Consider the following 115,343-nt stretch of genomic DNA (forward strand, 5'->3'; position numbering starts at 1 on the left):
GACCCGGTCGCCCTCCATGCCGAACTCCAGGCCGGGCAGCTCAGTGCCTACGGCGAGGTCCTGTCGAGCATCCTCGAGGGAGACCCGACCCTGTCGGTGCGCGGTGACGTGGCCGAGCAGTGCTGGCGGATCGTCGCGCCCGTCCTCAAGGCGTGGCGCAAGGACGAGGTGTCGATCGACACCTACCCGGCCGGTACCGCGGGTCCGAGGTCCTGGCACTGATCCGCCTCTCGTGATCCGGTGCCGTCACTCCGGTGTCCGGCGCCAGCGCGGTGCGCTGACGTGAGCGCGCCCCACCGGACCGAGCGCGCCCCTCTGGAGGCCCGCGCTCGCGCGGCTGGGTGGCGCTCACGCCGCTTCGGCAGCGCTCGCTCGAGCGCACCGCGCTGACGCCCATCGACCCGCGCCCGGTCGGGAGCACCGCGCTGCCGTCAGTAGACTTCTCGGAGGTTCTGACAGGAGGAGGCGGGATGGTCGAGCAGGCTCAGCAGGGGTATGTGGTCCGTCGCGCCCGCACGAGCGACGTCCGACGCATCCAGGCGCTCGTCGAACCACTCGTGCAGCAGCGCATCCTCCTCGGCAAGGACGACGTCGTCTTCTACGAAGCGGTCCAGGAGTTCCGCGTCGCCGAGACACCCGACGGCCAACTCATCGGCTGCGGCGCGCTGCACGTCATCTGGGAGGACCTCGGTGAGGTCCGCACGCTCGCCGTCTCCGCCGACCACCTCGGCACCGGGGTCGGCCACGCGCTCGTCGAGCGCCTCGAGCACGACGCGATCGAGCTCGGCCTGCGTCGCCTGTTCTGCCTGACCTTCGAAACCGGCTTCTTCACGAGGCACGGCTATCAGGAGATCGGCGAGGAGATCGTCCCACCCGAGGTCTACGCACAGCTCGTGCGCTCCTCGGACGAAGGTGTCGCGGAGTTCCTCGACCTCGCGCGGGTCAAGCCGAATACGCTCGGTAACACCCGCATGCTCAAGCTGCTCTGAACCACAGCTTGAAGGTTGGCGCTCGTCGGAGTGACCGATGAGACCGTTCACAATACCTCCCTGATCAGCGATTTCGCACATTTCCAACGCGAAGCCCGTGCTCAGATGAGCAGGCCCGGATTTACGTGCCGTTCACATTCGCGGTGGTCTTCCGTCACGCATGTCGGTTAGCTTGTGAGGCACTACCCATCGTCTGTGCCTCGAATGGGGGGTGCGTTTTCGCGCGCTCCGAACGAGGACGGCCCTCGATTCGGAGCCACATGTCGTTCAAACACCCGTGGAGGCTGTCCGCCTTCGCCGCCCTTGCCGGGCTCGTCGCCGCGCCCCTCGTGGCGACACCAGCCGTCGCCTCGACCGACGGCCTCGGCGTCGTCATCAACGAGGCCTACCTCTCGGGCGGGAGCGCGAACGCGCCCTACCTGAACAAGTTCGTCGAGCTCTACAACCCGAGCGACGCGGTGGTCGACGTCAGCGGCTGGTCGATCCAGTACCGCTCGGCGACCAGCACCGCGGCGTCGTCGACGACGGTTCCGCTCACCGGGAAGATCGCGGCCGGCGGCTACTTCCTCGTCTCGGGCGGCAGCAACGGCGCGACCGGTTCGGCCCTGCCCACACCCGACGTGACCAGTGAGCTGAACGCCTCGGGGACCAAGGGCACGCTCGCGCTCGTCGCCTCGACCACTGCGGTCACGCTCACGCCCGGCTCCGTCGTCGGCGACCCTGCTGTCGTCGACCTCCTCGGCTACGGCACGTCGAACACCTTCGAGACGGCCGCGTCGCCGTCCCCGTCGGGCAACACCGTTCCGCAGTCGATCGTGCGCACCAACTTCGCCGACACCGACAGCAACGCCGCCGACTTCACGGTCAGCGACACGGTCACGCCGCAGAACAGCGCCGGCGATACCCCGGTCGACCCCGAGCCCACACCGGAGCCGACCCCTGAACCCACGGACCCGACCACCCCGGTCGAGCCCGGCACGGCGACGATCGCGGAGATCCAGGGCACCGGCGCCGCGAGCACGATGGTCGGCCAGACGGTCACCACCACGGGCTTCGTCACCGCGAGCTTCCCGACCGGCGGCTTCAACGGCTACTACCTGCAGACCGCGGGCACCGGTGGAGCGATCGACCCCGCGACGCACCTCGCGTCCGACGGCGTCTTCGTCTACTCGCCGGCCACCGTCGGCTCCGTCGCCGTCGGCCAGTACCTGCAGGTCACCGGCGTCGTGGACGAGTACTACGGCCTCACGCAGCTGAAGGTCACCGACCCGGCCGCCGTCTCCGTGCTCGACGCCACCGGTGTCAGCGCTCCGACCGCCGCCAGTGTCGCCTTCCCGGCCACCGACGAAGAACGCGAGCGTCTCGAGGGCATGCTGCTCGACCCGGCCGGCGACTACACGGTCACCGACACTTACAGCACGAACCGCTACGGCGAGGTCGCGCTCGCGGCATCGACGACGCCGTTCGTCACGCCGACGGTCCTCGGCAAGCCCGGTTCTGCTGAGGCGCTCGCGGCCGCGGCCCGTGTGCCGGCGGAGAAGGTCGTCCTCGACGACGGCTCCACCGTGGACTTCTCGAAGGCTGAGAACACGGGCATCCCGCTCCCGTACGTCTCGACCACCGCGCCCGTCCGGGTCGGTGCCGCCGTCGACTTCACCGCACCGGTCGTCTTCGACTTCCGCAACAGCAACTGGAAGTTCCAGCCCACGCAGCACCTCACCGGCGCCAACGCCGCGGATGTGCAGCCGGCGTCCTTCGAGAACACCCGCTCCACCTCGCCTCGCGGGGTCGGCGGCGACGTGTCCCTCGCTACCTTCAACGTGCTCAACTACTTCGCCACCACCGGCGACTCGCGCACCGGCTGCACCTTCTTCACCGACCGTGAGGGCGGCAAGACGACCGTCGACGACTCCGACGCCGCCGGTTGCGGCGTCCGAGGAGCGGCGACGGCCGAGAGCCTGGCGCGTCAGCAGGCGAAGATCGTCTCGGCGATCAACGCCCTGGACGCGGACGTCGTCTCCCTCGAGGAGATTCAGAACTCCGCATCGATCGGCCTCGACCGCGACGACGCGCTGAAGACCCTGACCGCGGCGCTCAACGCCGATGCCGGTGCGGGCACCTGGACGTTCGTCCCGTCGCCCGCGAAGGTCCCCGCGGACGAGGACGTCATCCGGACGGCGTTCATCTACAAGTCGGCCGCCGTCGAGACCGTCGGCGAGTCGCGCATCCTGCTCGACGAGCCGGCCTTCGACAACGCCCGCGAGCCAGACGCGCAGGCGTTCAAGCCCAAGGGTGCGGACGACGCGGCGACGTTCCTCGTGATCGCGAACCACTTCAAGTCGAAGAGCACTTCCAAGGCCGCGACGGGCGACAACGCCAACACCGGCCAGGGCGCCTTCACCGGCGACCGCACGCGTCAGGCCAAGGCCCTCGTGACCTTCGCCGACACGGTCTCGAAGGACATCGGCACGAAGAAGGTCTTCCTCGTCGGCGACTTCAACTCCTACGACGCCGAGGACCCGCTGGACGTGCTCCGCGACGCCGGCTACATCAGCCAGGAGGCCAAGACCGGGGAATACACCTACGCGTTCGACGGTGCGGTCGGGTCCCTCGACCACATCTTCGCGTCGCCGGAAGCCGACCAGAGCGTCACCGGTGCCGACGTGTGGAACATCAACTCCGTCGAGTCGATCGCCCTCGAGTACTCCCGCTACAACGCGAACGTGACCGACTTCAACGTGCCGGACATGTTCCGCTCGAGCGACCACGACCCCGTGATCATCGGCATCAGCGCCGACGCGAGCGAGTCTGCGACCGTCAACCTGCTCAACATCAACGACTTCCACGGTCGGATCGACGCCAACACGACGAAGTTCGCGGGCACGATCGAGCAGCTCAAGGCGATGTTCGCACCCGACCAGACGGCGTTCATCTCCGCTGGTGACAACATCGGTGCCTCGCTCTTCGCTTCGTCGTCGCAGCAGGACCAGCCGACGATCGACGTGCTCAACGCACTCGGCCTGAAGGCCTCCGCGGTGGGCAACCACGAGTTCGACCAGGGCTACGGTGACCTCGTCGACCGTGTCATGGCCGACGGGAAGAACGCCGCCTGGCCGTACCTCGGGGCCAACGTGTACGAGAAGGGCACGAAGAAGCCCGCGCTCAAGGAGTACACGATCCTCGACATCGACGGAGTGAAGGTCGCCGTCGTCGGTGCCATCACCCAGGAGACGCCGACGCTCGTGTCGCCTGCAGGCATCGCCGACCTCGACTTCGGGGACCCGGTCGAGGCCGTGAACCGCGTCGCGGCGCAGCTCACCGACGGCGACGAGTCCAACGGTGAGGCGGACGTCATCGTCGCCGAGTACCACGAGGGTGCTGGAGCAGGCACGCCGGACGGCGCGACCCTCGAGCAGGAGCTCGCCGAACAGAGCGCCTTCACCGAGATCGTCACCACGACGAGCGCGGACGTCGACGCCATCTTCACCGGCCACACGCACAAGCAGTACGCGTGGGACGCTCCGATCCCCGGCGTGACCGGCAAGACCCGTCCGGTGCTCCAGACCGGCAGCTACGGCGAGTTCATCGGTCAGATCACGCTGACCGTCGACCGCGCGTCGGGTGACGTCACCGCCTACACGGCGAAGAACGTCGCACGCACCACCGTTGCCGAGGCCGACCTGGTCAAGCAGTTCCCCGCGGTCGCGACGGTCAAGACGATCACCGACAAGGCCCTCGCGGTCGCGGCGGAGATCGGCAACCAGAAGATCGGTGAGGCGAAGGCCGACATCACCCGCGCGTTCAACAACGGGGTGAAGGACGACCGCGGCGCCGAGTCGACGCTCGGTGCGCTCGTCGCCGACTCGCTCCGTGCCTCGCTCTCGAGTGCCGACCGGGGCGGAGCCGACATCGGCATCGTCAACCCGGGTGGCATGCGTGAGGAGATCCTCGCGGGCGACATCACGTACGCCGAGGCGAACGCGGTGCTGCCGTTCCTCAACAACCTGTGGACGACCTCGCTCACGGGTGCACAGTTCAAGACCGTGCTCGAGCAGCAGTGGCAGCTCGACGCGGCCGGGAACGTCCCGTCCCGTCCGTACCTGCAGCTCGGACTGTCGTCGAACGTGCAGTACACGTTCGACCCCACGAAGGCCCAGGGACAGCGGATCACGAGCATCACGGTGAACGGTGCGCCGATCGACCCGAGCAAGAGCTACCGGATCGGCTCCTTCAGCTTCCTGCTGCAGGGTGGCGACAACTTCCGTGAGTTCGCGAACGGCACGGACACGCGCGACTCCGGTCTCGTCGACCGCGACGCGTGGATCGCCTACCTGACGGCGAACAGCCCGGTGTCCCCGGACTTCGCCCGCCAGAGCGTGCAGGTCACGAACGCGCCGACCGCAGCGGTCGCCGCTGGGAAGACGGTCTCGTTCGACGTCGCGAAGCTCGACCTCACCTCGACCGGCAGCCCGGTGAACACCTCGCTGGCGATCGAACTCAACGGCTCGCCGATCGGGACGGTCCCGGTCACCGCGGGGGCCGCGACGGTGTCCTTCACCGTCCCGGCGGGTACCGCTGACGGCGCGGCGACGGTGCGCCTCACGGCACTCGAGTCGGGGACGACGCTGACGGTGCCGCTCACGGTCGCGACGCCGCCGGTGGTCACGCCGCCGACGCCCGCACCGGAGTCCGCGCTCATCCAGGCCCTCAAGGACCTGATCAAGGCGATCACCGACTTCATCATCGGCAAGCTCGCCACGATCCACGTCGGCAAGGAGTACGCCGGCACCTGGGTCAGCGTCTGGCTGCACTCCGACCCGATCCTCGTCAGCGACGGCCTCGTGCAGGTCGACGCTGACGGCAACGTGCAGGTCACGGTTCCTGAGGACGCGCCGGTCGGTGCCCACCGCCTCGTCGTCCAGGACGCCGACGGCAACGTCATCGGCTGGCAGGACATCGTCGTGCAGGCTGCGGCGGTCGACCCCGGCACCGACCCGGGCACCCAGCCCGGTGCGGGCGGCGGGACCGGTTCGGGAACGGCCGGCGGCAGCCAGGACGGCAGCCTGAGCAAGACCGGTGCCGAGCCGTGGGGGAACGCGGCGCTCGCCGCACTGCTCCTCGTCGGTGGCCTCGCGCTCGTGATCGCCCGTCGTCGCTCGGCGCAGCAGCTCTAGGCGCTCGCACCACTCAGCACCACCGAGCGCCACCCAGCACCATCCCGATGCCTCGTCATCGGTCGGACCACGGTCCGCACCGACGGCGGGGCATCGGGCGTTTCCGCGCCACTGCACTTAATCTGTGAGCATGTCGAGCCTCACGAATCCCCGCGGACCGGAGCGGCCCGCCGTCTACTGGCGACGCAGGTTGATCGTGTTCGGCGTCCTGCTCGCCGTCATCGTCCTGGTCATCGTGCTCATCGTCCGGCTCGCGTCGGGTCCGGGCACCGAGAACACCGCCGCGACGCCCACCCCGACGCCCACAGCGACCCCTGCGCCGACCCCGGCTCCTGAGGCGTCGACGACCGCACCGATCGATGAGGCCGCGACCACCGACCCCGGTTCGGCTGCCGCGTGCACGGCCGACCAGATCCGCGTCGAGGCCGTCGTGAACGGGACGAGTTTCGCGGCGGACGAACTCCCGCAGCTCTCGCTCAGTGTGACGAACACCGGTTCGGCCGCGTGCACGATGAACGCCGGCACGAGCCAGCAGGTGTTCACCGTTTCGAGCGGTGAGGAGCCGTACTGGACGTCGACCGACTGCCAGACCGCACCGAGTGACCAGCAGGTGCTCCTCGAGCCGGGGAAGACGGTCTCGTCGAACCCGCCGATCACCTGGGACCGCACGCGGTCGGCACCCGACACCTGCGATCAGCCGCGCGACCCGGTGCCCGCCGGCGGTGCCTCCTACCACCTGAACACGTCGATCGGTGGGTTCGCCTCCGCCGACAGCGCGCAGTTCCTGCTCAACTGAGTTCGCGCGTCGCCGAGAGTGCTCGTTCCGTCCGCTGACCGCGGATCAGGCGACGCTTCGTGCGCTCTCGGTGCCTGCGACAATGGACGCATGGCGAAGCAGAAGCGACCCGAGTTCCGTTCCGAGCCCCTGGCCGCGGCCCTCGCCGCCGGCGACATGGTGGCCGTGGCCCTCGCCCTGCGGAACGGGCGGTTCGTCGTCCCGCTCATGAAGCCGGGTAACCCCGACAAGCCGACGGAGACCGGCGAGGTCTGGATGTTCCGTCAGCCCGAGACCGCGAGGCTCGCGCTGCTCCTCTTCTCCGACGCGAAGAACAAGCCGGCCGCCCTGCCTCCCTATGTCGGCCTGCACGACGGCACCTGGCTCGCGAGCTTCCTCCGCACCTACGGCGACGACATCGAGACGGTGCTCTTCGACGTCGCCGGTCCGCACTCGCTGCAGGCCTCGCCGGAGGAACTGCTGCGGGTCCTCGAGCTCGAGGCGCCGGCCGCCGAATAGCCCGACCCCGACCGCAAGTCCCGCTCTCTGCGTCGTCCGCGGTTCACAACTCCTGCACGTCGTCCTCCGAACCCCGGCAGGTCCTGTTCTGTGGCCCTGCGGGACCTGTCCGCAGGAGTTGTGAGCAGCACGCCCCCGGGCCTGGTTCGTGGAGCAGGTGCGCGGGCGCGCTCAGAAGGCGGCGTCGAGCTCGCGTTCGCGTCGGGCGGGCCGTGCGGCCTCGGCTGCGGTCTTCGCGATGCCCAGCACCGACTTGAGGTCGTTGCTGACGTCGGAGTTGAGCAGCAGCTCGTAGCCGAGTCGGTTGCCCTCCGAGCCGCGCTGCTTCGCCACGCTCACCGGGCGCACTTCGCCGCTGAGGCTGATCTCGCCGTAGGCCGCGAGGTCGCGGGGGAGGGCGAGGTCGCGGATGACGGAGACGAGGGCGAGGGCGATCGCGAGGTCGGCTGCCGGTTCGCTGATCTTCACGCCGCCGACGGTGGAGATGTAGACGTCGTGGTCGGTGAGGTCGTAGGAGTAGCGGCCGTGCAGCACGGCGAGGATCATCGCGACACGTGAGGGGTCGACGCCGTTGGTGACCCGGCGGGGGTTCGGTGCCTGCGTCTTGTTGATGAGCGCCTGGACTTCAACGGGGAGCGCGCGGCGTCCCTCCATGACGATGGTGACGCAGGTGCCGGCCACGGGCTCGTTCTGGCTGAGGAAGAGGGCGCTCGGGTCGGGGACCTCGGCGATGCCGTCGCCGGCCATCTCGAAGCAGCCGACCTCGTCGGTGGCGCCGAAGCGGTTCTTCTGTGCGCGGAGGAAGCGGAGCGCGGTGTGGCGGTCGCCTTCGAACTGACACACGACGTCGACGAGGTGCTCGAGGAGCCGGGGGCCGGCGATCGAGCCGTCTTTCGTGACGTGGCCGACGAGGAGGATCGGGAGGTCGCGTTCCTTGGCGATGCGGGTGAGCACGGCGGAGACTTCGCGGACCTGGCCGGGTTGTCCGGCGAGGCCGTCGGACTGCGAGGAGGAGACGGTCTGGACGGAGTCGACGATGAGGAGCTTGGGCTGCACCTGGTCGATGTGGCCGAGGATGGTGGCGAGGTCGGTCTCGGAGGCGAGGTAGAGGTCGTCGTGGAGGGCCCCGGTGCGTTCGGCGCGGAGGCGGACCTGGCTGACCGACTCCTCGGCGCTGACGTAGAGGACGCGGGCGCCGGTCTTCGCCGCTCGGGACGCGACCTCGAGGAGCAGGGTCGACTTGCCGACGCCCGGCTCGCCGGAGAGGAGGATCGCGGCGCCGGGGACGATGCCGCCGCCGAGCACCCGGTCGAACTCGGCGATGCCGCTCGACCAGCGTGGTGCCTCGTCGGCGCTGGCCTGGGTGATGGGGCGTGCGGCGCGCTCGTCGGTGGCGCGGATCGGCGTCAGCTTGCCGAGGACGCCGGTGGGAGCCGACGCTTCGACGACCGTGCCCCACTGCTGGCACTCACCGCATCGGCCGGCCCACTTGGCGGTGGTCCAGCCGCATTCGGTGCAGCGGAATGCGGGGGAGGGTGCCTTGGCCATGCGGCCAGCCTAAGCGCGGCCGCCGACACCGCTGGCCCTCCGCGCCGCCTGTGGATGACCGGCATCGCTCAATTCGCGTCGGCGCTCGTCTTCTATTACACTCGACCCCGGTACCGTGTCCGAGCGGCCGAAGGTGCAACTCTCGAAAAGTTGTGTGCTTGAAAGAGCACCGTGGGTTCAAATCCCACCGGTACCGCCATAGAAAACCCCTGGTTGTCCAGGGGTTTTCTGTATTTCTGGCTGTGGCGTGGTGCGAGCGTCATGCAGGTCTTCGGACAAGTGTGCCGATCAAGGTTCATTCGGCGGGGTTCGAACGGGGTCAGATCCGACCTCGCATGACGGCTCAGGTGTCGAGGATGTACGAAGCTTGAGAAGCGCACTCGGGTGAGTCATCGACTCGCCTCCGCAGCAGCCTTCGTGAGCGCGTGCCCCGCGAGGAGCATGATGACGAGAGCGATCGCTGTCAGCGTCGATGCGATCCAGATCGGAGCGAGTAAGCCCGGCCCGGTCGCGAGCCCGAACGCGCCAAGCACGGGCCCCGCGGCAGCTCCGATGTTCAATGCTGCGGTTGCGTACGAACCGCCCATCGTTGGCGCACCCGACGCCGCATACAGCACACGAGTGATCACGGTGCTACCCACGCCGAACGACAGGAAGCCCTGAACGAAGACGAGGATGATCAGCGCGACGGGATGCGACGCGACCAATGCCAATGCGATCCAGCCTGTCAGCAGCAGCGGACTGCCGACCGCAAGCACGACGCCGGGGCGTCGATCCGACAGTCGCCCTGCAATCGTGACGCCAAGGAACGATCCCATGCCGAACATCACCAGCGCGACGGACACCCACCCACCAGCCATCCCCGCGGTCTCGGTCACGACGGGTGCGAGGAAAGTGAATGCCGCGAAGGTCCCTCCGTTGATCACCGCTCCAAGTGCCATGGCCAGGATGAGCCGCGGCTGTGCCAACTGGCTGAGCTCGGCATGAAGCCGTGGCGAGGAAGCGCTTGAATCGGTCTGACCGGCGTTATTCGTGATCCCTCGGATGACTCCGCAGACCGCCGGAATAGAGAAGATTGCGATCGCCCAGAACGTCGTTCGCCAGCCCAGCGCTGTGCCGAGCAAAGACCCCGCGGGGACACCCGCGACGGTTGCGATCGTCGTGCCGGAGAGCAGGATCGACAGTGCCCGCCCCTTCTGGTTCGCTGGCACGAGGGTAGTTGCCGTGCTCAGTGCTACGGCGAGGAATCCTGCGTTTGCAAGAGCGCTGAGCACCCGGGTGATGAGGAGGAGCGAGAACACGGGTGTCATCGCTCCGACCACGTGACTTCCCGCGAACACGAGAAGGCAGACGATCAACGTGAGCCGCGGTGGCCAGCGGCGAGCGAACGCCGCCATTACTGGCGCGCCGATGACCATACCGACCGCGAAGGCCGAGGTCAGCAGGCCGGCCGTGCCGACCGAGACGTCAAGCTCGGTCGCGATCGCGGGGAGCAATCCCGCGAGCATGAATTCTGAGGTGCCCATGACGAAAACCGCCAGAGCAAGCATGTAGAGAGCAAAAGGCATCGAGTACTCCGAGGTGAGAGATCAAGAAATGGTTCTTCTTGTCACCACGGCCAGTACCCCGGGCACGCCAGAAATACGCGCACACCGATCGTGGGCGTCGCAACTACTGGTTCACGGGGCTGGCGGTGTGACCGACAACCCCTGGCCTGTCTGACTCGGGACTCGACATGTCCCAAACTCTACAGCGCTCAACTGCGCGTGGCGTGGAGCGATCGGTCCCCCTCGGTCCGGCGTCATCCGACCGCGCGTGAGCTGATCTTGAGACGGCGACGCGTCAGCAAAGTCCAATCGGACCCGGGTCTTCACGGCAGCGGATCGCATGCGCCGTGGTGCATTTCTGGTGCAGATCGCCCCGTGGACGGGTGCGTGTACCTGTGAGGCGACGCCGGCATTTGCGCTGATCTGGCGGGGCTTTTCGCAAGGGCGCGATGGTTTCGTGACGGCGCAAATGGAACTGAATCCCATCGGTACCGCCACGATGAGGCCCCGTGCATCCCCGAGCGACACCGGGACGGAGGGGGCTTTTCGGTGCAGGCCCGGCGTCATCCGCTAGGGCGCGTCCCGCCGATAGTCGCCGCGCACGACCCAGACGTCGTCGCCGAACTCCTTTGCCGAGACGCTGATCGGCTGCGGGTCCCAGAGGGTCCCGGGCACTCGTCCGAACTCGACGAGGTAGGTGTCCTCGAACGCGACACGCGCTTCACCGATCGGTGGTCGCACGGTGAAGAGAGACCAGCAACCGCCGTTACCGGCGTTCGTGCATTCGTTCCGCACGCGAAGCAGTTCGGTGCCCTCCGGGAATTGCATAGCCTCACTCGGCGGCACCGCGGTGCCGCCGAACCGTTCGAAGTCGAGCGCCAGGAGGCGTAGCGGATAGACGTGCATGGCGACGTCCAGAACAAGAGCCATGGTGATGATGAGCGCCGTCGACCAGGCACGACGACGTGCCCTACCCTGCATAGTTCCCCCGCCCCCGGGTCCAGCCGAAGCTTCGACCGTACCAGGGGCCGGACCGGTGCTCGGTAGAGTCGAATATGGCTACCTTCGATGAGGAACGTGACCGAAGCGCGCATCTGCCGACGGGAGAAGCGGCGCCTCCGAGCCCACCAGGAGAGCCCGAGCCGCCGTTTCAGGCGATCTTCCCGAATCTGGACCGCGTGTCCCGAGACTCGTTGCGGAAGGGCACGTTCAGTCGCCGCCGAATCATCCGCGCAGCGATCGGGTTTCTGATCGTCGTCATCACGATTGTCGTCATCGTCTGGCTGACCCGGCCGAGCGGCTAGCCCAGTCTGAGGGTTCTCAGGCCTGCAGCCGGAACGGTTTCGTTGTTGTGGGCAAGGAATGCCTGCGTCCTCGCTACACCCTCCCAATGGTGTTCACGGCTATCCAGATGATCAAGGCGATGAGGATCAGGCCAGCGACACTGCCGATGATCTTCGTCGACAATGGACACTTGTTTGAAGGGGCATTCATGAGCGGATCTTAGCCACCGCCTCGCGAGCAGCGGCCTACCGTGCTCGGCGCGGACGGTTGGCGTGGGAAGCCGCGCAGATCCGATGAAACACCCGGAATGAAAGACCTCGCGGGGCGGTAACCGCCGTCGAACTGAAAGACACGGATTCCCAGCGAAGCCCAGGGACACCTCACCTGAGGTTCAGAACGCCGTCGCACAGTGATTCCATGACCAGATCACGTGCCTTCGTCGTCCCCCTCGTCCGCACCGCCGCCGTCCTCGCCGGCGTCTCCCTCCTTGCGGGGTGCCAGGCCACCTCGGCAGCCGTGCCCGATCCGTCGTCCTCGGTCTCGTCGGCGCGGAAGGGAAGTGCCGACGGCGGCTCGACGGGCGACCGCAGCGACTCGAAGGCCGAGCAGAAGAACCTCGCCGCCGTGCTCACGCTCTACACGGACGCCTTCCCCGACCCCGCCTCCTCGAAAGCGGTGGCCACGACCGACAAGCTCGTCGCGGCCGACGCCGTCGCGCACGGTTCCGGGCAGAAGTCCGGTCCGAGCGGCGTCCTCGCCGAGTTCACCGCCGACCGGACGCGGGTCCCCGGGGCGCAGGCGGTCGTCAAGCACACCGCGGCTGACGGCGACCTCGTCGCCGTGCACTACCAGGTCGCCTCCGACCCGGCCGATGAACGAACAGGCGAGGCCGCTGTCGACCTGTTCCGGGTGCGGGACGGCGCCGTCGTGGAGCGCTGGGCGTTCGACCAGCCCATCGCGACCGGGACGCCCGCGAGTGGGAACACCAACACGATGTTCAGCGACCTCTACAACCCGGCGAAGCCCGCGGTCGCGCCGTCGGAGTCGCAGGAGGAGCAGAACCGGACGTTCGCGGTGAGCGCGTACAACACGCTGTTCCGCGACCAGGACGTCTCGATCCTCGACAAGGCCTTCGACCCCGCCTACCTCCAGCACAACCCGGTCGCACCGAACGGCACGGCAGCGCTCAAGTCCTTCTTCTCGGGTTCCGCGACCTTCCCGCCGCAGGAGTCGGTCATCTCGCTGAGCGACGGCGACCTCGTGTGGACGTTCTCGCAGAGCGTGGGCGCGAAGGCGGACGACCCCGTTCTGGCAGCGGACATCTTCCGCGTCGACGACAAGCTCATCCGCGAGCACTGGGACGTCGTGCCGACCGCCGGGTGAGTGTCGGGCCTCCAAGCTGCGCGCTCACTAGGCTCTGGGGATGACTCAGGACTTCGCAACGCTGAATGCCCACGCGATGGAGGTCGCCGCCGCCTACGACGATCTCAGCACGAAGCGGATCGGACGCCCGTGGACGAACCAGGAGGTCGCCCTCGGCTTCGTCGGCGACGTCGGTGACCTCGCCAAGATCGTGATGACGCTCGACGGGACGCGTCGCATCGACGGCATCGGACTCGAACAGCTCGAGCACGAACTGTGTGATGCCATCTGGTCGTGTCTCGTGCTCGCCGACCGGTTCGGCATCGACATCGGCGAGGCGTTCCCCCGTCAGATGCAGGACTTGGTGCGGCACGTGTCCGAGCTCCGGGCCGACGAAGCGAGCACTGACTCCGCGACGCCCGCTGGCTAGAATCGCGACATGAGCGACGACAGCACGGCCAGCACCGACGACGGCGAGTCCTTCGGCGTCGAGCCTGGCACCTACCGGCACTTCAAGGGTGCGCGCTACGAGGTCATCGGCGTCGGACGCCACAGCGAGACCGAGGAGCCGTACGTCTTCTACCGGACGACCACGACCCCGCCGACGTCGTGGGTGCGACCGCTCGCGATGTTCGTCGAGCCCGTCTCGCGCGACGGCTACGAGGGACCGCGATTCGCCCGCGTCGAGGACGACGCCGACTGACCACGGAGGAGCACCGCATGACCGACACCGATCACACCCAACCCGAACCGGCCGACGAGCGCGACCTGTTGGTCGAGCGCATCATCCACGCGCCGCGATCGGCCGTCTGGGCGGCGTGGACCGACCCCGCGACGCTCGGTCAGTGGTGGGTGCCGGCACCGGCGGTGTGTCGGGTCGTCGAGTTCGAGTTGCGACCCGGCGGGTCCTTCCGCACCGAGTTCAGCGAGGACGGCGTCGACTTCGTGCCGCAGATCACCGGATGCGTGCTGGAGGTCGTTCCGGAGCAGCGTCTGGTCTGGACGACGGCGCTGACCGCAGGCTGGCGGCCAGCCGAGCAGCCGTTCATCACCGCCGTGATCGACCTCGCTGACCACCCCGACGGCACCCGCTACCGAGCGACCGCGCTCCACAGCGGGGTCGCCCAGCGCGACGAACACCTCGAACTCGGCTTCCACGCCGGCTGGGGGATCGTCACGGAGCAACTCACCGCGCTGGTGGAGCAGCGCTGAGCAAGCCCTCCACTCACGCCGTCTCCGGATCGGTCGCAGTGCTGGGTTCTGGCGTCAGCATCATGCCGCCCGGCGTGTAGGAGGAGTCGAGCAGGGCGCGCACCCACGCCTGGTTGACCGGCGGCTCCGGCTGCGCGAACCGGAACTGCAGCGGGACGTCGCTCGTGATCCAGAGGCTCACCCGTCCACCGCCGTCCACAGCCCCCTTCGTCCACTCGACGAAGAATGACTCCCGACGACGCAGCTTGTTGCCGATCGCCGCCCTGAGGTGGGCGAGCACGCGGTCGTCGAAGTCGTAGTGACTTCCGGCACCGTAGATGAGAACCCCCATGCAGTGATTGTGCCGCATCGGCCCCGCCGCACCGCTCGGCGACGCCCCGCCACTCCACGTAAACTCGTGGGATGCCGAGTCCGACCCCCGCACCCGCACCCTTCGCCCTTCGCCCGGCGCTCATCCCGGGCATCATGGGTGCGGTCGCGCTCATGCTCGGGCTCGCACTGCTCGAACTCGACGCCTTCACGATCGTGCTGTTCGTGGTGAGCATCCTCGCGCTCATCATGGCCGTGTTCGCCTGGCAGGCCAAGCAGCCGCTCTGGATGATCCCGACGCTGCTCGTCGCGATCGTGTGGAACCCGGTCCTCCCGCTCCCGTTCAGCGGCATCCCCTGGATCATCGCGCAGTTCCTCGGCGCGGTCGTGCTCGTCTCCGTCGGCATCCTGCTCGAGAACAAGCACGCCGCCCCGCCCGCCTGATCGGAAATGTTTCGGGAACGCCTGCGGGTCGTCCCGGCTCTGGCAAGCTTGCGCTCATGACGCTTGAACGCAACTGGGCCGGTACACACACCTTCGCAGCGCCGCGGATCGTGAACGCCACGTCGATCGACGAGGTCCGCGCACTCGTCGCGGAGGCTGCCAGGACGGGCACGCGCGTCCGCGCCCTCGGCACCCGACACTCGTTCACCGACCTCGCCGACTCCGAGGGCACGCTCATCACGGTGCTCGACATCCCCGCCGACCCGGTGTTCGACGAGGCCGCCGGCTCGGTGACGATCGGAGCCGGGACCCGCTACGGGATCGCCGCCGCCTGGCTCGCCGAACAGGGCCTCGCCTTCCACAACATGGGCTCGCTCCCGCACATCTCCATCGGCGGCGCGATCGCGACCGGCACCCACGGGTCCGGCAACGACAACGGCATCCTGTCCTCAGCCGTCAGCGGTCTCGAGTACGTCGACGCCACGGGCGAGCTCGTCCACGTCCGTCGTGGGGACCCCGGTTTCGACGGACTCGTCGTCGGGCTCGGCGCGTACGGCATCGTGGTGCGCGTGACGGTCGACGTGCAGCCCGCCTATCGTGTGCGCCAGGACGTCTACCGCGACGTCCCGTGGGACGCCGTCCTCGCCGACTTCGAGGGTGTCACCGGTGGTGCCTACAGCGTCAGCATCTTCACGAACTGGCTCGGCGACACCGTCGAGCAGATCTGGTGGAAGACCCGCCTGGTCGCCGGTGACGACGAGCTGCCCGTGGTCCCGGAGTCGTGGCTCGGCGTGCAGCGGGACTCCCTGACCGCCGGCAACCTCGTCGAGACGGACCCCGACAACCTCACCCTGCAGGGCGGTGTCCCCGGCGACTGGTGGGAACGGCTGCCGCACTTCCGGCTCGAGTCGACGCCGAGCAACGGTGACGAGATCCAGACCGAGTACTTCATCGACCGCGCCGACGGACCCGCCGCGATCACGGCCCTGCGTGCGCTCGGCGACCGCATCGCTCCGCTGCTGCTCGTGACCGAACTGCGCACGGCAGCGCCCGACAAGCTCTGGCTGAGCGGTGCGTACCACCGGGAGATGCTCGCCGTGCACTTCACGTGGCGCAACCTGCCCGAGGAGGTCCGGGCGGTGCTGCCCGCGATCGAGGAGGCCCTCGCGCCCTTCGGCGCCCGCCCGCACTGGGGCAAGCTCAACCTCCTGACGGCCGAGCGCATCGCCGAGGTCGTGCCGCGGCTCGCCGACGCACGGGACCTCTTCGAAGAGTTGGACCCGGCCGGCACCTTCTCGAACGCACACCTGGAGCGCATCGGGGTCCGTCTGCCCCGGTAGCGGGTGCCGATGGCTCGGGTGCCAGCGCGGTGCGCTGGCGCGAGCGCTGGGGAACCGGCGTGGGCGCGGGGCACACGCGTGAGCGCGGGCCTCCGGAGACCCGCGCCCACGCGTCAGACCTGCGGTGACGTCAGCGCACCGCGCTGGCGCAACCCGAGAGGTCAGTCCTCGACTCGTATGCCGAACTGCTCGGCGAACATCGCCGCGAGCTCGCCGACCTGGAACGGAGTCATCGTCGCGCCCCGCAGATGCTCGATGCCGGCGATGCGCCGGAGCTCGAGCGTCCGGAGGTCGACGTCGGTGAGCCTCGCCCGCGTGACGTCGAGACTGTTGAGGGTGCAGTCGACGAAGCGCACCCGGGTGGCCGTCGCATCGGCGAGGTCGAGTTCGTCGATCGTGCAGTCCTCGAACAGGACATCCTGCAGCACGGCCCCGCGCAGGTTGACGAACCCGAGCTTGCACCCGGTGACCCGCACCGACTGCCAGTTCGCGTCGTAGCAGTCGGCGGAACCGACCCGAGAGCCCTCCAGCTCGACGTCGCGCAGCCGAATCCGTGGGGCGAGGAGGATGGGCGCGTCCCACCGCTCGAGCCGGGAGTCGAGGAACGACGCCGCCCGGAAGTCGGTCTGGTCGGCTCGAATGCCGGTGAGCAAGGACTCGGAGATCGTGATGCCCGAGAGGTCACGGTGCGACAGGTCGAGGTCGGCGAACCGCAGGCCTTCGAGGCTGTCGTGCGCGTCGAGGGCGCCCTCGTCGCCGTCGGTCAATCCGAGGAGACGGACGGGGTCGAGCCGTGGTGCCGTCGTTCCGGTGCGTTTCGCCATGCCGTGTTCTCCCGATGCCCGTGCGTGATGGGGTGATCGGGCCAGCCTAGGGGCGGCCGCCGACGGGCTTCCGAGCCACCGCTCAGCTCGCTGTGAACCGACCGGGGAGGAACGGCAGGAGCGGGGCGCGGTAGACGAGCGACGTGTCGACGCCGGCGGTCAAGGTGGTCCGGGCTGCGCCGTACCGCCAGACCCGGTTGAAGAGGAAGACCTCGAAGGAGACGTCCGTCCCGCCGACCTGCCAGCTCCCCGTGCCCCACTGCGCCGGCTGGCCGCGCCCGTCGAACACCACCGTCGGACGCTGGAAAGCGCCGTACCAGGGACGTCGGAGTGTCACTTCGACGCGATGCTGCGTCGGCGACGGGTCCTGGGTGACTTCGCTGCTCATCGGCCCAGCCTAGGGCGAGCGGCGACGTTCCCGTGGTGCCGGTGCCGGCGGGACGGGCTTCGCCGCGATGACGTCGGCATCGGCGATCACGACCGGTCCGCGCTTGGTCTCGACCGTGCAGCCCGTCGCCGACCGCTCGACGAGCTCGCCGAGGGCGTCGGTCGCACCCGCCTCGGCGCCCTCGGGCAGTGCGAAGCGCACGACGACCCGCGAGCCGAGCGGTGCCTCCCGGAGGAAGCTGACGGCCGCCGGACCGATCATCGCCGGGTCCTCGACCACGACCGAGCCTGGAAGCTCACCAGGAGCTCGGGCGGTAGTCCTTGAGGAAGACGCCGAAGAGGTTCTCGCCGGCCTCGCCGCGGACGATCGGGTCGTACACCCGCGCCGCGCCGTCGACGAGGTCGAGCGGGGCGTGGAAGCCCTCCTCCGCCAGTCGCACCTTGGTCGGGTGCGGGCGCTCGTCGGTGATCCAGCCGGTGTCGACACTCGTCATGAGGATGCCGTCGGTCTCGAACATCTCCCGCGCGCTCGTCCGGGTGAGCATGTTCAGCGCGGCCTTCGCCATGTTCGTGTGCGGGTGGCCTGGACCCTTGTACCCGCGACCGAAGACGCCCTCCATCGCGGAGACGTTGACCACGTAGGTGCGCGGGAAGTCGGAGGCCGCCATCGAGGCACGCAGGCGGCTGATGAGGATGAACGGGGCGGTCGCGTTCGCCAGCTGGACCTCGAGCATCTCGATAGGCTCGACCTGGTCGACGTTCTGCACCCAGCTGTTGCTGTGGTCGACGTCGGGCACGAGTCCGCCGGCGTCGATCGCGGTGCCGGCGGCGAGGCGTTCGAGCGAGGACGACCCGGCCGTCATGGCCGCCTCGGTGAGGGCGTCGGCCTTGGCGGCCGCAGCGGCGAGGATCGGGTGGGCGGACACCGACGCCGCGAGCGACAGCGGGTGTGCGTCGTTCGTGTGGCCGAAGGTGACGAGCTCGGGCAGTGGGCCGTCGGGCAGCGGGGCGAGCTCCGCGTCGACGAGCGGCTGGTACGCGCCCTTCGTGCGGCGCACCGTCTGCGCGGCGTTGTTGATGAGGATGTCGAGCGGTCCCTGCTCGGCCACGGAGTCCGCGAGGGCGATGACCTGGGCCGGGTCGCGGAGGTCGATGCCGACCACGCGCAGGCGGTGCAGCCAGTCGGCGCTGTCGGGGAGCGCGCTGAAGCGTCGGACGGCGTCGCGTGGGAACCGCGTCGTGATGGTGGTGTGGGCGCCGTCGCGCAGGAGCCGCAGCGCGATGTACATGCCGATCTTCGCGCGGCCACCCGTGAGGAGGGCGCGCTTGCCGGTGAGGTCGGTGCGGGCGTCGCGCTTCGCGTGGCTCATCGCCGCGCACTGCGGGCAGAGCTGGTGGTAGAACGCGTCGACCGTCGTGTACGGCTGCTTGCAGATGTAGCAGTTGCGCGGCACCAGCAGCTCGCCGGCGGTCGGAGCCGTCGTGGTGGTGGCGAGCGGAATGCCCCGCGTCTCGTCGTCGATGCGGTCGGGGGCGCCCGTCGCGGTGGCGGCGATCACGGCGCGGTCGGCGTCGGCGATCCGGGCCCGACGGTCGAGTCGGCGCTCCTTCTTGACCGCCTTGAACATCTTGGCGGTGGCGCGGCGCACCTGGAGGTAGTCGGGGTGCTCCTCGTCCATCGTCGCCATGGTCTGGAGGACGCGCAGTGTGACCTCGAGATCGGTGGGATCGATGCCCGCGTCGTCGCCGGGAGCGTGGTTCGCAGGCTCGTCGTGGGGGAGAGAGGTCATTGCTTCATTCTACGAGCCGCCGGACGTGCCTCGGGCGGTGCTGTGGTCAGCGCGGGGCGCTGGACCGACCGCGACCCACAGGTGTGGAGGGGCGCGCTCACGTCGGAGACCCGCGCTCGCGTCAGCGCACCGCGCTGGCCCGAGGGAAGGGTGTCCGTCGTGCGTGAGACCATGGGGCGATGACTCCCGAGCCCGCACCACTGGTCGACGTGGCCGACCTCGTCCGGCTCGTCGGGCGGGTGGCGTTCGACCGCGGCCGGGTCTACGCGAGGGACGGCCGGGTCACCGCTGCCGACTGGGACCCCGACAAGCGTCGGCTCCACGGGATCGTCGAAGGCTCCACCGACGTCCCGTACGCCTGCATCATCGACCTCGGCGACGACACCGGCGGGTTCGCACGGATCGAAGGCAGCGCCTGTTCGTGCCCCTTGCGCGGTGACTGCAAGCACATCGTCGCCACCCTGCTGCACAGCAACGCGGCCCACCTCCGGGCCGAAGGTCGCTCCGACCGGTGGGTGGCCCCACAGCGGCCGCCGTCGGTGAAGGAGGCGTCCTGGCGTTCCGACCGGCGTTGGACCGCGCCCATCAACGACCCCGCGCTCGACGAACCGGCCGAGCACCAGCCGATGTACGCCCTCGACGAGCTCGACGACCTCCCTGACGCCTGGCGTCCGGAGGCGGAACGACGAGCAGCACAGTGGACCCCGAGTCCGCAAACGCCGCCGGCGCCGCCCAGCTGGCGGAACCGACTCGATTCCCTCGCCGGCGACGCCGGTCGCGCCACGGCACCGACGGCCATGGGCCTGCAGTTCGAGGTCCGCGAGAGCATCCCGCGCACCGCCGAACGCTGGCGCGGACCGACCTCCCGCACGGCCGACGGCCCGCCCGAGCCGCGGCACCCCCGCCGGATCGCTGTCCGACCCGTGGTCAGGAAGGCCGGCGGCGGCTTCGTGAAGTCGACGATCTCGTGGACCTCGTTCACGCACCAGGGCCACCGGCTGTCGCTCGATCCGGCGCACCAGCAGTGGTTCACGCAGTTCCAGGCGCTCCTGCGTGCCACCCGTCCGCCGGCCGGTGCCTACGCCGGCGCCGGTGACTCGGACTGGCTCGTCCTCGACGACTTCGGCAGCCCTGTCCTCTGGCATCTGTTCGATGAGGCGGCCCAACTCGGGATCGAACTCGTCGGCACGCGCAAGGGCAGGGTCACCCTCGGCACCGCAGCCGCCATCCGACTGGACGCCGCGCACGACGGCGAGGGCGTGGTCCTCCGATCGGTCGTGACGATCGACGGCACCGACGTCGATGCCGCCACGAGCGGAGCCCTCGGCGACCACGGGCTCTACCACTACACGCTCGAACCCCAGCAGGCGCTCGTGCTCGCACCCCTCGCCGAACCGCTGACGGACGAGGCCCGCGGACTCCTCGGGCCAGGCGAGCCCGTCGTGGTCCCCGAAGCCGAGGTGGCGGAGTTCCTCGAGCACTACGTCCCACGACTCCGCCGCAGCATCTCGCTGAGTTCGACGGACGGCACCGTCGCCCTCCCCGAGATCGTGCCACCGGTGCTCGTGCTCGCGGCCTCGTTCGAACCGAAGCAGACCCTTCGCCTCGCCTGGTTCTGGCAGTACGCCCCGGCGCAGCGCGTCCCGATCGGTGGCGGCACCCCGGCGCTCGCCGCAGGGCGACCACTCGTGTCCACGGTGCCGAACGGCGCGCCGACCGACGCCGCCACCGGCACTGCCGCAGCGGAGGTCCTCCGCGACGAACGCGCGGAACGGGCCATCCTCGACCGGGTCGGTGCCGCCATCGCCGCCGCAGCGGAACCGGAACGCCGCGCGCTCGCCGCCGGCTCGTTCGACGAGCTCACGACCCCGGGCGTCTGGCCGCCCAGGCCGCAGGTCCTGACGGAGTTCGACGCGGCACTCGTCACCGAGCGCACCCTGCCCGTCCTCGAATCGCTCGACGACGTCCTCGTCGAGGTGTCCGGCGACCGCCCCGAGTACCGGGAGCTCACCGGCACACCTCACATCTCGGTCACCACGGTGGAGACGGAGCAGCGCGACTGGTTCGACCTCGGGATCGTCATCCACATCGGCGAGTACAGCGTCCCCTTCGAGCCCCTCTTCAAAGCCCTCTCGAAGGGGCGCACGAAGCTGCTCATGGTCGACCACACCTACCTCTCGCTCGAGCACCCCGCCTTCGACCGCCTGCGCGAGCTGCTCACCGAGGCGGCCGCGCTCAAGGAGTGGGAGACGAAGCCGAGCATCAGCCGTTACCAGGCGAGCCTCTGGGCCGACTTCGAAGACCTCGCCGACGAGACCGAGCAGGCCGTCTCCTGGCGCGAGGCCGCAGCCGGACTCAACGCGATCGAAGCGGTCCCCGACACCCCGCTGCCGTCGGGACTCCACGCCGACCTCCGGCCCTACCAGGTCGAGGGCTTCCGCTGGCTCGCGTTCCTCTGGCAGCACGGACTCGGCGGCATCCTGGCCGACGACATGGGCCTCGGCAAGACGCTCCAGACGCTTGCCCTCGTCGCCCACGCGCGCGAGACCACCGGGTCCACGGCACCACCGTTCCTCGTGGTCGCCCCGACGTCGGTCGTCTCCAACTGGGTCGCCGAGGCCACGCGCTTCGTGCCCGGCCTCGTCGTCCGCAGCATCACGGCCACGCAGGCGAAAGGCAGCGCGTCGATCGCGGACCTCGCGGCAGGCGCCGACATCGTGGTCACGAGCTATGCGCTGTTCCGGCTCGACGCAGCGGCGTATCAGGCGGTCGAGTGGTCGGGGCTCATCCTCGACGAGGCGCAGTTCGTGAAGAACCACCGCGCCAAGCTGCACGAGTGCGCGGTCGACCTCCGGGCACCGTTCAAGCTCGCGATCACCGGCACGCCCATCGAGAACACCCTCATGGAGCTCTGGTCACTGCTGTCGATCGTCGCGCCGGGCCTGTTCGCGTCAGCGCCGCGCTTCACCGAGCACTACGTCAAGCCGATCGGCAAGGGGCTCGACTCGAGTCGGCTGCAGACCCTGCGCCGACGTATCCGACCGCTGCTCATGCGCCGGACGAAGGAGATGGTCGCGCCCGAACTGCCGCCGAAGCAGGAACAGGTGCTGCGCATCGAGCTCGCACCGGCCCACCGCAAGCTCTACGACCTCGTCCTCCAACGCGAACGGCAGAAACTCCTCGGACTCGTCGACGACCTCGACCGCAACCGGTTCATCGTGTTCCGATCGCTCACACTCCTCCGCATGCTCAGCCTCGACGCGAGCCTCATCGACCCTGAGGAGCACGCGGGCATCCCCTCGAGCAAGCTCGACGCACTCCTCGAACAGCTCGACGACGTCGTCGCCGAGGGCCACCGCGCGCTCATCTTCAGCCAGTTCACGAGCTTCCTCGGCACCGCCGCTCGTCGGCTCGAGGAGCAGGGCATCGCGTACGAGTACCTCGACGGGTCCACCCGTCGTCGGGGTGAGGTCATCGACCGTTTCCGCACCGGTGACGCCCCCGTGTTCCTCATCAGCCTGAAGGCCGGCGGGTTCGGCCTCAACCTCACCGAGGCTGACTACGTCTTCCTGCTCGACCCGTGGTGGAACCCGGCAGCAGAGGCGCAGGCCATCGACCGCACGCACCGCATCGGCCAGACGGAGAACGTCATGGTCTACCGACTGGTCGCCGCCGACACGATCGAGGAGAAGGTGATGGCGCTCCAGGCGAAGAAGTCGGAGCTCTTCGCCGCGGTCCTCGACGACGACGCGGTCTTCAGCCAGGCGCTCACCGCGGAGGACATCCGGGGCCTGCTCGAGTAGGCTCCGGCACCCACGACGCCCGTCGGGATGGGGTCGGTCGAGCGACCGATAGCCTGATCGCTATGGAACTCGGGGTGTATGCGGTCGTCGGCATCGCGGTGATCGTCGCCGTCGCGGCCTTCTCCCGCAAGCTCGGCGTCGCCGCACCGATCATCCTCGTGATCGTCGGTGTCGGGCTCTCGTACCTCCCGGGCGTCCCGGAGATCGAGGTCGAACCGGAACTCGTGCTCGACGTCGTCCTGCCGCCGATCCTCTACGCCGCGGCGATCAGCGTCCCGATCATGGACTTCCGCCGCAACCTCGCCACCATCACGAGTCTGTCCGTCGTGCTCGTCATCGTCACCGCGTTCGGTGTCGGCTTCCTCCTCTTCAGCCTCTTGCCCGACCTCAACCTCGCCGCCGCCATCGCCCTCGGCGCGATCATCAGCCCGCCCGACGCGGTCGCGGCGACCTCCATCGGACGCCGTCTCGGCCTCCCGCCCCGCCTCCTGACGGTGCTCGAGGGCGAGGGGCTCGTGAACGACGCGACCGCGCTCGTGCTCCTCCGATCGGCGAGCGCTGCGGCAGCCGGCGGCATGCTCACGCCGTGGGCGACGGTCGGCGACTTCGTCTACGCGGTCGTCCTGGCGATCATCGTCGGCTTCATCGCCGGATACGTCACCGTCTGGCTGCGGTCGAAGCTCAACGACTCCGTCCTCGACACCGCGATCTCCATCGCCGTCCCGTTCGTGGCGTTCATGCCGACCGAGGCGCTCGGTGGGTCCGGCGTGCTGGCCGTCGTCATCGCCGGCCTGTACACGGGGCACGCGAGCTCGGCCGCGTTCTCGGCCCAGGCGCGGATCAGCGACCGCATCAACTGGCGGACCATCCAGTTCCTGCTCGAGAACGCCGTGTTCCTCCTCATCGGACTCGAGATCCGGACGCTCATCGGCGCCGTCGACGCGGAGATCCTGTCCGTCGAGGAGTCCATCGGGATCGGTCTGGTCGCGACGGCCGCGCTCATCGCGCTGCGGTTCCTGTGGGTGGGCCCGCTGGTGCTCGGGCTCCGTGCACGAGAACGCTGGGCTGAGCGGCAGACCCTGCAACGGTGGCTGTCGATGGGGTACTCGGAACGGTTCCCGAGACAGAACCGCCGATGGCATCGACGGCGGCGTCGGGAGCGCGCCTACGAGCGGCAGCGCGCCGACCTCGAGCAGTTGCGGCTGGAGCAGATCGACTGGCGGGGTGGCGTCATCCTCAGCTGGTCGGGCATGCGCGGCGTCGTGACGCTCGCCGCGGCACAGTCACTGCCGCAGAGCACCCCGTACCGCGAGCAGCTCGTCCTCATCGCCTTCACGGTCGCCGTGGTGACGCTCGTCGTCCAGGGCGGCACGTTGCCGTGGCTCATCCGCCTGCTCAAGGTGCAGGGGATCGACGAGTCCGAGGACCGTCGACAGCTCGCGATCCTGCTCGACGAGATCAGCTACGCGGGCATCAGTGTGCTGGAGGACCCGGCATCGGCGGTCGGCATCGAGGAGGAGATCGACCCCGATCTGCTCGAACGCGTCCGGCAGTCGACGTTCCTGCGGGCGGAAGCCGCCTGGGAACGCTCGCGCGAGTCGGTCTCGCCGAGTGAGACGCACGCCGAGACACCGCACCGGCTCTACCGCCAGCTGCGCCTCGCCGTCGTGCAGGCCGAGCGTGAGCGGCTCCTCGACGCCCGGGCGCGCGGTGCGTACCCGTCGCGCATCCTCGCCGAGGCGCAGACGATGCTCGACATCGAGGAGACGCGCCTGCGGCCGCCTCGTGCCGACCACTAGAGCTGGGTGACCGTTCTCAGGAGTCCTCCGGTGCGCCGCCCGACAGACGGATCGACACGCCGACGAACTCCTGAGAAAGGGTCGGTGGGGTCAGGAACTTGGGCCGGGGTTGGTGATGTCGGCGACGCACTCCGCCTCGCGCCGACCGCTGAAGCTGCCTGACCGTTCTCAGGAGTCCTCCGGCGCGCCGCCCGGGAAACGGACCGACGCGCCGGCGAACTCCTGAGAAAGGGTCGGTGGGGTCAGGAACTTGGGCCGGGGTTGGTGATGTTCGCGACGCGCTCCGCCTCGCGCTCGGCCGCAGCGTCGCGTTCGGTCTCCGAGCCGGGGTTCGTGATGTCGGCCTCGCCGCTCGCCGCGGGGTCGTCGGCGGCGACGTGCGGGCCGGGGTTCGTCGTGGAGGCCACGCGCTCGGCCGCCGCGTCGTCGACGGCCTCGTCGTGTGGGCCCGGGTTGTTGATGTCGGCGTTCTGGTCACTCATGGGGTGCTCCTTCCGAGATCCGCCTGGGCGGTCTCCGTCTCGCGCATCGTCGCGCTGATCCGCTCTCACGGTAGGTCCGTGGGCGGGTGGCTGCAAGGGGTGGCGCCGGCCGATCAGTCGCGCGCGGCGAAGGCGTCGACCCCGGTGAGTTCGGCGGAGAGCGCCCAGAGGCGGGCCGCCTCCTCCGGATCGGTCGCGTGGTCGGCGACACCGGAGGCCGGGGAGACCGCGGTCTCCCCGGCCGGGCCGGCGATGTCGCAGTCCTCGCAGAACACCCCGCCGAGGCCGTCGAGCGACGGCGAGGTCGCGGCCCAGACCTCCGTCGCGGCACCCTGCTCGGGCGACTTGAACCCCGAGACGAGGAGGTTGCCGTCGGCGTCGACCCAGCCGAGCGCCATCATCTCCTCGCGGGGCAGGTGCCGCTGCAGCGGCGTGAGGATGCCACCGGGGTGGACGGAGAACGCGCGGACGCCCTCCTCGGCACCGAGCGTGTCGAGCTGGAGGGCGAAGAGCGCGTTGGCGGTCTTCGCCTGCCCGTAGGCCTCCCACTTGTCGTAGCCGTGCTCGAACTGGACGTCGTCCCAGCGGATCCCCGAGCGCTTGTGGCCGCTGGAGGACAACGCGACGACCCGCGAGGAACCGCCCTTGACGATGGCGGGCCAGAGGCGGTTGACGAGGGCGAAGTGGCCGAGGTGGTTCGTCGCGAACTGGAGTTCCCAGCCGGGACCGACACGCGTCTCGGGAGCCGCCATGACGCCCGCGTTCGTGATGACGAGGTCGATGCCCCGGCCCGTGGCGAGGAAGCGGTCGGCGAACGCCTCGACGCTCGCGAGGTCGGCCAGGTCGAGCTCGTCGACCTCCACGCCGTCGATGCCGGCGAGTTCCTCGCGAGCGGTCTCCGGGCGCCGTGCCGGGACGATGACCTGGGCACCCGCGCCGACCAGGGCACGGACGGCTTCACGGCCGATACCGGAGTAGCCGCCGGTGACGATGGCGAGCTTGCCGGTGAGGTCGATGCCCTCGAGCACCTCCGCCGCGGTGCTCGAGTGGCCGAAGCCGGAACCGATGGGGTGCTGCGGGGTGCGCGTGCGATTGGTCATGCCCTCACGCTACGACTCCGGGGAGGGCGGCGGAACCGGAAGGACCTGGGAAGATGTGCAGCCCTCGTCGGCCCGTGGTCGTCGTCGCCCGCACCACCTGGTCTCAGCGGGTGGACAGCACACGCACGGATGGGAGCGGGTGGCCGTGCAGCAGCGCACGGACCTCCTGCAGGCGGCGACGCACGCCCCACATCGTGACCTTCTTGAGCGACTCGGAGACGATGCCGCCGCTCATCTTCGACTCGCCAGACACCCGTTCGGTGAAGACGATGGGCGTCTCCACGACCCGGAGCCCGCGCTGCAGCGCCCGCCAGAGGAGGTCGACCTGGAAGCAGTACCCCTGCGACGCGACGTCGGCGAGGTCGATCCGGCGCAGCGCCTCGCTGCGGAACGCGCGGAACCCGCCGGTCGCGTCGGCGACACCGATCCCGAGGGCGAGTCTCGTGTAGAGGTTGCCGCCGCGACTCAGCGCGAGCCGATGCGCGGGCCAGTTCTCGACGACGCCACCCGGGACCCAGCGCGAGCCGAGCGCGAGGTCGTGGTCGTCGAGGAGTCCGATCAGGCGGGGCAGGTCCTCGGGGTGGTGGGAGCCGTCCGCGTCCATCTCGACGATGACCTCGTAGCCGCGCGCGAGCGCCCAGGCGAAGCCCGCGAGGTACGCCCCGCCGAGCCCGTCCTTCACGGCCCGGTGGAACACGTGCACCTGCGGGTGCTGCGCGGCGAGCTGCTCGGCGAGGAACCCGGTGCCGTCGGGGGAGGAGTCGTCGACGACGAGGATGTCTACCCCGGCGACGGCGAGCGTGCGGTTCACGATCGGCTGCAGGTTGTCGAGTTCGTTGTAGGTGGGGATGACGACGAGGGAGCGGTTCACGTCGGTTCCTTTCGGGTCGTTGGGAGTGGTTCGGAGGGGGCGGCCCCTCGACAGGAGCGAGGGGTGGGGAGCGGCGCTACGGGGTCGTCCCGACGAGCGACGCGAAGACGACGTAGTTGTTCGCGTAGGTGTTCGCGGCGTCGTCGAAGGGTCCGTTGCAGGTGATGAGCCGGAGCTGCGCGTCGGGCGTCGGTCCGTAGACCTCCTCGGTGGGGAAGGTCTTCTTCTCGACGTCGATGGCGCGGTCCACGGCGTAGGTGGCGGTCGAGCCGTCGGACATCGTGACCGTCACCTGGTCGCCCGCCACAAGCTGCTTGAGGTGGACGAACACCGCCTCGCGGAGGGTCGTGTCGAGGTGACCGGCGATGACCGCGGGCCCCACCTGGCCGGGCAGGACGCCGGCGCGATACCACCCGGCGTCCTCCCACTCGACCGGCGGCAGGAGGACACCGGACGCATCGCGCTCGAGCGGTTCGACCGCCGCGTCGACCCCGATCGACGGAATCTGTACCCGGCTCACGCTCAGCGCGCTGACATCGGCGGCCGGCGCCTGGGCGACCGGGTCCTGCTTCGCACCGGCGGCGCCACGGTCGGTCGCCTCCGAGGAGGTGATGGGCCCGTCGGCGGCGTTCGGCGAGGTCGGTGTCTGCCCGGCGTGCGTCGTGGCGCAGCCCGAGAGGGCGAGCGCCGTGAGGAGTGCTCCGGCCGCGGCGAGCGTGCCGATCGTCCGGCGGTGTGCGCGGATCATGAGGTGGCTCCTTCGGTGAGCGGCGGGCACCCGTCCAGCTCACCGGTGGTGAGCATCATGGGCGCGAGGGCTGCCCAGGCGGCGCCGAAGTAGCTCGGCACCTCCTGCGCGAGTTCGTCGGCGGCACGGAGGTCGTCCGCCGACTCCGGCAGGTTGCCCACGGCGGCACGCGCGGCCGCTCGGGCCTGGAGGGCGAGCGGGTGCACGTCCGAGGTCAGTGGTGATCCGCCGAGGTCGGTCTCCGCCCGCAGCTCCTTCGACCGCGCGAGGGTCGAGGCGAGGCGGGCGGCCGTCGCCTGGTCGGCGGTGTCGCAGGACTCGGCGTAGCGGATCGGGAGTCGGGCCGCGTCGTAGCCGTAGCGGACGCTCTGCCCGGTCCCTGCCGCGCCGGGCATGGCATCGACGGAGCCGTCGGCGTGCACCTGGGCCCAGTCCGGCGGCAGCGGGCTCTCGTCGAGCAGGGTGGTGGTGACCGCTGCGGAACCCGCCTGCAGTTCGGCCCACCGCGGGTCACCCGTCGCCGCACCCAGCACCGAGAAGGCGACGGGGGAGGCGTAGGACGGGTTGTACGCGTAGGGCTCGGTCGCTGCGGCCCAGACGCCGGGCAGGAGGATCCGGCCCGCGGCGGTCTCGGCGGTCATGCGGTCCGCGATCACACCGGCAAGCGTGACGCCGGCCTCGGTGAACCGCGGTTCGTCGAAGCGGGTACCGGCGATGACGAGCGCGCGGGCGGCGTCGAGGTCCGCATCGCTTGCGGGTTCGTCGTCGACGACCTCACCGTCGCTCCACCGCCAGGCGAGCAGCCCGTCGGGGCGCTGCAGGTGCTGCTCGGTCCAGTCCCAGATCTCGGTGAAGGACTGCTCGTCCCCGACCCCGGCCGCGACGAGTAGTCCGTAGGCCTGCCCTTCGCTGACCGTGTCGTCGCCCTGGTCCCGGCGCACGACGCGGCCATCGTCGACCCAGTCGGCGAGGAACGCGTCGGCGGCCTCCGTGGTGGTCCGGTCCGTGACCGTCGAGGTCGGGCCAGGCTGACCGTCGGCGTCGGCGGAGCCGGGGGACGCCGCGGTCGGACCCTGGAGGAGGTTCGCCGGGAACCCGGTCGCCAGCGAGGCGATCACGGCGGTCGCGGTGACCGCGGCGACCGCGGTCGCGGCGATGCCGATCGTCTTCTTGGCGCTCATGGTCAGCTCACCGCCGTCCCGAGGTCGCGCACGAGCCGGGCGAGCTTCGCGTCGAGGTCGTCGAGGACGGACCCGAGCGTCGACGACTCCTTGGCGAGTCCTCCGCCACCGGTCTCCACCGGACCCTCGGGAGCGTCACCCGCCGCTGAGCTGTCGAGGACGGGCATGAGGGTGACGCCACCTGCGGCGTTGTCGAGCACGAAGAGCGTGCTCACGGTGCCCGGCGCGAGGTTCACAGAGGCTTCCGCCGCCTGCTTGCCGCCGGTCAGCTCGAGATCCCACGGGCCGGCGGGGACGCTCGCGTAGTCGGTCGCCGTGCCGGTGGTGGCGCCCTTCGCGATGGGCATGCCGGTCGAGGTGCTGACGTCGACGCTCTTCACATCGGTCGACGCCTGGATCAGCCGGATGCGCGCCGCACCCTCGGCCGGACCGGTGAGGTCGTCCTCGAACACCTTCGTCTGCAGGTCCTTGTTGGGACCGTAGGCGGCGACGGTGGCCGCTTCCCCGGCCGTGATGGTCACGTTGGTGCTGATGACCGGCTTCGTGCTGTCGGGAGCCCCGGCGGGCACCATCGACACCACGTAGGTGCCGGCGGCGAGGTCGGTGTAGGGGGAGACCTGGCCGTAGGCGACGTCGTCGAGTTCGAACACGGTCGCGCCGCCGGAGAGTGCCGACAGCTTCACGTCGACGGTCTTGGTGTCGGCCGAGAGGTGGCCGACACGGATCCAGCCGGAGCCTGCGGCATCGGTGGTGGCGGCGCTCGCGGCGGTGGTGCCGAAGCCGATGAGTGCTGCCGTCGCGACGGCGGCGAGGCCGCTGAGGGCGAGTCGCCTCGTGGTGGTGGTTCGCATGGTGGAACTCCTGTTCTTCGGGTGGTTCGGGGGTTCGGATGGCCCGGGCGTCGGGCTCGAGCCGGTGCTCGGGACGGTGGTCAGCGGACGACGTCGGGTTCGACGACCGAGTAGGTGACCCGCACGCCGGCCGCCGTCTGCTCGACGCGGTCGGCCGCGTAGTCGCCCTGGATCGAGCGGATGGAGTCGGCCAGACGGCCGTCGCCCGCCTCGGTGCCGGTGCGGAGCACCATGGTCCGGCGCACGTCGCCCGTCTCACCGTCGAGCACCGGGGTGCTCTCGAGCCTGACCGGCGTCGTGGCGAGCACCTGTCCGAGGGCGAGCAGGGCGCGGGAGTCGAGCTGGCCGTCGCTCACGGTCTGCGCGGCCTCCGCCGAGACGCTGAGCGAGGGGTTCAGCAGGAGCTGCGCGCCGAGCGCTGCCCGAGCCGCCGTTCGTCCGGCAGCCTGCTCGGCTGCCGCGTCGAGACCGTCGGCGTCGATGCGGCGGACCTCGACGGCCTGCGTCCCGGAGCCGAAGGTCGCGACGAGCTCGGAGTTGTCGATCGCACCCTTCACCTCGGGGAAGGTGGTCGGGAAGGTCCGCATTGAGTCGGTCGTGACGATGTAGTCGGCGTCGCGCCAGCCGTTGGGCGACTGAGCCTGGACGGCGGAGTCGGTGTCCATCTTGTAGTACCAGATGACGTTGTCGCGATCGAAGCCGCTCTCGACGAGGTCGACCCACATCGCGTCGTCGACGATCACGCGGGACTCCTTCGGCACATTGGTCTGGACCCACTGCTGAGCCTGCCGGACCGGCTTGTCGAGGTCGGCGAGGAGGAAGCCGCGGAGCTGGGTCGCCGTGTTCGGGACGGCGACGACGGCTGCCGCGAGCACGGCGGCGACCCAGACGGCTCCGGCCGCGCGTCCGCCGAGAAGACGACGGCGCGGTGCACCGGCCTCGACGGTCGAGCGGCGACGGAACTGTCGGATGGCCGCGCCGGTCACGCCCATGATGAGGATCGTCATGAACGGCAGCAGCATGATGACGTACGGCACCGGCAGGTAGCCGCCTGGGCGCAGCATGAAGAGGCCGAGGAAGACGGTCATCGCGGCGATGACACGCAGTCGCGAGATGAAGAGCCCGGCGACGGCGGCCACCGCTCCGGCGACGAGGAGGGCCGCGTCCAACTGCCACCACATGCCGAGGGTCTTCGCCGACAGGCTCTCCGGGTCGAACAGCGACCCGCTCGCGACGCGGGATCCGAGCTGGAAGAAGACGCCGCCGAGGAGGCTCACCCGGTCAGGGCCGGGAATGAGCTCGCCCTTGATGGCGGCGAAGAGCACGTACGTGAAGCCGATGACGACGACGATCGTCGCGGCGACCGGCAGCGTGTACCGGCGGGTCTCCTTCCGAGCCGCGCGCCACATGGTCCAGGCGAGGAAGGGCAGGGCGAGCAGGAAGGTCTCCTTGCTCAGTACGGCGATGCCGAACGCGGCGGCGGAACCCGCGAAGCCGACGAGCTGGTGCTTGCGGCTCGTCGCGAGGATGAAGGCACCGAGGAGCCAGGGCACCGCGACGTTGTCGAGGTAGACGGTGCGGTGGAACTGCACGGCGAGCGGCGAGATCGCGAACACGAGTGCGGCGACGGCGGCCATGGTCCGGCTGAGGTGCAGGCGGCGGGCGAGGACCCACACGAGCACGACGGCGATGAGCGTCGCGACCAGCATGGCCTCACGTGCCGCGACCACGGCGATGTCGTAGCGGTCGAACGCGCCGGTCAGCCCCGTGTAGGCCGCGATCTGCAACCAGCCGAGCGGTGGGTGGTCGTACCAGTAGGTGTAGTGGGCGAGTTCGCCGAGCTTCAGCACGCTCCACGCCTGGGCGGTGTAGGTGCCCTCGTCGTCGATGCGTTGCGGGGATCCGCCCATGTTCATGGCCTGCACGACGGCGGCGATGGCCAGCACGGGCAGGAGGAAGGCCAGGGTGCGACCGTGGCGCGAGAGCCAGCGGCGCACGACGCCGGGGCCTCGCTGTGCCGGTGGCCCTGAGGTGAGCCAGCCGAGGCGGTCGCTCTCCAGGTGGAGCTCTGGTCGGCCGGGGGCGGCCGGTCGTTCGAGGATGCCGGTCATCGGGTTGCTCCGTTCTGGAGGACGAGCTCGGGTGCGCGGTCGGGCAGGTCGACGGAGACGGGAGCGGCCTCGGTGGCCTCGGCGACCTCCTCGCTGCGGTGGGCGCCGGTGTGCTCCGTCTTCTCCCAGGAGTGGTCGCCCTTCCACTCGCGGAAGACGGAACGGACGGCGGCCAGGCCGAGGAAGATCTGGTACGGGAAGGTGCCGAGGATCAGCCGGGCGTAGTCGCGGAGGCGGACCTTCTGGCCGTAGAGGCGGCCGAACTCGCCGAGCCCGGAGGCCTCCACCGCGAGGGTGACGATCGTCGGCGCGAGCGGGATGAAGGTGAGGAGCGCGATCGGCGCGGGGACCTTCGCGAACAGCACCAGCAGGACCGAGACGGGGATGAGGAGCCCGGTCGCCGCCTGGAGGAACGGCATCGACAGCAGGTAGCGGGCGAACATGCGCTGACGGAACGTCGGCAGCTTGCGCCATTCGCCCTTCTTCAGGACCTGCAGGAATCCCTGGTTCCAGCGCGTGCGCTGCTTGTAGAGCGACTGCAGGGTGCCTGGCGTCTCCTCGCGGGTGACGACCTCCGGGCTATAGGCCACGACGACCGTCGCGCCGGCGCTCGAGAGTCGGACGCCGAGCTCGCAGTCCTCAGCGAGGCAGCCGTCGTCCCAGCCTTCCGACCAGTCGAGCCAGGTCTTCTTCACGAACACCGTGTTGCCGCCGAGCGGGATGAAGCGGGAGTTCGCGTGGAAGTGCAGGCGCGACCGGAACCAGAAGTAGTACTCGAGCACGTTCCGGAGTGACCACCAGCTCGACTGGAAGTTCATGAGCTGCACGCCGCCCTGGACGACGTCGGCGCCGCTCTCGGTGAAGCGGGAGTCCACGAGCGTGAGCAGGCGCGGATGCACCTCGTCCTCGGCGTCGAACACGCCCACGACGTCGCCACGGGCGATCTGCAGCGCCCGGTTGAGGGCCTTGGGCTTGTTCTTCGGCACGCTGTCGTCGACGACCACTTTGATGAGGTCGGGGTGCCGGGCGGCGGCCTCGCGGACGACGCGCTCGGTCCCCGGGTCGTCGTGGCCCACGATCGCGATGATCTCGAAGTCGGGGTGGTCCTGTTCGGCGAGGCGGTCGAGGGTCTGACCCATGACCTCCTCCTCATGCCGACCGGGGACGAGCAGGGTGAAGGAGTGTTTGGCGGGCAGCGGGACCGCGGCGAACCCCGTGTTCTTCAGGTGGCCTGTCGACCGCCAGGCGTGGAGCATCCAGTAGAGCGTGGTGACGGCGATGATCGTCAGCGCGGCGGCGAACAGCAGCATGGTGCCGTAGCCGAGCCACTCACCGATGCTCCAGGAGCCGGGGTCGGCCGCCGACGCCGGGTCCACCAGGGTGCCGCGGTTCGGCAGCGGTTCCGTGGGTGCCGCGGGCTGCGGGGTCAGCAGGGGAGCGGGCTCGTCCGCGGCGGCGAACGGGCGGGAGGGGATGAGCGCGAGCGCTCCGAGCAGCGGTGCGAGTGCGGGTGCCATCAGGACAGGCCTCCAGAGGTCGGCAGTGCGTGGGTCGGTGCGGATCGACGAGGGGTCGTGGTGCGCGGTGCGGCGGCGGGTGCCGATGCGGCCGGGCTCGAAACAGTCGTCTCCTGCGTCGTCGTGCTGCGACGGCGATCGGTCGCCGACTCGGCGGGTCGGAAGACGACGAAGCGGTAGGCGAGGAAGCGGAACACCATGCCGAGGACGAGTCCGACGCCGTTGCCCGCGATGTTGTCGGCGAGCGGCGTGGTGTAGCCGAGGACGTAGTGCGAGACGAAGAGACACCCCGCCGCGATCCCGAGGCCGAGGACGTTCATGAGCGCGAAGAGGGCGCCCTCCTTCCATACCGCGCGGCGGTGCTCGGTCCGGAACGTCAGCGCCCGGTTGCCGAGCCACGCGACGATCGTGGCGACGGCGACGGAGATCACCTTCGCGCCGATCGGCTTGTCGTCGAGCACGGTGAACCGGAGGAGGTTGTACACGCCGACGTCCACGACGAACGCGGTGCCACCGACGAGGCCGAAGGTGACCAGCTGGGAGACGAGCTTGGGGAGACGCAACGGCTGGCGTGCACGGCGGGGACGCGTTCCCGGAGCGACGGATCGTTCGGGGACGGACGGCTGGCTCGGGTGCACGACGGAAGATTCGGGCTTCACGGTCATGCACGCCGTTCGGGGGCAGCGCGAACCGCGGTTTGGTCGATTCCGCCGCCGCCCAGGGCTTTGCCAGGTTCACGAAACAGGGCTGAAATCCCTTGATTTTCCGCGGAAGTTGACGTATTCGCGAGGGCATGGGGGACAACACCGAGGCCCCCTGAACTGGGCCTTCGCCCGCCCGTCAACCGGCACGACGGCGATCCTTCGGTCGCCTACGATGGGGGCAACGCCCGGTGTGCTCGGGCGTCGTGATGCCCTGATTCGAGGGTGCGCGAGACGACCGGCACAGAGGGAGACATCTGGTGGGAAAGCTGATCTACGGGAGTTCATCGCGAGAACTCGAACTCGACGACCGGATGCTCGCGCACGTGAAGTCGATCGCGGTCATGAAGCTGCGGCGCAACGAGTCCTTCACGATCTCCTGGCCGCGTTCGCTCGAGACCGGTGGCGGACGCGTGACGATCTGGGTGCACCCGTCGATCTCGTTGCAGTTCGAGTTCGACCAGGAGGAGCGTCCGGAGCTCAACCGCAGCTGGCTCGAGTCGATGATGCAGGATGCCAACAAGACCGGCGACCTCGCCATCGGACGTGAGGTCCCCGACATCGACCAGCGGGCGCGCCCGACCAACGTCAGCGAACCCCGCCCCCGGAAGTCCTCCGCGTGAGCGACCGGGTGATCGTCCTCACCGGCGCCAGCGACGGCATCGGTGCTGCGGCCGCGAAGGCGTTGACGGACGCGGGCGAGCAGGTCGTGGTGGTCGGGCGGTCCCCGGAGAAGACCGCGGCCGTCGCGCAGCGGATCGGGGCTGCCTCGTTCATCTCCGACTTCGCCGAACTGGCGCAGGTGCGGCTCCTCGCCGAACAGCTCCTCGAGCGGTACCCGCGGATCGACGTCCTCGCCAACAACGCCGGCGGGATCTTCGGCGCCGACCGCCGGGTCACGGCCGACGGCCACGAGCAGACGTTCCAGATCAACTACCTGGCACCCGCGCTCCTCACCCACCTCCTGCTGGACCGCCTCGTCGAGTCCGAGGCGACGGTGATCAACACCTCGAGCGTCGCCAACCGCCTGTTCGGGAAGCTCGACCTCGACGACCTGGACGCTGAACGCTCCTACTCGCCCACGCGTGCCTATGGCAACGCGAAGCTGGCGCAGATCCTCTTCACGAAGGAGCTCGACCGCCGGTACGGCCCGCGCGGACTGTCCGCCGCGGCGTTCCACCCGGGGGTCATCTCGACGAACTTCTCCAGCGCGCCCGACGGCGCGATGCGGTTCCTGTATGCGAACCCGCTCGGTCGTCGCCTGCTGAACACCCCCGAGGAGGGCGCCGACACCCTCTTCTGGCTCGCCGAGAGTCAGCCGGGCCTCGACTGGACCTCGGGCGGCTACTTCGTGAAGCGGAAGCCCGCACGCACGAACAAGCTCGCCGACGACGTCGCCCTGGCCCGCGGGCTCTGGGAACGGACCGCGGAGCTGCTCGCCGAGCACCGCTGAGCGGTCCCGTCGGCCCGTCTCAGTGGCTCCCGCGTCGCCGTTTCGTGGTGACGGGAGCCTAGGCTGGTGGAATGCGATGGAACGAGTGGACGACGGCGCTCGTCGTCGCCGGGGTCCTCGCGCTCGCCGCGCTGCTGATGCTCCTGGTCCTCGGACCCGAGGCACCGGTCGTGTGGGGACTCGTCTCCGGGGTGCTGCTCGCCCTCGTCGTCGGTGCCATGGCGTTCGTCAAGCGCGAGCGCTGACTGCGTCCACTCGCTGCCCTTCGACAGGCTCAGGGACCGGACAGCCCGGTCGCTGCCCTTCGACAGGCTCAGGACCGGAAGGGCCCGGTCACTGAGCTTGTCGAAGTGCCCACGACGAACCTTCCGGTCCGATCCCTGTCCAGGTCTGGGCGAGTCGGGCGGCGGTGCGCGAGGATGGACCAATGACGACGAAGCGCATCCTGTTCATCGGCGGCAGCGGCATCATCTCCTCGGCGTCGGTCGCCAGAGCGGTGTCGCTCGGCCATGACGTCACCGTCCTGAACCGCGGCCTGTCCCACGTCCGCCCCCTCCCCGAGGAGGTCGAGCTCCTCCGCGCGGACGTGCGCGACACCGACGCGGTGACCGAGACGCTCGGCTCGCGCGAGTTCGACGTCGTGGCGCAGTTCACCGCGTTCACGCCACCGCAGGTGCAGGCGGACATCGACCGCTTCGCCGGTCGGATCGGCCAGTACGTGTTCATCAGCTCCGCTTCTGCCTACCAGAAGCCGCCACAGCGCCTGCCCGTCGTGGAGTCGACGCCGCTCCGGAACCCGTTCTCCCAGTACGCGCGCGACAAGATCTCCTGCGAGGACGTCCTCGTCCACGCTTACCGCGAGCAGGGTTTCCCGGCGACGATCGTGCGCCCGTCACACACCTACGACCGGACGCTCATCCCCACGATGGGACGGCGCACCGACCTCGACCGCATGCGCGCGGGCAAGCCGGTGGTCGTCCACGGCGACGGGACGACCCGCTGGACCATCACCCACACCGAGGACTTCGCGGTCGGGTTCGTCGGCCTGCTGGGTCGCCGCGACGTGCTCGGGGAGGCCTTCCACATCACGGGCGATCACGCACCGAGCTGGAACGACATCACCCGGTGGATTGCGGAGGCGGCCGGCGTGGAGGCCGACATCGTGCACGTGCCGTCCGACGTCATCGCGGAGGTCCACCCGCCGCTCGGGCCGACGCTCCTCGGCGACAAGGCGTTCCCGATGGTCTTCGACAACACGCGCATCCGCAGTCTCGTGCCGGAGTTCCGGCCCACCATTCCGTTCTGGGACGGCGCGGCGGAGATGGTCGCGTTCCACGACGCGAACCCGCACTGGCAGCCGGCCGAGCCGGAGCTCGACGCCGCCTTCGACCGGATGGTCGCCGCCGTCGGTCGCTGAGCGGCAGTCGGTCCTGACCGGCCTTCGGTCCCTGAGCTTGTCGAAGGGCGCCCTTCGACACTTCGACAGGCTCAGTGCGGCGCAGCTCAGGAACCGGCGGGGGTGGCCTCCGCGGCCCGGAGGTCCTTGCGGAGGATCTTGCCTGACGCCGACTTCGGGATGGCGTCGACGAACGCCACGCGCCGGATCTTCTTGTGCGGGGCGACGCGCTCCGTGACCCACGCCATGAGCGCCTCGGCGGTGACGTCCTGGCCCGGTTGCAGGACCACGAACGCCTTCGGCACCTCTTGGCCCTCGTCGTCGAGCACCCCGATGACGGCCGCGTCGGCGACCGCCGGGTGGCCGAGCAGCAGCGCCTCGAGCTCCGCCGGGGCCACCTGATAGCCGTGGTACTTGATGAGCTCCTTCAACCGCTCGATGATGCGCACGGTGCCGTCGCCGCGGACGGTCGCGATGTCGCCGGTGTGGAGGAAGCCGTCGTCCTCGAGGGTCTCGCGAGTGGCCTCCTCGTTGCCGAGGTACCCGAGCATGACGTTCGGGCCGGCGCAGAGCAGCTCGCCCGCCGCGCTCTCCTCGTCCGAGCCCTCGGCCGGGTAGTCCACCTCGGCGCCGGTCTCCGGATCGACGATCCGGCACTGCATGTTCGGGAGGGTCGTGCCGACGCTGTCGAGGGACGCCCCCTCGGCCTGGAACGCGATCGCGTGGCTGACCGGGCTGAGTTCGGTCATGCCGTAGCCCTGTCGCATCCGACAGCCGAGACGCTCCTCGACCGCCCGCCCGAGCGTCGCGTCCAGGGGCGCGGCGCCGGAGAAGATCGTGTGGACGCTCGAGAGGTCGAACTCGTCGACGAGCGGGTGCTTCGCGAGCGCCACCGCGATCGGCGGGGCGATGAACACGTAGCTGCAGCGGAAGTCCTGGATGATCCGGAGGAACTCCGCCAGGTCGAACCGCGGCATGGTCACGAGCGAGGCACGCCGCGACAGCGCGAGGTTGAGCAGCACCGTCATGCCGTAGATGTGGAAGAACGGCAGGACCGCGAGGATCCGGTCGTCGGCGACCATGCCGAGCTGGGGGATCGACTGCTGCACGTTCGCGACGAGGTTCCGATGCGAGAGCATCACACCCTTCGGTCGACCCGTCGTGCCCGAGGAGTAGGGCAGCACCGCCACGTGTGTGGCCGGGTCGAACGAGACGTCCGGTGCGGGGAGGCGGCGCAGGAGGAGGTCGCTCAGCGACGCGTGCCCCTCCGCGCCGTCGAGGACGACGACGCGGTCGGAGGGGATGCCGCAGGCGCTCGCCGCAGCCCAGGCCTGGGGGAGCAGCGGGGAGACGGTGAACAGCATCGTCGCGCCCGCGTCCCGCAGCTGCGCCTCGATCTCCTCGGCGTTGTAGAGGCCGTTCACCGTCGTCGCCGTCGCGCCCGCGCGCAGGATGCCGTGGAACACGGTCGCGAAGGCGGGGACGTTCGGCGCGTGGAGGGCGACGACGTCGCCGACCCCGATGCCGGCCGCCGCGAGGGCGCCGGCGAGGGCGTTGATCTGGCCGATGAGCTGTCGGTAGCTCGTCTCGGCGCCGGTCGTGCCGTCACGGAGGGCGATGCGGTCGAGGTCGCTCGGGGCGATGCCGCCGAACAGGGTGTCGTAGACGCTCAGGTCGGGGATCTCGACGTCGGGATGCGGGCTGGTGAACACGAGTGATCTCCTTCGAACACCGGTGATGGTGGAGTGAGTCTATCCACGCCGGGTGCTCGTTAGGCTGAACCCGTGAACACGTCCCGCCCCATCCTCGGTCTCCTGCTCGACGTCGACGGCCCCATCGCCAGTCCGATCACCCGGACCATCAACCTCCCGAGCATCGCGCAGGACCTCGCGACGCTCGCGAACGCCGGGGTGCCGATCGCCTTCAACACCGGGCGGAGCGACGCGTTCCTCCGCGAGGTGGTGGTCCCACCGCTCCTGGCCGCCGGGCTCGCGGACGACGTCCGGCTCTACGGCATCTGCGAGAAGGGCGCCGTGTGGTTCGGGTTCTCGGCGGCCGGGGTCGACGAGCTGAGCCTCGATCAGGACGTCGCCATGCCGGAGGGCTACGGCGACGTCATCGAGCGCCTCGTCGACGAACGGTACGCCGAGACGGTGTTCTTCGACCACACCAAGCGCGCGATGGTCTCGGTCGAGCAGCACGTCGAGGTGCCGGCAGCGGACTACGCGGTCGTGCGGAAGCACTTCGACGACGACGCCCGGGCCGAGCTCGCCCGACGCGGATTCGGGGTCGAGCACGCGCCCGGCCGCTACCCGGACGACGCCGGCCTCGTGCAGTACCGCATCGATCCCACGATCATCTCCACCGACATCGAGTCGGTCCGGCTCGGCAAGGACCTCGGCGCCGAGCGCGCGCTCGAACTCCTCGAGGCCGACGGCGGTGCGCTCCCGGTCGCCTGGCGCACGGTCGGCGACTCCCGGAGCGACTACGCGATGGCCGACTGGTTGTTCGAGCACGGGTTCGAGGTCGCGCACGTTGACGTCCGCCCCGCCGACGGCGTGCCCGAGAAGCCCTACCCGGTGCTGACCCACCCGACGCTCATCCACGACGAGGCGGGCGCGGCCTTCCTGGCCCGCTGGGTCGCCATGGTGCAGGGGACCGCGACTGACGACGCCGACGTGAGCTGACGATGGCCGGCGAGGAGGGGCGTCCGACGGGCCGCCGTCGACCCGGTCCGACGACGGAGCGCGGGCTCGACCGCGTCGTCAACTTCAGCGACGCCGTCGTCGCCATCGCGATCACGCTGATCATCCTCCCGCTCGTCGACCTCGCCCAGGAGTACGGTGGCGGCCCGGTGTCGGTGTTCCTCGGTGAGAACGCCACCGGGCTCGCGGCAGCCGCCCTGAGCTTCGTCGTCATCGCCACCTTCTGGCGCGATCACCACCGGATCTTCGAGCGCACCGTCGGCTACTCCCGCCGACTCGTGTCGCTCAACTTCGTGTGGCTCGCCGGGATCGTGTTCCTGCCGCTGCCGACCGTGCTCCTCTTCGACGCGGCCGGGAACGATCGCGGTGCCTCCATGCTCTACATCGCGACGATGCTCGTGTCGATGGTTGCGATGCGACTTCAGCAGCTGGTGATCCAGCGAGACGGGCTGCTCAGCGAGGAGGCCGCGGCGATACCGCCCCGGTCCTGGGTGCTCGTTTGGGCACCGACCTGGCTCATGCTCCTCGCCTTCGTTCTGGCAGCGACGGTGCCCGGTCTCGGCACCCAGGCGTTGTTCCTGCTGCTGCTGTCGATCCCGCTCGGGTGGTTCGGCGCGCGGCGGCACCCGGTCGCCTCCGGTTCCTGAGGCCGTTCCGGTCCCTGAGCGTGTTCCGACCCCTGAGCCTTTCCGGTCCCTGAGCTTGTCGAAGGGCGGATCGACGTGCGTCCTTCGACAGGCTCAGGGACCAGCCCCGGCCGGGTCAGGTCTGGCAGTGGGGGGCCCTCGGGTGGTTCGGTGGCAGGAGTAGAGATTGAGGATACTGACCCGGCACCGTCGGTAGTAAGTGAGATGATGCGTAATCGAAGTATCTGAAGATCGTGTTGGCCAGGTGCAAACACTTTGTCCAGAGACACCGCAGTCCAGAACAGGCTTCCGTGCAGCCGGACTAGATAGATAGTCTTGCCTAGAAAGATGCAATCGACGTGCTGAAGTGGGACCACCACTTAGGCCGTCTTCCGGGCGTCACTGTGGCGGATCCGGTACGCGCAACCCAGAGAAATGGTTGGTTCCGGTATGAAGGTTACGTTCAAGATTGGCGCTAACCGACCGCCAGCAGTATCCGGAAAGGTGCTTATCTACTTGCGCCGAAGCTCATGGAACGATTATGGCTTCGGAACAACATTTGAGGCTAGTGTCTCGTATTCAGGCGACTGGCAGCCGCTCGGAGTGGTGAAAATTGGACAGCGGGGACTTCGCCCGTCCCACGAGTTATCCCCCGCGGTGCATACAAGCTATGTCGAATTACCTAGCGACTTCTCGGAAGTTTCCGAGGAGCATTTTTCGCTCGGGCAAGATGCGGACTACTACGAGGTGCTCGTTGAGACGCTTGGTGTAGATGTGGCGTTCAAAGTGTTGACGGCTCTGCGTGATGTTGCGGTGTTACCCGGCCTATTCGAAGAAGTTCGGGGCGAAGATGTGTTGCAGTCATCTCTGATGAGATCAGTGTCATCTCGATCTCTGCACCAATATAGGCTTATTATCTCTGGTCAACAGCCTAAAGAAGACTTCCACCTTCGGTACAAGTTTCGGCCCCGGAGTGTCTCGGGGCCCGAGGTTACATTCCGTGTGGAACGCGGCCGACCGCTTCCGAGCAATGTTCACGTGCTTATTGGCTCGAATGGCACCGGTAAGACTACCACTCTCTCGAATATACGCTGGGCATTCGAGGATCGGCTCACAGAGTCCGATCCCGATAGTCCAATAGACTTGTCAGATAAGAGCCAGATTACATCGCTTTTGTCCATAAGTTTCAGTGCGTTTGACACTTTTCCGAATCGCGCACGCATGAGACGTGAGCAGCTCGACTTCCGTATCACAAATGTTCGCCTACCGTGGCTGGCTGATAATTCTGAACCGGTCACATCGACTCAGGATGCGCGGGTGCCGCGCGAGATTGAGATGGGCAATTACGTCGCTAGTGAGACCATGGGCTGTCTTGCCGAGCGTTCCGAGCGCCTGTTAGCAGCGCTCAGGCTTCTAGCGGATGCTGATCCCGTACTTGACCGACATGGAGTCGCAACTGCTGCGGGTTTGGAGGCGCTCGACTTCTCGCTTCTGAGTTCGGGCCACAAGATCGCCATCCTCATGGTCGCAACACTCGTCCGTTATTGTGAGGAGAAAACACTCGTCCTGGTCGATGAGCCAGAATCGCATCTACATCCTCCATTGTTGGGAGCGGTTACTCGGGCTCTATCTGACCTTATGGTGACGATAAACGGCCTTGCTGTTGTGGCCACGCATTCACCAGTCGTGCTCCAGGAAGTGCCTCGTCGATGTGCGTGGATCATTTCGAGCGACGGAAATGGTATCAAGGTTGAGCAGCCGATTCTAGAGACGTTCGGTGCGAACTTGGGGGTCTTGACGCGAGAAGTGTTTGACCTTGAACTCAGTCGGTCCGGCTACCATGCTCTGCTCAGGCAGGTCGCAGATACGTCGGACTCGTTTGAAGGCGCGCTCTCCTCATTGGATGGTGAGATTGGAGATGAAGCAAAGCTGCTCCTGCGGTCGATGATTCGACGACGTGAGGGAACGGCATGGTGACTCACCTGACGCCACTGGCTGTGAGTGGACAGTCGGTGCGAGATCAGTGCATGCTCGGCATGTTGGAAAACGACCGAAAGCTCCGGCTGCTCGCCGACCTTCCCAACGTTGCTCGCGAGGAGATGGCCTTGAGGGATGCGCTCTCAAGCGGCAGACACCGTGACCTTGTTCCGGTCTTTCCAGTGACGGACGATGTCAAGTCGGATATGGCCTGGCTCTATTCGGAACGATTCCGAGATAGTCCTGCTGCCCGAGATATCTGGTTGCGGATTGTCGGATTGGCGGGACGGCGGTGTCCCTTTTGTCACATTTCCAAACCGAAGACGGTTGAGCACTCATTTCCGAAGTCGCGCTATCCCCGGATAGCAGTCGATCCGTGGAATATGGTGCCGGCGTGCCGTGACTGCAATTTCGAGCGTAACACCGGAAGTGGCTCTATCTCGATTAGCCCATATTTTGACACTTGGTTGGTCAGTAACTCATGGCTGGTCGCGCGAGTGCTCGATCCGGGAAGACCAGAGGATCTGCAGTTTTCGGCGGTGCGCCATCCGTCCTTCACTGATGACCAGTGGCATGCCTTGAACGAGTTTGTCGACGACGTTGATCTGTTTGATAGATACGTCGGGTTGGCGATTGAAGCCTTCTCTGAGTTCGCGGTGAACCTGCGAGAGGCGTATCGAGTGCCAACCGTTGCAGACGCGACAGTAAGCTTGAACGATAGAGTGTCCTCGCATCTATTGTCGTTCGGAATCAACCGTTGGCAGACCGTTGCATATCAGGCGTGGCAGACAGCGGTGCACTCGATCGATTGGATCACTGCCGGCCAGCCCTGATTGACAGCACTTCTAGGGTTCACGATCTACACCGGGTCAGGTCTGGCAGTGGGGACACCAGTAGGTGTCGCGGAGCGCGGTCGGGTCGGCGCCGAGTTTGCCCCGCTGGATCCGGGTGCCGCAGCGGAGGCAGCGCTGACCGTCGCGTGAGTACACCCAGGTCTTCCGGCCGGGCCTCGTGTCGCCCGTCGTGACGCGGTTGCGGCGGTCGCGATTGGCGTTGATGAGCCGGTAGCCGAGGCGTACGGCGCCCGGCAGGTCGACCTCCGCGGTGGGCCTCGTCGGGAGGACCCCGCGGATGAAGCAGAGTTCGTTGACGTACTCGTTGCCGAGCCCCGCGAGGTTGCGCTGGTCGAGCAGCGCGACGTGGATCTCGCGGCCGTCGGTCTCGAGGTTGTGGATGGCACGCTCCTCGTCCCAGTCCGGACCGAGGAGGTCGGGACCGAGCCAGCCGAAGCGCTCTTCGTCCTCGCGCGAGGGGAACACCTCGACGAGGCCGAGTTCGAACCCGACCGTCACCCAGTGCTGCGTCGACACGATCGCGCGCGCCTTCCAGGCCGGCCGCCGCCAGTGCTCGCCCGGTTGGTAGACGTGCCACAACCCCTCCATCTTGAGGTGCGTGTGGAGCGTGTGGTCGCCGATATGGTGCAGGAGGTGCTTGCCACGTGGGATGACGTCGTGGACGACGTCGCCCCGCAGGTCGATGGTCGCGAAGGCGGGCACCCGCAGGTCGAAGCCGGTGACGACCTCGCCGGCGAGCGCCTGCCGCAACCGGTGCGCGGCTTGGAAGACCGTGTCACCTTCTGGCATGAACCGCTCCGTCCGTTCCGGCTACGGTGCCACCGGCAGGGTGTCCGGCGCAACCCGTGGCGGGACGGCCGTGAGCCGGTTCACCCACGCCGGAGCCGCAATCCACGCGGCGTCTCGACGAATCCGGCGTCGCGGAGGGCGTGGCCCGTCGGGGTGCCGAGCACGAAGGCGCCGTTGACCTGCTCGATGCCGAGCTTCTCGATGCGACCAGCGCGCACCGTGGACGCCAGGGAACGCGCCCCGGCGCGGAGCTGGTCATCGTCCTCAGAGAACACGAGCGCCGTCTTGCCACCGCGTTCCAGGTAGTAGACCGGCGCTCCGTCGACGAGGACGACGAGCGCACCCGCCTTCCGCCCCGGCCGGTGCTTCACCCCGGTGACCTCCTGGCCCGGCCAACCGAGGGCGGCGCCGTAGGGGTTCGCCGGGTCGGTCGCGGCGAGGGTGACGGCGTCGAGCGGTGGCTCGTCGTCGGTCCGGATGAACCCGCGCAGGCGGTCGACGGTGCCGGAGGAGGCGAACTGCGCCCCGCCGAGGCGTTCCACGAAGTATCCGCGACGGCAGCGACCGTTCTCCTCGAACTGCTTCAGCACGCGGTAGGCGAGGGCGAAGCCGCCAGTCACGCCCTCCGCGACGACGGACCCGCGCGTCACGACGCCGTACCGCTCGAGCAGGGTCTCGCCCGTGGCGACGGCACGGATGGTGGCGTCCTGCTCGGCCAGCGGCAGGATCGACCACCGGCCGCCGAGGGTCTGGCTCGCCCGCGTCGACATCGAGGGGCGCTGCAGGTTGCGGCCACGGTACAGCTTCGATCGCGGGGTCTGCCGTTGCACCCGGTGCGCCGAGTTCCCCGAGCCGGAACCCACCAGGGTGCGGAGCGGTGAGAAGGTGTCGTTGGTGACGAGCCCGGCCCACACGAGCTCCCAGAGGGCGTCGACGAGGAGCTTGTCGTCCGTCGAGCCGACCGACTCCGCGAGCTGCCGGAAGAAGTACGCGCCGCCCCCGCCGAGCGTCGCGAGCAGTTCGGTCTGCAGGGCGTCCGGGGTGTGCGGCGTCGGAGCGAGGGGCAACGTGAGGGGCGCCGTGTCGGCGAGGTGGAGCGCGACCCAGCCGTCGTTGCCGGGGATCGAACCGCTACCCGACCACACGACCTCGCCCGTCGCGGTGAGTTCGTCGAGCATGGCGGGACTGTAGTCGGCGACGCGCGAGGGCAGGATGAGCGACTCCCAGGCCGACGCCGGGATGGGCGCGCCGGCGAGCTGGTCGATGACCGTCGCGACGCCGTCGACGCCGCGGAGCGTCCCGCCGAGGTGCTGCCACACCGGCAGGAACCGGGCGAACGCCTGCTGCTCGACCGGCTCGACCTCGTGCCGCAGCGCGGCGAGCGAACGGATGCGGAGCTTGCGCAGCACGCCGGCGTCGCACCACTCCGTCGCATCGGTGGGGCTGCGGTCGGCGTCGTCGTCCTCACCCACCTGCTGCCGGCCGGCGGGGAGGAACTCGCCCTTGACCACGCGGCCGGCGTCGGCCAGCCGGGCGAGCGTGTGCTGGACCACCGCGGTCCCGAGACCGAAGCGCCTGGCCGTCTGCCCGGTCGTGAACGGCCCGTGCGTGCGCGCGTGGCGGGCGAGGAGGTCGCCCAACGGATCGGCGACCGGCTCGGTGAACGCGACCGGGACGCCGATGGGCAGCGGGGTGCCCAACGCGTCGCGGAGTCGACCGGCGTCCTCGATCGCGGCGAAGCGCTCCTCGCCGGCGATCGGGACGCGGATGACGCGCTTCGAGCGTTCGAGTTCGGCGACGGCGGCAGCCGAGCGAGCCGGATCGGGGGACCAGCCTTGCGGGTCGTCGCCGCGACTCGCCTCGCCGTCGGCGGAGACGGTGACGCCGTCGAAGGTCGTCCGGGCCGCGATCTCGTCGATGGTGAGCGGGCCGAGCATCCGCAGCGCGTCGGCGACGCCCTCGACCCCCTTGAGTCGACGCTCGGGGTCGAGACGCTGCAGCTCGAGCGCGGTCTGCTCGATGACGCCGGGGTCGAGAAGCTCGCGGAGTTCCACCCGACCGAGGAGTTCGCCGAGCATGGTGCTGTCGACCGCGAGCGCCGCGGCCCGACGCTCGGCCAACGGGCTGTCGCCCTCGTACATGAACGCGCCGACGTAGCCGAACAGGAGCGAACGGGCGTAGGGCGAGGGCTGATCGGTCGTGGTCTCGACGATGCGGATCGCGCGCGACTGCAGCTCACGCGCGAGGTGGTCGAGGGCCGGGAGGTCGTAGACGTCCTGGAGACACTCGCGGAGCGTCTCGAGGATGATCGGGAACGTCGGGTACTGCTTCGCGACCTCGAGGAGCTGCGCCGACCGCTGGCGCTGCTGCCAGAGCGGCGAGCGTTTCTGCGGCGAGTAGTTCGGGAGCAGGAGGGCACGGGCGGCGCACTCGCGGAACCGCGAGGCGAACAATGCCGACCCGCCGACCTCCTGCGTGACGAGGGCGTCGAGCTCCTCCGGTTCGAAGACGAAGAGTTCGGCTCCCGGCGGCTCGCTCTCGGTGTCGGGCAGGCGGACGATGATGCCGTCGTCGCTCGCCACCGCCGAGCCGTCGACCCCGAGGCGCTCCTGCACCCGAGCGCCGACCGCGAGCGCCCAGGGGGCGTGCACACGGAGTCCGTAGGGGGAGTGGAGGATGACCCGCCAGTCGCCGAGTTCGTCGCGTGAACGTTCGACGACGAGGGTCGTGTCGTTGGGGACGACGCCCGTCGCCTCGCGCTGCTCGCGGACGTAGGCGACGAGGTTGCTGATGGCCCGCTCGTCGAGGCCGGCTGCTTCGAGACGTGGGGTGGAGCCCGTTCCGGTGGTGTCGAGCTCGCGCACGAAGGCGCCGATGGCGCGACCGAGCTCGGCCGGGCGACCGATGCCGTCGCCCTTCCAGAACGGCAGTCGCCCCGGCTGGCCGAACGCCGGCGTCACGAGCACGCGGTCGTGGGTGATCTCCTGGATGCGCCAGCTCGTGGCGCCGAGGGCGAAGACGTCGCCGACGCGGGACTCGTAGACCATCTCCTCGTCGAGCTCACCGACGCGCGCGCCGGCGCCCGACTCGCCGACCATGAACACGCCGAAGAGCCCGCGGTCGGGGATGGTGCCGCCGCTCGTCACGGCGAGGCGCTGCGCTCCCGGCCGACCGGTCAGGACCCCGGCATCGCGATCCCAGACGATCCGCGGGCGCAGCTCCGCGAAGGCGTCGGAGGGGTAGCGTCCGGCCAGGAGGTCGAGCGTCGCCTCGAAGGCCGAGCGGGGCAGGGAGGCGAACGGGGCACTGCGCTTGACCGTCTCGAACCAGTCCTCCACGCCGAGTTCGTCGAGCGCGACCGCAGCGACCGTCTGCTGCGCGAGGATGTCGAGCGGGTTCGAGGGGACCTCGATCGCCTCGATGAGCCCGGCCTCCATCCGCTCGGTCGCGACCGTGGTGCTGATGAGGTCGGCGCGGTGCTTCGGGAACAGGACGCCCCGGGAGACCTCGCCCACCTGGTGGCCGGCGCGGCCGACCCGCTGCAGGCCGCTCGCGACGCTCGGCGGGGACTCCACCTGGATGACGAGGTCGACCTCGCCCATGTCGATGCCGAGCTCGAGGCTCGAGGTCGCGACCACGCAGCGCAGGCGGCCGGACTTGAGGTCCTCCTCGATGCCCGCGCGCTGCTCCTTGGAGACGGATCCGTGGTGGGCGCGTGCGAGGAGGGGGATGTCGTCGTCGCTCTCCTCGGTGGCCGGCCGGGCGGCTGCGGCCGCGACGCTCGTCGATCCGCGGGTCTGGCCGCTCTGGGCCATGAGCTGCGCCGGTGGACGCCCGGCACCGGGGGTCGTGAGAGTGGCGTCGCTGAGTCGGGCCTCGTTGATCTCGTTGAGCCGGGCCGTGAGCCGCTCCGCCAACCGACGGGAGTTGGCGAACACGATGGTGGAGCGGTGCGCGAGCACGCGGTCGACGATCGCCTCCTCGACGTGGGGCCAGATGCTGCCGACGCGGTCTTCACCGCCGCCGTCGCTGTTCGGGGTGTAGCCGGCGAACCCGCCACCGCTGCCGTCGTCGTCGGCCTCGCCGGGCGTCCGCATGCCGGCGTCGGGGTCGGTCATGTCGTCGACCGGGACGACCACGTGCAGGTCGAAGGTCTTCGCGGCCGGCGGGGCCACGATCTCGACCGGTGCGCGGCCGCCGAGGAACCGCGCGACCTCCTCGGCGGGGCGCACCGTGGCGGAGAGCCCGATGCGCTGCACCGGCTTCTCGAGCATGGCGTCGAGCCGCTCGAGCGACACCGCGAGGTGCGCGCCGCGCTTCGTCGAGGCGACGGCGTGGATCTCGTCGATGATGACGGTGTCGACCGTGCGGAGTGTCTCCCGCGCCGCGCTCGTGAGCATGAGGAAGAGCGACTCGGGGGTGGTGATGAGGATGTCCGGTGGCTCTTTGGCCATCGCCCGGCGGTCGGCGGACGGGGTGTCGCCCGAGCGGACGCCGACACTGATGGTGGGTGGCTCGGTGCCGAGGCGGCGCGCCGCCTGGGCGATGCCGACGAGCGGGGTGCGGAGGTTGCGCTCGACGTCCACGCCGAGCGCCTTCAGTGGCGAGATGTAGAGGACGCGGGTGCCGCGGGAGCGCTCGCGCTGGGCGGCGGCGGCCTCCGCCTCGTCAGCCTCGAGGCCGGTGAGCGGGACACCCGTGCGCGGCCGCACGGCGTGCTCGGCGATGGCCTCGGAGAGCAGGCGGTCGATCGACCAGAGGAACGCGGACAGGGTCTTGCCCGAACCGGTCGGCGCGACGACGAGGGCGTTGGCGCCGCGGGAGATCGCATCCCAGGCACCCGCCTGCGCCGGCGTGGGCGCGACGAACGCCCCCTCGAACCAGTCGCGCGTCGCGGGGGAGAAGCGCTCGAGCACCTCGGTCATGGGTTCCATCATCCTGCACCCCACCGACACCGCGACCGGCGTCGCGCGCGGTCGCGTGGCCCCGTATGATCCCGTCGCGCGTCGGGCGCGGTGTCCGGTCGAACCGCCGCCCGCCTGGATCGCCGCTCGGCTCCATACGGTATGAAGGAGCTATGAGCGTTCGTACCCCTGATTCCAACCCGGAACCCGATCTCCCCGGCAATTCCAATCCGGGCTGGCTGTCGGACGTCGAGCTCGAGGAGATCCGCCGCCGGCTCCCGCTGCTGTACGTGGAGGCCGTGCCGGTCCGCGTCGACGGCTTCGGCGTCGTCACCGAGGTGGGCGTCCTGCTCCGGGCCACGGCGCTCGGCGAGATGACGCGCACGCTCGTCTCCGGTCGCGTCATGTACGGCGAGACGATCCGCGACGCGCTCTTCCGCCACCTGGAGAAGGACCTCGGTCCGATGGCGTTCCCGCTGCTCCCTGCGTCGCCCGTGCCGTTCCAAGTGGCCGAGTACTTCCCGTTGCCCGGATTGTCGCCGTACTCCGACGACCGGCAGCACGCCGTCGCGCTGGCGTACGTCGTCCCGGTGACCGGCACCTGCGAACCCCGCCAGGACGCGCTCGAACTCACATGGATGACACCTGAGGCGGCGTCCTCCGACGCGATCGCCGCCGAGATGGAGGGCGGCCGCGGCACGCTCCTCCGCGCGGCCCTCGCCTCCGTCGGCCGGCTGCGCTAGCCCTTCGACAGGCTCAGGGACCGGGGGAGTGGCTCAGGGACCGGGGGAGCGGCTCAGGGACCGGGGGAGCGGCTCAGGGCCCGGATAAGGGCTCAGGGACCGATGCGTCAGCGGGTGTAGCGGACCTCGTCGATCATCTCGCCGAGGAACGGCTCGGTCTTGGCTCCACCGTCGAGGACGAACCCGTTGCGCTGGTAGAAGCGGTGCGCACGCGGATTGTCCGCGGCGACCCACAGGAATGACGGCTGACCGTCGGGGATGGCGGCGTCGAACAGCTGCTGACCGATGCCGGTCCCGTGGAATGCGTCCAACAGGTAGATGAAGTACAGCTCGCGCTCACGGGGTGCGTCCTCGTCGCGGGCTGGGCCCGAACCCGAGAAGCCGACGATCTCGCCGTCGACGAGCGCTGCGAAGTGCGTGTACTCGGGACCCTGCGCGGCCCAGTGGGTCCACAGCTCGGCCATGCGGCGTGGTGACAGCTTCGCGAGGGTGGCCGAGCTGATGAGGTGGTCGTAGGTCTCGTGCCAGCACGTGGCGTGCACACGCCCCAGCGACTCAGCGTCGACGTCTCGGATGGGGCGGACGACTGCGGTGGCGTTCATGGTGGAACCGTATCCCGAGCGCCCCCGTCTCGCGAAATCGAGTGGGTCCGCCAACGGCGAAGCGCCGCCCACCCTGCGGTGGACGGCGCTTCGTTCGAGCGGTTCGCTGCTAGTTGCCGCTGGACGCGCGACGGTTGGTCCGGGGGCGCGAGGACTCGGCGGGAGCGCCCGAGTTCGCGGCGTAGCCGGTGCTGTAGTGCGTGCGGCTGCCACCGGTGGCGGCACCGGCGCCTGCACGGGCGCCGCCCGAGCGACCGGCGCCGGAGCGCTGACCGCCCTGACCGCCGTTACCGCCGGCGGGACGACCGCCACGACGACCGCCGCCGCCCTGGCCGCCCTCGCGAGGAGCGCTGTCGCGGCTCGCGCCGGCGCGGGCACCGTCGCGGTCGCGGTGACCGTTGCCGAGGCCGTTGCCGTCGCGGGCTGCACGCTTACGCTGCGCGTTCGCACCCTGCGAGCGACCACCACCGCCCTGCTGCTGCACGGCCGCGCGCGGCGCGGGCTTCACGTAGGCGGCGACGTCGCCGATGAGCTCGAGGACCGCCGGGGAGGTCGCGGTGACCGCCTGCGGGGTGACGTTGATCTCGGCCTTGCGGAGGAGCTTCTTGAGATCCTCCATCTGGCCGGGGATCGCGAGGGTGACGACGTCACCGGCGCTGCCTGCACGAGCCGTGCGGCCCGAGCGGTGCAGGTACGCCTTGTGCTCGGTCGGCGGGTCGACGTGGATGACGAGTTCGACGTCGTCGACGTGCACACCGCGGGCGGCGACGTCGGTGGCGACGAGCACCTTGGCGGTCCCGGCGCTGAAGGCAGCGAGGTTGCGGTCGCGGGCCACCTGCGAGAGGTTGCCGTGCAGGTCGACCGCGGGGATGCCGGAGTCGGTGAGCTGCTTCGCGAGCTTCTTGGCGTGGTGCTTCGTGCGCATGAAGAGGATGCGACGGCCGCTACCCGAGGCGAGGGCCTGGATGAGGTCCTTCTTCGACTCGACCGAGGGGGTCGTGAAGACGTGGTGGGTCATCGCGGCGACGGGCGAGTTCGCCTCGTCGACGGAGTGGAGCACCTCGTTCTGCAGGAACTTGCGGACGAGCTTGTCCACGCCGTTGTCGAGCGTCGCGGAGAACAGCAGACGCTGCCCGCCGCGAGGCGTCTTGTCGAGGATGCGCGTGACGACCGGCAGGAAGCCGAGGTCGGCCATGTGGTCGGCCTCGTCGAGGACGGTGATCTCCACGGCGTCGAGGTTCACGAAGCCCTGCTTCATGAGGTCCTCGAGGCGGCCGGGGCAGGCGATGACGATGTCGACGCCGGCGCGGAGCGCCTCTTCCTGACGCTTCTGCGAGACGCCGCCGAAGATCGTGGTGGTCTTCAGCGAATAGGCGTCGGCCAGCGGCTGCATGACCGCGGCGATCTGGGTGGCGAGCTCGCGCGTCGGTGCGAGGACGAGTCCGAGCGGGCGACCCGGGCGGCGCTTGCCACCGGCGAGGGCGCCGCCGAGACGGGCGACCATCGGGATGCTGAAGGCGAGGGTCTTGCCGGAGCCGGTCTTGCCGCGGCCGAGGACGTCGCGTCCGCCGAGGGTGTCGGGGAGCGTGTCGATCTGGATGGGGAACGCGCTCGTCTTGCCGTCCTTCGCGAGGGAGGCGACGAGCGGTGCCGGGACGCCGAGGGCGTCGAAGGTGATGGTTGCTTCGGTCATGGGTGTGTGTCTCTTTCAGGCACGGCCACGAGCTTCGATGACGGCTGCCGGCGCACTCGTGTGCGGTAGCGGGCACTGCCGGGATGACCACGCACGTGATGACTCACGTGGATGGTACGGCGTGCTTCCGTCGGCGTCGTCGCTGGTGGGAGGTGGCGAAGGCGCAGGTCGCGCATCCGTTCGCCGTATGAAGTGTCATCGACCCTGGCATGCACCGCTGGGTGCCGTGCAGGGGAGAGAGGGAGCGTTCTACGACGCAAGCGAGTACCGCACCGGATGGCGCGATCGCACGCAAGTTCCTCCAGCGTAGCGCATCCGGCGAGGAGTCTGCTGGGAGAGGCGCGTTACGGCTGTGTTTCCATCTCCTGGAATCGGTCGTCGGCGCTTGACACCTCGCTGGAGCAGGTGAGTAATGTGTCACCCACCACAAACCCGGATCCGTGTACTGTGTCACACGGTACAGAAAGGCCTGTCGCCCATGAGCTTCGACGAAGACGCCCGAGCAGCGAGCACCGCGGTGCACGCGGGAGGCCGTTACGCCGCCGTCGCACCGATCGCGGGAGTCCGCATCCCGCTGGGCGCCGGACAGGTCGCGCTGGGAGATGGCGAACTCGGTGCGTGGCAGCGTCGGAACCGCGACGCCACCGTCCCGCACTCGATCGAGCAGCTCCGCCTCGCCGGCAACCTCGACAACCTCGCCCGGATCGCCGACCAGGGGGACGGCACCTCACGCTTCCGCGGGCGCTACCCGTTCCTCGACACGGACGTCTTCAAGACCCTCGAAGGCCTCGCCTACCTGCTCGCCGAGGACGAGGTCGTCGGGGCGGCACCCGGCGATGTCCGCGACTTCTACGAGGAGGCCGTCGGTGTCATCGAAGCCGCGCAGCGCGAGGACGGGTACCTCAACTCCTACTTCCAGGCTCCGGAGATCGAGAAGGAACCCTGGGAGGACCTCGCCTGGGGCCACGAGCTGTACAACCTCGGGCATCTCATCCAGGCAGCGGTCGCCGCGAAGCGTCGTCTCGGCGACGACCGTCTGCTGATCGTCGCCCGGGCGTTCGCCGACCTCGCCGTCGAACGGTTCGGACCGGACGGCGACCCGCAGGTGTGCGGGCACCCCGAGGTCGAAATGGCCCTGGTCGAGCTGTTCCGTGAGACCGGCGTGCCGTCCTACCTCGAGCTCGCGACCGCGTTCGTCGACCGACGCGGCCACGGCACGGTCGAGCTCCGGGTCTTCCCCGCCGAGTACTTCCAGGACTCGGCCCCGCTGCGCGACCTCGACTCCGTGACCGGACACGCCGTCCGCATGGCGTACCTGGCCGCCGGAGCGACCGACGTCGCCCTCGAACGCGGCGACCAGGAGCTGCTCGCGTCGCTGCAGCGGCTCTGGGACGACATGGTGGAGACGAAGCTCTACCTCACGGGCGGCCTCGGGAGTCGACACTCCGACGAGGCGATCGGCGACCGCTACGAGCTGCCGTCCGAACGCTCCTACAGCGAGACGTGCGCGGCGATCGCCGTGATGCAGTGGGGCTGGCGCCTGTACCTCGCGACCGGGTCGGCGGCCGTCCTCGACACCGTCGAGACCGTCCTCTACAACGCGTACGCCGCCGGCCTCTCCGCGGACGGCATGGCCTTCTTCTACGACAACCCGCTGCAGCGTCGCCCTGACCACCTCCAGCGGTCGGGGGCGGAGGCGGACGGCGAACTCCTCCGGCGGGGCTGGTTCGGCTGCCCGTGTTGCCCGCCGAACATCGTGCGCTGGACCGCGGAGCTGCAGGATCACCTCGCGACGTCGACCCCCGCCGGTGTCGAAGTCGCCCACCTCACCGCGGCGTCGATCGCGACCGAGCGGCTCTCCTTCACCGTCGACACCGCGTATCCGTGGGACGGAGCGGTCACCGTGACGGTGGACACCGCCGCCGACGACGAGGTCGAGCTCGCGATCCGCATCCCCGCGTGGGTCGTGGGCGGCTCCATCCGCATGGGCGGATCGGCCGCGCCGCTCGAACCCGTCGACGGATGGGTCCGTGTCCGGCGCTGGTGGCGTGCGGGCGACACCGTGGAGCTCGACCTCCCGATGCCCGTCCGGGCGCACGGCGCGCACCCCTCCGTCGACGCCCTCCGCGGCTCGATCGCCTTCGCCCGCGGACCGATCGTCTCCTGCGCCGAGCAGCAGGACACGACGGCGGACCTCGACCTCCTGCGGTTCTCCGGAGCCGACGCGGATCGCGCGGTCGTCGAGCACCGTCGGATCCTGGACCGGGAGGGGATCGACGCCATCGCGCTCCTCGTCCCGGCGACCGTCGACGCCCCCGCTCCGGCCGTGCTCTACCCGATCCTGTCCGGGGCGCCCGACACCGAGCCCGCCACGGCACCGCTCGCCGCGGTCGCGACGACGGCCTCGGTGACACAGACCACCGCGACCCTCATCCCCTACGCCCTCTGGGGCAACCGCGAACCGGGTGCCATGCGCGTCTGGTTCCGCTCCCACTGACCTCCTCCCGTCCCCCGACCCCGCTCCACCCTCTCCACCCGCGGGCGACCCGCCCGATCGACACGAAAGCAGAGCGTCATGAAGCAACGATTCTCCATCCCCGCCCTCGCGGCGGCGGCCGTCCTCCTCCTCGCGGGGTGTACCTCCGCGGGTTCCGGCTCAGGAGGTGACGGACCGTCCAGTACCCCGGTGAAGGGCGGCACCGTCGACGTCCTCCTGAACGCGGACTTCTCGCATCTCGACCCGGTCCAGGGCTTCGACGGCGGCGTGAACAACTTCTACCGCCTCATCTACCGCACGTTGACGACGCAGTCCACGGGCGAGGGCGCCAAGGGCACCGAGATGGTCCCCGACCTCGCGACCGACCTCGGCACGGTGAGCGACGACGGCCTCCAGTGGACGTTCACGCTCAAGGACGACCTCAAGTTCGAGGACGGCACGCCGATCACGAGCAAGGACGTGAAGTTCGGCGTCGAGCGCTCCTTCGACCCGGCCATCGCCGTCGGATCGCCCTACGCCCGCCTCACGATCGCCGGCACGGACTCGTACGAGGGCCCGTACATCACGGGTGACCTGCCGTCCATCCAGACGCCGGACGACCAGACCATCGTCTTCACGCTCAAGGAGCCGTTCGCCGACTTCGCGAGCGTCGTCGGGCAGAACAGCTTCACGCCCTTCCCCGCCGACACCGAGCGGGTGACGACGACGAGCCTCGACAAGATGCCGATTGCCTCCGGCCCCTACAAGGTCGACAGCTACGAGCGCGGCTCGCAGCTGAAGCTCGTCCGCAACGACTCGTGGGACCCGAAGACGGACGACGTCCGCAAGGCCTACCCGGACGGCTTCGACTTCACCTTCGGCCTCGACGCCTCGACCATCGACGAGCGCATGATCGCCGGCCAGGGTGACGACGCGAACGCGATCGCCGGGTCCGTCCAGGCAGCCTCCATCTCCCGGATCCAGACGCCGGCACTCAAGGCACGCACCATCGCCGGCCTCCAGGGCTGCACCACGTACATGGGTCTGAACACGACCAAGCCGAACATGGACAACCCGCTGGTCCGCCAGGCCATCGCCTACGCCATCGACCGCGAGTCGGTGAAGGACGCCTCGGGCGGATCGCAGCTCGCGGACATCGCGACCACCATGCTGCCGCCCACCGTCGCCGGCCACACCGAATTCGACCTCTACCCGAGCAAGGACAACGCAGGCGACCCGGAGAAGGCCAAGGAACTCCTCGCCGAGGCGGGCCTCCCCGACGGCTTCTCCTTCACGCTCGACATCCGCAGCCAGCCCAAGATGCAGGCGCAGGCCGAGGCGGTGCAGCAGGCGCTCGCGAAGGCCGGCATCACGGTGAACTTCAACCTCATCGACACCTCGACCTACTACGAGGTCATCGGCACGACGTCGCAGCAGAACGACGCCGCCATCACCGGCTGGTGCCCGGACTGGGCCTCCGGCTCGACCTTCCTGCCGCCGCTCTTCGACGGTTCGCAGATCTTCCCGAAGGGCAACTCGAACATCGCGCAGCTGAACGACCCCGCCGTCAACGAGCGCATCGCCGAGATCCGCGCGATGACCGACACCGACGAGGCCAACGCCGCCTGGGGCGCGCTCGACGAGCAGATCCAGAAGCTCGTGCCGACGGTGCCGCTGCTGTTCGAGAAGACGGTCATGGTCGTCGGAGCCAACGTCGCCGGTGCGTACTCGCACGCCGGGTACTCGGGTGGCATCGACTACGTGTCCGTCGGCCTGTCCTCGGCCGGCAAGTAGTCGGAAAGCCGGTAGCCGCAGATGTCGTCGTCCGTTCCCAGTGAGCTGACCACCGTCGCCGAGGAGGTGGGTGCGCCGGTCGGCGCGCCCACCCCCGCGCGGCGGGTGATCGCCACCCTCCGTTCCAGCCCACCGGTGCTGCTCAGCGTCGCGTTCATCGTGCTCGTCGTGTTGCTCGCGATCCTCGCCCCGCTGATCACCGCGATCAGCGGCTGGGGTCCGTACACCTTCGACAAGTCGGCGGTGGACTCCGACCTCGGCGGCGTGCCGATCGGCAACCTCGGCGGGATCTCCGCCGAGCACTGGTTCGGGGTCGAACCCGGGAACGGACGCGACATCTTCGCGCGCATCGCCTTCGGTGCGCAGGTGTCGCTGTCGATCGCCGTCTCGGCGACGATCGTCACCACCGTGCTCGGCGTCGTGCTCGGCATGCTCGCCGGCTTCTACGGCGGGTGGGTCGACCAGGTCGTCTCCCGCGTCATGGACTTCCTCATGGCGTTCCCGTCGCTCATCTTCATGATCGCGCTCCTGTCGGCCCTGCCCGCCGGCAACCGACCGGTCCTGCTCGTCGTCGTGCTGAGCCTCTTCGGCTGGCCGTACACCGCTCGGGTGGTGCGCGGTCAGGCGATGTCGCTGCGGACGAGCGAGTTCGTCGAATCGGCGCGTGCGTCGGGCGCCGGGGGCATCCGCATCGTCTTCCGCGAGATCCTGCCGAACCTCCGCGGCACCATCATCGTCCTGGCCACCCTCGCCGTTCCCGGTTACATCGGCACGGAGGCGGGCCTCTCCTTCCTCGGTGTCGGCGTCACCCCGCCCACGCCGAGCTGGGGCCAGATGATCGCGACCGCGGTCGGCTGGTACGCGGTCGACCCGATGTACTTCCTGATCCCCGGCACCTTCCTGTTCCTCACGGTGCTTTCCTTCACCGTGCTCGGCGACCGCCTGCGCAAGGCCCTCGACTCGGGAGACGCCGCCTCATGACCCTCTACCTCCTGCGCCGGATCGCGTCGGCGATCGGCATCCTGCTGCTCATCAGCCTCTTCACCTACGTCATCTTCTTCCTGCTGTCGCCCGACCCGGCGGTGCAGATCTGCGGCAAGACCTGCACCCCCGACCGCATCGACCAGATCCGGGCACAGCTCGGGCTCGACCAGCCGTTCTGGCAGCAGTACCTCGAGTTCATCCGGGGGATCGTCATGGGTCGGAGCTACGGGAAAGGCACCTCGGCGGTCTCCTGCGCGGCGCCGTGCCTCGGCTTCAGCTTCCAGACCAACGAGTCCGTCCTGGACATGATCACCGCGCGCTTCCCCGTGACCGCGACGGTCGCGATCGGTGCGGCGGTCCTCTGGCTGCTCGTCGGCGTCAGCGGTGGCCTGCTCAGCGCCGTCAAGCAGGGGACCGGCTGGGACCGTGGGGCGATGATGGTCGCGCTCGCCGGCATCAGCCTGCCGAACTACTTCCTCGCGCTCCTCCTGCAGTACGTCCTCGTGGTGCAACTGCAGATCCTGCCGTTCCCGCAGGCCGTGCCCTTCGCCGAGGACCCGGTCCGCTGGTTCCAGAACTACCTCATGCCGTGGATCGTGCTCGCCCTCGGCTACGCGTCGATGTACGCGAGGCTCGTCCGGGCGAACGTCATCGACACCCTCGGTGAGAACTTCATGCGGACCGCCCGGGCGAAGGGCCTGCCCGCGCCGCTCATCCTGCGCCGCCATGCGCTGCGCCCGGCGCTCACGCCCGTCGTCACGCTCTTCGGCATGGACTTCGCGGGCCTCCTCGGGGGCGCCCTCATCACCGAGACGGTGTTCGGATTGAACGGCGTCGGCAAGCTCGCCGCCGACTCGATCGCGAAGAACGACCAGCCCGTCATCATGGGCGTCACCCTGCTGGCCGCGTTCTTCGTGGTCATCGGCAACGTCGTGGTCGACGTCGTGTACACGTTCCTCGACCCGAGAGTGAGAGTGAAGAGCGCATGAGCCCCACCGTCACCAGGACCATCTCCCTGCCCGTCCCCGGGGCGGCGCTGCTCGAGGTCGACGACCTCACGGTCACCTTCCCGACCACCTCCGGCGACATCGACGTGGTGCGGAAGGCGTCGTTCGCCGTCCAGCACGGCCAGACCCTCGGCATCGTGGGCGAGTCCGGCTCCGGCAAGTCCATGACCTCGCTCGCGATCATGGGACTGCTCCCGAACGGCGGGCGCACGACCGGCAGCGTCCGGCTGAGCGGACACGAGCTCGTCGGTCGCAGCGACCGCGAGATGCGGCGGGTGCGCGGCGATCGGATCGCGATGGTCTTCCAGGACCCGCTCTCCTCGCTCAACCCGTACTACACCGTCGGACTGCAGATCGAGGAGGCGTACCGCGCCCATCGCGGCGGCTCCCGGAAGGCCGCCAGGGCCGTCACGATCGAGGCCCTCGAACGGGTCCGCATCGCGGACGCCTCCCGGCGGGTCGACCACTACCCGCACCAGTTCTCTGGCGGCATGCGGCAGCGCATCATGATCGCCATGGCGCTCTGTCTGGAACCCGACCTGCTCATCGCGGACGAACCGACGACGGCGCTCGACGTCACCGTCCAGGCGCAGATCCTCGACCTCCTCTCCGAACTGCAACGGGAGACCGGTGCCGGCATGATCTTCATCACCCACGACCTCGCCGTCGTCAGTCAGGTCGCCGACGACGTGCTCGTCATGCGCGGCGGCGACCCCGTCGAGATGGGCACGGCCGAACAGATCTTCTCCCGACCACAGGCGGCGTACACCCGGGCGCTCCTCGACGCCCTCCCGCGGATCGACGACCCGTTCACCGAGCGACCGACGGCACCCGCCACGACCGGAGAGGGACAGGCATGAACGATGCACCAGTGCTCCTGCAGGCCACCGGGCTCACGAAGGACTTCACCACGAGGGGCGACGGCGCGTTCCGCGCACGCACCACGCAGTTCCGCGCCGTCGACGACGTCCGGTTCGCCGTCCGCGCCGGCGAGACGCTCGGCATCGTCGGGGAGTCGGGCAGCGGCAAGTCGACGACCGCGCGGATGATCGCGAAGCTCATCGAACCGACCGCCGGCACGATCACCTTCGACGGCGAGGACGTCACCACTGCGCGTGGGCCGGCGCTCGCCGCGTTCCGGGCGAAGGTGCAGGTCGTCTTCCAGGACCCGTTCTCCTCCCTCAACCCGAGGCACACCGTCGAGCGCATCGTGTCGGCACCGCTCGACTACCAGGGCATCACCCCGAAGCAGGGCAAGCGTGCCCTCGTGCGCGACCTGCTCGACCGCGTCGGCCTGAACCCCGACCACCTCCAGCGCTACCCGCGGCAGTTCTCCGGCGGCCAGGCCCAGCGCATCGGGATCGCCAGGGCGCTCGCCGTCTCCCCGAAGCTCGTGATCTGCGACGAGGCGGTGTCGGCGCTCGACGTGTCGGTGCAGGCACGTATCATCGACCTGCTGCGCGACCTGCAGGCCGAGCGCGGTCTGAGCTACCTGTTCATCGCGCACGACCTCGCCGTCGTGCGGCAGATCGCGCACGACGTCGCAGTCATGCACCGGGGCAAGGTGGTCGAGCAGGGTGACCGCGAGGCGATCTTCGACCACCCGCAGGACGAGTACACGAAGACCCTGCTCGCCGCCGTGCCCACGATCGACCCGAGCTGGGAGGCCGCGCGTGCCACCATGCTCGAACAGGAGCGGACGCACGGACCGGCCGCCGGAAGGACACAGGCATGACCCACCGCACCACCACCTCCCTGCTGCCGGGGATCCACGTGACCGACCACACGGTCGACGTCCCGCTCGACTGGCGACGGCCCGACGACGGCCGCACGATCAGCGTGTTCGCCCGCGAACTCGTCGACCCCCTGCGTCGCGACGAGCAGCTCCCGGTCCTCGTGTTCCTCCAGGGCGGACCGGGCGGCAAAGGCCCGCGTCCGGTGTCCAGGGACGGCTGGATCGCCGAGGCCCTCCGCACCTTCCGCCTCGTGCTGCTCGACCAGCGCGGCACGGGCCGGAGCACCAGGATCGACGGCCGGTCCATCGCGGCCGTCGGTGACGCTGCCGCACAGGCCGAGTACCTGGAACGCTTCCGGGCAGACTCGATCGTCGACGACGCCGAGTACCTGCGCCGCACCGTCTTCGGAGGCCGTCGCTGGTCGACGCTCGGTCAGAGCTACGGCGGGTTCCTCACCCTCACCTATCTCTCGCGAGCCCCGGAGGGACTGGCCGCCTGCTACGTCACCGGCGGTCTGGCGGGCATCCACCCGTCGGCGGCGGAGGTGTACCGCCGCACCTATCCGCGCACCGAGCGCAAGAACCTGGCCTTCGCCGAACGGTACCCTCAGGACATCGACACCGTCGCGCGGATCGCCGACCGCCTCGCCGCCGAGGAGGTGCTCCTGCCGGACGGCGACCGACTCACCGTGCGGCGCTTCCAGAACCTCGGGATCGACTTCGGGATGAAGCCCGGCTACGAGCGCCTCCACTGGCTGCTCGACGAGGCGTTCGACAGCGGCGACCACCTGAGCGACACCTTCCTGGCGCAGGTCTGGGGGAGGACGTCCTACGTCGACAACCCCCTCTTCATCGCCCTGCAGGAGAGCATCTACGGTGCCGCCGGCTCGGGGGCGACCGCGTGGGCGGCGCAGGCCGAGCGCGACGCACGGCCGGCGTTCGCCGAGACGGCCAGGCCGCTGCTGTTCACGGGGGAGATGGTCTACCCCTGGATGTTCGAGGAGATCCGCTCGCTCCGACCCTTCCAGGGCGCGGTGGAGCGACTGGCGGCCAAGACCGACTGGGACCCGCTGTACGACCCCGCGGTCCTGGAGGCGAGCACGGTGCCGCTCGCCGCGGCCGTGTACTTCGACGACATGTACGTGGACGCGCAGCTGCAGTTGGAGACGGTCGACGTGGTCGGCGGGGCGACCGCCTGGGTCACGAACGAGTACGAGCACGACGGGATCCAGGACGCCGCCGTGGTGCGCCGCCTGTTCTCGATGGTGGACGAGCGCGGCTGCCGTCGCGCGGATGAGGAGCAGGCATGACCGACACACAGCAGCAGGCACCCGAGCAGACGGCGGGCCTCGCGCCGGCCACCACGGAGGCACCCGCCACGTCCATGCCGCGCCCGGCGAACCCGGACCCGAAGCTGCCCCGCCTGGCCGAGGTGCCGGCGTTCCGCGAGTTCCTCGGCACCGGCTGGGGCACCCCCGACCGCACGCCGCCGGTCGAGCCCGGGATCGCCGCGGCCGCAGCCGAGCACCGTCGTCGGCTGGGCGAGGCCTTCGTCGGGCGGACACTCGTCGTCGCCGCCGGACGCGCGCCCGTCCGGGCCAACGACTCGAACTACGACTTCCGCCCCGACAGCGACTTCTTCTGGCTCACCGGCTGCTCCGCCGAGGACGCGGTCCTCGTGCTGCGTCCGAGCGGCGCCGGTCACGACGCGACGTTGTACATCCCGGCACCGGCGCACCCGGGCGAGACCGGGTTCTTCGCCGACGCCAACCACGGTGAGCTCTGGGTCGGCTCCGCGCCGGGGCCGGCCGACTGGTCGGCGGTCCTCGACCTCCGCGTCGAGGTGCTCGCCGCGCTGCCCGACGCGCTCCGAGGCGTCGACCGACCGCTCCTCGCGGGAACCTTGACCTCGCGGCATCGCGCGCTCGAGCCGCTGACGGTCGCGCCGGAACTCGGCCGCGTGCTCTCGGAACTGCGCATGATCAAGGACGAGTGGGAGATCGCGGAGCTGCGGCGAGCGGTCGACGCGACCGTCGGCGGGTTCTCCGCCGTGATCCGGGAGCTGCCGACGGCCGTCGCCGGCGGGGGTGAGCGTTGGCTGCAGGGGACCTTCGACCGGCACGCCCGCACCACGGGGAACGGCCCCGGCTACTCGACCATCGTCGGCAGCGGCGCGCACGCACCCACGCTCCACTGGGTGCGCTGCGACGGCCCGGTCCGCCCCGAGGACGCGATCCTGCTCGACATGGGCGTGGAGACGCGTGCGTTCTACACGGCGGACGTGACCCGCACCTTCCCCGTCTCGGGCACCTTCAGTCCGGAGCAGCGTCGCGTCCACGACCTCGTCGAGGCGTCCCACCGCGCCGGGATGGCCGCCGTACGCCCGGGCCGCGACTTCACCGACTTCCACCACGCCGCCATGGAGGTCATCGCGCAGGGACTCCACGACTGGGGCCTCCTGCCGGTGTCCGTCGACGAGGCTCTGAGCCCGGTCGGGCAACAGCACCGGCGGTACCTCGTGTGCGGCATCGGTCACCACCTCGGCCTCGATGTCCACGACTGCGCCAAGTCCTCCTACGAGGCCTACCAGGGCGGCTCGATGGCGCCCGGCATGGTGCTCACGGTCGAGCCGGGGCTGTACTTCCACGCCTTCGACGAGACGGTTCCGCCGGAACTGCGCGGCATCGGCGTCCGGCTCGAGGACGACCTGCTCGTGACGGCCGACGGCGCCGAGGTGCTGTCGGATGCGCTGCCCATCGACGCGTCGGGCATCGAAGCGTGGATGTGCGCCCAGTAACCTGAGCGGACCGTGGTGGGAGACGAAGGATGGGAGTCGCGATGAGCATGTCGGCGATCCGACCGGCCGAGGAACGGCTGAGCCTGCGCGCGCAGGTGGAGCGGGCGGTGTCCGCGGCGATCATCTCGGGCGAGCTCGCTCCGGGGACGATGATCTCGGTACCGACGCTGGCGGTGCAGTTCAACGTCTCGGCGACCCCGGTCCGCGAAGCGATGCTCGACCTCGAGAAGCGCGACTTCGTGGAGGCGGTCCGGAACAAGGGGTTCCGCGTCACCGTCGTGAGCGAGGCCTCGCTCCGCAACACGGCGCAGATCCGCCAGCTCCTCGAGCCGCCCGCGATGGCGGACCTGGCCGAGGTCTTCGACCACGGGTCGCTCCCCGAGCTCCGGCAACAGGCTGACGACATCGTGGCCGGTGCCCGTGACGGCGACCTGACCCGGTACCTCGAAGCCGACCAGGCGTTCCACCTCGCGCTCACCGCGAAACTCGGCAACCCGCTGCTCGTCGAGCTCGTCGCGGACCTCCGCGGACGCACCCGGCTCGTGGGGTTGGCCGCCATGCTCGATTCGCAGCAGCTCGACCGCTCCGCCGTGGAGCACCACGAGCTCCTCGACGCCCTCGAGCGGGGTGACGGGGTCGCCGCTCGCGAGCTCATGCACCGACACATCGGGCACACCACCGGCTGGTGGGCCGGCAAGCCCGAATCCGACGCCGAGTAGTCCCTGGCGTGCGTGCGCGGACCTCGACCAGGATCCGCGATCGTGCACGCTTGCCTGTTCAGTGAATGTGTGACACATTACTGAAAGCCCTTCCCCGCATCGACCGAGAGGACCGCACGTGACCCGCATCGTCATCGTCGGCGCCGGCATCGTCGGTGCGGCCTGCGCGCGGATCCTCGCCCGACGCGGTGCCGAGGTCGTCGTGCTCGACCGTTCGGCGGCCGCCGGCGGCACGAGCGGCTCGGGGGAGGGGAACCTCCTCGTCTCCGACAAGGGGCCCGGCCCCGAACTCGACCTCGCGCGGTACGCCTCACGCCTCTGGCCCGTCGTCACCGCCGAACTCAGCGCCGAACTGGGACCGACCTTCCCGAGCATCGAGTTCGAGCGCAAGGGCGGCATCGTGGTCGCCACCACCGAGGCCGGCGCGCAGCCCCTGCTCGACTTCGCCGCCGCCCAGCGCGCCGCCGGTGTCGACGCCAGACCCCTCACCGAGGACGAGCTGCTCGCGGCGGAGCCGTCGATCACCCGCTCGTCCACGGCGGCCGTCCACTATCCCGAGGACGCACAGGTCCAGCCCGTCATCGCCACGGAGGCCCTGCTCGCCTCGGCCCGGCGTGCGGGCGCGATCGTGCGCACCGGCGTCACCGTGACGGGCGGCGTCCGGAGCGCGACCGGTCGCCTCACGGGTGTCCAGACCTCCGTGGGCGATGTCTCGGGCGACGCGGTCCTCGTCTGCGCCGGACCGTGGTCGGCCGAGCTCGGCGACCTGCTCGGCGCACCCGTCCCGGTCCGTCCCCGTCGCGGCATGGTGCTCGTCACCACCCGCATGCCGCACCGCGTGCACCACAAGGTCTACGACGGCGACTACTTCGGTGCCACGCAGTCGAGCGACGCCTCGCTCCAGACCTCGAGCGTCGTCGAGTCCACCGCCGCGGGCACGGTCCTCATCGGCTCGAGCCGACAGCAGATCGGATTCGACGCGCGTCTCGATGTCGACGTGCTCCGCGAGGTCGCGGCGAAGTCCCTGCGCCTCTTCCCGTTCCTCCGCGACGCCTCGGTCATGCGCAGCTACGGCGGCTTCCGGCCGTACATGCCCGACCACCTCCCGGTCATCGGCCCCGACCACCGTGTCGACGGCCTGTGGCACGCGACGGGCCACGAGGGCGCCGGCATCGGACTGGCCCTCGCGACCGCTGAACTGATCGCCGCCCGCCTGCTCGGTGGATCCACCGACCTCGACGACGCCCCGTTCCAACTCGACCGCCCGGGGCTCGCCCCGCACCTGCGCGTCGACCGGCCGGCGGAGGTGGCCTGATGGTCTCGAGACGACTGCCCGCGACGAACGACCGGATCCTGCCCGGCACGGAGGACGCGCTGCGCATCGACCTCGACGGGACGCCCGTCGACGGACTCCGTGGACAGACGATCGCCGGGGTCCTGCTGGGCTCCGGCGTCCTCGCCTGGCGCCGCACCAGTGGGTCAGGGAAGCCACGCGGCGTCTTCTGCGGTATCGGGGTCTGCTTCGACTGCATCGTCACGGTGAACGGCCAGCGGGACGTCCGTGCCTGCCAGCGTCGCGCCGCGGACGGCGACCGCATCGAGACACAGCACGACGCCCTCCCGGAACCCACGACGGAGAACGACCCGTTCGGGGACCGGACATGAGCGCCCGGCAGCGCGAGGTCGTCGTCGTCGGCGCAGGGCCAGCCGGCCTCCAGGCCGCGCTCGCCGCCCGGGCGCTCGGCGCCGCCGTCACGCTGCTCGACGCCTCGGACGAGCTCGGCGGTCAGTACTGGCGGCACCTGCCGGCGAGCCGGCCGTCGGAAGCCGAGGCCTCGCTGCATCACGGGTTCGAGCGCTTCGTCGCCATGCGCGCGGCGCTCGACGCCGACGACGGCTGCACGGTGATCACCGAGGCGCAGGTGTGGGCGATCGACGTCGACCGCGCCGCCGCCGACCACGGCTCCGACGACACCTCCGGGGCGACCGGCCTGCGCCTGCACGTCCTCGTCGGACTGCCGGACGGCACCGACCGCACGCCCCTCACCCTCCGGCCGGACGCGCTCGTCCTCGCGACCGGCGCGCACGACCGCACGCTGCCGTTCCCCGGCTGGGACCTCCCCGGCGTCTTCTCGGCCGGTGCTGCCCAGGCCCTCGCGAAGGGCGAGCGGGTCACCGTCGGTCAGCGGGTGGTCGTGGCCGGTGCCGGACCGTTCCTGTTGCCGGTGGCCGCGTCCCTGACCGCGACCGGATCACGCGTGCTCGGGGTCTACGAGGCCACGACCGTCGGCGGCCTCGCGAGGGGCTGGCTCCCCAAGGCCTGGCAGCTGCTCGGCGTGACCGGGAAGGCCGGTGAACTGCTCGGCTACGTCGGCGGCCACCTCCGCCACCGGATCCCGTACCGCGTCGGTCACGCGGTGGTCGCCGCGCACGGCGCGGACCGGGTCGAGCGCGTGACCATCGCCGCCGTCGACGCCGACTGGTCGCCGATCCCCGGCACCGAGCGCACGGTCGAAGCGGACGCCGTGTGCGTCAGTCACGGGTTCACCCCGCGGCTCGAACTGCCCGTCGCGGTCGGCTGCGCGCTCACCGAAGCCCGGTTCGTCCAGGTCGACGCCGAGCAGCGCACGAGCGTCCCGACCGTCTTCGCGGCGGGGGAGATCACCGGGATCGGGGGTGTCGACGCCGCGCTCGCCGAGGGCGCGATCGCGGGACACGCTGCGGCCGGCGGCCTCCCCGGTGCCTCCGGGATCCGCGCCGCCGTGAGCCGACGCGACACGTTCCTCGCCTTCGCCGACCGGCTCGAACGTGCCCACGGCATCCGCGCCGGCTGGAGCGACTGGCTCGACGACGACACCACCATCTGCCGCTGCGAGGAGGTCGACTACGGCTCCCTGCGAGCGACGGCGACCGCCACCTGCGCGACCGGTCTGCGCTCCCTCAAACTCAGCACGCGTGCCGGGCTCGGGATCTGCCAGGGCCGCATGTGCGGTCGCACCGTCGAGGAGCTCCTCCACCGCGTCGCCTCCGAATCCGGCGGTGACGGCCTCATCGACGGCGTCTCGAGCGACCGTCGGCCCATCGCCTCCCCGCTGCGCATCGGCGAACTCGCCGCGCAGGCACCGGGACACCCTCCCCACGAACCGCCGTCGACCCCGACGGCCGAACACCCAGGATGACCGACCGGTCTCCGCACCACTCCCTCGGAAAGGAACCACCCATGGCCAAGCAGTTCGACCTCGGCGGCGTCATCGTCGCGACCACCCTCGCGTTCAAGGAGGATGCCTCGGCGCCCGCAGGCCTCGCCGTCGACTACGACCGCTTCGCCGAGCACTGCAACTGGCTCATCGAGAACGGTTGCCGCGGCGTCGGCCCGAACGGCTCGCTCGGCGAGTACTCGTCGCTGACGGACGCCGAGCGTCGCAAGGTCATCCAGGTCGCGGTCGACACCGTCGGCGACCGCGGCCTCGTCGTCGCCGGGGTACACGGGGTCGGCTGGCACCAGGCCCAGCAGTGGGCCGAGTACGCGAAGGAGGACGGCGCGGACGGCGTCCTGCTCCTGCCGCCCACCATCTACCGGGCGAACGACGACGAGGTCATCGAGCACTACAGCCGCGTGGACGAGGTCGGCCTGCCGATCATGGCCTACAACAACCCCATCGACACCAAGGTCGACCTCACGCCCGACCTGCTCGTCGAGCTCGCCAAGCTCGAGCACGTCGTCGCCGTGAAGGAGTTCTCGGCCGACATCCGTCGGGTGCTCGAGATCCAGGACAAGACCGACCTCGACGTCATCGCGGGGGCGGACGACCTCCTCTTCGAGTCCCTCGTCGCCGGCGCGGTCGGCTGGTTCGCCGGCTACCCGAACGCCTTCCCGCGCGAGGCCGTCGAGCTGTACACGCTCGTCACCTCCGGTCGCGTCGACGAGGCCCGCACCCTCTACCGCGAGCTCGTGCCCGTCTTCGGGTGGGACTCGAAGACGGAGTTCGTCCAGGCCATCAAGCTGTCGATCGACATCGCCGGCGAGAGCTACGGTGGTCCGACGCGTCCGCCGCGCGGTCCGCTGAACGCGCTCCAGACGGAGCAGGTCACGACGCAGACGCGTCGCGCGCTCGACTACCTCGCGGCACGCTGAGCCCGACGGCCGACGCGACACCCCGACCACGACCACCAGTCCTGAGAGGCACACCATGAAGTCCTCCCGCATGATCAGTGCGGTCGACTCGCACACCGAGGGCATGCCGACCCGCGTCGTCACCGGCGGGGTCGGCGTGATCCCCGGCGCGACCATGAACGAGAAGCGCCTGCACTTCATGGAGCACCTCGACGACCTGCGGCTCTTCCTCATGAACGAGCCTCGCGGTCACGCGGCGATGAGCGGGGCGATCCTGCAGCCGTCCACGCGCGCGGACTGCGACTGGGGCGTCGTGTACATCGAGGTGTCCGGTTGCCTGCCGATGTGCGGGCACGGAACCATCGGGGTCGCGACGGTCCTCGTGGAGACCGGCATGGTGGAGGTGGTCGAGCCGGTCACGACGATCCGGCTCGACACCCCCGCCGGACTGGTGATCGCGCGGGTCGACGTCAGTGACGGTCACGCCGACCGCGTGACCATCGAGAACGTCCCGAGCTACGTCGACCGCCTCGACGCCACGATCGAGGTGCCCGGCCTCGGCACCGTGCCCTACAGTCTCGCGTTCGGCGGCAACTTCTACGCGATGGTCGACCTCGACGACGTCGGCCTGCCCTTCGACCGCGACCGCCAGCAGGACATCCTCGACGCGGGCCTGCGGATCATGGCGGCGATCAACGAGCAGGCGCCGCCCGTGCACCCCGAGATCGCCGGGCTCGACCACTGCCACCACGTCGAGTTCATCGCGCCGGGATCCGACGCCGTGCTGTCCCGGCATGCCATGGCCATCTTCCCGGGGTGGTTCGACCGCTCGCCATGTGGCACCGGCACCTCGGCGCGCATGGCCGAGCTCTGGGCCCGCGGTGAGCTGCCGCTCGACCAGGACTTCGTCAACGAGTCCTTCATCGGCAGCCGGTTCACCGGCCGGCTGATCGCCGAGACGACGGTGGCGGGCCGGCCGGCCGTCATCCCGACCATCTCCGGTCGGGCCTGGGTCACCGGAATCGGCTCCTACCTCCTCGACCCCGCCGATCCGTTCCCGACCGGCTTCCAGTTCTGAACCGCACCACGATCCCGGAGGATCACATGACGACCACGCCAGCCCCCGACGCCACCATCGCCGATACCACCCCCGAGCAGCTCGAGGAGGTCCTCCGGGGAGCCGCCGCGGCGGCACCCGCGTGGGCCGCGACGCCGGCGGACGCCCGTGCGCGAGCGCTCGTCGCCGTCGCCGACGCCCTGCAGGCCCACGCGGACGAGCTCGTCCCGGTCGGCATGGTCGAGACGGGGCTCGCCGAGGCGCGGCTCCGAGGCGAGCTCCGTCGCACCGCCGTGCAACTGCGGCTCTTCGCGGAGACGATCGTCGACGGCTCCTACCTCGATGTCCGGATCGACGAGGCCGACCCGGACTTCGCACTCGGCGCACGCCCGGAACTCCGCCGCGTCCTCGTGCCGCTCGGCCCGGTCGTGAACTTCGCGGCGAGCAACTTCCCGTTCGCCTTCTCCGTCGCCGGTGGCGACACCGCGTCGATCCTCGCGGCCGGATGCCCGGTGATCCTCAAGGTGCACGACGGGCACCCGCGGCTCTCGCTCGCGACGGCGGCCGTCGTCGAGGCCGCGCTCCGGGCGTCCGGGGCTCCTGACGGCGTGTTCCAGACGATCATCGGCCAGGAAGCCGGCGTCGTCGCGCTGCAGGACGAGCGCGTCCGGGCCGGTTCGTTCACGGGCTCCCTCCGGGCCGGCCGGATCCTCGCGGACCTCGCGGCGGCGCGCCCCGTCCCGATCCCGTTCTTCGGCGAGCTCGGCAGCGTCAACCCCGTGTTCGTGACGCAGACCGCCCTCGACGAGTCCGCGACGGCCATCGCGACGGGATTCGTCACGAGTGTCGCGGGCTCGGCGGGTCAGCTGTGCACGAAGCCCGGCTTCGTCTACCTGCCGGACGGCGCGGGGCTCGACGAGTCGATCCGCGAGGCTGCTGCCGCGGTTCCCGAGCACCGACTCCTGAACGACCGCATCACGGCCGGGTACGAGGCGAGGCGAGACGCCATCCTCGGCACCGACGGCGTGCGGGTCATCGCCGAGGGTTCGCTCCGGGTCGACGAGGACGGCGACGGCTGGGCGACCCCCACGATCGTCGCGGTCTCACTCGACGCACTGCGGGCCGGTCGGGACGCCCTACTCAACGAGGCCTTCGGTCCGTTGTCGATCCTCGTCGAGGTCCCGGCCGGTACGGCGTTCGCGCCGCTCGTGCCGGAGTTCTGCGAGGGCAACCTGACGGCCACCCTGCACGCCGGTGCCGACGAGACGAGCGACGACCTCGTGGAACTCGTCCAGCAGCTCTCGGCGCACGCCGGCCGGGTGCTGTTCGGCGGTTGGCCCACCGGCGTCGCGGTCACGCCCGCCATGCAGCACGGCGGACCGTGGCCGGCGACGACGAACGACTCGAGCACCTCGGTGGGGACGGCTGCGATCACCCGTTTCCTGCGGCCGGTCGCGTTCCAGAACATGCCGGACCGGTTCCTGCCGGAGGTGCTGCGATCGTCGGCCACCGGTGTCCCACGCACGGTCGCGCCCGCGGGCGAGTCGACGCACTGGGGCGAGGCGGCTCAGCGCTGACGGACGGCTGGTCGGGCCTCCGGACGGCGAGGCGTCAGATGGCGCCTTCGACCGTCGCGCCGACCTCGTCGTCCTCCTCGTCGCCGGGGAGCGGCGGGTCGTAGGCCCAGCTCGGCGCGAGCGCCTTGATGCGGGCACCGCGCCACTGCCACGTCGCCCACAGCGGGTACCAGTAGAGCGGGGCGATCGCGCCGGTGATGACGAGTCGGTCGCGGTACAGGGTCTTCGTCGGGTCGTGCTTGTCGCGGGCGACCGCCATCTGGTGGTCCCACCCGGCGAGCTTGCTGAGCGGCCCGCTGACCGGGTCTCCCTGGTCGTGGAGGATGCGGGTGCCGTCGCGACGTTCGATGAACTCGAGGTCGATGATCTGGTCGCCGACCGGGATCGCGCCGGCGGCCTTCACTCGGACGCGGTGCGCCCCTGGCTCCCAGATGGTCGGGAACCCGTCGGCGTCGAGCGCCTCGAGTCCCATGACGGGGCTGTAGAGCTCCCGCAGGACGGCCGGGGAGCGGAGTGCCCGCCAGGCGACGTCGACATCACAGTCCAGGACGAGTTTCAGCATCACGCGCATGCCTCAGTGTCGCATGTGCGGCTCGGCGGCTGCAGGGGGTGCGCCGGTAGGGAAGACTGTGCCTATGGCGATCCGGTACTGGCTGGGCGTGATCCAGCGGGATCACGTCGTCCTCGGCGTCCGTCACGGCTTCGTGCAGATCAACCACGGGCAGCGCGGCGGTCTCGACCAGATGCGCGAGTCCGACGGCTTCGTGTACTACTCGCCGCGGGTCAGCACCCCGGACGGCGAGCCGCTCAAGGCGTTCACCGCGATCGGGCGGGTCTCCGACGACACCGTCTACCAAGCGGCCGTGCCGCGACCGGACGGTGCCGATTGGCGGCCCTGGCGGCGGAGTGTCGACTGGTACCCGGACGCGGTCGAGGCGCCCATCCGTCCGATGCTCGCGCTCCTCGACTTCACGAGCTTCACCCGGAACTGGGGCGTCCAGCTCCGCCGGGGGTTCCTCGAGCTCAGTCGTCACGATTTCGAGCTCATCCGGAACGAGATGCGTCCGCCCCACCCCGACGACCGTCGTTTCCCCACCGCCTCCCGCTGACCTCTGCCCGTGCGCCAGCGCGGTGCGCTGGCGTCACCGCGGGTCTGGCGCGTGAGCGCGCCCCTCCGGAGGCCCGCGCTCACGTCCGATGACCCGCGCTCGCGTCAGCGCACCGCGCTGGCGCCCCCCACGGAGGTCTTCGGACGCAACAGTCGTGGGGTGGGTGGGTGCACCTGGATACGATGAACGGGTGAGTACCGCAGCCGCCACACCGCCGCCCGTCCACCCGCCGTTCGCCCAGACCAAGTACCAGGTCAGGTTCGACTGGGGCGTCGCAGGAGCCGGGCGGGTCGAGGCGGCGGACGTCGCGGTCGTCGTGGACGTGCTCCACGCGACGACCTCCGTGGAGCAGCGCGTGAGCGGCGGGGAGGCCGTCGCCGTCGCCGAGCTGGACGACCGCGGTGAGACGGCGCAGATCGCCACGCTCCTCGCCGACGCGGGCGCGACGGTCGTCGCCGGGTGCCTGCGCAACCGGTCGGCGGTCGCGGACTGGATCATCGCGAAGCAGGCCGAGCTCGGACGGCGTACGAGCATCGTCGTCATCGCGGTCGGTGAACTCGACGACACGGCCGAGACCCGGTTCGCCGTCGAGGACTTCTTCGGGGCCGGTGCCGTGATCGAGGCGCTGGGACTCCGCGGTATCGACTTCACCTCACCGGAGGCCGCCGCCGCTGCCGCCGCGTACGAGGGCCTGCGCAACGGCGTCGGGCACCTGCTGTCCGCGTCCGCCACCGCCCAGCAGCTCGCGCAGGCGGGTGCCACACAGCACGTCCAGGCGGCACGCGAGGTCGACGTGTCAAGCGTCGTCCCGGTCCTGGACGGAGCCGTGTTCCGGGCGTAGTCTCAGCGCATGCGCGCACTCCTCGGAACCACCGTCCTCGCCGAAGCCCCCGAATCGGAGCTCATCAAGATCGAGGGCAACTGGTACTTCCCGCCGTCGAGCCTCAACCGCGAGCGCTTCGTCGAGACCGACACCCAGTACCACTGCCCGTGGAAGGGCGACGCCCAGTACTGGGGCATCACCGACGGCGGCGAGGTCAAGCCCGATGTGGCCTGGTCGTACCCGACCCCGTATCCGACCGCGTTCGACCGCGTCGGCAAGGACTTCTCCGGCTACGTCGCCTTCGGGAACGAGGTCGAGGTCGTCGACTGATGGCCGACTGGGGCGACCGCCCGCAGCCGCCTGAGCGCGGTGGCGAGCGCGAGACGATCGAGGGCTTCCTCGATCTGCAGCGCGCGAGCATCGTCTGGAAGGCACGCGGACTCACCGACGAGCTCGCGGCCAAGCGACTGTTGCCGAGCATCACGACCGTCTCGGGCATCATCCGACACCTCGCCGATGTCGAGCGCAGCTGGTTCAGAGAGGACATGGACGGGCAGTCGGACGTCCCGGCGCGGTGGACCGACGAGGACCCGGACGGCGAATGGCGCGTCACGGCCGACGACAGCCTGGCCGAGATCATCGCCGACTACGAGGCGGCCTGTGCGGAGTCCCGCGAGGTGGCGTCGCGGTATCAGCTCGACGATGTCTGCCTCGGCAACGACCAGCGGTTCACGCTGCGGTGGATCGAGCTCCACATGATCGAGGAGACGGCCCGGCACCTCGGGCACATCGACGTCCTCCGCGAACAGCTCGACGGACGCACCGGCGAGTAGCGCCGCGGCCGTGGAGCGTGCGGAGCGTCAGGCGCCGACGAGCGCCGCTCGGTCGCGTCCCCGCGAGACGCGGACGGCCACGGTGACGACGGCCACCACGACCGCGACGATCAGCGCCGTGACCCCGGCTTCGGTCGACAGCAGTTCGCCGGTGAAGCGGCCCACGGCCACCCACGCGAGCCCCCAGCAGAGCGACAGCATGGGGGCGATCCGTCCACGGCCGACGACTGCGAGCAGGATCCCGACCGCGCCGGCGACCGCGAGGACGATGATCGCCCAGACACCGGCGGCCGGACCGTCCGCGCTCCCGATCCCGGATCCGACGAGCGCAGCGGTGATGTTCGCCGCCGTCGCGACACACACCCACCCGAGGTAGAGGCCCATCGTGCCGTCCGTGATGATCGCGTCGACCACGCTGGACGGCTTGGTCCGGAGCACGATCACGAAGATGCGGGCCAGGACACCGAGGAGGGCGATGATCACGAACACGCTCAGGATCAGGAAGCCCGCCTGCACCACGAGGATCCACGCCGCGTTCAGCAGCAGGCTCGCCACGACCCAGTAGCCGAGACGACGGTGGCGCTCACGGGTCGTCTGCGAGGGCAGGAACTGCCAGACCGCGTAGGCGACGAGCCCGAGGTAGATGACGCTCCAGATGGAGAACGCGGGCCCGTCCGGTGCGATCGGCGTCGACGAGGCGCTCAACGCGCCGTTCGCCGCGTTCTGGACCTGCGTCCCCCCGGCTGCTCCCGACCCGATGTAGGAGCCGATGATTGCGAGGACCGCGCTGACGGCGACGGCGATCTGCCGGACGCGGTCCGCGGTGGTGGGTGAATCGGTGCCGGTCATGACGCATGCCTCCAGAATTGTGCAGCTGGCTGATCAATTCAGCGTACGCCACCGTGGAGCACCTCGCAGGGGCTTGCGCCGGTGCCGCGGAACAGCCTGCTCAGATGAGCTTGCGCAGCGTCCGCAGGTTGCGCGTGGTGACGTGCGGCTTGAACCGGGCCTTCGAGGACTCCTTCGCGAAGGCGGTGTCGGTGCTCGACCCCTTCGGAACCTCCCAGTAGAGGACGCCGTCGCCGGATGCGACGCGGTCGGGCTGCTCCCCGGTCTCCGTCGAGAACGCGAGCAGGGCGTCGAGTGAGCCCTGCTCGGAGGAGAACATGACGTACGGCTGGACCTGCTCGGCCTCCGGCCAAGGGTAGGCCTCGATGACGTCGGTGAGTGCGCGCTGATGCGTGAGCACGATCCACGCCTCGTAGCCGAAGGCCTCCGCGAGCGACCGCTCGATGCGCCGTTTCAGCGCACCACGTGCATCGTCCGCGGTCTCGCCAGGCTGGTGCTCGGGGTCGTCGAAGACGACGTTGCCGCTCGCGAGGACGGTGCGGACTCCCGAGAACCCGGCCGACCGGAACACCTCGGCGAGGTCGGCGGAGCGGATCGTGACGCCGCCGACGTTGACCCCGCGCAGGAGTGCGATCCAGCTGCCGGCGGGAACCGCGCCGCCGGTCATGACCCGATGCCTGGCTCAGGCGAGGTGGAGCCGTCGAACGCGGCCGCCCGACGCCGCATGGCCGGCGTGACCTCCCGGTGCACCCAGCTGAGGAGGAAGCGTTCGTCCCACGAGCGCGAGCACTTGCCGCAGGAGGTCGCCCGGCTCGGGCGCCGGTGCCGGTAGAGGACATGGCCCGAGGGGCAGGTGCCGACCCACGGGGCGAGTTCGTCGGCCGTCTGGCCCTCGTGGAGCCGCGAGCCCTCGTAGCCGATCTCCTCGGCGACCTTGCGCCACTTGGGTCCGTGCCCGGCGCGCGCGCCGGCGAGGGCGTGCGCGACCTCGTGGAGCAGGATCTGGTGGATCTCGTCGTCGTCGTAGCGTGCCGCGAGATAGCGCGAGACGGTGATCCGCTTCGTCGTGAAGTTGCACAGGCCGGCGCGTCGCTTGGCGTTGTCGAAGCCGAAGGTCCAGACCGTCGGGTCGAGGTGCAGCACGATGAGCGCCTGTGCCCACGCCGTGACCCGACTGAGTTCTGCCATGCCTGGATGGTACTCCCGGCGACCGACACCGGACCGCAGGAGCGGGATGACCCACAGGTGTGGCGGTGAGTCCTCAGCGGGCCGCGAGCGGGGCGAGGGGGAGTTCGACGATCCGGTCGTCCTGGGACCCGGGCGAACCGCGGCCGTCGGTGTTGTTCGTGAGGATCCAGGCGGTCCCCGGCGGGCCGGCCACGACGTCGCGGATCCGTCCGAACTCGCCGACGAGGTAGGGCACCGCGTCGATCACGCCCACGAGCGCGCTGCTCCCCGCCGGCACGTGCACGCCGTCGGTGATGCCGTACAGGCGCTCGCCGCGGAGCGAGGCCATGAAGATCGTGTCGTCGATGATCGCGAGACCGCTCGGGCTCGCGTCCTCCGTGGCCCACTGCGCGACCGGGTCGATCATGCCCTGGGCTCCGGCGACGCCCTCGGCGACCGGCCAGCCGTAGTTGCCGCCGGGGGTGATCCGGTTGAGCTCGTCCCAGGTGTTCTGCCCGAACTCGCTCGCCCACAGGCCGCCGTCGTGATCCCACGCGATGCCCTGCGGGTTGCGATGACCGAGGGAGTAGACGGGCGACCCCGGGAACGGGTTGTCACCTGGCACCGCACCGTCGGGTGTGAGCCGCAGGATCTTCCCGCCGAGGCTGTCCACGTCCTGAGCCAGGCTGCGGTCACCGGCGTCACCCGCGGTGGCGTAGAGCATGCCGTCCGGTCCGAACGCGATGCGTCCGCCGTTGTGGTTCCCGGCCCGGGGGATGCCGACGAGGACCTCCTCGACGCCGCCCAGCGCGTACGACCCGGCCGCTCCCGTGAGCGGGAACCGCACGATGCGGTTGTCGGACGACGTCGTCAGGTAGGCGTAGAGCCAGGTTCCCGCGGGCTCCGATCCCGCCGGCGTGAGGACGGCGAGCCCGAGCAGCCCGCCCTCGCCTCCCGCGGCCACCCCGGGGACCACACCGACCTGCCGCACCGCGCCGCCGCTGACGACCTCGAGGACGTCGCCCGCGTCGCGCTGGCTCACCAGCGTACTGCCCGAGGCGAGTCGGACCATCGACCAGGGCGCGTCGAGGCCGCCGACGACCGTGGAGGCCTCACCGGTCGGGGCGACCGGTCCGGTGGGGACCGCGGATGCGGGCGTCGACGCGGACGCGCTCGGCGCGGGGGAGGGCGAGAGGGAGGCCGTACCCGGTGATCGTGGCTCCCCGTCGGTGCAGGCCACGAGCGCCAGGGCGGTGGCGGCGAGCAGGGTGGCGAGCGAGGCGGGCGCACGCAGGCCCCGTCGTCGCGGCGTCTGCGTGGTGGCCATGGTCAGCCCTTCGTCTGGAAGATGCCCTGGGCGGGGTTCGGGGAGGGGACGGCGGTCGTGTCCGTGACGACCTGTGCCCCCGCGATGAAGGCGCGCAGCTCGGCGCCCGCCACCGCCTTGGCGGGGTGGGGTCCGGCCGCGAGGAGCCTCGGCAGGAAGTCGAGTGGGAGGGCGGTGTTCGAACCGACGAGGACGACGTTGCCGAAGCGGCGGCCTTTGAGGATCTGCGTCTCCGCGAGGGCGGCGACGTGCGACACGGAGTCGGCGAGCGTCGCGGCCTGTCCGCGGGCGAACGCCAGTCCGCGGCCGTCGGCGACGTTCACGACGATGACGCCGGTCGGCGACAGCAGCTCGACCGCCGAGGCGTAGAACTCCGTGCTCGTGACATGGGCCGGCGTGTTGGCGCCGCTGAAGATGTCGACGACCACGAGGTCGACAGTGCCCCGCAGGCCTGGCGGCAGCTTCGCGACGATCTCGCGGGCGTCGCCGTATCGGACGCGGATCTGGGCGCGCTTCGACCAGGGGAGGTGCTCGCGCACGAGATCGATGAGTTCGCGCTCGAGTTCGACGACCTGCTGCCGCGAGCCCGGCCTCGTCGCCTCCACGTAGCGGGGGAGGGTGAGCGCGCCGGCACCGAGGTGCACCGCCGTGATCGGCTGACCGGGGTCGGCGATCTCGTCGATGATGTGACCGATCCGCTGGATGTACTCGAAGAAGAGCTCCTCGGGCTGATCGAGGTTGACGTGCGACTGCGGCGTGCCGTCGACCACCAGCTGATAGGTGCCCGGCACGAAGCGGTCGGCCTCGATCCTGGCCAGGTATCCGCTGACGCCGAGTCGTACCTGTGCCTCGTCCATACCCCCACCCTAGACTTTCCCGCAGTGGCGGGAGGCGGAGCGGAAGGGGTACGGCCGTGGCGCAGGTGGACCTCAACAGCGACCTCGGCGAGGTCTGGCGCGGTGTCCCGACCGCCGACGACGACGCCATGTTCGCCCTGATCACGAGCGCGAACGTCGCTTGCGGCTTCCACGCCGGGGACGACGCGTCCATGCGCGACGCCGTCCGCCGCTCGACGGCCCACGGGGTGTCGCTGGGCGCCCATCCGTCCTACCGGGATGAGGCGGGCTTCGGGCGCCGCGACCAGGACGTACCGGCCGAGGTGCTCGAGGCCGAGGTCCTGGAGCAGCTCCGCGCCCTGCAGCGAGCGGTCGACGAGGTCGGCGAGGTCGGCGAGGCCGACGGGGTCGGCGCACGGCTCGCCTACGTGAAGCCGCACGGTGCCCTCTACAACCGGGTCGCACACGACCGGGTCCAGGCGCGGGCGGTCGTCCGGGCGGTGGTCACGGCCTCCGACGAGCTCGGGCGACCACTTCCCGTCCTCGGGATGCCCGGCTCCGTGATCGAACAGGAGCTCCTCGCCGCCGGACTCCGCTTCGTCGCGGAGGCCTTCATCGACCGCGGCTACCGCTCCGATGGTTCGCTCGTCCCGCGCGACGCGCCCGGGGCGCTGCTGACCGATGAGACGGCGGCCGTCCGCCGGGCCGTCTCCCTCGTCCTCGACCGACGCATCAGCAGCGTCGACGGTGCCGACGTCGAACTCGACGCGGTCTCGCTCTGCGTGCACGGCGACACCCCGGGGGCCGTGTCGCTCGCCACGGCGGTCAGGGCCGCCCTGCTGGACGCCGGCGTCGAACTGGTCGCGCCGTGGTGACCGCGGACACCTCCACCGGACCCGTGCTCCGAGCGATGGGGGAGGAGGCCGTGCTCCTCGAACTCGCATCGCTCGAGGAGGTCCTGCTCGTGCACCGGGCTCTGGCCGCCTCGCGCCCGGCGGGGCTGGTCGACCTCGTCCCGGCCGCCCGGACCGTGCTCGCCGTGACGGACGTGCGGGGCCCGGCGCTCGCCGCGGTGGGGGCCTGGTTGCTCGCCACCGCGGAACGGGCGCTCGCACCCGGCTCGGGAGGCTCGACCGGCGCTGTCGACGAGGCGCGGAGACGGTCGGACACCGTCATCCACGTCCGCTACGACGGCCAGGACCTCGCCGAGACCGCGGCGCTGCTCGGCATGGACGCCGACGGTCTCATCGCCTGGCACACCGCTCGAGCATGGACCGTCGCCTTCAGCGGCTTCGCGCCGGGGTTCGCCTACCTCGTGCCGGAGCGGGAGGACGAGACGATCGGCCCGCCGCTCGAGATCCCGCGCCTGAGCGTGCCCCGGACGACCGTCCCCGCCGGTTCGGTGGCGCTCGCCGGGACGTTCAGCGGCGTCTACCCGCGAGCCTCCCCGGGCGGGTGGCGCATCATCGGGACGACGGACGCCGTGCTGTGGGACGACGCAGCGGATCCACCAGCCCTCCTCGTCCCCGGCGGTCGGGTTCGGTTCGCACAGGTCCGCGCGTGATGGGCGGAACGCTGCTCGTGGAGGCTGCTGGACCGGCGACCACCGTGCAGGACCTGGGTCGACCGGGTGCCGCGGCCCTCGGGGTGAGCCCGTCCGGCGCGCTCGACCGCGGTGCCCTGCGCCTCGCCAACCGTCTCGTCGGCAACCCCGAGGGCCGTGCGGCGCTCGAGGTCGTCCTGGGCCCGTTCGTGGCCGTCCCCGACGTCGACCTCTGGATCGCCGTGACCGGCGCGTGGGGTGCGATCACCGTGGACGGCCGAGCGGTCGACGGACACCACGCCGTCCGCGTGGCGGCCGGCTCCCGGCTCGAACTCGGCGCTGCGACCCACGGGCTCCGGTACGTCCTCGCCGTCCGAGGCGGCTTCGACGGCCCGCAGCTCCTCGGCTCGCGGTCGACCGACACCCTGTCCGGCCTCGGCCCGGCACCGGTCGTCGGCGGCGATCGACTCGTCGTCCTCCCCACCCCGCGCCGCCGCATCCCTCCGCTCGACATCGCCCCGTGGACGCGGCCCGACGCCGGGGAGCGGCTCATACGGGTCTCGCCCGGACCCCGCCGGGACTGGTTCGACGCCGCCTCCCTGCAGCGTCTCGTCGAGCAGTCGTGGAGCGTGACGGCCGACGCCGACCGCATCGGGATGCGCCTCGACGGGACGCCGCTCGAGCGACTCGATCCCGGTCGTGAACTGCCGAGCGAGGGCATGGTCGCCGGGGCGGTCCAGGTGCCGCCGAGCGGTCTGCCGACGATCCTGTCGGCCGACCACCCCGTCACCGGCGGGTATCCGGTCATCGCGGTCGTGCGCGCCGCGGACCGCGACCTCCTGGCGCAACTCCGGCCCGGTCAGCGCCTGCGGTTCGGCGCGGGTTGACGGGAACACCGGGGGCGACGCGGCGGTTATACCGGAAAGTCGAAAACTCGTCAAGGAAAGAGTAGACACGCCGCAGATTCCGGCATATAGTTGTTCTTTGCGCTCCCAGAATCTCTATGCCTTCATATTGCGGTCGGCTGGTGTGCGGGTCCAACCCGCCACATGTTCCTTTCTGGTGAGTAACTCCACTGACGACCAGTAACTCGGCCCCCAACAGGCCTCCGGAGGTTATCCCCTTGGCTGCTGCGCGCAACGCAACCACCAACTCACCCAAGAACGGCCGCGGAGCATCCCGCCTCTCGTTCGCGAAGATCACCGACACGCTCACGGTTCCAGACCTCCTGGCTCTGCAGACCGAGAGCTTCGACTGGCTGGTCGGCAACGACGTGTGGAAGGCACGCGTCGAAGAAGCCACCCAGGCCGGCCGACAGGACCTGCCCACGAAGAGCGGCCTCGACGAGATCTTCGAGGAGATCTCGCCCATCGAGGACCTCGGCGAGACGATGCAGCTCTCCTTCGCCAACCCGTACCTCGAGCCCGAGAAGTACTCCATCGACGAGTGCAAGGAACGCGGCAAGACCTACGCGGCCCCGCTCTACGTCGAGGCCGAGTTCATGAACCACCTCACCGGTGAGATCAAGACCCAGACGGTCTTCATGGGCGACTTCCCGCTCATGACCGAGCGCGGTACCTTCATCATCAACGGCACCGAGCGTGTCGTCGTCTCGCAGCTCGTCCGCAGCCCGGGCGTGTACTTCGAGTCGGCTCAGGAGAAGACCTCCGACAAGGACATCTTCTCCGCTCGCGTCATCCCGAGCCGCGGTGCCTGGCTCGAGTTCGAGATCGACAAGCGCGACCAGGTCGGTGTCCGCATCGACCGCAAGCGCAAGCAGTCCGTCACCGTGTTCCTCAAGGCGCTCGGCATGACGAGCGAGGAGATCCTCGAGGAGTTCAAGGGCTACGAGTCGATCGAGCTCACCCTCGAGAAGGACACGATCCTCACCAAGGAGGACGCGCTCCGCGACATCTACCGCAAGCTCCGTCCGGGCGAGCAGGTCGCAGCCGAGGCCGCGCGTGCGCTCCTCGACAACTTCTACTTCAACTCGAAGCGCTACGACCTCGCGAAGGTCGGCCGGTACAAGATCAACAACAAGCTCGGTCTCGACAAGCCGCTCAGCGACTCCGTCCTGACGACCGACGACATCGTCGCCACGATCAAGTACCTCGTCGCCCTGCACCGCGGCACGGCCACCCTCCCGGGTGTCCGCAACGGCAAGCCCGTCGACCTCCGTCTCGACACGGACGACATCGACAACTTCGGCAACCGTCGCATCCGCGCCGTCGGCGAGCTCATCCAGAACCAGGTCCGCACCGGTCTGTCCCGCATGGAGCGCGTCGTCCGCGAGCGCATGACCACGCAGGACATCGAGGCGATCACGCCGCAGACCCTGATCAACGTGCGCCCCGTCGTCGCCGCGATCAAGGAGTTCTTCGGGACCTCGCAGCTGTCGCAGTTCATGGACCAGAACAACCCGCTCGCGGGCCTGACCCACAAGCGTCGCCTCTCGGCGCTCGGCCCCGGTGGTCTGTCGCGTGAGCGTGCAGGCGTCGAGGTGCGAGACGTCCACCCGTCGCACTACGGCCGCATGTGCCCGATCGAGACTCCGGAAGGCCCGAACATCGGCCTGATCGGTTCGCTCGCATCGTTCGCGCGGATCAACTCGTTCGGTTTCATCGAGACCCCGTACCGTCGCGTCGTCGACGGCCGGGTCACCGAAGACATCGACTACCTGACCGCGATGGAAGAGGACAACTACATCGTCGCGCAGGCCAACGCTCCGCTGAAGAGCGACGGCCACTTCCAGGAGGACCGCGTCCTCGCCCGGAAGAAGGGCGGCGAGGTCGACCTCATCCCGTCCGAGGAGATCGGCTACATGGACGTCTCCCCGCGCCAGATGGTGTCGGTCGCGACCTCCCTCATCCCGTTCCTCGAGCACGACGACGCGAACCGCGCACTCATGGGTGCCAACATGCAGCGTCAGGCCGTACCGCTCCTCATGTCGGACTCGCCGCTCGTCGGTACCGGTATGGAGGGCTACGCAGCCATCGACGCGGGTGACGTCGTCACCGCCGACAAGGCCGGCGTCGTCCAGGAGGTGTCGGCCGAGTCCGTCACCATCCAGCTCGACGAGGGTGGCACGCAGACCTACTACCTGCGCAAGTTCGACCGCTCCAACCAGGGCACGAGCTACAACAACCGCGTCATCGTCTCCGAGGGTGCACGCATCGAGGCCGGCGAGGTCATCGCCGACGGCCCCGCCACGGAGAACGGCGAGCTCGCGCTCGGCAAGAACCTCCTCGTCGCCTTCATGACGTGGGAGGGTCACAACTTCGAGGACGCGATCATCCTCAGCCAGAACCTGGTGAAGGACGACGTCCTCTCCTCGATCCACATCGAGGAGTACGAGGTCGACGCCCGCGACACCAAGCTCGGCAAGGAGGAGATCACCCGTGATCTCCCGAACGTCAGCCCGGAGCTGCTCAAGGACCTCGACGAGCGCGGCATCATCCGCATCGGTGCCGAGGTCCGCCCCGGCGACATCCTCGTCGGCAAGGTCACGCCGAAGGGTGAGACCGAGCTCTCCGCCGAGGAGCGCCTGCTCCGCGCCATCTTCAACGAGAAGAGCCGCGAAGTCCGCGACACCTCGCTGAAGGTTCCCCACGGTGAAGCCGGCACGATCATCGCCGTCAAGGTGTTCGACGCACAGGACGGCGACGACGAGCTCGGCTCGGGCGTCAACCAGCGTGTGGTCGTCTACATCGCCCAGAAGCGCAAGATCACCGAGGGCGACAAGCTCGCCGGCCGTCACGGCAACAAGGGTGTCATCGCGAAGATCCTGCCCGTCGAGGACATGCCGTTCCTCGAGGACGGTACGCCGGTCGACGTCATCCTCAACCCGCTCGGTATCCCCGGTCGAATGAACTTCGGTCAGGTCCTCGAGATCCACCTGGGGTGGATCGCGAAGCAGGGCTGGAACGTCGAGGGCAAGCCCAGCTGGGCCAAGAAGCTCCCGGCTGCCGCGCACTCGGCCGAGCCGAACACCAAGGTCGCGACCCCGGTGTTCGACGGCGCCTCCGAGGAGGAGATCGCCGGTCTGCTCGACTCGACCAACGTCACCCGCGACGGCGACCGCCTCATCGGTTCCTCCGGAAAGGCCCGTCTGTTCGACGGCCGCTCCGGCGAGCCGTTCCCGGCGCCGGTCTCGGTCGGCTACATGTACATCCTCAAGCTGCACCACCTCGTGGACGACAAGATCCACGCGCGTTCGACGGGTCCGTACTCGATGATCACGCAGCAGCCGCTCGGTGGTAAGGCTCAGTTCGGTGGACAGCGCTTCGGTGAGATGGAGGTCTGGGCCCTCGAGGCCTATGGAGCCGCGTACGCGCTCCAGGAGCTCCTGACCATCAAGTCCGACGACATCCTCGGCCGCGTCAAGGTGTACGAGGCCATCGTCAAGGGCGAGAACATCCAGGAGCCGGGTATCCCCGAGAGCTTCAAGGTGCTCATCAAGGAGATGCAGTCGCTGTGCTTGAACGTCGAGGTCCTCTCGGCCGACGGCACTGCGGTGAGCCTGCGCGACACCGACGACGACGCGTTCCGCGCCGCCGAGGAGCTCGGGATCAACATTTCCTCCAGGTTCGAGTCGTCGTCCATCGACGAGATCTAAGCCTGACCACTGTAGAGACTGACGAAACCTTTCATAGGAGATACATTGCTCGACGTCACAACTTTTGACGAGCTTCGCATTGGTCTGGCCACCGCAGACGACATCCGTGCCTGGTCGCACGGAGAGGTCAAGAAGCCCGAGACCATCAACTACCGCACCCTCAAGCCCGAGAAGGACGGTCTGTTCGGTGAGCAGATCTTCGGTCCTTCCCGCGACTGGGAGTGCGCCTGCGGCAAGTACAAGCGGGTCCGCTTCAAGGGCATCGTGTGCGAGCGCTGCGGTGTCGAGGTCACGAAGTCGTCGGTGCGCCGTGAGCGCATGGGCCACATCGAACTCGCCGCCCCGGTCACGCACATCTGGTACTTCAAGGGTGTCCCCTCGCGCCTCGGCTACCTGCTGGACATGGCGCCCAAGGACCTCGAGAAGGTCATCTACTTCGCGGCCTACATGGTCATCGATGTGGACGAGGACGCACGTCACCAGGACATGCCCGGCCTTGAGAACGAGCTCCGTCTCGAGATCAAGACGCTCGGCGACCAGCGCGACTCGCGCATCGCAGACCGCCTGAAGAAGCTCGAGGACGACCTCGTCGCCCTCGAGGAGGAAGGCGCCAAGAGCGAGCAGAAGCGTCGCACCAAGGACGCCGCTGAGAAGGAGATGAGCCAGACCCGCAAGTCCTACGACGAGCAGATCGCTCACCTCGAGCGCGTCTGGGAGGACTTCCGCAACCTCAAGGTCGGCGACCTCAAGCCCGAGGACTCCGTGTTCCACGAGCTGCAGGATCGCTTCGGCCTGTACTTCGAGGCCTACATGGGTGCCGAGGCGGTCAAGAAGCGCCTGCTGTCCTTCGACCTCGCGGCCGAGTCCGAGCTGCTCCACCACCAGATCGCGGAGGGCAAGGGTCAGAAGAAGATCCGCGCCATCAAGCGTCTGCGCGTGGTCAACTCGTTCCTCATCACCGGCAACTCGCCGGCCGCGATGGTCCTCGACGTGGTCCCGGTCATCCCGCCGGAGCTCCGCCCGATGGTGCAGCTCGACGGTGGCCGCTTCGCGACCTCCGACCTCAACGACCTCTACCGTCGTGTGATTAACCGCAACAACCGTCTGCGTCGTCTTCTCGACCTCGGGGCTCCCGAGATCATCGTCAACAACGAGAAGCGGATGCTGCAGGAGGCCGTCGACGCACTGTTCGACAACGGTCGTCGTGGTCGCCCCGTCACTGGTACCGGCAACCGTGCCCTGAAGTCCCTCAGCGACATGCTGAAGGGGAAGCAGGGTCGATTCCGCCAGAACCTGCTCGGCAAGCGCGTCGACTACTCGGGCCGTTCGGTCATCATCGTCGGCCCGCAGCTGAAGCTGCACCAGTGTGGTCTGCCCAAGCAGATGGCGCTGGAGCTCTTCAAGCCGTTCGTCATCAAGCGCCTGATCGACCTGAGCCACGCTCAGAACATCAAGGCCGCGAAGCGCATGGTCGAGCGCAGCCGTCCCGAGGTCTGGGACGTGCTGGAGGAGATCATCCGCGAGCGTCCCGTGCTGCTGAACCGTGCGCCAACGCTGCACCGTCTCGGCATCCAGGCGTTCGAGCCTCAGCTCGTCGAGGGCAAGGCCATCCAGCTGCACCCGCTCGTCTGCGCCGCGTTCAACGCGGACTTCGACGGTGACCAGATGGCTGTCCACCTCCCGCTCTCCGTCGAGGCCCAGGCCGAGGCGCGCATCCTGATGCTCGCGTCGAACAACATCCTGAAGCCGTCCGACGGCCGCCCGGTCACCCTGCCCACGCAGGACATGATCATCGGCCTCCACCACCTGACCACCCTCAAGGAGGGTGTCGAGGGTGAGGGCCGTGCCTTCTCGTCCGTCGCCGAGGCCATCCTCGCGAAGGACCAGGGCTCGCTCGACCTCAACGCCAAGGTGCGCATCCGTCTGACCGACGTGACGTTCGCCGAGGGCACGGGTCCCGAGGGCTACGAGGGCTCGGGTGTCGCACTCGTCGAGACGACCCTCGGTCGCGCACTCTTCAACGAGGCGCTGCCGGCGGACTACCCCTACGTGGAAGACGTGGCGGACAAGGGCAAGCTGTCCTCGATCGTCAACGACCTCGCGGAGCGGTACCCGAAGACGGTCGTCGCCGCCACGCTCGACAACATCAAGGACGCCGGTTTCCACTGGGCGACGCGTTCCGGTGTGACCGTTGCGCTCAGCGACGTCCTGACCCCGCCGAACAAGCGCGAGATCGTGCAGGGCTACGAGAAGCAGGCCGCCAAGGTCCAGAGCCAGTTCGACAAGGGTCTGACCACGGATGCCGAGCGTCGTCAGGAGCTCATCAAGATCTGGACGGAGGCCACCGAGAAGGTCGCCGAGGCCATGCGCGCGAACTTCCCGGCGGACAACACCATCAACCGCATGGTGTCGTCGGGTGCTCGTGGTAACTGGCTGCAGATCCGCAACATCGCGGGTATGCGAGGCCTGGTGAACAACCCGAAGGGTGAGATCATCCCTCGCCCGATCATCTCCTCCTACCGTGAGGGCCTGTCGGTCGCGGAGTACTTCATCGCGACCCACGGTGCTCGTAAGGGTCTGGCCGACACGGCGCTCCGTACCGCCGACTCGGGATACCTCACGCGTCGTCTCGTCGACGTCTCGCAGGATGTCATCATCCGCGAAGACGACTGCGGCACGACCAAGGGTCTCGAGCTCGCGATCGCGAACGCCGACAGCTCGGGTGAGCTCGTGCGCGACCCGAACGTGGAGAACTCCGTGTTCGCCCGTTCGCTGGCCGCTGCCGCGGTCAACCCGAAGGGTGAGGTCGTCGCCGAGGCCGGCGAGGACGTCGGTGACGTGCTCATCGACAAGCTCGTCTCCGCGGGTGTCGAGAACATCAAGGTGCGCTCGGTCCTGACCTGCGAGTCGACCGTCGGTGTGTGTGCAGCCTGCTACGGCCGCTCGCTCGCCACGGGCAAGCTCGTCGACATCGGCGAGGCCGTCGGCATCATCGCGGCCCAGTCGATCGGTGAGCCCGGTACCCAGCTGACGATGCGTACCTTCCACACGGGTGGTTCGGCATCGGCGGACGACATCACGCAGGGTCTGCCCCGCGTGCAGGAGCTGTTCGAGGCTCGTACCCCCAAGGGTGCGACCCCGATCGCCGAGGCCGCCGGTCGCATCACGATCGACGAGAACGACAAGGCTCGTAAGGTCATCCTGACGCCCGACAACGGCGACGAGCCGGTCGTCTACCCGGTGCTGAAGCGTGCGGTCCTCCTCGTCGAGGACGGACAGCACGTCGAGCTCGGTCAGAAGATCCACGTCGGTGCGGTCGACCCCAAGGAGGTCTTGCGCGTGCAGGGCGTCCGCGAGGTCCAGAAGCACCTCGTCGGTGGCGTCCAGGGCGTGTACCGCTCGCAGGGTGTCCCGATCCACGACAAGCACATCGAGGTCATCGTGCGCCAGATGCTGCGGAAGGTGACCGTCGTCGACCACGGCGACACCGACCTGCTGCCCGGCGAGCTCGTCGACCGCCTGCGCTACGCCGAGCTCAACCGCTCGGCCGTGTCGGAGGGTCGTCGCACCGCATCGGCTCGCCAGGAGGTCATGGGTATCACCAAGGCGTCCCTCGCGACCGAGTCGTGGCTGTCGGCCGCTTCCTTCCAGGAGACCACGCGTGTCCTCACGCAGGCCGCCATGGAAGGCAAGAGCGACCCGCTGGTCGGCCTCAAGGAGAACGTCATCATCGGTAAGCTCATCCCGGCCGGTACCGGCCTGGCGCGCTACCGCAACGTGACGGTCGAGGCGACCGAGGAGGCGAAGGCGGAGCGTTACCCGAACCGCATCTTCGGTGAGGACGGCGCGTTCAACGAGTCCGACCTGAGCTTCGTCGACTTCGACAGCTTCAGCTCCGACGACTTCACCCCCGGTAACTACAACTAGGGCTGAACGACTCACCCGGAGGGCCCGTCCCGATCGTTTCTCGATCGGGACGGGCCCTCCGTCGTTCGTTCGCCCATTCCTGGGCGAACGAATCGGGCATCGGTGAGTTGTGTGGCGGGTCTCTGCACGACATGCTGGTCCGATGAGTGATCAGCCCGAGCAGCCCACCGGCCAGTTCCAGCCGCTGGAGCCGGACGCGACCCCGGTGCAGCCAGACGTCCGCTACGGCGCTCCGGCACCCAAGCGGAAGCGCAATCCGGTCGTGATCGGCTTGAGCGTGCTCGCCGGCGTGCTGGCGATCGCGCTCATCGTCGTCATCGGGCTCCTGGTCGTCGGCCCGGGCGGCACCCCCGCCGCCGACTCGACCCGTACACCGAGTGCGACGGCGACCGCCGGCTCCACTCCTGCTCCGACCACGACGGACACCGCTGAGACCCCTGCCGCACCGGTGCGTCCGACCGAGTGCACCCAGCTCTTCCCCGCCGGATACATCGAGTCACTGACCGCAGACGGCTTCCTCGCCTTGAACCCGGAATGGTCACTGCCGGAACTCGCCACCGACTTCTTCGGTTCGAACGACAGCGCCCTCGTGGCCGTGATCTCGTCGAACACCGACCGTCTGAACTGTGCCCTGGTGAAGGCGAGCGGTGGCGGCGACGTCGGCATCACCACCAATCTCCTCTCCATCGACGCTGCGACCCAGGCGTCGGTGATCGCGCGGATGAACGAGGCTGGCTTCACCTGCTCCGAGGAGACCGGCGGAACGATGTGCTTCACCGAGGTCTCGGAGGACGCCGGCACGTACGGCGAACGTCACTTCGTGCGGGACGGTACCTGGATCGCCACGCGCTGGTCGAACACGAACATCAGCGGCTGGACCCAGGCGATCGTCTCCACGCTCTTCCCCGCCTGACCCCGGCGTCCCGTTCGCAGTTCAGGACGGGTCCGGCGCGTCCCGCTCGAACGAGTGTGAGCGGGGCCGACATGCCGATGACGTCCTGAGTTGTGATCCGAGCGGGCGGGCTAGGCGATGCTCCAGTAGTAGACGGAGGCGCCGGGGTGGATGACGGTGATCGCCTCGTCCACGGTGCGGTAGTCGGTGTCGTCGGTGTGCCCCGCGTAGTACACCTGGGTTCCGGCGTCCGTGGTCTCGACCTTCGACACGATGCCCGTGTGGTCGCGGTCGCCGCTGTTGTCCCAGTCGAACTGCACGATGTCGCCGACCTTGACCTGATCCCGCTGGGTGTCGTCCAGGGCGGTGGCGAGCTCGGGGTGCTCCTCGACGTAGTTCATGAAGAACGTCGAGCTGACCCAGGCCTTCGAGAAGTCGAAGTCATCGCCGGTCCCTTCGGCCCACCAGTCCTCGTCCATCGTCCACCCGCGTTCCAGCAGACTCTGGCTGGCGAAGTTCGCGCAGTCGGTGTCGACCAGTGAGCCGTATTCAGCCAGGTTGTAGTCGTTCCAGTGGGTGAACACGTAGGCCATCTGCGCGTCGACGGGGCTCGTGATGTCGTAGCTGTAGCTCAGCGCGTCACCGTCGACCCGGAGCTCGTCCGCGTAGACGGCGACACCGACGTCCGCGGGGGAGAAGCCGGTGGCTGCCGGTACCGCGACGGTCACCTCGGTGCTCGTCGCCGACAGGATCCGGGCCTCCTGCTCACCGAAGACGACGCGGGTCACGCCGTCCACGTCGACACCGCTCACGGTGAGGGTGCTGCCACCCGCGACGGAACCGGTCGTCGCGGAGATCGCGGTGACCGCCGTGGCGTTGACCGTGGAGGCCGGGACCGTGGACGTCGTGTCGTCCACCACCTGCGCGGCCGGCGCGGAGGCGGTCGTGTCGGACTGCTGCAGCGCGATCGGGGTGATGACCGCGGTGGCGAGGAGCAGGACGGCTCCGGCAGCGGTACCGGCGACCACGCGTCGCCCGCGCAGGGGGAGGGCGCGGTAGCGAGCGGAGAGCCGACCGAACGGGGAACGGGCGTCGGCGTGGCGGGCGTGGGGGAGTTGCTCGGGCATGGGGCCTTTCCGGGGGATGCGCCGTGGGGGGTCGGCGTCGCGGGATCGGCAGTGATCCGACAGATGTCTGTTAGAACTCCCACTCAACCGCGCGGAGCTGAGGAGACCGTTTCCTCCGGATATGAATCAGACCTGAATCGGGTCGACGGGAGTGAGCGAGTCCCGGCGAGGTTGCCGAGCATCCGTGCCCCGGCTTGCTACCGTGGCGAGCGGAGTGCCGTGAGGGCGCTCCTGAACTGGCTTCCGCCGAAGGAGTACGCGATGAGCACCCAGAACCCCGAGCCCGGATCGCCGACCGACCCGAGCACTCCGGCGGCTGCCCAGACCGCGTCTGGCTCCGCGCGTCCCACGACCGCGTCCGAGCAGCCCGCGGCCGAGCGGCCCGTGGCTGAGCGGGACATCCTCTCCGAGGACACCGTGCAGCAGGACACCATCACCACGGCGGACGGCGTCGGCGCGGACCCGGTCGTCGACGACCGTCGGGTCGCAGACCGCGCCGACACGGCCTCGGACGCCGGGGTGCGCGAGACACGTCCGTACCAGCCGCACACGCCGCAGCGCGCGTACTCGAACATCGACTTCGATGACGACGACACCGCCGGCACCCCGACGTCGACGGCGACCACCCGGCAGGCCGACACCGGTGCCCACCCGTACCCCGCCGCGGCCTACGAGCCGGTCGCCCGCTCCGGCGCGACCGAGACCGCCACCGCTGCCGAGACCGAACAGCAGCAGGCCTTCCCGCTGTACGTCCAGGCACCCTCCGAGCCGGAGGTCCGCGGCAACCGCGGCTTCGGCATCCTCATCGGTCTTCTCGGCACCATCATCTTCGCCGGCCTCTACGCGGCGGCCGTCGCGGGCCTCCAGCTGGTGCTGGAAGGCGACGGTACGTTCGTCGAGAACCTCATCCAGATCGCCACCAGCTGGCCGTTCCTCATGGCCGCCGCAGGCTTCTTCCTGGCCTGGGCGGTGACCGCGACCATCGTGAACCGCTCCGGCTGGGTGCACTGGGTGCTCGGTGGCTTCATCATCGGCCTGGTCGTCTTCCTCGCGTGGGTCGGTGGGTTCCTGATCCAGGAGCGCGCTTGGACGCTCAGCATCGACGAGATCCTCGCCGAGGTCACCGGAGTCGCCTTCACCTTCGGGCCGGTCCTCGCCTTCGTCGTCGCCCGCGAGATCCCCGTCTGGTTCGGTGGCTGGATCGCCGCCCGCGGCCGCAAGGTGCGCGAGGCGAACCTCGAGGCGCGTGCCGAGTACGAGCGCGTCCTCGAAGCCGGACCGACGACCGCCCGCTGAGCATGACCGGTGATGCGGACGGAGCACGCGGTCCCTGGTGGATCGCCCCGTTCGCAGCGGTCACCTACGTGGCACTCGTCGTCTGCGCCTTCGGGTTCATCAGCTTGCTGGCAGACCTCGACGTCGTGACCGACCCGGACGCCGGCCCACTGACCGGTCCGCTCATGGTCGTGGTCGCCACGATCGTGGTCCTCTGGGGGATCATCCGTGAGACGCGCCGCACCCCGCTGCGCGTCTCGGTTGGCTCCGCGGTCCTCGCAGGGCTCCTCGCCTGGCTCGCGTACGGCGTGAGCGGCGGCGTGTTCGACGCGATCGCCAGCCGGGACGGAGCGGACGCCGCCGCCTTCGCCGTGACGACACTGACCGGGCCGTTCTCGGTCACCGTCGGTGTGCTGGCGCTCGTCATCGTCCTCGCGGCCGCCGCCGTCGCCACGTCGTCGACCGGGCGGCGTCCGACCCCGCGCTGGCCGTGGGAGCACGACGCGCGGTGAGCCGATGCGACGTCCACCCCGGGCCCGCCCGCGCGGTGCGCTGCTCGACCCTCCCCACGAGGGCGACGGCGTAGGCGATAATCGATCCGTTGCCGTCGTCGGCCGACGGCGCTTGGGGAGGAACCACCGATGAGATCACCCGACCTGACCGACACCGGTCTGGATCTCGACCTCGCGGGGACCGCTGACGACGTCGTCGCGCTCGTCCAACGTGCGGTCGCCGCCTCCGGTGAGGATGCGCAGCAGACCAGGCATTACGTCGCGATCGACGGTGGGACGAGCGCGGACATCCGCCTGCGGGTCGTCTCGGTCGACGATCCGGCTCCGCTGCTCGCATTCGCGATCACGACCGCCCCGTCCGCACGGGGAACGGCCGCCGCGACGTTCATCATGCAGCACGGCGTCCAGAAGCGTCGGCGTCAGCGCTCGCTGCTCGGGCAGGAGCCGTTCCTGAGCTTCCTGCGCGCGCTCGCCGAGCTGGTGACCGAGTCCGACCCCGACGCCTCCGCCACCCTGCGGGTGCACGGCGCTCGGACCGTCCTCGCTCCGCGTCCAGCAGCGGCGCCGGGCAGCGCAGAAGTGTCTCCTACGGGTGCATCCGCACACGTCCCGGTCACGGACGGGTCGGTCGCCCCGGGCTGGGCTCCGGCGACGGCCGATGTGTCGACACCGTCCCCTGCCGTATCGACCCCGACGTCCGCCGAGCCGGCTCCGGTCTTCGAGGCTCCGGCTGCCCAGGTGACGGCTCCCGAACGTGGCGTGCCCGAGACTCCGGTCCCTGGGGCCCCGGGGACCGCAGCTCCGGCTCCCGAACCGATGTGGGCTCCCGGGGGGTCCGCGCCTGAACCGACGCCGCTCGTCGTCGAGCCACCCGCTCCTGAGCCGCAGTTCCGTGAGCCACCGGTCGCACCCGCTCAGACGCGCGCTCCGGCCACATCGACGTCCTCGGTCCCGCCGGAGCTGCAGATCACTGTTCCGCCGGGACTGTTCGCCGGTGCGCCGGTATCCCCGGGTGCGCCTGAGCCGAACGTGCCGGGACCGGTCCGGCCAGCAGCGGACACCGTCGTCCCGACACCGGGAGCGGATCTCGGTGCCACCGTCGTCTCAGCGTCGCTGCGAGCGGGGGACTTCGCGCTCGAGCTGCCCGACGGCGAGCGGATCCCGCTCCGCGGGCCGATCCTGCTCGGCCGCAACCCTGCGGCGCGTCCGGAACAGCCCGACGCCGAGCTGCGCTCACTCGTCGACCCGCGCATGTCCGTCTCGAAGACGCACACGGTCGTCGTACCCGGTCGGCGGTCGCTCCGCGTGACGGACCTGCACTCCACGAACGGCACGACGATCACGGACGCGTCCGGCGCCGTCACCGTGTGCCAGCCAGGCGAGGCCTACGTCGTCGAAGCCGGTTCGACGATCGGGATCGGGGAGTTCCCGATCCGCGTCGTGGTCGGCTGAGAACGCCGTCGGGCATGGGGAGCGCTCCCCATCGTCGCGCCCCGTGCTCTCGGATACGCTGGTGGCCGGCGGGGCGAAACCTGCTGTCGGTGACTGTCAGACGGTCGCCGGTTCCGTGACGACCCAAGGGGAACTATGGCCGGGGATCAGCTCTTCGTCGACGTCGAAGCCATTCGGACGATCGCGTCCGGACTGGAGACGAGCGGATACAGCCTTCCGACCGAGGTTGCCGTCGACCTGAGTGGCAGCTCCAGCTCGAGTGTCTCTGGTGCCGCCGAGAGCTTCGCCATGTGGGCGACGGTGCAGACCATGCTCGCGTCGGGTCAGATCACGAACGCCGCGCAGATCGCCAGGGACGCCGCAGCCACGTGGCAGGAGACCGAGGCATTGCTTGATGAAGGAGCCAGCTGATGGGTAACTGGACGAGGGAAGACCCGGGACTGTTCGACGCCGGATCGCTCGGAACGGCCGCGACCGGCCTGCAGACGGTGGAGACGACGCTCGGCGAGGCTCGCACGGTGACGACCAACTCGCAGGCGGGCATGACCGCGGAGGTCTGGAGCGGAGACGCGCCGGCCACCTGGACGGCCTCCCTCGACACTCCGGTGGCCACGATCGATGCGGTCACCACCGCCCTGAGCGCAGCTCGGACGGCCATCGGCGCGTACTCCGAGACCGTGTCCGGAATCGCCACACGTGCCGCGTCGGTGAAGCAGACCATGTTCGAGTCGAACCAGGTCATCAACCGCCAGTACGCGGACCCCGCAGGTGGCCCGACTCCGGAGCAGGCGCAGCACCGCCAGCTCCAGGAACAGGCGGCGATGGGCGATCTCACGCTGGCCCGCAGCGCGCTCGAAGGCTTGGCCGATGAGCGCACCCTGGCCGACAGCACCCTGGTCCTCGCGCTGACCCCGCCGAACGCGAGCGCGTGGGAGGCGCAGCGCCAGGCACTCGCAGCGATAGGCATCACCGACTCCGGCTCGCTGACGCCGACGGCCGTCGCGCAGGCCATGGCGGAGCTCGGGAACCAGATCGCCTCCGGCGACTACTCCGAGGCCGACGTCTCGAACCTGCAGACGCTCTACGACTTGTACGGCAAGAACCCGCAGGTCATGGCCCAGATGAACCTCGCCATGGGCGGCGAGAACGTCGTCAGCCTCATCGACGAGCTCGGCCGGGGGGTGGTGGATGGGAGCATCCCGGCTGCCGCGGCTCTCGCGTTGGCGCAGAGCGTGCGTGGCGGCTTGTCGGTCGGCTCGGAACGATGGTCCCCGCTGACAGGGCAGAACTTCGCCGAGGAGATGATGGCGAACGCCAGCACGGGGGTCGGCGGCGACCCTGCGGCGATCGGTTTCCTGTTCGGCGATCCGGCGAACGCCCCGATCGGTGTCACCACGACGCTCGCGCTCGCCGACATGATCGACCAGGAGGAGCGTGGGAACTACCACATCTGGCAGGACGGCTCCCCGATGCCCGGCGGCACGACGCTGGCCTTGCTCGAGGAGGAGCAGACCGGTCTCTCCGGACTGCGCGTCGTGGACCTCGCCGGCCGAGTTCTGGAGACCCTCGGGCAATACCCCGACGAGGCGCTCGAGTGGTTGACTGACGGCTCCGACGACAGCATTTCCGGAGAAGGCACGCTTGGTGATGCCCGAGTCGACTATTGGTATGGGGAGCGGGACTGGTCCACGTATGACGAGTTCGCAGGCCCGGCCGGACTGTGGGCTGGCACGCAGTACGCCACCGGGGGCCCCGGTGCCGCGACGGGCCTTCCCACCGACGGGACCTCGCCCGCTTGGAACAATGCGGCGGTCCTCACCGAGAAGATCATGCAGCAGCTCTCCGAGAACGACTCGTTCAAGGGTGAGAACGTCAGTAGTCTCGCGTCCGTGTCGATCGTCCGTGCACTGGCGCCGCAGGTGCCGGGATTTGTCGAGTCCCCGCTGTTCGCAGACACCAGCCAGGACCCGCCGACCCAGGAAGTCAGCTTCTTCGGGATCAGCGATGAGACCGGCATCTACGCGAATGTGCCGGTGGAGCTCCTTGCCGACATCCTCGGGGTCGCAGCAAGTGATCCGTCAGGCAATGCCGCACTCGGAACCGTGCTGACCCAGTACCAGGATGCACTCCTCGGTGCAGCGAGCCAGCTCGACGATGTGTCCGTGCACGGGACCGCTGAGCGGATCGCGGTTCTGCAGGGGATGATCGACGGCTCCGGGAAGGGCGAGCAGCTCGGCGAAGCGGCTCGGCATGATCAAGCGGTCGCCGACGCCATCGACGGGCTGGAGACCGTCGTCGGCATGATTCCCGTTCCAGGACTCGGGACCGTCGTCGGCGGAGTCGCCGGGCAGGTCATCGACACGGCGCAGGGCTATGCCGTCGGCGAACTCATCGGCTGGGGCGGCGACAGCCTCGAGGGTGGGTTCGGGAACACGCACGATGCGTTGGTTGAGGATCTGGCTTCGTCCGAGGACGCGAGTCTCGATGCGGTGCGGCTCCAGACCGCGCAGTTCGTCTGGCAGCTCGAGCACGACACGCCTGATGGCCCGCTCGCCGGTGTGCCGGACCCGTCCGGCCTTGACGGGCCGGAGCTGCAAGCGTGGTACGACGACCATCTCGACGATCTGCTCGAGACCCTCGATGAGCAGCGTGGTGGGTCGACGTTCGACTCCTTGGCTCGCGCGTACCGCGCAGGAGCGATGAACGCTCAAGACGAGAATGATTCGGCGGACGGGTGATCGCGCAATTCACAGTGGCCGGCACCGCCCGCCGCATGGCACTGGCCGTCTCCGGGCTCGCTATCGTGCTCATGATCGCAGGGTGTACGCCGCAGACCGAGCCGGCTCCGCAGCCGTTCCCTGAGGTCATCTGGCCCGATGGCGAACCGACCGGGCCACTCGAAGGCGACGCCGCCGTCGTCGCCACCCGCGCCGGTCTGGCCGCAATGGCCGTTGCGAGTAATCGCAACGACTTCAGGCTCCCGGAGCTGGTGGCGAGCGTCGAGTATGACGTGCGTTCGACGCTGTGGCGCACCGCCGTGGCGAGCCTGGACGATGGCGAGACGACTCTGCTGGCCCCGGGCCCGGTGCCGTTCGAGCCGTCCGAGGTCGTCCCCGATGGCGACGGTTGGCGTGTCCGTGGTTGTGTCCTGGATGAGTGGAGGACGGCCAGTGGGTCTCGTCCAACCGAGGACCCGGCTGCGACGGACTGGAGCGGTATCGAGTACCGATTGGCGCCGACAGATGGTGCGTTACGGATCAGCGCGATCATCGTGGTGCCAGGGCTCGATTGCACAGCGGCGCGCCCGGCGATCGCATTCTTCGATCCGGCACCGGTACCTTCGGGCGTGACGGACGCGGATGCTGTGGAGCGTCCTCTGACGGATAGCCAGACGACGCAGCGTGCGACACCGAAGTGACCTCCTGCCAGCCGTGCGGACGCTCGCTAGGCTGATCGAGGTCGCGTCGAGCGGCCCGCACTTCCAAGGGGATCCTGCATGCGCATCAAGCTGACGTTGACCAGGCCGTCCGGGTCGTCCGCCGACATCGTCGTGACGACGGACGCGGCGGCGAGCATCGCGGAGGTCGCGTCGACCATCGCGCGCGTCGACCCGCAGGGGCCGGACTCCGCGAACGCCGACTTCACGCTGCACGCGCGCCTGCCGGGCTCGACCGAGACCCTCCCGCTCCCGCCGGAAGCCCCCATCGGCGAGGCGTGGGTCGGTTCGGGTGCCGTCATCGAGCTCGCCGACGCGGGGGTGTACTACTCCGCGGCGCGCACCGGCCAGGCGCCCGCCGTCGCCGTCGTGCGGGTCCTCTCCGGCGACGAGGCCGGCCGTGAGTTCACCCTGCCGGCCGGCAGCTGGACCATCGGACGTGAGGCGAGCTGCGACATCGTCCTCGACGACCCGCTCGTCTCGAAGCGGCACGCACGCCTCGAGGTCGGCGGCGAGATCGAACTCGTCGACCTCGGCGCGGCCAACGGCATCGTCGTCGACGGCGGCATCGTGCCTCGACTCAAGGTCATCGAGCCGGAGCGCGTGCTCATCGGCGACACCGAGGTCGAGATCGGCTTCGCCGGGACCGTCGGTCGCGCGGGTGTCGTCCCGAAGGCCGGGCCGGTGTACTTCAACCGCTCGCCGCGCGTCGAACAGCGCTACGCGGGGGAGACCTTCCCCGCTCCCGAGCCGCCGACCGAGCGCGAGAACCAGCCGTTCCCGCTCCTCGGCATGCTCACGCCCATGCTCCTCGGTGGCGCGATGTACTTCTTCACGAAGAACCCGCTGTCACTGATCTTCATCGCCATGACGCCGCTCATGCTCATCGGCAACTACTTCACCGGTCGCGGGCGCAACAAGCGCAAGCTCAAGCAGCAGATCAAGATCTTCGACGAGCGGCTCGAGTCCCTCGGCAAGCAGCTCGCGGCCGAGCGGGAGATCGAGCACGACGTCCGCATGCGCGAGGCACCGTCCACCTCCGAGGCGCTCAAGCACGCGCTCACACGGGGGCCGCTGCTGTGGACCAGGCGCCCCGAGCACTGGTCCTTCCTGAACCTCCGGCTCGGCGTCGGCACGATGCCGTCGCGCAACGAGGTCTCGGCGAAGGCCCGCGACAGCTTCCTGCCGGAGTTCCAGGAACGACTCGAGAAGCTCAAGGACCAGTACGCGACCGTCGCCGACGTGCCGATCATCGACAACCTCTACGACGCCGGCGCGCTCGGCATCGCCGGTTCACCGCAGACGGCCGGGGGCGCAGTGAACGGCATCCTCGTCCAGCTCACCGCCCTCCACTCGCCGGCCGAGGTCGTCGTCTCGGCGATCGTCTCGCCCGCGTGGTCGAACGCCCTCTCGTGGGTCAAGTGGCTCCCGCACGCGTCCTCGCCGAACAGCCCGCTCGACGTCGGCCACCTCGCCGACAGCGTGTCGAGCGGCAACCTGCTGCTGGCCGCGATCGAGGAGCTCGTCCAGACCCGCCTGCAGGCGGCCCGGGCCGGCGACGCCCGACGCGGAGCCATCTCCGAGAAGCAGGCAGCCCAGGAGCGCGGCGCGGAGATCGGGACGAAGAGTTCCAACGACACCGGCACGAAGTCCCCGATCCCCGCGATCGTCCTGCTCATCTCCGACGACGTCGGCGTCGACCGCGCACGCCTCGTCCAGCTCGCCGAGATCGCGGCGGACGCGGGGGTCTTCCCGATCTGGATCGCCGACGATGTCGTCTCGCTCCCCGCCGCCTGCCGCACCTTCCTGCAGGTCCCGGAGGCCGGGGCCGGCGTCGACGCACCGGCGACGGTCGGCATGGTCCGCCTCGGGTACTCCGTCGACGACGCCCGCCCGGAGTTCGTCGACCCGGTGACGGCCCTCGACTACGCGCGACGTATGGCATCCGTGATCGACGCCGGCGCCCTCGTCGAGGACTCGAGCGACCTCCCGCGGTCGGTGTCGATGGTGACGCTGCTCGGGCCGGAGCTCACGACCTCGAGCGACGCCGTGGTCGACCGCTGGCGGCAGAACTCCTCGATCCACGACCGCACGCCCGGGCTCCCGCCGAAGCCCCGCCGGGCCGGCCAGCTGCGCGCGACCGTCGGATCGGGCGGTGTCGACGCCATGCATCTCGACCTCCGCGCCCAGGGCCCCCACGCCCTCGTGGGCGGGACGACGGGTGCCGGTAAGAGCGAGTTCCTGCAGGCCTGGGTGCTCGGGATGGCGGCCGAGTACAGCCCCGACCGCGTCTCGTTCCTCTTCGTCGACTACAAGGGCGGTTCGGCCTTCGCGGACTGTGTGACGCTCCCGCACTGCGTCGGACTCGTCACCGACCTCAGCCCGCACCTCGTCCGGCGGGCGCTCACGAGCCTCCGCGCCGAGCTGCACTTCCGCGAGCACCTGCTCAACCGGAAGAAGGCCAAGGACCTCCTCGAGCTCGAGAAGCGCGGCGACCCGGACTCGCCGCCCGCCCTCGTCCTCGTCATCGACGAGTTCGCGGCGCTCGTCGGCGAGGTCCCGGAGTTCGTCGACGGCGTCGTCGACATCGCCCAGCGCGGTCGTTCCCTCGGGATCCACCTCATCATGGCGACCCAGCGACCCGCCGGTGTCATCAAGGACAACCTGCGCGCGAACACCAACCTCCGCGTCGCGCTGCGCATGGCCGACGAGTCCGACAGCCAGGACGTGGTCGGCGTCAAGGACGCGGCGCACTTCGACCCGGGTGTCCCCGGCCGCGGCATCGCGAAGACGGGTCCAGGGCGCCTGAGCATCTTCCAGTCCGGCTATGCGGGCGGCTGGACGAGCGACGAGCCGAAGCGCTCAGACATCGAGGTCCGCGAGCTGCGGTTCGGCGGCGAGACGCGCTGGGAGGAGCCCCGCGCGGCCGACGCCGAGGAGGAGCGCGACCTCGGCCCCACCGACCAGCAGCGGCTCGTCGCGAGCATCATCGCCGCAGCCGACCGGGCGTCGATCCCGGCGCCGCGACGGCCCTGGCTCGACGAGCTGGCGCCCGTCTACGACCTCAGCAAGCTCCGTCAGCGGTCCGACGCCGAACTGCTCATCGGTGTCGCCGACCTCCCGGACTCGCAGGAGCAGCGCCCGGTCTACTTCCGGCCGGACGTCGACGGCCACATCGCCGTGTTCGGCACCGGCGGCTCGGGCAAGAGCACCGTCCTGCGGACCCTCGCCACCGCGGCGGGCATCACGCCGCGGGGCGGTCCGGTCGAGGTGTACGGCCTCGACTTCGGCGCGGGCAGCCTCCGCATGCTGGAGGCCTTGCCGCACGTCGGCTCGATCATCCCCGGCGACGACCAGGAGCGCGTCATCCGACTGCTCCGCCGGATCAAGGAGATCGTCGACGAGCGCAGCGTCCGGTACGCCGAGGCGAACGCGTCCTCCATCACCGACTACCGCCGCGTCTCGGGTCGCAACGACGAGCGCCGCATCCTGTTGCTCGTCGACGGCTTCCAGTCCTTCCGGCAGGAGTACGAGACGACGCTCGGCCTGTCCTCGTGGTACACGCTGTTCCAGCAGCTCATCACCGACGGCCGCCAGCTCGGCGTGAACATCGCGTTCTCGGCCGATCGCCCGGGCTCCGTCCCGACGAACATCAGCTCCGGTGTGCAGCGACGCGTGGTGCTGCGCCTCGCGGACGAGACCGGCTACCAGCTCCTCGGCGTGCCGAAGGACATCCTCGGCCCCGAGTCGCCCGCCGGCCGGGCGATCGTCGACGGTCTCGAGGTCCAGGTCGCGATCCTCGGTGGTTCGCCGGTGCTCTCGGACCAGTCGGTCGCGACGGTCCGGCTCGCGGAGGCGATGTCGCGCGCGGGAGCCACGATCACGGCCCCGCCGATCGGCGCGCTGCCGAAGGAGATCGAGGCGCGTGAGCTGCCCGAGCGCGTCGGCGACCGCCCCGTGCTCGGCATCGGCGACGCCGACCTCGCACCGATCGGGTTCGACCCGTCCGGCGCGTTCCTCGTCGGCGGCCCTCCCGGCAGCGGTCGGACGAACGCCGTCGCATCCCTGGTCGGCGCCATGCGACGCTTCGATCCGACGACGCGCTTCGTCTACTTCGGCTCCAAACGCTCGGAACTGCTGCGGGAGCTGCGTTTCGACGAGTCGGCCGTCACCCCCGAGACGATCGCCGAGCAGGCGAAGGCGCTGTCCGCGGCGATCGCGGCCGAGACGGTGACCGGCCGGACGGTCGTCGTCATCGAGACGCTGTCGGACTACCTCAACGGCATCGCCGACCCGCCGCTCGTGGAGCTCATCAAGGCCATCAAACGCAGCGACCATCTCGTGATCGCCGAGAACGAGGTGTCGGGCTGGTCGTCGTCCTGGCCGCTCATGGGCGAGATCAAGAGCGCCAGGCGGGGCATCCTGCTGCAGCCGGAGCAGATGGAGGGCGACCTCGTCCTCCGGACGACCTTCCCCAGGCTCGCGCGCAAGGACTTCCCGCAGGGGCGCGGAATCTACGCGAACCGCGGTGCGCTGTCGCGCGTGCAGCTGCCGATCGCGCCCGAGTTCCCCGTCTCCTGAGCGGCGTCGTCCCTGGGTGGGGACTGCATGGGGAGTGCTCCCCATGTGCTCCCGCGAGGCGTTGTGGTTACATGATGAAGGCACCGACGGTGCCGGTGACCACAACGAAGGAGCAAGACTCATGGCCAACATCAACGTCAACTACAGCGAGATCAAGCAGGCCGCCGTCAACCTGACGACGGGTAAGGGCGAGGTCGAGACCACGCTCAACCGCCTCCAGACCCTCATCAACAACCTCGTGTCCTCCGGGTTCCAGACCGACACCGCGTCCGGCACCTTCAACGAGACCTACACGGCCTTCACGCAGAGCGCGACGGTCACGATCCAGCACCTCGACAAGCTGTCGGGCTACCTCAACAACGCTGTGACCACGCTCGAGCAGACCGACGCAGCGCTCGCTGCCGGCGCCGGCCAGTAGTCACCACCGTCGGCTTCGCTCTGCGCGCCCTCCCGACCAGGTGTCGGTGAGGGCGCGCGGGTTTTCCGGCGAAGGCGACCCACGGCGACAGCGACGCAGCACCACGCGACGAGGAGCGAGCAGTGTACGGCGACACCCAACAGATCCGCCTCCGCGCGACGGAGCTACGAACCCTCGCGACCGAGGTCCGTAGCCGTGCCGGAGACCTCCGCTCGGCCGCCGAGCTCGCGTGGACCTCCATCGCGGCGGAGACCTTCATCGAGCAGCTCGGCACCCGGGCGGTCTCGCTCGAGAACTCGGCGACGCAGCTCGACGACGCGGCCGACAAGCTCGACGCGCACGCGACCGCCGTCGAACACGTGAAGCAGCTCATCGAAGATGCCGCGCGTTGGGTGGGCGACCGCTGGAACGACGCGGTGAACCTCGTCTCCGGCGCGGTCGAGACCGTCAAGGACGGTGCCGCGAAGGTGTTCGAGTTCTTCGGCCAGGAGGTCCCGGACTTCCTCGTGCACCAGGCCAAGGACATCGTCGCCTCCACGCCATCGCTTCCGACACCCGGTGACCGCAGCTGGCTGGACCTGGCAGACCTCTACCGCAGCCGAGGATGGACCCCCTGATGCCCATGACCCGTACCCGCCCGGCTCCGGCCGCGGCAGCCTTCCTGCTGACCGCGGACGAACTCCACGTCCTGGAGCACCGCACCCCGCACATCGTGCTGCCACCCGCCTTCCACACCGAATGGGGTTCGGACGTGCAGCCCGCCGAAGTCCGTGAGCGCGAGCAGCGAGCCGTCGCGCGGCTCCGGGAGCGGCGACTCCTCGCCCGTGGCGACGACACCCTCCCGGACGACCTCACCGCTGATGTCGATCCCGATTTCGCCGCCTTCCTGTCGATGCCGCAGTTCGCGACGGCGGCCGTCGACGCCTCCTGCTGGACCCTCGACCGGACGGCGATCCAGTCCGTCTCCGTGATCGGCGCGCACGCTCTGGCGCTGTTGCGGACGCAGCGGGTCGACCATTCGGACGCGTCCGTCGCCGAGCACGGCGCGGCCGCGCGCGACGAGGACGCCGTCGAGATCCGCGCCTTCGACACCGCCGGCCTGGCGCAGCAACTCCTGCGACCCCTCTCCGCGCTCCACGACGTCCCCGACACGCGCGGTCGTTCGACCGAGGTGGTCGTCCTCCCGCTCGCGGACGCCGAGGCGCTCGTCCTCGCGCTCCGACAGGACCGACCGGACGTCGTCGGCGCGGTCGTCGAACAGCTCCACAGCCCGCAGGCCGCAGTGCTCCTCGGCGGCGTCGCCCAGCGGATCGACGGCGGCTTCCGGCTCGACGCACTCTCCCGGAGCGGGGAGCCCATGAGACGGTGGACGGACACGTGGCTCCGTGGTGCCGACGGCTGGGTCGCCGTGTCGGTCGACACTCCGGACGTCGAAGCGGCGGGTATGGACCCGTCCACCGTCGCCGAGGGGACCCGGGTCTCGCTCCGGGCCGTCCGTCGCGCGGACATCGTCGCCGAGGTGTTGGCGATCGCCGCGACCATCCAGGGAGCACGGGCATGAGCGGCATCACGGTCTCCGGTGGAGCCGGAGGCGTCGGCGCGAAGCTCGACGACATGCGACTGCAGGCGCAGCAACTCGCCACGTTGTCGACCGAGCTGATCGGGCGTTCGGGCACGGCCGCTGCGAAAGCGGTCGACGGCGACCTGCTCGAATCCATGATCCTGTCGCCGGTGACGGGGGCGGCTGCGGAAGGCGCCATCGTCCTCGCCTCCGGTTCCCTGCTCCTCGTGGCGACCGAGACCGGCGTCTCGGCCGTCTTCCTCGAAGGCGCCGTGGTCGCCTACGAGACCGCCGACCAGCTGATCGCCGCAGCGACCGTCGCCCTCCACAACGGGGTCGCCTTCGTCATCGGCGTCCTCGCGGTGCCGGTCGGCCTCGTCGCAGCTGCGGGCGTGGCGGTGGTGGGCGGGGCGTGGATGCTCACCGTGGCAGGCGTCAACGTCGTCGTCGAGGGTGTCGACTCGCTGGTCGAGGGCGCCGAGCAGACGCTGGACCAGATCGGCGACAACCCCTGGCTGCTGCTCTCGCCGGCCGGCGTCGCGGGACTGTTCACCGCCAACTCGATCGCCGCCTACTCACCGCAGGAGGTCATCGACCGGACCGCCGCGACGTATGCGGACGCGCTCGCGAGACTGCAGGAACTCGCTCCGATCGCAGGTCAGGCGGCCAACGAATGGTTGGGCGACAACGCGTGGATCGAGGACATCCTCACGGACGGCGCTCCAGGCCTGCTGGCCGGCCTCACCTTCCTCCCCGGGTTGTTGCCCGGCTTCAACGGACTCATGTCGGTCGTGACCGGCCAGGGCTGGCCGCCGCTCACCTATGAGCAGGCGATCGACGCCATCGCCACCGGTGGCGGCCGGTTCGGCCTCTTCGAGGATGGCACCGCCGCTCTCGAGGTCGGTGCCGACGGGAAGCCGAAGCCTCATGCCGTCCCGGACACGGACGTGCGGGGGCTCGGCGATCTCATGAACGGTTCGAGCGAAATCGATCGGATCGGCGGCGACGACTTCAGCGACATCCGGATCGTGGAGAGCGCTGGCCCGCCGAAGTCGTACATCGTGCAGATACCCAGTACCCAGGTGTGGAATCCCGACGCGGGGCCCGCCGCGAACGACTCCACCTCCGACGTCGTCGCCATGCAGGGGGAGCAGACCGCATTGGCCTCCGCGGTGCTCGACGCCATGCGCGCCGCGGGCATCTCATCGACCGATCCGGTCATGCTGGAAGGGTTCAGCCTGGGCGGGATCACGGCCGGGTTGATCGCCTCGGACCCGTCGGTACCCTTCAACATCACCCATGTCGCCACCGCGGGCTCGCCGGTCGCGCGATACGACATCCCCGATGACGTCCAGGTGCTGTCACTCGAGTTCGAAGAGGACCCAGTGGCACGGTTGGACGGACGGGACAATCCGGACAGGGCCAATTGGACGACGGTGCAGGGCGACGCACCACGGTTGATCGACCCGGCGACGCAGGAGCTTGAGGAGGATGGCCCGGGAATCGCGTTCTCGCACAATTCGCATCGGTACGAGGAGTTCGCCGATCATGTGGCGAGCGCTGGCGACCCGAGTGTCGATGCCTTCGTCGATTCAGCGGACCCGTTCTTCAGCGGCGATCAGACCGTCGTCGACTACCGGGGGACCCGCCAGTGAGGCGCAGGACGACGGCATCGCTCATCGCATCGGTGCTGCTGAGCGGACTCCTCGCAGGGTGCACGTTCATGCCGAGCGCTCAGCGCCCACCGGTCGGCGATCCGTCCCCGTCCGGTCCGGTTCGGTCCATAGACGAGTCGGTGGAGGCCATCCAGGCCATCGACGGTGTGACTGCTCGCATCGCGCGAGCGAACGACGGATCCAGGGGGTACCTCTCGGTCAACGTGGAACTCGACGAAGCGTTCACCGCGGAGATCGCGGCGGGGGATGGCGAGACACGAGACGCGGCTCTCCTCGACTTCGTTCTGGGACAGGTGTGGTCGCAGGGTGAGGAGTCACCGGAGCAGTACGTGACGTTAGGCGTCACGGGTGCCGGTCGTGACCAGGCCGCCGTCACAGCGGCTCTCGCCCAGATCGGTGTCTCTGCCATCCCGTACTCGGGGCAGTCGGTCTCGCTGAAGCTCGCCGACCTCGAGTCGCGCTACGGTAGCTGGCCGGGAGCAGTCCCCGAACTGCCCGCGACGTTCGGAGGCACGGGATGACGACGATCGAGACCGCGCGGTCCACGCACACCCTGCGCAGCGAGGGCCGGACCGACACCGGGCTGGTCCGACGCCTGAACGAGGACGCGTTCTACGCCGGCGCGCCCGCCTTCGTGGTCGCCGACGGCATGGGCGGGCACGAACGCGGCGAGGTCGCGAGCCGTGAGGTCGCGGCGGCGCTCGAACGCGGCATCCCGATCGGCATGCCGACGACGACCGAGGCGGTCGTGACCATGATCGTCGCCGCCAACGCGGTCATCCGGAGTATCCGCACGCCGAACGGGGTCATCGGCACGACCGTCGCGGGTCTCGCGCTCGTGGCGCTGTCGCCGCAGACCGATCTGCACTGGATGGTGTTCAACGTGGGTGACTCCCGGGTCTACACCTGGGCCGATGGCGCACTCCGTCGGATCACCGTCGACCACTCGGCCGTGCAGGAACTCGTCGACGCTGGTTCCATCACGGAGGAGGAGGCGCGCGAACACCCCGACCGCAACATCGTGACGAAGGCGATCGGTGTCGAGGCCGGCATCGACCCGGACGTCTGGCTCCTCCCCGTCGCCGGGCGGCAGCGGTTCCTCCTCTGCTCCGACGGGCTCACCGGTGAGCTGTCCGACGAACGGATCGCCGAGGTCCTGTCGCAGGGCTTCGAGGGTGCCGCCGACCGCCTCGTGGAGCTCGCGCTGGCCGCCGGCGGACGGGACAACGTGACCGCGCTCGTCGTCGACGTCGTGTCGACCTCGCTGATGTCCAGCGGCCCCGGCTACGATGACGCGGGTGGTCTCGGGTATCTTGAAGAGACGATGCCGCGAGGCTAGAGGAGTGGCCGTGTACTCGTACGAAATGGAACCGGCCGAGGTCCGCCGTTGGCTCGCTGTGGCGGGGCCCGGCAGACTGGTGCTGGTCGACGCCCAGGGCGACGACACCGCCGCTGCCGCATTCGCCGCGGACCTCCCGGGCGACGCGTCGCTGTCGCTGATCGTCGACCGCCTCGCGGCCGGCGGTCTCTCGAACACGCCCGCGTTCGCCGCGGCCGTCTGGGACGAATCGGGCGCGACGGTCATCGTGCGCGGGCTCGCGGCCGCCGTCGTGACGAGCGCCGCCGGGACCGAGACGGTCCTGGGCGCCCGCGCGACCACCTGGGTCGAGGAACACCACGCCGACGCGGTGAGCGTCACGCTCCGGAGCGACCAGCCGAACCCGTCCGGCGTGCGCCTCCCGCTCGGGTCGGGAGCCGTCTGGACGACCTCCATCACGGCGACCCTCGACGAGGAGGCCACGGCTTCCCTCGCCACTCCGACCACCGACGAGCGCCGGCCGACCGAGTCGTCCACGAGCACGCCGACCGCGGCGGAGCAGCTCGCGGCCCCGCCCGTCCCGGCCCCCGCCGAGCCCGCTGCATCCGCGGCGACCTCGGACGACGCGGACGACGGGACGGACGGCGATGAGGCGCCCCCGGTTGCGCACGTCGAGCCCGTTCAACCGCTCCACGTCGTGCCGTCCGTCTCCGACACCCAGTTCTTCCACGACGAGGACGACCCGGACGAGACCCCGACGACCCCGGAGGAGCCCGTCGACGAGGGTTACGACTTCCTGTTCGGCCAGACCGTGCTCCGTCCGGTCGGTGCGGCGGCGGTCGACGAGGCCGGCGACGCCGAACGCGCGGCGGCCGAGGCGTCGGCGCACCAGCAGGCGGCCCCCACCGCAGTCGCCGCGCCGGAACCCGCAGCAGCCGGACCATCGGACCTCGGCGACCACGACGGCCACACGATCCTCGCCGAGGATCTCGCCGCATTGCGTGCGCGTCGCGCGGCCGAGACCCCGCCTGCTCGATCGACCACCCCGTCGGCCACGCCGCTCACCTACCTCGAGCTCCCCGGCGGCACTCGCCAGTCGCTGGCCTCACCCGTCGTGCTCGGCCGGGCGCCGAGCGTCTCGCAGGTCCCGGCGTCGGTCGTCCCGACGCTCGTCACGCTCACGGGAGACGACATCTCGCGGAGCCACGTGCGCGTCGCGGTCGAGGGCGGCACGGTCGTCGTCACCGACCTGCACTCGCGGAACGGCACGCAGGTCGTCCTGCCCGGTCAGGCGCCGCAGTCCCTGCGACCGGGGGAGCCGACACCGGTGATCGTCGGGACCGTCATCGACCTCGGCGGCGGCGTCGCGCTGCGCGTCCGAGAGGGCTGACGTGCGCCGCTCACCTTCGCAACCGCCGGCCATCCCCGGGCTGCGGTTCGAACGACAGCTCGGAGCCGGTGGGTTCTCCGACGTCTTCCTGTACGAGCAGCAGTTGCCGCGGCGTCAGGTCGCCGTCAAGGTGCTTCTCGCCGAGCACCTCAGTGAGCAGACCCGCGAGGCCTTCGTCGCCGAGGCGAACCTCATGGCGCAGCTCTCCGCGCACCCGTACATCGTCACGATCTACACGGCGGACGTCGCCCCGGACGGCCGACCGTACCTCGCGATGGAGTACTGCGCGGGGCCGAGCCTCGCCGAGCAGGCGAAGCTGCGGCGGTTCGCCGTCGCCGACGCGCTGCGGACCGGCGTCCGCCTGGCCAGTGCGGTGGCGACCGCACACGCCGCCGGCATCCTCCACCGCGACATCAAGCCGGCCAACGTGCTCACGAACGCGTACGGTTGGCCGGCGCTGACCGACTTCGGCATCTCGCAGGCCGTCGAACTCGAGGTGCCGTCGACGGCCGGCCCCGGGCGGCCGGGCGACGTCGGCTCGACAGGCGCCTCGGGTACCCAGACGGTGGGTCTCTCCATCCCCTGGTCACCGCCCGAGATGTTCGAGGACGAGCCGCATCCCGACGTCCGATCCGACGTCTTCTCCCTGGCCGCGACGGTCTATACCCTGCTCGCCGGACGCACGCCGTTCGAGATCCCCGGGCAGTCGAACGGTGCGGCCGACCTCATCAGCCGGATCGAGCGCGGGACCGTCACCCCGCTCGGGCGCGACGACGCACCGGCGTCCCTCGTCGCGACGCTGCAGAAGGGCCTCGCGAAGGACCGCGCCAACCGTTTCGAGAGCGCCGTCGACTTCGCGCGGGCGCTGCAGCGTGTCGAGATGGAGCTGGCCTACGCGCCGACGCCCATCGACATCCCGAACCTCGTACAGCCGCAGTCGCAGGCCCCCCGACCGGACACGTCCAGCAGTGCGTCGGACGAGACGCGGGTCCGGCAGGTCCCGACGGTCGAGGCCCAGCCCCGACCCGGCGTGCCGAATGTGCAGCCGTCCATCGGAGACGAGACGGTCGTGCGCTCGGCCGGACCGCTCGTCCAACCGATCCAGCCGTCGGCGCCGATCACCGTCGGAGCGGCCTCGGTGCCCTCCGAGACGATCCGCCGCGACCGCCTCGAGACCGCGGCTGCAGTTCCCACGGAGGATCCCGATGCCGACGCCGCCGGACGGGCCAGACGTCGCCGACTGACCCGCCTCCTCGTCGCGGGGGGCGTCGCGGTGCTCGCGGTCGGCGGTATCGCGGCCGGGATCATCTGGCAGGGCGCCGCCGCCGACCCGAAGCCGACGGCCGCGGCGACGGGGGCGCCCATCCAACTGAGCGACGTCCCCTCGCCGAAGCCGTTCGGGGTGAACATCAGCGAGGACGGCAGCGTCGTGACGTTCATCTGGGACAACCCGGATCCGCAGGACGGCGACTCGTACATCTACCAGGTGACGAGCAGCGGCAAGAACTCGCCGAAGGTACCGACCTCGACGTACGCGGTCGACCTGAAGCCGAGCGCTCCGGGTGCGCAGCTGTGCATCGAGGTGGTGATCGTCCGAGGCGGCGTCACCTCACCCGATCCACTCGAGATGTGCTCGCAGCAGTAGCTGGAGCGAGACGATGACCGACCACAGGGGGACCAGACGATGACCACGGACGAGGCGACGGACACGGCGACGACGAGGACGGCGGTGCGCGTCGAGTTCTGCGGCGAGGAGTACGCCGTGGACGCACGCAAGCCGTTCCTGATCGGGCGCGAGGGCGACCTCGTCGTCGACGAGAACCCCTTCCTGCATCGCACCTTCCTCAGTGTCACCTTCGATGCCGGGCTCTGGTGGCTCACGAACATCGGGAACACCCTCTCCGCGACGGTGACGGATACGACCGGCAACGTGCAGGCGTGGCTCGCGCCCGGTGCCCGGCTCCCGATCGTGTTCCCCGAGCTGCAGGTGTTGTTCAGTGCCGGGACGACGACCTACGACTTCACGATCACCTCGGACCTCGAGTACTTCAGTCCGTCGCAGCTCTCGACGACCACCGCCGGAACCACGACGGTCGGGCCGATCCACCTGACGAGCAGCCAGCGCCTCCTCATCGTCGCCCTGGCGGAGGACGTCCTGCGCCAGGCGTCGCCCGGTCGCGGCGAGATCCCGGCGTCGGCCGCCGCTGCCGCCCGCCTCGGCTGGAGCCAGACCACCTTCAACCGCAAGCTCGACAACGTCTGCGACAAGCTCGACAAGTTCGGGGTGCAGGGGCTCCGCGGTGGGCCGGGGAAGCTCGCGACCGGCCGTCGTGCACGGCTGGTCGAGTACGCGGTCTCGACCCGACTCGTGGACGCCAGTGACCTCCCGCTCCTCGACCACGCCGATCAGGCGGACGTCGGCGGGGGACAACCGGTTCATGGTTGACCCTCGCAACCGTTTTCCATGACGGACTTCTTTGTTAGAGTGACTCCGCGTTTGCAGCGTGGCGCATCGACCGATGCTTGACCGAACATCACCTGGGGGACCGTGAGCAACTGGAGTGCCTGGCTGCGCAAACGCAAGACGGCGGCGTCCATCACGGCCCTGTCGGTCCTCGTCGCCGTACCGGTGACCGCCGCACTCATCCACCAGGGCTTCCCGGTCACGGAGGTCGACCTCGAGTCCCGCGACGTCTGGGTCACCAACGGCGAGTCGCTCCTCGCGGGGCGTCTCAACGATCAGATCTCCGAACTCGACGGTGCGGTGTCGACGGCGTCGAACAACGCCGACGTGCTGCAGGACGGTGACGACGTCTTCCTCCAGGACAAGGCGCTGTCCTCGCTCGAGCGCATCGACCCGGCCTTCACGAGCCTCATCCAGCGTGTCTCGCTGCCGACCGGCGCGACGGTGCACTACGGCGGCGACCGACTCTCGGTCGTGGCGGGGGAGACCGGCAAGCTCTGGTCCGTCGACGCCGCGGGCGAGCTCCGCTTCGACCCCACGGAGACGAAGCCGATCGTGTCCATCGGCAAGGCCGGTCAAGCGGTCGTCACCTCGACGGGCACCATCCTCGCGGTCGCACCCGCGAAGGGGCGCCTCTACCGCATCCTGCCCGATGGCACGAAGACCGAGTCGAAGCTCCCGAAGCTCGACGACTACCAGTTGAGTGCGGCCGGTGAGCAGGCCGTCATCCTCGACGTGAAGTCCGGCGACCTCGTGAAGCAGGACGGCTCCGTCGTCGAGCTGCCGGGCAAACCGCTGAAGATCCAGGAGCCGTCGGCATCGGACGACGCCGCCGTCATCGCCACCGGTGACTCGCTCATCCGCGTCCCGCTCGGCGGCGGCGACCCCGAGGTGCTCGACGCCGATGTCGCGACGGCGGCGACGAGCGCTGCCGAGGTCACGGCACCGGTCAACCTCGACGGCTGCATGCACGGAGCCTGGGCCTCATCGAGCCGCTACGCAGCCGAGTGCGCCGACAAGAAGCCCGTCATCGAGGACATCAACCCGGAGACCATCGGCCAGCAGCTCGTCTTCCGGGTCAACCGCTCGGTCATCGCCCTCAACAACGTCCAGACCGGCAACTCCTGGCTCGTGCAGGCGAACATGCGTCTCGTCGACAACTGGGACGAGGTGACGCCCCCGCAGGAGGAGGACGGCGAGGACGGCGATGAGAAGGCCTCCGAGCAGTCCTTCGAGGACACGCTCGCCGAGCGCACCGAGGAGAACCGTCCGCCCATCGCCCGCGACGACGCGTTCGGCGTCCGCCCGGGTCGCGCGACCGTCCTGCCACTGCTCGACAACGATTCCGACGCCGACGGCGACGTCCTGACGATCCAGAACACGAGCGACGTCGCGGCCGAGACCGGCAAGCTGGAGTACATCGACGGCGGGCGCGCGCTCCAGTTCACCCCGGCCGAGGGCTTCGTGGCCGGGACGACGTCGTTCCGGTACTCCGTCAACGACGGCCGCCCAGGCGGCGTGGCCGAAGCGAACGTGAGCATCGCCATCAAGCCACCCGAGGTCAACGAGCCGCCGACGTCGCATCGCGAGGCCGCAGTGTCGGTCGAGGCCGGGCAGACGGTCACCTACAACGTGCTCGCCGACTGGCGTGATCCCGACGGCGACGACATCTTCCTCCAGTCGGCCTCACCGGCGTCCAGCGACCTCGTCCGGTTCACCCCGGACGGCTTCGTCACGTTCACGCACGCCTCGCCCGAAATGGGCCCGCGCGACGTCAAGTTCGTCGTGTCCGACGGGGTCAACTCGGCGGAGGGCACCCTCAAGGTCGATGTCCAGCCCGCCGGAGCCTTGAGCCCGATCGGCACACCCGACTTCGTCTCGACCTTCGTCGGCGAGTCCGCGCTCGTCCAGCCGTTGGCGAACGACCAGTCACCGAGTGGGGCCCCGCTCGGTCTCATCGGCGTCGAAGCGTTGCAGGGCGGTCTCGTGTCCTCGCCGAGCCTCGAGAAGCAGTCGGTCACCGTCTCCTCGAACGAGCCCGGCACCTACTACCTGAAGTACACGCTCGGCGCCGGTATCGCCTCGAGCATCGGGCTCATCCGCGTCGACGTCCTCGAGAAGCCGTCCGACGTGCGTCCGCCGGTCGCCGTGAAGGACGAAGGCTATCTGCGTCCGAACGAGACGATCACGATCCCGGTCCTCGCGAACGACGAGTCGCCGGGTGGGCAGGTGCTCGCCGTGCAGTCCGTCTCCGTTCCCGACGAGTCCACCTCGTTGTCCGTCGAGGTCCTCGACAGCGCGGTCATCCGCGTGTCCTCCTCCGCGCCGATCGAGCAGCAGCTGCAGTTCACCTACGTCGTGTCCGACGGCACCTCGTCGGCTCAGGCGGCCGTGACGGTCGTCCCGGTGCCACCGCTGCCGAAGCATCAGGCACCGGTCGCGACCGACGATGCCGTCGTCGTCCGCGCGGGCGACATCGCCAACGTCGCGGTGCTCGAGAACGACTACCACCCGGACGCGGCGGTCATGCTCGTCGACCGCCAGCTCGTCGACGATCCGACCGCCGGCCTCGCCTTCGTCGACGACGACGAGGTCCGCTTCCAGGCGCCGAGCGAACCGGGCACCTACACGACGACGTACCGTGTGTACGACACCTTCGGCGAGGCCGACACGGCGACGGTCACCTTCAACGTGGTCGGCGAGGACAAGAAGAACAACCAGCCGCCTGTGCCGCAGCTGCTCACCTCGCGCGTGTTCGCCGGTGCGACGGTCCGTGTGGACGTCCCGCTCGACGGCCTGGACCCGAACGGTGACTCCGTCGTCGTCGACGACATCGCCTCGGCACCGTTGCTCGGTCGCGTCATCGATCAGGGGAGCACCTGGTTCGTCTACGAGGCGGCTCCGGACTCCTCCGGCACCGACACCTTCCAGTACCGGGTCAAGGACACCTACGGCGCGGTCGCGGTCGGCACGATCAAGATCGGGGTCATCGGACGCCCGGAGGTCGACGGCCAGCCGAACGCGGTCGACGACTACATCGAGGTCCTGCCGGGCAAGGTGGCGTCCGTGCCGGTGCTCTCGAACGACTCCGACCCGAACGGGTACAAGCTCAAACTCGAACCGAAGCTGCTCTCGGTGGACGACGGCCTCACCGCCGAGGTCAGCAAGAGCCGTGTCGTCATCGAAGTGCCGGAGGAGGAGGCGTTCTTCACGGTCCGGTACCAGATCACCAACGGCAAGGGTGGCATCGACAGCGCCTACATCCAGGTCAAGGTCACGAAGGACGCGAAGCCGCAGTTCCCCGAGGCGGATGACCACGTCCTCGAGGACGCAGACATCGTCGGCAAGAAGACCATCGACATCGATGTGCTCGACGGCGCGCAGAACCCCGGCGGGCTCATCGACGATCTGCAGCCGAGCCTGGAGGGGGCGAACGCCGCCTCCGGCGAGGTCCGCGACGGTGGCACCATCCGCGTCACCCTCACCGATCGACGCCAGGCGATCGCGTACCGGCTGACGGACCCGGTCACGCAGTTGAGCGGGGCGGCGTTCCTCATCGTCCCGGCGGCGACCGACGGCGAGCCGCCGCGCATGAAGAACCCGTTACCGGAGCAGATCGTCAAGGTCAACGAGACGCGCACCTGGAAGCTCTCGGACATCACCGAGGCGCCCTCGGGCAAGCCCGTCACGATCGCCTCCGAGGGCAGTGTCGTCAACTTCCGGAGCAACGGCACCTCCAGCTACGTCGACGACGCCACGATCACCTTCACCCCGGCGAAGGACTACCGCGGACCCGCCTCGGTGAGCTTCGAAGCCACCGACGGCCGCGAGAGCAAGCTGCTCACACTGCCGATCACGGTGGGCGACCCGAACCTCGAGGACGTCCCGCCGACGTTCACCCCGCCGACGGTGACGATCGAGGCCGGTGAGGCGCCGATCACCGTCGACCTGCGGGCGTCGAGCGACCACCCGAACCCGAAGATCCTCGCGGCGCTCACCTACCAGGGCTTCGGCGGCACGACCGCGGGCGTCCAGGGCAGCCTCTCCGGTTCGCAGGTCTCGATCTCCGCTCCTCAGGGGACGCAACCCGGCACCTCGGCCACGCTGACGTTCACCGTGAACTACAAGGAGTACTCCGTCCCGGGGTCGATCAACGTCCGCGTCGTCTCCTCGACGAGGCCGCTCCCACGTGCCATCGACGACCGCGTCGAAGAGGGCCGCAAGAACAAGGCCGAGTCGATCAGCGTGCTCGCGAACGACTACAACCCGTTCCCCGACACCCCCCTCAAGATCGTCGACGCCACCGTGGAGAGCGCGCCGGCCGGCGGAGCGACGGCGACCTTCTCCGGGAGCACGGTGACGGTGACCCCCGGCTCGTCGAAGAGCGGGACCGTCAGCGTCATCTACACGGTCCAGGACGCGACGAACGACCCCAACCGAAAGGTCCAGGGTCGCATCACGGTGATCGTGAAGGACGTGCCCGATCCGCCGACGATCGCGGTCAAGAGCGCGAAGAGCGGCAAGATCGTCGTCGTGGTGGGCGGTTCGCCGGCGAGCAACGGTTCGCCGATCGAGTCGCACTGGGTGAAGTGGACGGGCGGCGGCGACCGGCAGTGCGCTCCTGGGAACGACTGCTCCTTCGACGTGACCAACGGGCAGAGCTACACCTTCAGCGCTTACGCGAAGAACGCGGTCGGGAACAGCGCTGATTCGGGAGCCGAGACGGCGACCGCATACGGCGTCCCGAGCGCGCCGCAGAACCCCTCGATCGACTCGTCGGGCGACGCCCCGTCGACGCTGACGATGCGGTGGTCGGCCCCGGCGGACACCGGCGGTCGCGTCGACAAGTACACCTGGCGGGTGATGAAGGGCTCGAGCGCGGTGTACTCCGGCGAATCCACGGGCAGCAAGGTCATGCAGGGCCAGGTCCCATCCGGCACCTACCAGCTCTACGTCTCCGCGACCGGGCCGGGCGGCACCGGGCCTGAGGCCGGCCCCGTCCAGGTGACGGTGAACGATCCGCCGCCGCCGAAGCCGAGCGGATCGCTGTTCAAGTCCACCGGGCCGCACGCCTGCCAGAGCGGCGGGAACGGGTGCTACGACGTCGGCGTCCGGTACGACAACGTGCCGACCGGCAACTACGACGTGCAGATCCAGCGGAACGGTTCCGCCGTCGGCTCGACCTCGAACGTCACCGTCGGTGGCTCCGGAAGTTTCACGCACAACAACCACCTCGGCGTGATCCCCGCGGGCGAGACCATCACGGCCTTCTTCCGCAACACCGCCACCGGCGACACGTTCACCATCGCGTCGACCTCAGCCGCCGCGTGGAACGCGATGTAGCTCCGCCTCCCCTTCGACTCCCCACGACCCGAAAGCACCCAACACACCCATGACTGTCACGCAGGAACAGGCCACCTGGTTCGCCGACGCGTTCGGCAAGCTCGTCGGCAACGTCGAGCAGGCCATCCTCGGCAAGGAGCACGTCATCAAGCTCGTCGTCACCGCCATGCTCTCGGAGGGCCACGTGCTCCTCGAGGAC

96 protein-coding genes and 1 tRNA gene (2 of these 97 cut by a window edge) are annotated in these 115,343 nt (G+C 69.7%); 67 read left to right on the forward strand and 30 right to left on the reverse strand.

The features are described 5' to 3' along the window. From ACLIME_RS00285 to ACLIME_RS00305, 5 genes are all read left to right on the forward strand, one after another. On the forward strand, nucleotides 1-222 hold the 3' end of the coding sequence (locus ACLIME_RS00285) for a glucose-6-phosphate dehydrogenase (RefSeq protein WP_192004610.1). It extends 1,155 nt beyond the left edge of the window; the window shows 222 of its 1,377 coding nt (coding positions 1,156-1,377); its start codon lies beyond the left edge, outside the window; it ends in the stop codon at nucleotides 220-222. A 248-nt stretch (nucleotides 223-470) separates the two neighbouring features. After that, nucleotides 471-989 (forward strand): amino-acid N-acetyltransferase, encoded by a 519-nt coding sequence (locus ACLIME_RS00290; RefSeq protein WP_411557942.1) that lies wholly within the window; start codon nucleotides 471-473, stop codon nucleotides 987-989. A gap of 260 nt (nucleotides 990-1,249) precedes the next feature. Further along, a complete protein-coding gene (locus tag ACLIME_RS00295; protein ID WP_411557943.1) occupies nucleotides 1,250-6,163 on the forward strand; it encodes an ExeM/NucH family extracellular endonuclease in 4,914 nt (1,637 codons plus the stop codon). Nucleotides 6,164-6,293: 130 nt separating this feature from the next. Beyond that, nucleotides 6,294-6,959, forward strand: a complete 666-nt coding sequence (locus tag ACLIME_RS00300; protein WP_202939473.1) for a hypothetical protein — start codon at nucleotides 6,294-6,296, stop codon at nucleotides 6,957-6,959. Between the two features lie 90 nt (nucleotides 6,960-7,049). Then, entirely contained in the window at nucleotides 7,050-7,457 is a 408-nt protein-coding gene (locus tag ACLIME_RS00305) for an SseB family protein (RefSeq protein ID WP_079705172.1), read from the forward strand. Between the two features lie 171 nt (nucleotides 7,458-7,628). Here the strand turns inward: ACLIME_RS00305 and radA are convergent, their stop codons facing one another. Next, nucleotides 7,629-9,005, reverse strand: coding sequence for a DNA repair protein RadA (gene radA / locus ACLIME_RS00310; protein ID WP_411557944.1), 1,377 nt, complete (start codon nucleotides 9,003-9,005; stop codon nucleotides 7,629-7,631). A 109-nt stretch (nucleotides 9,006-9,114) separates the two neighbouring features. Between radA and ACLIME_RS00315 the strand changes: the two genes are divergently transcribed. Beyond that, a tRNA-Ser gene (locus ACLIME_RS00315) sits at nucleotides 9,115-9,204 on the forward strand. Nucleotides 9,205-9,394: 190 nt separating this feature from the next. On the opposite strand, the gene ACLIME_RS00320 is transcribed toward ACLIME_RS00315, so the two are convergent. From ACLIME_RS00320 to ACLIME_RS00330, 3 genes are all read right to left on the reverse strand, one after another. Next, nucleotides 9,395-10,573 (reverse strand): Cmx/CmrA family chloramphenicol efflux MFS transporter, encoded by a 1,179-nt coding sequence (locus ACLIME_RS00320; protein ID WP_411557945.1) that lies wholly within the window; start codon nucleotides 10,571-10,573, stop codon nucleotides 9,395-9,397. A gap of 21 nt (nucleotides 10,574-10,594) precedes the next feature. Then, entirely contained in the window at nucleotides 10,595-10,639 is a 45-nt protein-coding gene (locus ACLIME_RS00325; RefSeq protein WP_411558810.1) for a chloramphenicol resistance leader peptide, read from the reverse strand. A gap of 483 nt (nucleotides 10,640-11,122) precedes the next feature. Next, nucleotides 11,123-11,482 (reverse strand): hypothetical protein, encoded by a 360-nt coding sequence (locus ACLIME_RS00330; RefSeq protein WP_124768754.1) that lies wholly within the window; start codon nucleotides 11,480-11,482, stop codon nucleotides 11,123-11,125. A 125-nt stretch (nucleotides 11,483-11,607) separates the two neighbouring features. On the opposite strand from ACLIME_RS00330, the gene ACLIME_RS00335 reads away from it, so the two are divergent. The 5 genes from ACLIME_RS00335 (at nucleotide 11,608) to ACLIME_RS00355 (ending at nucleotide 14,410) form a co-directional block, all read left to right on the forward strand. Then, nucleotides 11,608-11,856 carry a hypothetical protein gene (locus tag ACLIME_RS00335; RefSeq protein ID WP_124768755.1) on the forward strand — a complete coding sequence of 83 codons (249 nt, stop codon included), beginning with the start codon at nucleotides 11,608-11,610 and terminating at the stop codon, nucleotides 11,854-11,856. Nucleotides 11,857-12,253: 397 nt separating this feature from the next. Then, entirely contained in the window at nucleotides 12,254-13,219 is a 966-nt protein-coding gene (locus ACLIME_RS00340; protein WP_411557946.1) for a nuclear transport factor 2 family protein, read from the forward strand. Between the two features lie 40 nt (nucleotides 13,220-13,259). Further along, nucleotides 13,260-13,628, forward strand: coding sequence for a nucleotide pyrophosphohydrolase (locus tag ACLIME_RS00345; RefSeq protein WP_229939433.1), 369 nt, complete (start codon nucleotides 13,260-13,262; stop codon nucleotides 13,626-13,628). Nucleotides 13,629-13,637: 9 nt separating this feature from the next. After that, complete coding sequence (locus ACLIME_RS00350; protein ID WP_086474529.1) at nucleotides 13,638-13,901, forward strand: DUF1653 domain-containing protein; 264 nt, start codon at nucleotides 13,638-13,640, stop codon at nucleotides 13,899-13,901. Between the two features lie 17 nt (nucleotides 13,902-13,918). After that, nucleotides 13,919-14,410 carry an SRPBCC family protein gene (locus ACLIME_RS00355; protein ID WP_411557947.1) on the forward strand — a complete coding sequence of 164 codons (492 nt, stop codon included), beginning with the start codon at nucleotides 13,919-13,921 and terminating at the stop codon, nucleotides 14,408-14,410. A gap of 13 nt (nucleotides 14,411-14,423) precedes the next feature. Here ACLIME_RS00355 and ACLIME_RS00360 read toward each other — a convergent pair whose 3' ends face one another. After that, on the reverse strand, nucleotides 14,424-14,741 hold the full coding sequence (locus ACLIME_RS00360) for a hypothetical protein (protein WP_079705188.1): 318 nt from the start codon (nucleotides 14,739-14,741) through the stop codon (nucleotides 14,424-14,426). Between the two features lie 71 nt (nucleotides 14,742-14,812). Here ACLIME_RS00360 and ACLIME_RS00365 point away from each other — a divergent pair, with 71 nt between their 5' ends. Together ACLIME_RS00365 and ACLIME_RS00370 are read left to right on the forward strand one after the other, a co-directional pair. After that, on the forward strand, nucleotides 14,813-15,163 hold the full coding sequence (locus tag ACLIME_RS00365; protein WP_124768760.1) for a DUF6804 family protein: 351 nt from the start codon (nucleotides 14,813-14,815) through the stop codon (nucleotides 15,161-15,163). Nucleotides 15,164-15,219: 56 nt separating this feature from the next. Continuing rightward, the gene (locus ACLIME_RS00370; RefSeq protein ID WP_411557948.1) at nucleotides 15,220-16,503 is read left to right on the forward strand and encodes an FAD-binding protein; all 1,284 of its coding nucleotides are present in this window, start codon (nucleotides 15,220-15,222) and stop codon (nucleotides 16,501-16,503) included. A 161-nt stretch (nucleotides 16,504-16,664) separates the two neighbouring features. Here the strand turns inward: ACLIME_RS00370 and ACLIME_RS00375 are convergent, their stop codons facing one another. The 4 genes from ACLIME_RS00375 to ACLIME_RS00390 all read right to left on the reverse strand — a co-directional run bounded on the left by ACLIME_RS00375 (nucleotide 16,665) and on the right by ACLIME_RS00390 (nucleotide 19,504). Then, complete coding sequence (locus ACLIME_RS00375) at nucleotides 16,665-17,327, reverse strand: pentapeptide repeat-containing protein (RefSeq protein WP_411557949.1); 663 nt, start codon at nucleotides 17,325-17,327, stop codon at nucleotides 16,665-16,667. A gap of 82 nt (nucleotides 17,328-17,409) precedes the next feature. Continuing rightward, nucleotides 17,410-17,715, reverse strand: coding sequence for a hypothetical protein (locus ACLIME_RS00380; RefSeq protein WP_137242215.1), 306 nt, complete (start codon nucleotides 17,713-17,715; stop codon nucleotides 17,410-17,412). Nucleotides 17,716-17,724: 9 nt separating this feature from the next. Next, nucleotides 17,725-17,976, reverse strand: a complete 252-nt coding sequence (locus ACLIME_RS00385; RefSeq protein WP_137242214.1) for a ferrous iron transport protein A — start codon at nucleotides 17,974-17,976, stop codon at nucleotides 17,725-17,727. A gap of 34 nt (nucleotides 17,977-18,010) precedes the next feature. Then, nucleotides 18,011-19,504, reverse strand: coding sequence for an SDR family NAD(P)-dependent oxidoreductase (locus tag ACLIME_RS00390; RefSeq protein ID WP_064294305.1), 1,494 nt, complete (start codon nucleotides 19,502-19,504; stop codon nucleotides 18,011-18,013). A 179-nt stretch (nucleotides 19,505-19,683) separates the two neighbouring features. On the opposite strand from ACLIME_RS00390, the gene ACLIME_RS00395 reads away from it, so the two are divergent. Next, on the forward strand, nucleotides 19,684-23,307 hold the full coding sequence (locus ACLIME_RS00395; RefSeq protein WP_411557950.1) for an SNF2-related protein: 3,624 nt from the start codon (nucleotides 19,684-19,686) through the stop codon (nucleotides 23,305-23,307). Nucleotides 23,308-23,369: 62 nt separating this feature from the next. Then, complete coding sequence (locus ACLIME_RS00400) at nucleotides 23,370-25,106, forward strand: cation:proton antiporter (protein ID WP_411557951.1); 1,737 nt, start codon at nucleotides 23,370-23,372, stop codon at nucleotides 25,104-25,106. Between the two features lie 242 nt (nucleotides 25,107-25,348). On the opposite strand, the gene ACLIME_RS00405 is transcribed toward ACLIME_RS00400, so the two are convergent. From ACLIME_RS00405 to ACLIME_RS00445, 9 genes are all read right to left on the reverse strand, one after another. Further along, entirely contained in the window at nucleotides 25,349-25,588 is a 240-nt protein-coding gene (locus tag ACLIME_RS00405) for a hypothetical protein (RefSeq protein WP_086474520.1), read from the reverse strand. A 113-nt stretch (nucleotides 25,589-25,701) separates the two neighbouring features. After that, a complete protein-coding gene (locus tag ACLIME_RS00410; protein ID WP_411557952.1) occupies nucleotides 25,702-26,688 on the reverse strand; it encodes an SDR family NAD(P)-dependent oxidoreductase in 987 nt (328 codons plus the stop codon). A gap of 103 nt (nucleotides 26,689-26,791) precedes the next feature. Continuing rightward, nucleotides 26,792-27,559: a polyprenol monophosphomannose synthase gene (locus tag ACLIME_RS00415; protein ID WP_079705198.1), complete on the reverse strand. Its 768-nt coding sequence runs from the start codon at nucleotides 27,557-27,559 to the stop codon at nucleotides 26,792-26,794. A gap of 76 nt (nucleotides 27,560-27,635) precedes the next feature. Next, nucleotides 27,636-28,307 (reverse strand): class F sortase, encoded by a 672-nt coding sequence (locus tag ACLIME_RS00420; protein WP_138946478.1) that lies wholly within the window; start codon nucleotides 28,305-28,307, stop codon nucleotides 27,636-27,638. Further along, a complete protein-coding gene (locus ACLIME_RS00425; protein ID WP_411557953.1) occupies nucleotides 28,304-29,488 on the reverse strand; it encodes a glycosyl hydrolase family 8 in 1,185 nt (394 codons plus the stop codon). Before ACLIME_RS00425 ends, ACLIME_RS00420 begins: the two co-directional genes overlap by 4 nt. A gap of 2 nt (nucleotides 29,489-29,490) precedes the next feature. After that, nucleotides 29,491-30,339, reverse strand: coding sequence for a DUF4397 domain-containing protein (locus ACLIME_RS00430; RefSeq protein ID WP_124768768.1), 849 nt, complete (start codon nucleotides 30,337-30,339; stop codon nucleotides 29,491-29,493). 80 nt (nucleotides 30,340-30,419) lie between these two features. Next, nucleotides 30,420-32,450 carry an ArnT family glycosyltransferase gene (locus ACLIME_RS00435; protein ID WP_411557954.1) on the reverse strand — a complete coding sequence of 677 codons (2,031 nt, stop codon included), beginning with the start codon at nucleotides 32,448-32,450 and terminating at the stop codon, nucleotides 30,420-30,422. Next, nucleotides 32,447-33,967: a glycosyltransferase gene (locus ACLIME_RS00440; RefSeq protein ID WP_241161027.1), complete on the reverse strand. Its 1,521-nt coding sequence runs from the start codon at nucleotides 33,965-33,967 to the stop codon at nucleotides 32,447-32,449. Before ACLIME_RS00440 ends, ACLIME_RS00435 begins: the two co-directional genes overlap by 4 nt. Next, nucleotides 33,967-34,632 carry a GtrA family protein gene (locus ACLIME_RS00445; RefSeq protein ID WP_411557955.1) on the reverse strand — a complete coding sequence of 222 codons (666 nt, stop codon included), beginning with the start codon at nucleotides 34,630-34,632 and terminating at the stop codon, nucleotides 33,967-33,969. Before ACLIME_RS00445 ends, ACLIME_RS00440 begins: the two co-directional genes overlap by 1 nt. A gap of 296 nt (nucleotides 34,633-34,928) precedes the next feature. On the opposite strand from ACLIME_RS00445, the gene ACLIME_RS00450 reads away from it, so the two are divergent. The 4 genes from ACLIME_RS00450 (at nucleotide 34,929) to ACLIME_RS00465 (ending at nucleotide 37,538) form a co-directional block, all read left to right on the forward strand. Next, the gene (locus ACLIME_RS00450; RefSeq protein WP_079705204.1) at nucleotides 34,929-35,291 is read left to right on the forward strand and encodes a hypothetical protein; all 363 of its coding nucleotides are present in this window, start codon (nucleotides 34,929-34,931) and stop codon (nucleotides 35,289-35,291) included. Further along, nucleotides 35,288-36,121 carry an SDR family NAD(P)-dependent oxidoreductase gene (locus tag ACLIME_RS00455; protein ID WP_411557956.1) on the forward strand — a complete coding sequence of 278 codons (834 nt, stop codon included), beginning with the start codon at nucleotides 35,288-35,290 and terminating at the stop codon, nucleotides 36,119-36,121. Before ACLIME_RS00450 ends, ACLIME_RS00455 begins: the two co-directional genes overlap by 4 nt. Before the next feature lie 71 nt (nucleotides 36,122-36,192). Further along, nucleotides 36,193-36,366: a hypothetical protein gene (locus ACLIME_RS00460; RefSeq protein ID WP_161578549.1), complete on the forward strand. Its 174-nt coding sequence runs from the start codon at nucleotides 36,193-36,195 to the stop codon at nucleotides 36,364-36,366. A gap of 182 nt (nucleotides 36,367-36,548) precedes the next feature. Beyond that, entirely contained in the window at nucleotides 36,549-37,538 is a 990-nt protein-coding gene (locus ACLIME_RS00465; protein ID WP_274499487.1) for an NAD-dependent epimerase/dehydratase family protein, read from the forward strand. A gap of 86 nt (nucleotides 37,539-37,624) precedes the next feature. Here ACLIME_RS00465 and ACLIME_RS00470 read toward each other — a convergent pair whose 3' ends face one another. Continuing rightward, nucleotides 37,625-39,229, reverse strand: coding sequence for an AMP-binding protein (locus ACLIME_RS00470; RefSeq protein WP_411557957.1), 1,605 nt, complete (start codon nucleotides 39,227-39,229; stop codon nucleotides 37,625-37,627). A 72-nt stretch (nucleotides 39,230-39,301) separates the two neighbouring features. Between ACLIME_RS00470 and ACLIME_RS00475 the strand changes: the two genes are divergently transcribed. The 4 genes from ACLIME_RS00475 to ACLIME_RS00490 all read left to right on the forward strand — a co-directional run bounded on the left by ACLIME_RS00475 (nucleotide 39,302) and on the right by ACLIME_RS00490 (nucleotide 43,658). Beyond that, on the forward strand, nucleotides 39,302-40,204 hold the full coding sequence (locus tag ACLIME_RS00475; RefSeq protein ID WP_411557958.1) for a hypothetical protein: 903 nt from the start codon (nucleotides 39,302-39,304) through the stop codon (nucleotides 40,202-40,204). Between the two features lie 2 nt (nucleotides 40,205-40,206). After that, the gene (locus tag ACLIME_RS00480; RefSeq protein ID WP_411557959.1) at nucleotides 40,207-40,869 is read left to right on the forward strand and encodes a TMEM175 family protein; all 663 of its coding nucleotides are present in this window, start codon (nucleotides 40,207-40,209) and stop codon (nucleotides 40,867-40,869) included. Nucleotides 40,870-41,298: 429 nt separating this feature from the next. Further along, on the forward strand, nucleotides 41,299-42,825 hold the full coding sequence (locus tag ACLIME_RS00485; protein ID WP_411557960.1) for an AAA family ATPase: 1,527 nt from the start codon (nucleotides 41,299-41,301) through the stop codon (nucleotides 42,823-42,825). After that, nucleotides 42,819-43,658, forward strand: coding sequence for an HNH endonuclease (locus tag ACLIME_RS00490; protein ID WP_411557961.1), 840 nt, complete (start codon nucleotides 42,819-42,821; stop codon nucleotides 43,656-43,658). The genes ACLIME_RS00485 and ACLIME_RS00490 overlap by 7 nt, the downstream gene beginning before the upstream one ends. Before the next feature lie 36 nt (nucleotides 43,659-43,694). Here the strand turns inward: ACLIME_RS00490 and ACLIME_RS00495 are convergent, their stop codons facing one another. Both ACLIME_RS00495 and ACLIME_RS00500 read right to left on the reverse strand, forming a co-directional pair. After that, nucleotides 43,695-44,468 (reverse strand): DNA-formamidopyrimidine glycosylase family protein, encoded by a 774-nt coding sequence (locus ACLIME_RS00495; protein WP_411557962.1) that lies wholly within the window; start codon nucleotides 44,466-44,468, stop codon nucleotides 43,695-43,697. 80 nt (nucleotides 44,469-44,548) lie between these two features. After that, on the reverse strand, nucleotides 44,549-49,393 hold the full coding sequence (locus ACLIME_RS00500) for an ATP-dependent helicase (RefSeq protein ID WP_411557963.1): 4,845 nt from the start codon (nucleotides 49,391-49,393) through the stop codon (nucleotides 44,549-44,551). Nucleotides 49,394-49,545: 152 nt separating this feature from the next. Here ACLIME_RS00500 and ACLIME_RS00505 point away from each other — a divergent pair, with 152 nt between their 5' ends. After that, nucleotides 49,546-50,115, forward strand: coding sequence for an NUDIX hydrolase family protein (locus ACLIME_RS00505; protein WP_411557964.1), 570 nt, complete (start codon nucleotides 49,546-49,548; stop codon nucleotides 50,113-50,115). A gap of 107 nt (nucleotides 50,116-50,222) precedes the next feature. On the opposite strand, the gene ACLIME_RS00510 is transcribed toward ACLIME_RS00505, so the two are convergent. Continuing rightward, nucleotides 50,223-50,717, reverse strand: a complete 495-nt coding sequence (locus ACLIME_RS00510; RefSeq protein WP_079705213.1) for a GNAT family N-acetyltransferase — start codon at nucleotides 50,715-50,717, stop codon at nucleotides 50,223-50,225. Between the two features lie 109 nt (nucleotides 50,718-50,826). Beyond that, nucleotides 50,827-52,410 (reverse strand): DEAD/DEAH box helicase, encoded by a 1,584-nt coding sequence (locus ACLIME_RS00515; RefSeq protein ID WP_194644046.1) that lies wholly within the window; start codon nucleotides 52,408-52,410, stop codon nucleotides 50,827-50,829. A 478-nt stretch (nucleotides 52,411-52,888) separates the two neighbouring features. On the opposite strand from ACLIME_RS00515, the gene ACLIME_RS00520 reads away from it, so the two are divergent. From ACLIME_RS00520 to ACLIME_RS00590, 15 genes are all read left to right on the forward strand, one after another. Continuing rightward, nucleotides 52,889-54,907 carry a glycoside hydrolase family 127 protein gene (locus ACLIME_RS00520; RefSeq protein WP_411557965.1) on the forward strand — a complete coding sequence of 673 codons (2,019 nt, stop codon included), beginning with the start codon at nucleotides 52,889-52,891 and terminating at the stop codon, nucleotides 54,905-54,907. 78 nt (nucleotides 54,908-54,985) lie between these two features. After that, nucleotides 54,986-56,680 carry an ABC transporter substrate-binding protein gene (locus tag ACLIME_RS00525; protein WP_079705216.1) on the forward strand — a complete coding sequence of 565 codons (1,695 nt, stop codon included), beginning with the start codon at nucleotides 54,986-54,988 and terminating at the stop codon, nucleotides 56,678-56,680. A gap of 45 nt (nucleotides 56,681-56,725) precedes the next feature. Next, entirely contained in the window at nucleotides 56,726-57,661 is a 936-nt protein-coding gene (locus tag ACLIME_RS00530) for an ABC transporter permease (RefSeq protein ID WP_064294392.1), read from the forward strand. After that, nucleotides 57,658-58,653 (forward strand): ABC transporter permease, encoded by a 996-nt coding sequence (locus ACLIME_RS00535; protein ID WP_411557966.1) that lies wholly within the window; start codon nucleotides 57,658-57,660, stop codon nucleotides 58,651-58,653. Before ACLIME_RS00530 ends, ACLIME_RS00535 begins: the two co-directional genes overlap by 4 nt. Beyond that, on the forward strand, nucleotides 58,650-59,531 hold the full coding sequence (locus tag ACLIME_RS00540) for an ABC transporter ATP-binding protein (RefSeq protein WP_079705219.1): 882 nt from the start codon (nucleotides 58,650-58,652) through the stop codon (nucleotides 59,529-59,531). Before ACLIME_RS00535 ends, ACLIME_RS00540 begins: the two co-directional genes overlap by 4 nt. Beyond that, nucleotides 59,528-60,406: an ABC transporter ATP-binding protein gene (locus ACLIME_RS00545; protein ID WP_411557967.1), complete on the forward strand. Its 879-nt coding sequence runs from the start codon at nucleotides 59,528-59,530 to the stop codon at nucleotides 60,404-60,406. The genes ACLIME_RS00540 and ACLIME_RS00545 overlap by 4 nt, the downstream gene beginning before the upstream one ends. Further along, nucleotides 60,403-61,716: an alpha/beta fold hydrolase gene (locus ACLIME_RS00550; RefSeq protein WP_411557968.1), complete on the forward strand. Its 1,314-nt coding sequence runs from the start codon at nucleotides 60,403-60,405 to the stop codon at nucleotides 61,714-61,716. Before ACLIME_RS00545 ends, ACLIME_RS00550 begins: the two co-directional genes overlap by 4 nt. Continuing rightward, the gene (locus ACLIME_RS00555; RefSeq protein ID WP_411557969.1) at nucleotides 61,713-63,203 is read left to right on the forward strand and encodes an aminopeptidase P family protein; all 1,491 of its coding nucleotides are present in this window, start codon (nucleotides 61,713-61,715) and stop codon (nucleotides 63,201-63,203) included. The genes ACLIME_RS00550 and ACLIME_RS00555 overlap by 4 nt, the downstream gene beginning before the upstream one ends. 41 nt (nucleotides 63,204-63,244) lie before the next feature. Continuing rightward, nucleotides 63,245-63,922 (forward strand): GntR family transcriptional regulator, encoded by a 678-nt coding sequence (locus ACLIME_RS00560; RefSeq protein WP_064294279.1) that lies wholly within the window; start codon nucleotides 63,245-63,247, stop codon nucleotides 63,920-63,922. A gap of 118 nt (nucleotides 63,923-64,040) precedes the next feature. Beyond that, a complete protein-coding gene (locus ACLIME_RS00565; protein WP_411557970.1) occupies nucleotides 64,041-65,237 on the forward strand; it encodes an NAD(P)/FAD-dependent oxidoreductase in 1,197 nt (398 codons plus the stop codon). After that, nucleotides 65,237-65,587 (forward strand): (2Fe-2S)-binding protein, encoded by a 351-nt coding sequence (locus tag ACLIME_RS00570; RefSeq protein ID WP_079705223.1) that lies wholly within the window; start codon nucleotides 65,237-65,239, stop codon nucleotides 65,585-65,587. Before ACLIME_RS00565 ends, ACLIME_RS00570 begins: the two co-directional genes overlap by 1 nt. Continuing rightward, nucleotides 65,584-67,101: an FAD-dependent oxidoreductase gene (locus ACLIME_RS00575; protein ID WP_411557971.1), complete on the forward strand. Its 1,518-nt coding sequence runs from the start codon at nucleotides 65,584-65,586 to the stop codon at nucleotides 67,099-67,101. Before ACLIME_RS00570 ends, ACLIME_RS00575 begins: the two co-directional genes overlap by 4 nt. Before the next feature lie 41 nt (nucleotides 67,102-67,142). Beyond that, nucleotides 67,143-68,057 carry a dihydrodipicolinate synthase family protein gene (locus tag ACLIME_RS00580; protein ID WP_064294275.1) on the forward strand — a complete coding sequence of 305 codons (915 nt, stop codon included), beginning with the start codon at nucleotides 67,143-67,145 and terminating at the stop codon, nucleotides 68,055-68,057. Nucleotides 68,058-68,112: 55 nt separating this feature from the next. Further along, nucleotides 68,113-69,114 (forward strand): proline racemase family protein, encoded by a 1,002-nt coding sequence (locus ACLIME_RS00585; RefSeq protein ID WP_079705225.1) that lies wholly within the window; start codon nucleotides 68,113-68,115, stop codon nucleotides 69,112-69,114. Between the two features lie 26 nt (nucleotides 69,115-69,140). After that, complete coding sequence (locus tag ACLIME_RS00590) at nucleotides 69,141-70,670, forward strand: aldehyde dehydrogenase (NADP(+)) (protein WP_411557972.1); 1,530 nt, start codon at nucleotides 69,141-69,143, stop codon at nucleotides 70,668-70,670. Between the two features lie 34 nt (nucleotides 70,671-70,704). On the opposite strand, the gene ACLIME_RS00595 is transcribed toward ACLIME_RS00590, so the two are convergent. Further along, nucleotides 70,705-71,232 carry a hypothetical protein gene (locus ACLIME_RS00595; protein ID WP_229940281.1) on the reverse strand — a complete coding sequence of 176 codons (528 nt, stop codon included), beginning with the start codon at nucleotides 71,230-71,232 and terminating at the stop codon, nucleotides 70,705-70,707. 73 nt (nucleotides 71,233-71,305) lie between these two features. On the opposite strand from ACLIME_RS00595, the gene ACLIME_RS00600 reads away from it, so the two are divergent. From ACLIME_RS00600 to ACLIME_RS00615, 4 genes are all read left to right on the forward strand, one after another. Beyond that, nucleotides 71,306-71,779 carry an EVE domain-containing protein gene (locus ACLIME_RS00600; protein WP_079705228.1) on the forward strand — a complete coding sequence of 158 codons (474 nt, stop codon included), beginning with the start codon at nucleotides 71,306-71,308 and terminating at the stop codon, nucleotides 71,777-71,779. 190 nt (nucleotides 71,780-71,969) lie between these two features. After that, entirely contained in the window at nucleotides 71,970-72,620 is a 651-nt protein-coding gene (locus tag ACLIME_RS00605; RefSeq protein WP_411557973.1) for a 2-phosphosulfolactate phosphatase, read from the forward strand. Nucleotides 72,621-72,629: 9 nt separating this feature from the next. After that, the gene (locus tag ACLIME_RS00610) at nucleotides 72,630-72,932 is read left to right on the forward strand and encodes a DUF427 domain-containing protein (protein WP_124768789.1); all 303 of its coding nucleotides are present in this window, start codon (nucleotides 72,630-72,632) and stop codon (nucleotides 72,930-72,932) included. After that, the gene (locus ACLIME_RS00615; protein ID WP_411557974.1) at nucleotides 72,932-73,435 is read left to right on the forward strand and encodes a DinB family protein; all 504 of its coding nucleotides are present in this window, start codon (nucleotides 72,932-72,934) and stop codon (nucleotides 73,433-73,435) included. Before ACLIME_RS00610 ends, ACLIME_RS00615 begins: the two co-directional genes overlap by 1 nt. A gap of 27 nt (nucleotides 73,436-73,462) precedes the next feature. Here the strand turns inward: ACLIME_RS00615 and ACLIME_RS00620 are convergent, their stop codons facing one another. The 5 genes from ACLIME_RS00620 to ACLIME_RS00640 form a co-directional block, all read right to left on the reverse strand. Next, the gene (locus ACLIME_RS00620; RefSeq protein WP_411557975.1) at nucleotides 73,463-74,284 is read right to left on the reverse strand and encodes a TspO/MBR family protein; all 822 of its coding nucleotides are present in this window, start codon (nucleotides 74,282-74,284) and stop codon (nucleotides 73,463-73,465) included. Between the two features lie 100 nt (nucleotides 74,285-74,384). Then, a complete protein-coding gene (locus ACLIME_RS00625) occupies nucleotides 74,385-74,951 on the reverse strand; it encodes a DUF1697 domain-containing protein (protein WP_411557976.1) in 567 nt (188 codons plus the stop codon). After that, a complete protein-coding gene (locus ACLIME_RS00630; RefSeq protein ID WP_079705233.1) occupies nucleotides 74,948-75,472 on the reverse strand; it encodes a SprT-like domain-containing protein in 525 nt (174 codons plus the stop codon). Before ACLIME_RS00630 ends, ACLIME_RS00625 begins: the two co-directional genes overlap by 4 nt. 73 nt (nucleotides 75,473-75,545) lie before the next feature. Continuing rightward, nucleotides 75,546-76,778 carry a PQQ-dependent sugar dehydrogenase gene (locus ACLIME_RS00635; protein WP_411557977.1) on the reverse strand — a complete coding sequence of 411 codons (1,233 nt, stop codon included), beginning with the start codon at nucleotides 76,776-76,778 and terminating at the stop codon, nucleotides 75,546-75,548. Nucleotides 76,779-76,780: 2 nt separating this feature from the next. Further along, entirely contained in the window at nucleotides 76,781-77,635 is an 855-nt protein-coding gene (locus ACLIME_RS00640; RefSeq protein WP_071259566.1) for a spermidine synthase, read from the reverse strand. 56 nt (nucleotides 77,636-77,691) lie between these two features. Between ACLIME_RS00640 and ACLIME_RS00645 the strand changes: the two genes are divergently transcribed. The 6 genes from ACLIME_RS00645 (at nucleotide 77,692) to ACLIME_RS00670 (ending at nucleotide 88,612) form a co-directional block, all read left to right on the forward strand. Continuing rightward, nucleotides 77,692-78,489 (forward strand): LamB/YcsF family protein, encoded by a 798-nt coding sequence (locus ACLIME_RS00645; protein WP_411557978.1) that lies wholly within the window; start codon nucleotides 77,692-77,694, stop codon nucleotides 78,487-78,489. Then, nucleotides 78,483-79,178 (forward strand): 5-oxoprolinase subunit B family protein, encoded by a 696-nt coding sequence (locus ACLIME_RS00650; RefSeq protein ID WP_411557979.1) that lies wholly within the window; start codon nucleotides 78,483-78,485, stop codon nucleotides 79,176-79,178. Before ACLIME_RS00645 ends, ACLIME_RS00650 begins: the two co-directional genes overlap by 7 nt. Continuing rightward, the gene (locus ACLIME_RS00655; protein ID WP_411557980.1) at nucleotides 79,178-80,044 is read left to right on the forward strand and encodes a biotin-dependent carboxyltransferase family protein; all 867 of its coding nucleotides are present in this window, start codon (nucleotides 79,178-79,180) and stop codon (nucleotides 80,042-80,044) included. The genes ACLIME_RS00650 and ACLIME_RS00655 overlap by 1 nt, the downstream gene beginning before the upstream one ends. A gap of 236 nt (nucleotides 80,045-80,280) precedes the next feature. Further along, nucleotides 80,281-83,772, forward strand: a complete 3,492-nt coding sequence (gene rpoB / locus ACLIME_RS00660) for a DNA-directed RNA polymerase subunit beta (RefSeq protein WP_079705237.1) — start codon at nucleotides 80,281-80,283, stop codon at nucleotides 83,770-83,772. Nucleotides 83,773-83,817: 45 nt separating this feature from the next. Next, on the forward strand, nucleotides 83,818-87,699 hold the full coding sequence (locus tag ACLIME_RS00665) for a DNA-directed RNA polymerase subunit beta' (RefSeq protein WP_079705238.1): 3,882 nt from the start codon (nucleotides 83,818-83,820) through the stop codon (nucleotides 87,697-87,699). Nucleotides 87,700-87,841: 142 nt separating this feature from the next. Further along, the gene (locus tag ACLIME_RS00670) at nucleotides 87,842-88,612 is read left to right on the forward strand and encodes a hypothetical protein (RefSeq protein ID WP_411557981.1); all 771 of its coding nucleotides are present in this window, start codon (nucleotides 87,842-87,844) and stop codon (nucleotides 88,610-88,612) included. Between the two features lie 110 nt (nucleotides 88,613-88,722). Here the strand turns inward: ACLIME_RS00670 and ACLIME_RS00675 are convergent, their stop codons facing one another. Then, nucleotides 88,723-89,718: an amidase domain-containing protein gene (locus ACLIME_RS00675; RefSeq protein ID WP_411557982.1), complete on the reverse strand. Its 996-nt coding sequence runs from the start codon at nucleotides 89,716-89,718 to the stop codon at nucleotides 88,723-88,725. Between the two features lie 261 nt (nucleotides 89,719-89,979). Here ACLIME_RS00675 and ACLIME_RS00680 point away from each other — a divergent pair, with 261 nt between their 5' ends. The 18 genes from ACLIME_RS00680 to ACLIME_RS00765 form a co-directional block, all read left to right on the forward strand. Further along, the gene (locus tag ACLIME_RS00680) at nucleotides 89,980-91,014 is read left to right on the forward strand and encodes a hypothetical protein (RefSeq protein WP_411557983.1); all 1,035 of its coding nucleotides are present in this window, start codon (nucleotides 89,980-89,982) and stop codon (nucleotides 91,012-91,014) included. A 2-nt stretch (nucleotides 91,015-91,016) separates the two neighbouring features. Next, nucleotides 91,017-91,505 (forward strand): DUF6121 family protein, encoded by a 489-nt coding sequence (locus ACLIME_RS00685; RefSeq protein ID WP_411557984.1) that lies wholly within the window; start codon nucleotides 91,017-91,019, stop codon nucleotides 91,503-91,505. A gap of 129 nt (nucleotides 91,506-91,634) precedes the next feature. After that, nucleotides 91,635-92,957, forward strand: a complete 1,323-nt coding sequence (locus tag ACLIME_RS00690) for an FHA domain-containing protein (protein WP_411557985.1) — start codon at nucleotides 91,635-91,637, stop codon at nucleotides 92,955-92,957. 135 nt (nucleotides 92,958-93,092) lie between these two features. After that, the gene (locus ACLIME_RS00695; RefSeq protein ID WP_079705244.1) at nucleotides 93,093-93,368 is read left to right on the forward strand and encodes a hypothetical protein; all 276 of its coding nucleotides are present in this window, start codon (nucleotides 93,093-93,095) and stop codon (nucleotides 93,366-93,368) included. Then, the gene (locus tag ACLIME_RS00700) at nucleotides 93,368-95,695 is read left to right on the forward strand and encodes a hypothetical protein (RefSeq protein ID WP_411557986.1); all 2,328 of its coding nucleotides are present in this window, start codon (nucleotides 93,368-93,370) and stop codon (nucleotides 95,693-95,695) included. Before ACLIME_RS00695 ends, ACLIME_RS00700 begins: the two co-directional genes overlap by 1 nt. Next, nucleotides 95,692-96,375, forward strand: coding sequence for a hypothetical protein (locus tag ACLIME_RS00705; RefSeq protein ID WP_411557987.1), 684 nt, complete (start codon nucleotides 95,692-95,694; stop codon nucleotides 96,373-96,375). The genes ACLIME_RS00700 and ACLIME_RS00705 overlap by 4 nt, the downstream gene beginning before the upstream one ends. A gap of 78 nt (nucleotides 96,376-96,453) precedes the next feature. Continuing rightward, nucleotides 96,454-100,974: an FtsK/SpoIIIE domain-containing protein gene (locus ACLIME_RS00710; protein ID WP_411557988.1), complete on the forward strand. Its 4,521-nt coding sequence runs from the start codon at nucleotides 96,454-96,456 to the stop codon at nucleotides 100,972-100,974. Between the two features lie 121 nt (nucleotides 100,975-101,095). After that, a complete protein-coding gene (locus ACLIME_RS00715; RefSeq protein WP_056008215.1) occupies nucleotides 101,096-101,392 on the forward strand; it encodes a WXG100 family type VII secretion target in 297 nt (98 codons plus the stop codon). A 122-nt stretch (nucleotides 101,393-101,514) separates the two neighbouring features. Beyond that, entirely contained in the window at nucleotides 101,515-102,009 is a 495-nt protein-coding gene (locus ACLIME_RS00720) for a hypothetical protein (protein WP_411557989.1), read from the forward strand. After that, nucleotides 102,009-102,953, forward strand: a complete 945-nt coding sequence (locus tag ACLIME_RS00725) for a hypothetical protein (protein ID WP_079705249.1) — start codon at nucleotides 102,009-102,011, stop codon at nucleotides 102,951-102,953. The genes ACLIME_RS00720 and ACLIME_RS00725 overlap by 1 nt, the downstream gene beginning before the upstream one ends. After that, nucleotides 102,950-104,608, forward strand: coding sequence for a hypothetical protein (locus tag ACLIME_RS00730; protein WP_124768807.1), 1,659 nt, complete (start codon nucleotides 102,950-102,952; stop codon nucleotides 104,606-104,608). Before ACLIME_RS00725 ends, ACLIME_RS00730 begins: the two co-directional genes overlap by 4 nt. 140 nt (nucleotides 104,609-104,748) lie before the next feature. After that, complete coding sequence (locus ACLIME_RS00735) at nucleotides 104,749-105,150, forward strand: hypothetical protein (protein ID WP_164486925.1); 402 nt, start codon at nucleotides 104,749-104,751, stop codon at nucleotides 105,148-105,150. After that, entirely contained in the window at nucleotides 105,147-105,968 is an 822-nt protein-coding gene (locus ACLIME_RS00740) for a PP2C family protein-serine/threonine phosphatase (protein WP_411557990.1), read from the forward strand. Before ACLIME_RS00735 ends, ACLIME_RS00740 begins: the two co-directional genes overlap by 4 nt. A 10-nt stretch (nucleotides 105,969-105,978) precedes the next feature. Next, the gene (locus tag ACLIME_RS00745) at nucleotides 105,979-107,337 is read left to right on the forward strand and encodes an FHA domain-containing protein (protein ID WP_411557991.1); all 1,359 of its coding nucleotides are present in this window, start codon (nucleotides 105,979-105,981) and stop codon (nucleotides 107,335-107,337) included. 1 nt (nucleotide 107,338) lies between these two features. Further along, entirely contained in the window at nucleotides 107,339-108,982 is a 1,644-nt protein-coding gene (locus ACLIME_RS00750) for a serine/threonine-protein kinase (RefSeq protein ID WP_411557992.1), read from the forward strand. Between the two features lie 39 nt (nucleotides 108,983-109,021). After that, on the forward strand, nucleotides 109,022-109,783 hold the full coding sequence (locus ACLIME_RS00755; protein ID WP_411557993.1) for a hypothetical protein: 762 nt from the start codon (nucleotides 109,022-109,024) through the stop codon (nucleotides 109,781-109,783). 102 nt (nucleotides 109,784-109,885) lie between these two features. After that, nucleotides 109,886-115,144 carry an Ig-like domain-containing protein gene (locus ACLIME_RS00760; RefSeq protein WP_411557994.1) on the forward strand — a complete coding sequence of 1,753 codons (5,259 nt, stop codon included), beginning with the start codon at nucleotides 109,886-109,888 and terminating at the stop codon, nucleotides 115,142-115,144. A gap of 49 nt (nucleotides 115,145-115,193) precedes the next feature. Continuing rightward, a protein-coding gene (locus ACLIME_RS00765; protein WP_079001701.1) for an AAA family ATPase crosses the window boundary here: on the forward strand, nucleotides 115,194-115,343 show its 5' end (the start). The gene runs 819 nt beyond the window's last position; 150 of the gene's 969 nt are visible here — the first part of the coding sequence; its start codon is at nucleotides 115,194-115,196; its stop codon lies beyond the right edge, outside the window.

The organism is Plantibacter sp. MPB07 (assembly GCF_046619465.1).
Lineage (GTDB): Bacteria > Actinomycetota > Actinomycetes > Actinomycetales > Microbacteriaceae > Plantibacter > Plantibacter auratus.

Bases quoted from the DNA above. Each gene is read 5' to 3' on its own strand.
- ACLIME_RS00330 (WP_124768754.1), bottom strand. From the start codon at position 11,482: ATGGCTCTTGTTCTGGACGTCGCCATGCACGTCTATCCGCTACGCCTC.
- ACLIME_RS00320 (WP_411557945.1), bottom strand. From the start codon at position 10,573: ATGCCTTTTGCTCTCTACATGCTTGCTCTGGCGGTTTTCGTCATGGGC.
- ACLIME_RS00445 (WP_411557955.1), bottom strand. From the start codon at position 34,632: ATGACCGTGAAGCCCGAATCTTCCGTCGTGCACCCGAGCCAGCCGTCC.
- ACLIME_RS00540 (WP_079705219.1), top strand. From the start codon at position 58,650: ATGAGCCCCACCGTCACCAGGACCATCTCCCTGCCCGTCCCCGGGGCG.
- ACLIME_RS00425 (WP_411557953.1), bottom strand. From the start codon at position 29,488: ATGAGCGCCAAGAAGACGATCGGCATCGCCGCGACCGCGGTCGCCGCG.
- ACLIME_RS00635 (WP_411557977.1), bottom strand. From the start codon at position 76,778: ATGGCCACCACGCAGACGCCGCGACGACGGGGCCTGCGTGCGCCCGCC.
- ACLIME_RS00690 (WP_411557985.1), top strand. From the start codon at position 91,635: ATGAGATCACCCGACCTGACCGACACCGGTCTGGATCTCGACCTCGCG.
- ACLIME_RS00375 (WP_411557949.1), bottom strand. From the start codon at position 17,327: ATGGCGAAACGCACCGGAACGACGGCACCACGGCTCGACCCCGTCCGT.
- ACLIME_RS00480 (WP_411557959.1), top strand. From the start codon at position 40,207: ATGGCCGGCGAGGAGGGGCGTCCGACGGGCCGCCGTCGACCCGGTCCG.
- ACLIME_RS00655 (WP_411557980.1), top strand. From the start codon at position 79,178: ATGGGCGGAACGCTGCTCGTGGAGGCTGCTGGACCGGCGACCACCGTG.
- ACLIME_RS00725 (WP_079705249.1), top strand. From the start codon at position 102,009: ATGCCCATGACCCGTACCCGCCCGGCTCCGGCCGCGGCAGCCTTCCTG.
- ACLIME_RS00355 (WP_411557947.1), top strand. From the start codon at position 13,919: ATGACCGACACCGATCACACCCAACCCGAACCGGCCGACGAGCGCGAC.
- ACLIME_RS00535 (WP_411557966.1), top strand. From the start codon at position 57,658: ATGACCCTCTACCTCCTGCGCCGGATCGCGTCGGCGATCGGCATCCTG.
- ACLIME_RS00615 (WP_411557974.1), top strand. From the start codon at position 72,932: ATGGCCGACTGGGGCGACCGCCCGCAGCCGCCTGAGCGCGGTGGCGAG.
- ACLIME_RS00580 (WP_064294275.1), top strand. From the start codon at position 67,143: ATGGCCAAGCAGTTCGACCTCGGCGGCGTCATCGTCGCGACCACCCTC.
- ACLIME_RS00370 (WP_411557948.1), top strand. From the start codon at position 15,220: ATGACGCTTGAACGCAACTGGGCCGGTACACACACCTTCGCAGCGCCG.
- ACLIME_RS00365 (WP_124768760.1), top strand. From the start codon at position 14,813: ATGCCGAGTCCGACCCCCGCACCCGCACCCTTCGCCCTTCGCCCGGCG.
- ACLIME_RS00560 (WP_064294279.1), top strand. From the start codon at position 63,245: ATGAGCATGTCGGCGATCCGACCGGCCGAGGAACGGCTGAGCCTGCGC.
- ACLIME_RS00525 (WP_079705216.1), top strand. From the start codon at position 54,986: ATGAAGCAACGATTCTCCATCCCCGCCCTCGCGGCGGCGGCCGTCCTC.
- ACLIME_RS00460 (WP_161578549.1), top strand. From the start codon at position 36,193: ATGCGATGGAACGAGTGGACGACGGCGCTCGTCGTCGCCGGGGTCCTC.
- ACLIME_RS00555 (WP_411557969.1), top strand. From the start codon at position 61,713: ATGACCGACACACAGCAGCAGGCACCCGAGCAGACGGCGGGCCTCGCG.
- ACLIME_RS00630 (WP_079705233.1), bottom strand. From the start codon at position 75,472: ATGGCAGAACTCAGTCGGGTCACGGCGTGGGCACAGGCGCTCATCGTG.
- ACLIME_RS00710 (WP_411557988.1), top strand. From the start codon at position 96,454: ATGCGCATCAAGCTGACGTTGACCAGGCCGTCCGGGTCGTCCGCCGAC.
- ACLIME_RS00390 (WP_064294305.1), bottom strand. From the start codon at position 19,504: ATGACCTCTCTCCCCCACGACGAGCCTGCGAACCACGCTCCCGGCGAC.
- ACLIME_RS00360 (WP_079705188.1), bottom strand. From the start codon at position 14,741: ATGGGGGTTCTCATCTACGGTGCCGGAAGTCACTACGACTTCGACGAC.
- ACLIME_RS00400 (WP_411557951.1), top strand. From the start codon at position 23,370: ATGGAACTCGGGGTGTATGCGGTCGTCGGCATCGCGGTGATCGTCGCC.
- ACLIME_RS00430 (WP_124768768.1), bottom strand. From the start codon at position 30,339: ATGCGAACCACCACCACGAGGCGACTCGCCCTCAGCGGCCTCGCCGCC.
- ACLIME_RS00675 (WP_411557982.1), bottom strand. From the start codon at position 89,718: ATGCCCGAGCAACTCCCCCACGCCCGCCACGCCGACGCCCGTTCCCCG.
- ACLIME_RS00340 (WP_411557946.1), top strand. From the start codon at position 12,254: ATGACCAGATCACGTGCCTTCGTCGTCCCCCTCGTCCGCACCGCCGCC.
- ACLIME_RS00740 (WP_411557990.1), top strand. From the start codon at position 105,147: ATGACGACGATCGAGACCGCGCGGTCCACGCACACCCTGCGCAGCGAG.
- ACLIME_RS00510 (WP_079705213.1), bottom strand. From the start codon at position 50,717: ATGAACGCCACCGCAGTCGTCCGCCCCATCCGAGACGTCGACGCTGAG.
- ACLIME_RS00405 (WP_086474520.1), bottom strand. From the start codon at position 25,588: ATGAGTGACCAGAACGCCGACATCAACAACCCGGGCCCACACGACGAG.
- ACLIME_RS00670 (WP_411557981.1), top strand. From the start codon at position 87,842: ATGAGTGATCAGCCCGAGCAGCCCACCGGCCAGTTCCAGCCGCTGGAG.
- ACLIME_RS00290 (WP_411557942.1), top strand. From the start codon at position 471: ATGGTCGAGCAGGCTCAGCAGGGGTATGTGGTCCGTCGCGCCCGCACG.
- ACLIME_RS00435 (WP_411557954.1), bottom strand. From the start codon at position 32,450: ATGACCGGCATCCTCGAACGACCGGCCGCCCCCGGCCGACCAGAGCTC.
- ACLIME_RS00570 (WP_079705223.1), top strand. From the start codon at position 65,237: ATGGTCTCGAGACGACTGCCCGCGACGAACGACCGGATCCTGCCCGGC.
- ACLIME_RS00595 (WP_229940281.1), bottom strand. From the start codon at position 71,232: ATGCTGAAACTCGTCCTGGACTGTGATGTCGACGTCGCCTGGCGGGCA.
- ACLIME_RS00295 (WP_411557943.1), top strand. From the start codon at position 1,250: ATGTCGTTCAAACACCCGTGGAGGCTGTCCGCCTTCGCCGCCCTTGCC.
- ACLIME_RS00335 (WP_124768755.1), top strand. From the start codon at position 11,608: ATGGCTACCTTCGATGAGGAACGTGACCGAAGCGCGCATCTGCCGACG.
- ACLIME_RS00640 (WP_071259566.1), bottom strand. From the start codon at position 77,635: ATGGACGAGGCACAGGTACGACTCGGCGTCAGCGGATACCTGGCCAGG.
- ACLIME_RS00345 (WP_229939433.1), top strand. From the start codon at position 13,260: ATGACTCAGGACTTCGCAACGCTGAATGCCCACGCGATGGAGGTCGCC.
- ACLIME_RS00610 (WP_124768789.1), top strand. From the start codon at position 72,630: ATGCGCGCACTCCTCGGAACCACCGTCCTCGCCGAAGCCCCCGAATCG.
- ACLIME_RS00545 (WP_411557967.1), top strand. From the start codon at position 59,528: ATGAACGATGCACCAGTGCTCCTGCAGGCCACCGGGCTCACGAAGGAC.
- ACLIME_RS00585 (WP_079705225.1), top strand. From the start codon at position 68,113: ATGAAGTCCTCCCGCATGATCAGTGCGGTCGACTCGCACACCGAGGGC.
- ACLIME_RS00490 (WP_411557961.1), top strand. From the start codon at position 42,819: ATGGTGACTCACCTGACGCCACTGGCTGTGAGTGGACAGTCGGTGCGA.
- ACLIME_RS00350 (WP_086474529.1), top strand. From the start codon at position 13,638: ATGAGCGACGACAGCACGGCCAGCACCGACGACGGCGAGTCCTTCGGC.
- ACLIME_RS00395 (WP_411557950.1), top strand. From the start codon at position 19,684: ATGACTCCCGAGCCCGCACCACTGGTCGACGTGGCCGACCTCGTCCGG.
- ACLIME_RS00600 (WP_079705228.1), top strand. From the start codon at position 71,306: ATGGCGATCCGGTACTGGCTGGGCGTGATCCAGCGGGATCACGTCGTC.
- ACLIME_RS00485 (WP_411557960.1), top strand. From the start codon at position 41,299: ATGAAGGTTACGTTCAAGATTGGCGCTAACCGACCGCCAGCAGTATCC.
- ACLIME_RS00500 (WP_411557963.1), bottom strand. From the start codon at position 49,393: ATGACCGAGGTGCTCGAGCGCTTCTCCCCCGCGACGCGCGACTGGTTC.
- ACLIME_RS00410 (WP_411557952.1), bottom strand. From the start codon at position 26,688: ATGACCAATCGCACGCGCACCCCGCAGCACCCCATCGGTTCCGGCTTC.
- ACLIME_RS00550 (WP_411557968.1), top strand. From the start codon at position 60,403: ATGACCCACCGCACCACCACCTCCCTGCTGCCGGGGATCCACGTGACC.
- ACLIME_RS00730 (WP_124768807.1), top strand. From the start codon at position 102,950: ATGAGCGGCATCACGGTCTCCGGTGGAGCCGGAGGCGTCGGCGCGAAG.
- ACLIME_RS00300 (WP_202939473.1), top strand. From the start codon at position 6,294: ATGTCGAGCCTCACGAATCCCCGCGGACCGGAGCGGCCCGCCGTCTAC.
- ACLIME_RS00420 (WP_138946478.1), bottom strand. From the start codon at position 28,307: ATGATCCGCGCACACCGCCGGACGATCGGCACGCTCGCCGCGGCCGGA.
- ACLIME_RS00700 (WP_411557986.1), top strand. From the start codon at position 93,368: ATGGGTAACTGGACGAGGGAAGACCCGGGACTGTTCGACGCCGGATCG.
- ACLIME_RS00620 (WP_411557975.1), bottom strand. From the start codon at position 74,284: ATGACCGGCACCGATTCACCCACCACCGCGGACCGCGTCCGGCAGATC.
- ACLIME_RS00505 (WP_411557964.1), top strand. From the start codon at position 49,546: ATGAGCGTTCGTACCCCTGATTCCAACCCGGAACCCGATCTCCCCGGC.
- ACLIME_RS00305 (WP_079705172.1), top strand. From the start codon at position 7,050: ATGGCGAAGCAGAAGCGACCCGAGTTCCGTTCCGAGCCCCTGGCCGCG.
- ACLIME_RS00575 (WP_411557971.1), top strand. From the start codon at position 65,584: ATGAGCGCCCGGCAGCGCGAGGTCGTCGTCGTCGGCGCAGGGCCAGCC.
- ACLIME_RS00515 (WP_194644046.1), bottom strand. From the start codon at position 52,410: ATGACCGAAGCAACCATCACCTTCGACGCCCTCGGCGTCCCGGCACCG.
- ACLIME_RS00495 (WP_411557962.1), bottom strand. From the start codon at position 44,468: ATGCCAGAAGGTGACACGGTCTTCCAAGCCGCGCACCGGTTGCGGCAG.
- ACLIME_RS00685 (WP_411557984.1), top strand. From the start codon at position 91,017: ATGACCGGTGATGCGGACGGAGCACGCGGTCCCTGGTGGATCGCCCCG.
- ACLIME_RS00715 (WP_056008215.1), top strand. From the start codon at position 101,096: ATGGCCAACATCAACGTCAACTACAGCGAGATCAAGCAGGCCGCCGTC.
- ACLIME_RS00625 (WP_411557976.1), bottom strand. From the start codon at position 74,951: ATGACCGGCGGCGCGGTTCCCGCCGGCAGCTGGATCGCACTCCTGCGC.
- ACLIME_RS00755 (WP_411557993.1), top strand. From the start codon at position 109,022: ATGACCACGGACGAGGCGACGGACACGGCGACGACGAGGACGGCGGTG.
- radA (WP_411557944.1), bottom strand. From the start codon at position 9,005: ATGGCCAAGGCACCCTCCCCCGCATTCCGCTGCACCGAATGCGGCTGG.
- ACLIME_RS00440 (WP_241161027.1), bottom strand. From the start codon at position 33,967: ATGGCACCCGCACTCGCACCGCTGCTCGGAGCGCTCGCGCTCATCCCC.
- ACLIME_RS00380 (WP_137242215.1), bottom strand. From the start codon at position 17,715: ATGAGCAGCGAAGTCACCCAGGACCCGTCGCCGACGCAGCATCGCGTC.
- ACLIME_RS00680 (WP_411557983.1), top strand. From the start codon at position 89,980: ATGAGCACCCAGAACCCCGAGCCCGGATCGCCGACCGACCCGAGCACT.
- ACLIME_RS00590 (WP_411557972.1), top strand. From the start codon at position 69,141: ATGACGACCACGCCAGCCCCCGACGCCACCATCGCCGATACCACCCCC.
- ACLIME_RS00385 (WP_137242214.1), bottom strand. From the start codon at position 17,976: ATGATCGGTCCGGCGGCCGTCAGCTTCCTCCGGGAGGCACCGCTCGGC.
- ACLIME_RS00465 (WP_274499487.1), top strand. From the start codon at position 36,549: ATGACGACGAAGCGCATCCTGTTCATCGGCGGCAGCGGCATCATCTCC.
- ACLIME_RS00695 (WP_079705244.1), top strand. From the start codon at position 93,093: ATGGCCGGGGATCAGCTCTTCGTCGACGTCGAAGCCATTCGGACGATC.
- ACLIME_RS00520 (WP_411557965.1), top strand. From the start codon at position 52,889: ATGAGCTTCGACGAAGACGCCCGAGCAGCGAGCACCGCGGTGCACGCG.